At 61.2% G+C, this 114,485-nt stretch carries 104 protein-coding genes (2 of these 104 running past the window's edge); 59 read left to right on the top strand and 45 right to left on the bottom strand.

Going from position 1 to position 114,485, the window contains the following annotated elements; genetic code table 11:
* The 4 genes from AACV02_RS08520 to AACV02_RS08505 form a co-directional block, all read right to left on the bottom strand.
* Window positions 1-423: the beginning of a class I SAM-dependent methyltransferase gene (locus tag AACV02_RS08520; protein ID WP_119738901.1), read on the bottom strand. 795 nt of this gene lie to the left of the window's left edge; the window shows 423 of its 1,218 coding nt (coding positions 1-423); its start codon is at window positions 421-423; the stop codon falls past the left edge of the window.
* 222 nt (window positions 424-645) lie between these two features.
* A complete protein-coding gene (locus AACV02_RS08515; protein WP_119738898.1) occupies window positions 646-1,263 on the bottom strand; it encodes a TPM domain-containing protein in 618 nt (205 codons plus the stop codon).
* 31 nt (window positions 1,264-1,294) lie between these two features.
* Window positions 1,295-2,023, bottom strand: coding sequence for a TPM domain-containing protein (locus AACV02_RS08510; protein WP_106577059.1), 729 nt, complete (start codon window positions 2,021-2,023; stop codon window positions 1,295-1,297).
* Window positions 2,024-2,041: 18 nt separating this feature from the next.
* Window positions 2,042-2,653: a LemA family protein gene (locus AACV02_RS08505; RefSeq protein WP_106577060.1), complete on the bottom strand. Its 612-nt coding sequence runs from the start codon at window positions 2,651-2,653 to the stop codon at window positions 2,042-2,044.
* A gap of 243 nt (window positions 2,654-2,896) precedes the next feature.
* Between AACV02_RS08505 and bglX the strand changes: the two genes are divergently transcribed.
* A complete protein-coding gene (bglX, locus tag AACV02_RS08500) occupies window positions 2,897-5,188 on the top strand; it encodes a beta-glucosidase BglX (RefSeq protein WP_106577061.1) in 2,292 nt (763 codons plus the stop codon).
* Between the two features lie 163 nt (window positions 5,189-5,351).
* Window positions 5,352-8,393 (top strand): S8 family serine peptidase, encoded by a 3,042-nt coding sequence (locus tag AACV02_RS08495; RefSeq protein ID WP_119738896.1) that lies wholly within the window; start codon window positions 5,352-5,354, stop codon window positions 8,391-8,393.
* 20 nt (window positions 8,394-8,413) lie between these two features.
* Here AACV02_RS08495 and AACV02_RS08490 read toward each other — a convergent pair whose 3' ends face one another.
* The 4 genes from AACV02_RS08490 to AACV02_RS08475 all read right to left on the bottom strand — a co-directional run bounded on the left by AACV02_RS08490 (window position 8,414) and on the right by AACV02_RS08475 (window position 11,735).
* Entirely contained in the window at window positions 8,414-9,571 is a 1,158-nt protein-coding gene (locus AACV02_RS08490; protein ID WP_106577063.1) for a phospholipase D-like domain-containing protein, read from the bottom strand.
* 1 nt (window position 9,572) lies between these two features.
* Window positions 9,573-10,154, bottom strand: a complete 582-nt coding sequence (locus AACV02_RS08485; protein WP_119738894.1) for a YceI family protein — start codon at window positions 10,152-10,154, stop codon at window positions 9,573-9,575.
* 187 nt (window positions 10,155-10,341) lie between these two features.
* Window positions 10,342-10,656, bottom strand: coding sequence for an amidase (locus AACV02_RS08480; protein ID WP_119738891.1), 315 nt, complete (start codon window positions 10,654-10,656; stop codon window positions 10,342-10,344).
* Window positions 10,653-11,735: a serine hydrolase domain-containing protein gene (locus AACV02_RS08475; RefSeq protein ID WP_119738889.1), complete on the bottom strand. Its 1,083-nt coding sequence runs from the start codon at window positions 11,733-11,735 to the stop codon at window positions 10,653-10,655. The genes AACV02_RS08480 and AACV02_RS08475 overlap by 4 nt, the downstream gene beginning before the upstream one ends.
* 185 nt (window positions 11,736-11,920) lie before the next feature.
* Here AACV02_RS08475 and olsB point away from each other — a divergent pair, with 185 nt between their 5' ends.
* Window positions 11,921-12,676: an L-ornithine N(alpha)-acyltransferase gene (olsB, locus tag AACV02_RS08470; RefSeq protein WP_119738887.1), complete on the top strand. Its 756-nt coding sequence runs from the start codon at window positions 11,921-11,923 to the stop codon at window positions 12,674-12,676.
* Window positions 12,676-13,467 (top strand): lysophospholipid acyltransferase family protein, encoded by a 792-nt coding sequence (locus AACV02_RS08465; protein WP_119738885.1) that lies wholly within the window; start codon window positions 12,676-12,678, stop codon window positions 13,465-13,467. The genes olsB and AACV02_RS08465 overlap by 1 nt, the downstream gene beginning before the upstream one ends.
* 111 nt (window positions 13,468-13,578) lie before the next feature.
* Here the strand turns inward: AACV02_RS08465 and AACV02_RS08460 are convergent, their stop codons facing one another.
* Window positions 13,579-14,163: an acyl carrier protein phosphodiesterase gene (locus tag AACV02_RS08460; protein WP_119738883.1), complete on the bottom strand. Its 585-nt coding sequence runs from the start codon at window positions 14,161-14,163 to the stop codon at window positions 13,579-13,581.
* A 154-nt stretch (window positions 14,164-14,317) separates the two neighbouring features.
* Here AACV02_RS08460 and AACV02_RS08455 point away from each other — a divergent pair, with 154 nt between their 5' ends.
* From AACV02_RS08455 to AACV02_RS08445, 3 genes are read left to right on the top strand one after another with little or no spacing between them, the layout of a single operon-like run.
* Window positions 14,318-14,635, top strand: a complete 318-nt coding sequence (locus tag AACV02_RS08455; protein WP_106577070.1) for an ArsR/SmtB family transcription factor — start codon at window positions 14,318-14,320, stop codon at window positions 14,633-14,635.
* A gap of 13 nt (window positions 14,636-14,648) precedes the next feature.
* Complete coding sequence (locus AACV02_RS08450; protein ID WP_119738881.1) at window positions 14,649-15,815, top strand: MFS transporter; 1,167 nt, start codon at window positions 14,649-14,651, stop codon at window positions 15,813-15,815.
* A 31-nt stretch (window positions 15,816-15,846) separates the two neighbouring features.
* Complete coding sequence (locus AACV02_RS08445) at window positions 15,847-16,902, top strand: alkene reductase (RefSeq protein WP_119738879.1); 1,056 nt, start codon at window positions 15,847-15,849, stop codon at window positions 16,900-16,902.
* 388 nt (window positions 16,903-17,290) lie between these two features.
* On the opposite strand, the gene AACV02_RS08440 is transcribed toward AACV02_RS08445, so the two are convergent.
* Window positions 17,291-17,923, bottom strand: a complete 633-nt coding sequence (locus AACV02_RS08440; RefSeq protein WP_106577073.1) for a TetR family transcriptional regulator — start codon at window positions 17,921-17,923, stop codon at window positions 17,291-17,293.
* Between the two features lie 286 nt (window positions 17,924-18,209).
* On the opposite strand from AACV02_RS08440, the gene AACV02_RS08435 reads away from it, so the two are divergent.
* From AACV02_RS08435 to AACV02_RS08405, 7 genes are all read left to right on the top strand, one after another.
* Window positions 18,210-19,358 (top strand): efflux RND transporter periplasmic adaptor subunit, encoded by a 1,149-nt coding sequence (locus AACV02_RS08435; protein ID WP_119738874.1) that lies wholly within the window; start codon window positions 18,210-18,212, stop codon window positions 19,356-19,358.
* Window positions 19,359-19,361: 3 nt separating this feature from the next.
* Window positions 19,362-22,526 (top strand): efflux RND transporter permease subunit, encoded by a 3,165-nt coding sequence (locus AACV02_RS08430; RefSeq protein ID WP_119738872.1) that lies wholly within the window; start codon window positions 19,362-19,364, stop codon window positions 22,524-22,526.
* Window positions 22,523-23,980 carry an AdeC/AdeK/OprM family multidrug efflux complex outer membrane factor gene (gene adeC, locus AACV02_RS08425; protein ID WP_119738870.1) on the top strand — a complete coding sequence of 486 codons (1,458 nt, stop codon included), beginning with the start codon at window positions 22,523-22,525 and terminating at the stop codon, window positions 23,978-23,980. Before AACV02_RS08430 ends, adeC begins: the two co-directional genes overlap by 4 nt.
* 546 nt (window positions 23,981-24,526) lie before the next feature.
* Window positions 24,527-26,224, top strand: a complete 1,698-nt coding sequence (locus tag AACV02_RS08420; protein ID WP_119738867.1) for a molecular chaperone HscC — start codon at window positions 24,527-24,529, stop codon at window positions 26,222-26,224.
* A gap of 11 nt (window positions 26,225-26,235) precedes the next feature.
* The gene (locus tag AACV02_RS08415) at window positions 26,236-27,855 is read left to right on the top strand and encodes a J domain-containing protein (RefSeq protein WP_119738865.1); all 1,620 of its coding nucleotides are present in this window, start codon (window positions 26,236-26,238) and stop codon (window positions 27,853-27,855) included.
* Between the two features lie 152 nt (window positions 27,856-28,007).
* Window positions 28,008-29,258, top strand: a complete 1,251-nt coding sequence (locus tag AACV02_RS08410; protein WP_119738861.1) for an OprD family porin — start codon at window positions 28,008-28,010, stop codon at window positions 29,256-29,258.
* A 313-nt stretch (window positions 29,259-29,571) separates the two neighbouring features.
* Window positions 29,572-30,456 (top strand): polysaccharide deacetylase family protein, encoded by an 885-nt coding sequence (locus AACV02_RS08405; protein WP_119738858.1) that lies wholly within the window; start codon window positions 29,572-29,574, stop codon window positions 30,454-30,456.
* Between the two features lie 114 nt (window positions 30,457-30,570).
* Here AACV02_RS08405 and pcaC read toward each other — a convergent pair whose 3' ends face one another.
* The 11 genes from pcaC to pcaR all read right to left on the bottom strand — a co-directional run bounded on the left by pcaC (window position 30,571) and on the right by pcaR (window position 41,450).
* Window positions 30,571-30,966, bottom strand: coding sequence for a 4-carboxymuconolactone decarboxylase (gene pcaC / locus AACV02_RS08400; protein ID WP_106577081.1), 396 nt, complete (start codon window positions 30,964-30,966; stop codon window positions 30,571-30,573).
* Window positions 30,967-31,036: 70 nt separating this feature from the next.
* A complete protein-coding gene (gene pcaD, locus AACV02_RS08395; RefSeq protein WP_119738856.1) occupies window positions 31,037-31,828 on the bottom strand; it encodes a 3-oxoadipate enol-lactonase in 792 nt (263 codons plus the stop codon).
* A 10-nt stretch (window positions 31,829-31,838) separates the two neighbouring features.
* Window positions 31,839-33,203 carry a 3-carboxy-cis,cis-muconate cycloisomerase gene (locus tag AACV02_RS08390; RefSeq protein WP_106577083.1) on the bottom strand — a complete coding sequence of 455 codons (1,365 nt, stop codon included), beginning with the start codon at window positions 33,201-33,203 and terminating at the stop codon, window positions 31,839-31,841.
* 9 nt (window positions 33,204-33,212) lie between these two features.
* Window positions 33,213-34,508 carry an MFS family transporter gene (locus tag AACV02_RS08385; protein ID WP_119738854.1) on the bottom strand — a complete coding sequence of 432 codons (1,296 nt, stop codon included), beginning with the start codon at window positions 34,506-34,508 and terminating at the stop codon, window positions 33,213-33,215.
* Window positions 34,509-34,695: 187 nt separating this feature from the next.
* Window positions 34,696-35,262, bottom strand: a complete 567-nt coding sequence (gene pcaG / locus AACV02_RS08380; RefSeq protein ID WP_119738852.1) for a protocatechuate 3,4-dioxygenase subunit alpha — start codon at window positions 35,260-35,262, stop codon at window positions 34,696-34,698.
* 1 nt (window position 35,263) lies between these two features.
* Window positions 35,264-35,968 (bottom strand): protocatechuate 3,4-dioxygenase subunit beta, encoded by a 705-nt coding sequence (gene pcaH, locus AACV02_RS08375; RefSeq protein WP_119738850.1) that lies wholly within the window; start codon window positions 35,966-35,968, stop codon window positions 35,264-35,266.
* A gap of 17 nt (window positions 35,969-35,985) precedes the next feature.
* The gene (gene pcaF, locus AACV02_RS08370) at window positions 35,986-37,188 is read right to left on the bottom strand and encodes a 3-oxoadipyl-CoA thiolase (RefSeq protein ID WP_177410082.1); all 1,203 of its coding nucleotides are present in this window, start codon (window positions 37,186-37,188) and stop codon (window positions 35,986-35,988) included.
* A complete protein-coding gene (locus AACV02_RS08365) occupies window positions 37,185-37,967 on the bottom strand; it encodes a CoA-transferase subunit beta (protein WP_177410079.1) in 783 nt (260 codons plus the stop codon). The genes pcaF and AACV02_RS08365 overlap by 4 nt, the downstream gene beginning before the upstream one ends.
* Entirely contained in the window at window positions 37,964-38,821 is an 858-nt protein-coding gene (locus AACV02_RS08360) for a CoA transferase subunit A (protein WP_119738848.1), read from the bottom strand. The genes AACV02_RS08365 and AACV02_RS08360 overlap by 4 nt, the downstream gene beginning before the upstream one ends.
* A 299-nt stretch (window positions 38,822-39,120) precedes the next feature.
* Entirely contained in the window at window positions 39,121-40,461 is a 1,341-nt protein-coding gene (locus tag AACV02_RS08355; protein ID WP_119738845.1) for an MFS transporter, read from the bottom strand.
* A gap of 146 nt (window positions 40,462-40,607) precedes the next feature.
* Complete coding sequence (pcaR, locus tag AACV02_RS08350) at window positions 40,608-41,450, bottom strand: pca regulon transcriptional regulator PcaR (RefSeq protein WP_106577091.1); 843 nt, start codon at window positions 41,448-41,450, stop codon at window positions 40,608-40,610.
* Here pcaR and AACV02_RS08345 point away from each other — a divergent pair.
* Complete coding sequence (locus AACV02_RS08345) at window positions 41,439-41,714, top strand: hypothetical protein (RefSeq protein ID WP_157986821.1); 276 nt, start codon at window positions 41,439-41,441, stop codon at window positions 41,712-41,714. The genes pcaR and AACV02_RS08345 overlap by 12 nt on opposite strands.
* 21 nt (window positions 41,715-41,735) lie before the next feature.
* Here the strand turns inward: AACV02_RS08345 and AACV02_RS08340 are convergent, their stop codons facing one another.
* Entirely contained in the window at window positions 41,736-41,975 is a 240-nt protein-coding gene (locus tag AACV02_RS08340) for a hypothetical protein (RefSeq protein ID WP_124416644.1), read from the bottom strand.
* Window positions 41,976-42,021: 46 nt separating this feature from the next.
* On the opposite strand from AACV02_RS08340, the gene AACV02_RS08335 reads away from it, so the two are divergent.
* Window positions 42,022-42,222: a hypothetical protein gene (locus AACV02_RS08335; RefSeq protein ID WP_057701255.1), complete on the top strand. Its 201-nt coding sequence runs from the start codon at window positions 42,022-42,024 to the stop codon at window positions 42,220-42,222.
* Window positions 42,223-42,544: 322 nt separating this feature from the next.
* Window positions 42,545-44,020 (top strand): inorganic phosphate transporter, encoded by a 1,476-nt coding sequence (locus AACV02_RS08330; RefSeq protein WP_106577092.1) that lies wholly within the window; start codon window positions 42,545-42,547, stop codon window positions 44,018-44,020.
* Between the two features lie 1,115 nt (window positions 44,021-45,135).
* Here the strand turns inward: AACV02_RS08330 and ccoM are convergent.
* Together ccoM and AACV02_RS08320 are read right to left on the bottom strand one after the other, a co-directional pair.
* Window positions 45,136-45,252 (bottom strand): cytochrome c oxidase subunit CcoM, encoded by a 117-nt coding sequence (ccoM, locus tag AACV02_RS08325; RefSeq protein ID WP_017137226.1) that lies wholly within the window; start codon window positions 45,250-45,252, stop codon window positions 45,136-45,138.
* Window positions 45,253-45,395: 143 nt separating this feature from the next.
* A complete protein-coding gene (locus tag AACV02_RS08320) occupies window positions 45,396-45,557 on the bottom strand; it encodes a hypothetical protein (protein ID WP_017844811.1) in 162 nt (53 codons plus the stop codon).
* A 133-nt stretch (window positions 45,558-45,690) separates the two neighbouring features.
* Here AACV02_RS08320 and AACV02_RS08315 point away from each other — a divergent pair, with 133 nt between their 5' ends.
* From AACV02_RS08315 to AACV02_RS08305, 3 genes are all read left to right on the top strand, one after another.
* Window positions 45,691-46,563 (top strand): LysR substrate-binding domain-containing protein, encoded by an 873-nt coding sequence (locus AACV02_RS08315; protein WP_119738843.1) that lies wholly within the window; start codon window positions 45,691-45,693, stop codon window positions 46,561-46,563.
* Window positions 46,564-46,654: 91 nt separating this feature from the next.
* Complete coding sequence (locus AACV02_RS08310) at window positions 46,655-47,125, top strand: RidA family protein (RefSeq protein ID WP_119738841.1); 471 nt, start codon at window positions 46,655-46,657, stop codon at window positions 47,123-47,125.
* Entirely contained in the window at window positions 47,122-48,303 is a 1,182-nt protein-coding gene (locus AACV02_RS08305; protein WP_119738839.1) for an aminotransferase class V-fold PLP-dependent enzyme, read from the top strand. The genes AACV02_RS08310 and AACV02_RS08305 overlap by 4 nt, the downstream gene beginning before the upstream one ends.
* Here AACV02_RS08305 and AACV02_RS08300 read toward each other — a convergent pair.
* Window positions 48,300-48,641 (bottom strand): aspartate-semialdehyde dehydrogenase, encoded by a 342-nt coding sequence (locus AACV02_RS08300; protein WP_106577096.1) that lies wholly within the window; start codon window positions 48,639-48,641, stop codon window positions 48,300-48,302. The genes AACV02_RS08305 and AACV02_RS08300 overlap by 4 nt on opposite strands.
* A gap of 219 nt (window positions 48,642-48,860) precedes the next feature.
* Between AACV02_RS08300 and rapA the strand changes: the two genes are divergently transcribed.
* Window positions 48,861-51,707 (top strand): RNA polymerase-associated protein RapA, encoded by a 2,847-nt coding sequence (gene rapA / locus AACV02_RS08295; RefSeq protein ID WP_106577097.1) that lies wholly within the window; start codon window positions 48,861-48,863, stop codon window positions 51,705-51,707.
* A gap of 157 nt (window positions 51,708-51,864) precedes the next feature.
* Here the strand turns inward: rapA and AACV02_RS08290 are convergent, their stop codons facing one another.
* Entirely contained in the window at window positions 51,865-53,211 is a 1,347-nt protein-coding gene (locus tag AACV02_RS08290) for a spinster family MFS transporter (RefSeq protein ID WP_119738837.1), read from the bottom strand.
* Between the two features lie 251 nt (window positions 53,212-53,462).
* Between AACV02_RS08290 and AACV02_RS08285 the strand changes: the two genes are divergently transcribed.
* From AACV02_RS08285 to AACV02_RS08275, 3 genes are all read left to right on the top strand, one after another.
* Entirely contained in the window at window positions 53,463-53,828 is a 366-nt protein-coding gene (locus AACV02_RS08285; RefSeq protein ID WP_106577100.1) for a YkgJ family cysteine cluster protein, read from the top strand.
* A 139-nt stretch (window positions 53,829-53,967) separates the two neighbouring features.
* Window positions 53,968-56,232, top strand: coding sequence for a putative bifunctional diguanylate cyclase/phosphodiesterase (locus tag AACV02_RS08280; RefSeq protein WP_106577101.1), 2,265 nt, complete (start codon window positions 53,968-53,970; stop codon window positions 56,230-56,232).
* A 189-nt stretch (window positions 56,233-56,421) separates the two neighbouring features.
* Window positions 56,422-58,599, top strand: a complete 2,178-nt coding sequence (locus AACV02_RS08275; protein WP_119738835.1) for a hypothetical protein — start codon at window positions 56,422-56,424, stop codon at window positions 58,597-58,599.
* 292 nt (window positions 58,600-58,891) lie between these two features.
* Here AACV02_RS08275 and AACV02_RS08270 read toward each other — a convergent pair whose 3' ends face one another.
* Complete coding sequence (locus AACV02_RS08270) at window positions 58,892-59,194, bottom strand: DUF2288 domain-containing protein (protein ID WP_017530446.1); 303 nt, start codon at window positions 59,192-59,194, stop codon at window positions 58,892-58,894.
* 341 nt (window positions 59,195-59,535) lie between these two features.
* Between AACV02_RS08270 and AACV02_RS08265 the strand changes: the two genes are divergently transcribed.
* The 5 genes from AACV02_RS08265 (at window position 59,536) to AACV02_RS08245 (ending at window position 64,532) form a co-directional block, all read left to right on the top strand.
* The gene (locus tag AACV02_RS08265; protein ID WP_106577103.1) at window positions 59,536-60,663 is read left to right on the top strand and encodes a branched-chain amino acid ABC transporter substrate-binding protein; all 1,128 of its coding nucleotides are present in this window, start codon (window positions 59,536-59,538) and stop codon (window positions 60,661-60,663) included.
* Between the two features lie 228 nt (window positions 60,664-60,891).
* Window positions 60,892-61,815, top strand: coding sequence for a high-affinity branched-chain amino acid ABC transporter permease LivH (livH, locus tag AACV02_RS08260; protein WP_119738832.1), 924 nt, complete (start codon window positions 60,892-60,894; stop codon window positions 61,813-61,815).
* Window positions 61,812-63,065 (top strand): high-affinity branched-chain amino acid ABC transporter permease LivM, encoded by a 1,254-nt coding sequence (locus AACV02_RS08255; RefSeq protein ID WP_119738830.1) that lies wholly within the window; start codon window positions 61,812-61,814, stop codon window positions 63,063-63,065. The genes livH and AACV02_RS08255 overlap by 4 nt, the downstream gene beginning before the upstream one ends.
* On the top strand, window positions 63,062-63,829 hold the full coding sequence (gene livG, locus AACV02_RS08250; RefSeq protein ID WP_016975067.1) for a high-affinity branched-chain amino acid ABC transporter ATP-binding protein LivG: 768 nt from the start codon (window positions 63,062-63,064) through the stop codon (window positions 63,827-63,829). The genes AACV02_RS08255 and livG overlap by 4 nt, the downstream gene beginning before the upstream one ends.
* A 1-nt stretch (window position 63,830) precedes the next feature.
* Window positions 63,831-64,532: an ABC transporter ATP-binding protein gene (locus tag AACV02_RS08245; protein ID WP_010212366.1), complete on the top strand. Its 702-nt coding sequence runs from the start codon at window positions 63,831-63,833 to the stop codon at window positions 64,530-64,532.
* Here the strand turns inward: AACV02_RS08245 and AACV02_RS08240 are convergent.
* Window positions 64,492-64,995 (bottom strand): hypothetical protein, encoded by a 504-nt coding sequence (locus AACV02_RS08240; protein WP_177413690.1) that lies wholly within the window; start codon window positions 64,993-64,995, stop codon window positions 64,492-64,494. The genes AACV02_RS08245 and AACV02_RS08240 overlap by 41 nt on opposite strands.
* A 217-nt stretch (window positions 64,996-65,212) precedes the next feature.
* Between AACV02_RS08240 and AACV02_RS08235 the strand changes: the two genes are divergently transcribed.
* Genes AACV02_RS08235 through AACV02_RS08220 form a run of 4 tightly spaced genes read left to right on the top strand, consistent with a single transcriptional unit; the run spans window position 65,213 to window position 67,669 of the window.
* On the top strand, window positions 65,213-65,512 hold the full coding sequence (locus AACV02_RS08235) for a BufA1 family periplasmic bufferin-type metallophore (protein WP_119738828.1): 300 nt from the start codon (window positions 65,213-65,215) through the stop codon (window positions 65,510-65,512).
* 23 nt (window positions 65,513-65,535) lie between these two features.
* Window positions 65,536-66,414, top strand: coding sequence for an MNIO family bufferin maturase (bufB, locus tag AACV02_RS08230; RefSeq protein WP_119738826.1), 879 nt, complete (start codon window positions 65,536-65,538; stop codon window positions 66,412-66,414).
* Window positions 66,411-67,187 carry an HvfC/BufC N-terminal domain-containing protein gene (locus tag AACV02_RS08225; RefSeq protein WP_119738824.1) on the top strand — a complete coding sequence of 259 codons (777 nt, stop codon included), beginning with the start codon at window positions 66,411-66,413 and terminating at the stop codon, window positions 67,185-67,187. Before bufB ends, AACV02_RS08225 begins: the two co-directional genes overlap by 4 nt.
* Entirely contained in the window at window positions 67,184-67,669 is a 486-nt protein-coding gene (locus AACV02_RS08220; protein ID WP_119738822.1) for a DoxX family protein, read from the top strand. The genes AACV02_RS08225 and AACV02_RS08220 overlap by 4 nt, the downstream gene beginning before the upstream one ends.
* Here AACV02_RS08220 and AACV02_RS08215 read toward each other — a convergent pair.
* A complete protein-coding gene (locus tag AACV02_RS08215) occupies window positions 67,660-68,574 on the bottom strand; it encodes a LysR family transcriptional regulator (RefSeq protein ID WP_106577110.1) in 915 nt (304 codons plus the stop codon). The two genes, AACV02_RS08220 and AACV02_RS08215, sit on opposite strands and share 10 nt — an antisense overlap.
* A gap of 103 nt (window positions 68,575-68,677) precedes the next feature.
* On the opposite strand from AACV02_RS08215, the gene AACV02_RS08210 reads away from it, so the two are divergent.
* The 3 genes from AACV02_RS08210 to AACV02_RS08200 all read left to right on the top strand — a co-directional run bounded on the left by AACV02_RS08210 (window position 68,678) and on the right by AACV02_RS08200 (window position 71,766).
* Window positions 68,678-69,277: a short chain dehydrogenase gene (locus AACV02_RS08210; RefSeq protein ID WP_119738820.1), complete on the top strand. Its 600-nt coding sequence runs from the start codon at window positions 68,678-68,680 to the stop codon at window positions 69,275-69,277.
* Between the two features lie 97 nt (window positions 69,278-69,374).
* Window positions 69,375-70,046 (top strand): COG3650 family protein, encoded by a 672-nt coding sequence (locus AACV02_RS08205; protein ID WP_106577112.1) that lies wholly within the window; start codon window positions 69,375-69,377, stop codon window positions 70,044-70,046.
* 106 nt (window positions 70,047-70,152) lie between these two features.
* Entirely contained in the window at window positions 70,153-71,766 is a 1,614-nt protein-coding gene (locus AACV02_RS08200; RefSeq protein ID WP_119738818.1) for an NAD(P)/FAD-dependent oxidoreductase, read from the top strand.
* Between the two features lie 135 nt (window positions 71,767-71,901).
* On the opposite strand, the gene AACV02_RS08195 is transcribed toward AACV02_RS08200, so the two are convergent.
* Window positions 71,902-72,996, bottom strand: coding sequence for a PLP-dependent cysteine synthase family protein (locus AACV02_RS08195; protein WP_119738816.1), 1,095 nt, complete (start codon window positions 72,994-72,996; stop codon window positions 71,902-71,904).
* 216 nt (window positions 72,997-73,212) lie between these two features.
* Here AACV02_RS08195 and nhaA point away from each other — a divergent pair, with 216 nt between their 5' ends.
* The gene (nhaA, locus tag AACV02_RS08190) at window positions 73,213-74,388 is read left to right on the top strand and encodes a Na+/H+ antiporter NhaA (protein WP_119738813.1); all 1,176 of its coding nucleotides are present in this window, start codon (window positions 73,213-73,215) and stop codon (window positions 74,386-74,388) included.
* A gap of 196 nt (window positions 74,389-74,584) precedes the next feature.
* The gene (locus AACV02_RS08185) at window positions 74,585-76,207 is read left to right on the top strand and encodes a methyl-accepting chemotaxis protein (RefSeq protein ID WP_119738811.1); all 1,623 of its coding nucleotides are present in this window, start codon (window positions 74,585-74,587) and stop codon (window positions 76,205-76,207) included.
* A gap of 89 nt (window positions 76,208-76,296) precedes the next feature.
* On the opposite strand, the gene AACV02_RS08180 is transcribed toward AACV02_RS08185, so the two are convergent.
* The 6 genes from AACV02_RS08180 to dinG form a co-directional block, all read right to left on the bottom strand.
* On the bottom strand, window positions 76,297-76,761 hold the full coding sequence (locus AACV02_RS08180; protein WP_003189251.1) for an outer membrane lipoprotein: 465 nt from the start codon (window positions 76,759-76,761) through the stop codon (window positions 76,297-76,299).
* 266 nt (window positions 76,762-77,027) lie between these two features.
* Window positions 77,028-77,675: a pyridoxamine 5'-phosphate oxidase gene (pdxH, locus tag AACV02_RS08175; RefSeq protein WP_106577117.1), complete on the bottom strand. Its 648-nt coding sequence runs from the start codon at window positions 77,673-77,675 to the stop codon at window positions 77,028-77,030.
* A gap of 27 nt (window positions 77,676-77,702) precedes the next feature.
* Complete coding sequence (locus tag AACV02_RS08170) at window positions 77,703-78,863, bottom strand: OmpA family protein (RefSeq protein ID WP_106577118.1); 1,161 nt, start codon at window positions 78,861-78,863, stop codon at window positions 77,703-77,705.
* 143 nt (window positions 78,864-79,006) lie between these two features.
* Entirely contained in the window at window positions 79,007-80,152 is a 1,146-nt protein-coding gene (locus tag AACV02_RS08165; protein WP_106577119.1) for a serine hydrolase domain-containing protein, read from the bottom strand.
* An 82-nt stretch (window positions 80,153-80,234) separates the two neighbouring features.
* A complete protein-coding gene (locus tag AACV02_RS08160; protein WP_119738809.1) occupies window positions 80,235-82,532 on the bottom strand; it encodes a beta-galactosidase in 2,298 nt (765 codons plus the stop codon).
* Between the two features lie 98 nt (window positions 82,533-82,630).
* Window positions 82,631-84,775 carry an ATP-dependent DNA helicase DinG gene (gene dinG / locus AACV02_RS08155; RefSeq protein ID WP_119738807.1) on the bottom strand — a complete coding sequence of 715 codons (2,145 nt, stop codon included), beginning with the start codon at window positions 84,773-84,775 and terminating at the stop codon, window positions 82,631-82,633.
* Window positions 84,776-84,874: 99 nt separating this feature from the next.
* On the opposite strand from dinG, the gene AACV02_RS08150 reads away from it, so the two are divergent.
* On the top strand, window positions 84,875-85,339 hold the full coding sequence (locus AACV02_RS08150; protein WP_119738805.1) for a CopD family protein: 465 nt from the start codon (window positions 84,875-84,877) through the stop codon (window positions 85,337-85,339).
* Window positions 85,340-85,441: 102 nt separating this feature from the next.
* Here the strand turns inward: AACV02_RS08150 and AACV02_RS08145 are convergent, their stop codons facing one another.
* The 3 genes from AACV02_RS08145 to AACV02_RS08135 all read right to left on the bottom strand — a co-directional run bounded on the left by AACV02_RS08145 (window position 85,442) and on the right by AACV02_RS08135 (window position 87,339).
* Window positions 85,442-86,200 carry a hypothetical protein gene (locus AACV02_RS08145; RefSeq protein ID WP_106577123.1) on the bottom strand — a complete coding sequence of 253 codons (759 nt, stop codon included), beginning with the start codon at window positions 86,198-86,200 and terminating at the stop codon, window positions 85,442-85,444.
* Window positions 86,193-86,483 (bottom strand): DUF1145 domain-containing protein, encoded by a 291-nt coding sequence (locus AACV02_RS08140; protein WP_106577124.1) that lies wholly within the window; start codon window positions 86,481-86,483, stop codon window positions 86,193-86,195. The genes AACV02_RS08145 and AACV02_RS08140 overlap by 8 nt, the downstream gene beginning before the upstream one ends.
* 160 nt (window positions 86,484-86,643) lie before the next feature.
* Window positions 86,644-87,339: an OmpA family protein gene (locus tag AACV02_RS08135; RefSeq protein WP_119738803.1), complete on the bottom strand. Its 696-nt coding sequence runs from the start codon at window positions 87,337-87,339 to the stop codon at window positions 86,644-86,646.
* Between the two features lie 190 nt (window positions 87,340-87,529).
* Here AACV02_RS08135 and AACV02_RS08130 point away from each other — a divergent pair, with 190 nt between their 5' ends.
* From AACV02_RS08130 to AACV02_RS08115, 4 genes are read left to right on the top strand one after another with little or no spacing between them, the layout of a single operon-like run.
* On the top strand, window positions 87,530-88,027 hold the full coding sequence (locus AACV02_RS08130; RefSeq protein ID WP_106577126.1) for a DUF6231 family protein: 498 nt from the start codon (window positions 87,530-87,532) through the stop codon (window positions 88,025-88,027).
* 2 nt (window positions 88,028-88,029) lie between these two features.
* Entirely contained in the window at window positions 88,030-88,500 is a 471-nt protein-coding gene (locus tag AACV02_RS08125; RefSeq protein WP_106577127.1) for a YchJ family protein, read from the top strand.
* A gap of 21 nt (window positions 88,501-88,521) precedes the next feature.
* Window positions 88,522-89,004: an LEA type 2 family protein gene (locus AACV02_RS08120; RefSeq protein ID WP_106577128.1), complete on the top strand. Its 483-nt coding sequence runs from the start codon at window positions 88,522-88,524 to the stop codon at window positions 89,002-89,004.
* The gene (locus tag AACV02_RS08115) at window positions 89,001-89,216 is read left to right on the top strand and encodes an SEC-C metal-binding domain-containing protein (RefSeq protein ID WP_119738801.1); all 216 of its coding nucleotides are present in this window, start codon (window positions 89,001-89,003) and stop codon (window positions 89,214-89,216) included. The genes AACV02_RS08120 and AACV02_RS08115 overlap by 4 nt, the downstream gene beginning before the upstream one ends.
* A gap of 126 nt (window positions 89,217-89,342) precedes the next feature.
* Here AACV02_RS08115 and AACV02_RS08110 read toward each other — a convergent pair whose 3' ends face one another.
* Entirely contained in the window at window positions 89,343-90,764 is a 1,422-nt protein-coding gene (locus AACV02_RS08110) for an ATP-binding protein (protein ID WP_119738799.1), read from the bottom strand.
* Entirely contained in the window at window positions 90,761-91,471 is a 711-nt protein-coding gene (locus AACV02_RS08105) for a response regulator (RefSeq protein ID WP_119738797.1), read from the bottom strand. Before AACV02_RS08105 ends, AACV02_RS08110 begins: the two co-directional genes overlap by 4 nt.
* A 197-nt stretch (window positions 91,472-91,668) precedes the next feature.
* Between AACV02_RS08105 and AACV02_RS08100 the strand changes: the two genes are divergently transcribed.
* The 15 genes from AACV02_RS08100 to pdeM all read left to right on the top strand — a co-directional run bounded on the left by AACV02_RS08100 (window position 91,669) and on the right by pdeM (window position 111,098).
* On the top strand, window positions 91,669-94,053 hold the full coding sequence (locus AACV02_RS08100; RefSeq protein ID WP_119738795.1) for a TonB-dependent receptor: 2,385 nt from the start codon (window positions 91,669-91,671) through the stop codon (window positions 94,051-94,053).
* A gap of 25 nt (window positions 94,054-94,078) precedes the next feature.
* Complete coding sequence (locus AACV02_RS08095; RefSeq protein ID WP_119738793.1) at window positions 94,079-95,194, top strand: ABC transporter substrate-binding protein; 1,116 nt, start codon at window positions 94,079-94,081, stop codon at window positions 95,192-95,194.
* A 157-nt stretch (window positions 95,195-95,351) separates the two neighbouring features.
* Window positions 95,352-96,410 (top strand): FecCD family ABC transporter permease, encoded by a 1,059-nt coding sequence (locus AACV02_RS08090; protein ID WP_119738791.1) that lies wholly within the window; start codon window positions 95,352-95,354, stop codon window positions 96,408-96,410.
* A complete protein-coding gene (locus AACV02_RS08085) occupies window positions 96,407-97,192 on the top strand; it encodes an ABC transporter ATP-binding protein (protein WP_106577134.1) in 786 nt (261 codons plus the stop codon). The genes AACV02_RS08090 and AACV02_RS08085 overlap by 4 nt, the downstream gene beginning before the upstream one ends.
* A 93-nt stretch (window positions 97,193-97,285) precedes the next feature.
* Window positions 97,286-97,930 (top strand): glutathione S-transferase N-terminal domain-containing protein, encoded by a 645-nt coding sequence (locus AACV02_RS08080; protein ID WP_106577135.1) that lies wholly within the window; start codon window positions 97,286-97,288, stop codon window positions 97,928-97,930.
* 208 nt (window positions 97,931-98,138) lie between these two features.
* Window positions 98,139-100,580, top strand: a complete 2,442-nt coding sequence (locus AACV02_RS08075; protein WP_119738789.1) for a penicillin acylase family protein — start codon at window positions 98,139-98,141, stop codon at window positions 100,578-100,580.
* Between the two features lie 201 nt (window positions 100,581-100,781).
* A complete protein-coding gene (locus tag AACV02_RS08070) occupies window positions 100,782-101,786 on the top strand; it encodes a ligase-associated DNA damage response exonuclease (protein WP_119738787.1) in 1,005 nt (334 codons plus the stop codon).
* On the top strand, window positions 101,783-103,417 hold the full coding sequence (locus tag AACV02_RS08065; RefSeq protein ID WP_119738785.1) for an ATP-dependent DNA ligase: 1,635 nt from the start codon (window positions 101,783-101,785) through the stop codon (window positions 103,415-103,417). The genes AACV02_RS08070 and AACV02_RS08065 overlap by 4 nt, the downstream gene beginning before the upstream one ends.
* 312 nt (window positions 103,418-103,729) lie before the next feature.
* Window positions 103,730-104,509, top strand: a complete 780-nt coding sequence (locus AACV02_RS08060) for a transporter substrate-binding domain-containing protein (RefSeq protein WP_106577139.1) — start codon at window positions 103,730-103,732, stop codon at window positions 104,507-104,509.
* A 59-nt stretch (window positions 104,510-104,568) separates the two neighbouring features.
* Window positions 104,569-105,297: an ABC transporter permease gene (locus tag AACV02_RS08055; RefSeq protein WP_119738783.1), complete on the top strand. Its 729-nt coding sequence runs from the start codon at window positions 104,569-104,571 to the stop codon at window positions 105,295-105,297.
* On the top strand, window positions 105,294-106,004 hold the full coding sequence (locus AACV02_RS08050; RefSeq protein ID WP_106577141.1) for an ABC transporter permease: 711 nt from the start codon (window positions 105,294-105,296) through the stop codon (window positions 106,002-106,004). The genes AACV02_RS08055 and AACV02_RS08050 overlap by 4 nt, the downstream gene beginning before the upstream one ends.
* 9 nt (window positions 106,005-106,013) lie before the next feature.
* The gene (locus tag AACV02_RS08045) at window positions 106,014-107,132 is read left to right on the top strand and encodes a succinylglutamate desuccinylase/aspartoacylase family protein (protein ID WP_119738781.1); all 1,119 of its coding nucleotides are present in this window, start codon (window positions 106,014-106,016) and stop codon (window positions 107,130-107,132) included.
* A 13-nt stretch (window positions 107,133-107,145) separates the two neighbouring features.
* Window positions 107,146-107,910 (top strand): ABC transporter ATP-binding protein, encoded by a 765-nt coding sequence (locus AACV02_RS08040; protein ID WP_106577143.1) that lies wholly within the window; start codon window positions 107,146-107,148, stop codon window positions 107,908-107,910.
* 57 nt (window positions 107,911-107,967) lie between these two features.
* On the top strand, window positions 107,968-110,448 hold the full coding sequence (locus AACV02_RS08035) for a ligase-associated DNA damage response DEXH box helicase (RefSeq protein WP_119738779.1): 2,481 nt from the start codon (window positions 107,968-107,970) through the stop codon (window positions 110,446-110,448).
* Window positions 110,448-111,098 (top strand): ligase-associated DNA damage response endonuclease PdeM, encoded by a 651-nt coding sequence (gene pdeM, locus AACV02_RS08030; protein WP_119738777.1) that lies wholly within the window; start codon window positions 110,448-110,450, stop codon window positions 111,096-111,098. Before AACV02_RS08035 ends, pdeM begins: the two co-directional genes overlap by 1 nt.
* Before the next feature lie 30 nt (window positions 111,099-111,128).
* Here the strand turns inward: pdeM and AACV02_RS08025 are convergent, their stop codons facing one another.
* Window positions 111,129-111,329, bottom strand: a complete 201-nt coding sequence (locus AACV02_RS08025; RefSeq protein ID WP_106577146.1) for a hypothetical protein — start codon at window positions 111,327-111,329, stop codon at window positions 111,129-111,131.
* A gap of 107 nt (window positions 111,330-111,436) precedes the next feature.
* The gene (gene dcd, locus AACV02_RS08020) at window positions 111,437-112,003 is read right to left on the bottom strand and encodes a dCTP deaminase (protein WP_106577147.1); all 567 of its coding nucleotides are present in this window, start codon (window positions 112,001-112,003) and stop codon (window positions 111,437-111,439) included.
* A gap of 389 nt (window positions 112,004-112,392) precedes the next feature.
* Here dcd and AACV02_RS08015 point away from each other — a divergent pair, with 389 nt between their 5' ends.
* Entirely contained in the window at window positions 112,393-112,602 is a 210-nt protein-coding gene (locus tag AACV02_RS08015) for a cold-shock protein (protein WP_002554837.1), read from the top strand.
* 232 nt (window positions 112,603-112,834) lie between these two features.
* Here AACV02_RS08015 and rpoS read toward each other — a convergent pair whose 3' ends face one another.
* Both rpoS and AACV02_RS08005 read right to left on the bottom strand, forming a co-directional pair.
* Complete coding sequence (rpoS, locus tag AACV02_RS08010) at window positions 112,835-113,845, bottom strand: RNA polymerase sigma factor RpoS (RefSeq protein ID WP_016974430.1); 1,011 nt, start codon at window positions 113,843-113,845, stop codon at window positions 112,835-112,837.
* 106 nt (window positions 113,846-113,951) lie between these two features.
* On the bottom strand, window positions 113,952-114,485 hold the 3' portion of the coding sequence (locus AACV02_RS08005; RefSeq protein WP_119738773.1) for a peptidoglycan DD-metalloendopeptidase family protein. 303 nt of this gene lie beyond the right edge of the window; only the last 534 of its 837 coding nucleotides appear in the window; its start codon lies beyond the right edge, outside the window; the stop codon is at window positions 113,952-113,954.

Below are 114,485 nucleotides of genomic sequence, written 5' to 3'. Positions count from 1 at the left end.
GAAGCGATTTTTCTCGCGGTTGTGCTCGGCGGACGGCGCCTCACGCAGTTGCTGGGGCTTGCTTTTGAACAGCGAGCTTTTGTTCTTCTTGCTGTATTCCAGCTGGGCTTCGTCGGTCAGCGACAGCAAATGCGCATTCTTGAACGAGGTGGGCAGCAGCGCAGCAATCGCGGCCACGCCCTCGGCCAGCGGCAAGTTCTTGGTGATATCGCGGGTCTTGTAGCGGTAAACGAAGGACAGGCAGGCCTGCTCCTTGACCTCTACCGGCTTGATGATCAGCCGTTGCAAATCGGCTTCCTCACCCACGTACTTGGCCAGCACCAGCTTGATAAACGCGTTCTGCGCCAGGCTTGCGCTCAGCAGTTCGATGAACTGGGCGTGATGATCCGGCGCAGGGCGGGCAGGTTGAGCGGTGACGGACATGAACAAAAACGCCTCGGGCTGGGAATGCCGGGCATTTTAGGGGGGATGAAGGTTTAGGGCACGGGCTTATTTGATCAACGGTCGATTCGTCCAGCCTGCACAGATCCAAAGGTGGAAGGGGGCTTGCCCCCGATGGCGGTGTATCAGCTCCAAATGAGTTGCTTGACACACGGCCATCGGGGGGCAAGCCCCCTCCCACATTTTGGTTCAGTGGTGTTTGGGTTATTCGAGTACGACCAACCTGTTGGGCAGTTCATTACGGGTTTGCGTCACCGGCACATGCACCTTGAGCAACTCGCCGCAGGCCTCGATGCACGCAATAAACCCGGCCAGCGTCTGCCCTTGCTTCACCTGCTGGGTGAACGCCTTGACGATGATGTCCCAACTGCCGTCATCCAGGCGCTTGGAAATGCCCTCGTCCACCAGGATTTCCACATAGCGCTCCGCCTCGCTGACAAAAATCAGCACACCAGTGCCGCCCAGCGTGTGGTGCAGGTTCTGCTCCAGGAACTGGCGGCGCGCCAGGTTGGACGCGCGCCAATGCCGTACCGAGCGCGGGATCAGACGCGTGGTGACTTTCGGCAGGCGAAACACCAGGCACAACACGATAAACGTTGCCCACTGTGCCAGCAGCAAGGTGTACATGGTCAGGTAGCCCGACAAGTAATGCACCACGCCGGGCACCACCAAGGCGATCAGACTGGCCCAGAGCAACGGGATGTAAGCGTAATCATCGGCACGCGCCGCCAGCACGGTGACCAGTTCGGCATCGGTGGTTTTTTCGACCCGAGCGATCGCCTCAGCGACCTGGCGTTGCTCGTGTTCACTCAGTAGTGCCATGGTTGTAGATGCCCCTTTCTAGTTATTGTCATTACCAGCCACCTGAGGCCCCGCCACCGCCAAAACCACCGCCGCCGCCTCTGAAGCCACCACCGCCGCCCCCGCCACCGCCGCCGCGCCCACTGCTGCTGAGAATCGCCAGCAGAATAGCGCCAACCGGCAGGCCCAGGCGATTGCACAGCCACAGCACGCCAATCAGCAAGATGAACAAGCCGATGGAAAACCCCGGGTTGTTCTTGGCGAAATTCGCATCGGCCACATGCGCCGGCACGGCCAGCGGCTCGCCACCCACCACCTGCACCATCGCCGCCACACCGTCGCTGATGCCCTGGCTGTAATTGCCCGCCTTGAACTTGGGCGCGATCACCTGGTTGATGATCACCCACGACTGCGCATCGGTCAGCACACCTTCGAGGCCATAGCCGACTTCGATGCGCAACTTGTGCTCATCACGGGCGACGATCAACAGCGCGCCGTTGTCCTTGCCCTTCTGCCCGATGCCCCACTGGCGACCCAATTGGTAACCGTAGTCTTCAATGGGCACGCCTTGCAGGTCGGGCACGGTGACCACCACGATCTGGTCGCCCGAGGTTTGCTCCAGCGCCTGCAACTGCTGGGTGATCTGCGCGCGGGTTGCCGGGTCGATCATCTGGGCGCTGTCCACCACCCGTCCGGTCAAGGCCGGGAACGTCAATGCCGCCTGGGCGGCACCCACGCAGGCCAGCAACCACAGCGCCAAGCCTATCCGTAATAAACGCATCGACACCTCAGAGAAGCCTTATTTGAACTTCACTTGTGGCGCTTTATCGGCATCGGCGCTGGTGGCTTCAAACGTGGCGCGGATCGGCAAGTCGCTGTACATCACGCTGTGCCACAGGCGGCCAGGGAAGGTACGGATTTCGGTGTTGTAAGCCTGCACGGCCTGGATAAAGTCACGGCGAGCCACAGCAATGCGGTTTTCTGTGCCTTCAAGTTGCGATTGCAGGGCCAGGAAGTTCTGGTTGGCTTTCAGGTCCGGGTAGCGCTCGGACACCACCATCAAACGGCTGAGGGCGCCGCTCAAACCATCCTGGGCTTGCTGGAACTGCTTGAGTTTTTCCGGATTGTCGAGGGTGCTGGCATCCACCTGAATCGAGGTGGCCTTGGCCCGCGCTTCGATCACGGCGGTGAGGGTATCTTGCTCATGCGCTGCGTAACCCTTGACCACTTCCACCAGGTTGGGGATCAGGTCGGCGCGGCGCTGGTACTGGTTCTGCACCTGGCCCCAGGCCGCCTTGGCCTGTTCATCCAGAGTCGGAATGGTGTTGATGCCGCAACCGCTCAGCACTGTGCTGATCAATAGCAGAGCGGCGGCTTTCAAGCCCCAGCGGTAACCTTGTGCTGCTTGCATGGTGTTTCTCCTGCCCAAACTTGATGGAAGTTGACGACTAACCCTTTAAACCACGCGCTTGGGGCATAATCCGCCGCCACCACTGGATTGCATTGAGCCAATCAGCTAAAAAGATGCCCAGCGCGAATAAGAGTTCACAAGTGTCGTGCATTTACTGCAATAACACTCGAACAACAACATATGTTCCCCACATTTTGGCAGAGCGGCGCATTTTCGCTGTGCAGTAGCCGAAAAAGGATATTCATGAAGAAGCTGTGTTTGCTCGGCCTTGTTGCCACTCTGGCCACTCACCCCGTCTGGGCAGAAACAAAGCCTGCTGCGCTTAAAGACAAGGACGCCTTTGTCAGCGACCTGCTCAAGCAGATGACCCTGGATGAAAAGATCGGCCAATTGCGCCTGATCAGCATCGGTCCCGAAATGCCCCGCGAGCTGATCCGCAAGGAAATCGCCGCCGGCCGTATCGGCGGCACCTTCAACTCGATCACCCGCCCGGAAAACCGTCCGATGCAGGACGCGGCCATGCGCAGCCGGTTGAAGATCCCGATGTTCTTCGCCTATGACGTGATCCACGGCCACCGCACAATCTTCCCGATCAGTTTGGCCCTGGCCTCCAGCTGGGACATGGACGCCATCGGCCGCTCCGGGCGCATCGCCGCCCAGGAAGCCGCTGCCGACAGCCTCGACATCACCTTTGCGCCGATGGTCGACATCTCCCGCGACCCACGCTGGGGCCGTACATCCGAAGGCTTCGGCGAAGACACCTACCTGGTCTCGCGCATTGCCGAGGTCATGGTCAAGGCCTTCCAGGGCGCCAGCCCCGCCAATGCCGACAGCATCATGGCCAGCGTCAAGCACTTCGCCCTGTATGGCGCGGTAGAAGGCGGTCGCGACTACAACGTGGTCGACATGAGCCCGGTCAAGATGTACCAGGACTACCTGCCGCCGTACCACGCGGCAATCAAGGCCGGTTCCGGCAGCGTGATGGTGGCGTTGAACTCGATCAACGGCGTGCCTGCCACCGCCAACACCTGGCTGATGAACGACTTGCTGCGCAAGGACTGGGGCTTCAAAGGCCTGGCCGTCAGTGACCACGGCGCGATCTTCGAGCTGATCAAGCACGGCGTGGCCAAGGACGGGCGTGAAGCCGCCAAGCTGGCGATCAAGGCCGGCATCGACATGAGCATGAACGACTCGCTGTATGGCAAGGAACTGCCGGGGTTGCTCAAGTCCGGCGAAATCGAACAGAGCGACATCGACAACGCCGTGCGCGAAGTGCTCGGCGCCAAGTACGACATGGGCCTGTTCAACGACCCGTACCTGCGCATCGGCAAGGCCGAGGATGACCCGGCCGACACCTATGCCGAGAGCCGCCTGCACCGCGCCGACGCCCGTGATATCGCGCGCCGCAGCCTGGTGCTGCTGAAAAACCAGAACGACACCCTGCCGCTGAAAAAGTCCGCGACCATCGCGCTGGTCGGCCCGCTGGCCAAGGCCCCTATCGACATGATGGGCAGCTGGGCTGCCGCCGGTAAGCCTGAACAATCGGTAACCCTGCTCGACGGCATCAATGCCGTGATCGGCGAAAAAGGCAAAGTGATCTACGCACGTGGCGCCAACATCACCAACGACAAGGCTGTGGTCGACTACCTCAACTTCCTCAACTTCGATGCGCCGGAAGTGGTGGATGACACCCGCCCAGCCCAAGTACTGATCGACGAAGCGGTGAAAGCGGCGAAGGACGCTGACGTGGTGGTCGCGGCCGTAGGCGAGTCGCGTGGCATGTCCCACGAATCCTCGAGCCGCACCGATTTGAACATCCCGCAAAGCCAGCGCGACTTGATCAAGGCCCTCAAAGCCACCGGCAAACCGTTGGTGCTGGTGCTGATGAACGGCCGCCCACTGTCGATTCTTGACGAGAACCAACAAGCCGACGCGATCCTCGAAACCTGGTTCGCCGGCACCGAAGGCGGCAACGCGATTGCCGACGTGCTGTTCGGTGACTACAACCCGTCGGGCAAGCTGCCGATCACCTTCCCACGTTCGGTGGGGCAGATTCCGACCTACTACAACCACCTGAGCATTGGCCGGCCCTTCACGCCGGGCAAGCCGGGCAACTACACCTCGCAATACTTCGATGACGTCACCGGGCCGCTGTTCCCGTTTGGCTATGGCCTGAGCTACACCACGTTCAGCCTGTCCGACATGGCGCTGTCGTCCACGACGCTGAACAAGACCGGCAAGCTCGACGCCAGCGTCACGCTGAAAAACACCGGCAAGGTCGACGGCGAAACCGTGGTGCAGCTGTATATCCAGGACGTGGCCGGCTCGATGATCCGCCCGGTGAAAGAGCTGAAGAACTTCCAGAAGGTCATGCTCAAGGCCGGTGAAGAGCGCACGCTGCACTTCACCATCACCGAAGAAGACTTGAAGTTCTACAACACCCAGCTCAAGTTCGCCGCGGAACCCGGCCAGTTCAATGTGCAGATCGGGCTGGATTCCCAGGATGTGCAGCAGCAGACGTTCGAGTTGCTGTAATACCTGCAGCCCCCTCTTCGTTGGAGAGGGGGCTTGCGCCCTTCCCCGTCTCAGTCAGTAAAAAGTCAGCGTTCCCTCCCCGCTTCAAGCCAAGTCCTACATCAGGCGCCCGGCCTACTCACGCACGCTATTGACCCGAAATAACTGTGCAGGTGTGTGGACCATGTCGCCCCCGAAAACCGTTCGAGCACCCGCAACACAGGCGCCCGCTCAATCATCATTCAAGCCAGCGGCGATCGCCCTCTGTGTGCTCGGATGCCTGTCGAGCCTGGCGGCCCAGGCAGCCAGCTACGTCGAACAAGGCCGGTTGCACGATGCAGCCAGTTGGCACAGTCAAGAGTTCAACAAAGACTGGGGGCTGGGTGCAATCGGTGCCGACCACGCCTACGCCAGGGGGTTGAGCGGCACAGGGGTGCGGGTGGGCGTTTACGATTCTGGAACCGATGTGCGCCACCCTGAATTTGCCGGCAAGCCCCATTCCGGCGTGCGCCTGGCCGACCCTGGCTGCATGAGTGAGACAGTGCTGGCTGATGGCTGCTTTTTCAGCGAGGGTGACCGTTCAGCGGTGAATGTCATCGACTCGCTGCCTCCCAAAGCCTTGCTCGGCCTGGAGGAGGCCATTGCCAATGGCGACATCACCCGCGAAGAACTTGATAACTATCTGAAAAATGTAAGCACTCACTACAACGCTCACGGCACGCACGTGGCCGGCAAGATAGTCGCCAACCGTGATGGCTCTGGCGTGCAGGGTGTGGCCTACGGCGCGCACATGAGTGCCGTGCGCAAATTCAGCAACAGCTACCTGGGCGGGCCTGGTTTAAGCCCTTTCAGCGTCACCAACGTAACGCCTGCAGCCGTGAGCAGGGCCTACGCGCAACTGCACGAACAGCAGGTACGCGTGGTCAACCACAGCTGGGGCACACCTACGCCCCTGGCGGGTGAGGCAGAACTCGACGCCTTCCTGGCCGAGATAAATCAATATCAAGAGCTCAAGGCCACAGCCGAGGGTGCGATCAAATACGGCATGCTGCAGGTATGGGCAGCGGGCAATACCGACACGGCCAACGCCTCGCCCGAAACAGCACCGTTTACCGGCGTCCATTCGAGCCTGCCCCGCGCAATCAAGGCGCTGGAGCCTTATTGGCTGACCGTGGTCAACCTCGATCAAAGCCTGACATTAAGCAATCGCTCCTACCGTTGCGGTTTCAGCAAAGACTGGTGCCTGGCCGCACCCGGAACGGATATCACCTCAGCCTGGGTGTCGGGTTCGATCACCACCGAAAACCACCATGACGCCGACGGCGAAGTCGATGGTTTCAAGGTGACCGGCGACAATCCCGCGTTCAACTACCTGACCGCCTCCGGCACCTCCATCGCCGCCCCGCACGTGACCGGCGGGCTGGCCCTGCTGATGGAACGCTTCCCCTACCTCGACAACCCGCAAATCCGCGACGTGTTGCTGACCACCGCCACCGACCTGGGTGAGCCTGGGGTAGACGACGTCTATGGCTGGGGCCTCATGAACCTGAAAAAAGCCATCGATGGCCCTGGCCAACTGCGGGTCGACACCGTGGTGAACATGGACCGCCCCGCCGGCGGAGCCAGGGTCTGGCAAGGCGGCGCCTGGGACGACTGGCGCAACGACATCAGCGGCCCGGGGCACCTGGAAAAAACCGGCATCGGCTGGCTGCGCCTGAGCGGCAACAACAGCTTTGCCGGCGTCACGCTCAAAGAGGGTGTGCTGGAGTTGGACGCCACCAATACCCTCAAAGGTGACGTTAACCTCGAAGGCGGTCTGCTGCGCCTGAATGGTTCACTGGCCGTCGAGGGCGACTACCGACAAGCAGCCGGCTCCACCCTGATGACCGGGCTGACCAGCCAGACAGCCCCGGCCACATTGCAGGTCCAAAAGCAGGCGTCCATCAACGGCGGCTCGTTGTACCTGAGTGCGCAACCCAACCACTATTACCTGGGCCAGCGTTACAGCATCCTTCAAGCCCAAGGTGCGTTGAATGGCGAATTTACCTCGGTAGACCGCCGCGAGTTCTCGCCTTTCCTCAGCGTTTCCCAGGTCAAGCAAGGCAATAACTTGCTGGTGGAGTTTGGCCGCGGTCAGTCACTGGCGTCAGCGGCGCAGACTGCTAACCAACGCGCCGTCGCCCATGCTGCGGATGCTGAAACCCAACCCTCGCCGCTGCTGCAACGCCTGACCGCGCTGTTTCCCGAGCAAGCACCTGCAGCCCTGGATCAGTTGAGCGGCGAACTGCATGCCAGCACCCAAGCGGTGCTGATTGAAAACAGCCGTGTCGTGCGCCAGGCCGCACTCGATCGTCAGCGCCTGGCGCAAGACAGCCGCGACGCCGCACTCGACGCCAACAACCAAGGCATCTGGGTGCAACTGCCGCGTCAATCCGGCCAACTCGCAGGCAACAGCAACACCACGCGCACTCACCACAACAGCACGGGCCTGCTGTTGGGGTTCGATCACACGCTGGAGCAAGGCACTCGCGTGGGCATGGTCGCCGGCAGCGGCCGCTCGGATGTGAAGGCCGGTTCGCGAGGCAAAGCCAGCGTCGACACCTACCAATTGGCCCTGCACGCCGGCCACACGTGGGACGCGTTCGGCGTGTATGGCGGCATCGCCTATGCGCAACATGAGATCGAAACAAAACGCCGCGTCAGCTTCCCCGGCGTAGACAAGCGCCTGACCGCCACATACGCCAGCCGCACCGTGCAGACGTTTGCCGAGGCCAACTACAGGTTCAGCCATGACTTCTGGAACTGGCAGCCGTATCTGCAACTGGCCAATGTGCAACAGCGCAGCGAAGGCTTCAAAGAGCGCGGCAGCATGGCTGCACTGAAGGGCAAACGCTCGAAGGAAAACGTCAACCTGACCACCGGCGGTGTGCGGGTCAACCTCGACCTGGGCAAGGCGCAGATCGGCCCGTCATGGCTGAGCCTGCGTGGCGGCCTGGCCTATACCCATGCTAGCGGCGACCTGCAACCCACCACTCAGGCAGCCTGGGACGGCGGCCGCGTGATGAGCGTCAGCGGCGCGCCGTTGGATCGCCTCAGCACCCGCCTGGAACTGGGCGCCACCGCGCGCCTGAGCCGCGACAGCACCTTGGACTTCGGCTTCAGCCAACAGCGCGGTGAGCGCACACGCGACCAAAGCCTTACAGCGCAGTACACATTGCAGTTTTAGTCAGCAACGGCGGGGGCGCCCTACCCTCGCCGATCCAACAGATTCACCACCAACCGATCAATCCAGCCCCACACCCGCTGCTTGACCCGCCGCCACAACGGCCGCGACTTCCATGCTTCCAGGCTCACGGCCTGGCTCTTGGCAAAATCGCGTTCGAAACTGCCGGCCACGGCCAGCGTCAATTGCGGGTCCAGCGCTTCCAGGTTGGCTTCCAGGTTGAAGCGCAAATTCCAGTGGTCGAAATTGCACGAGCCGATGCTCACCCAATCGTCCACCAGCACCATTTTCAGGTGCAGGAAGCACGGCTGGTATTCGAAAATCTGCACACCGGCGCGCAACAAACGCGGGTAATAACGGTGCCCGGCGTAGCGCACGGAGGGGTGATCGGTGCGCGGGCCGGTGAGCAGCAAACGCACATCCACCCCACGCCCGGCCGCGCGGCGCAAGGCACGGCGCACACTCCAGGTCGGCAGAAAATACGGCGTGGCCAGCCAGATTCTTTGCTGGCCGCTGTTCAAGGCGCGGATCAGAGACTGCAGGATATCGCGGTGCTGACGCGCGTCGGCATAGGCGACGCGCCCCAGGCCTGGCCCGGTGGCCGGCACCTTGGGCAGGCGCGGCAAACCAAAATGGGTAGCGGGCTTCCATTCTCGGCGAGCGGCATTGGCGTGCCATTGCCGCTCGAACAGCGCTTGCCAGTCCAGCACCAACGGGCCGCTGATTTGCACCATCACTTCATGCCATTCGGCCGTGTCTTGCCCTGGCGTCCAGAATTCATCGGTCACGCCGGTGCCGCCGACCACGGCAATGCTCTGGTCAATCAGCAACAGCTTGCGGTGGTCGCGGTAAAGATTGCGCATCCAGCGCCGCCAGCTCAGGCGATTATAGAACCGCAGCTCCACACCCGCGTCGGTCAGGCGCTTACGCAAACTCAGGGTAAACGCCAGGCTGCCGTAATCATCAAACAAACAGCGCACCCGCACGCCGCGCTCGGCGGCGAGTACCAGCGCCTGCACCATGGCGTCGGCGCAGGCGCCGGCTTCCACCAGGTACAACTCCAACTCGACTTGCCGCTCAGCGCGGGCAATGCCCGCCAGCATCTGCGGGAAGAAACGCGGGCCGTCGATCAGCAACTCGAAACGGTTGGCGCTGCGCCACGGGAAGACTGCGCCGCTCACGTCAGCGCGCCGTAAAAATCAGTACCGCACCCACCGGCACCGACAAACTGATCGACTTGAGCCCCGCCGCTTTGCGCAAGGTCGCCACGCCCGGCGCCAGGTCAAAATCTTCGGCATGCAACACCACCGGCTCCAGGGTCACCACCTGAAAGCGCCGGTCATCCAGGCGCGTGGCCAGCAGTTCGGCGCTGTAGGTCTGAGTCTTGCCGTGCAACGTCACACTCAACGGCAGGCGCAATTCCAGCTGCGCGCCGGGGGCCAAATCGTTGATGGGTTGCAGGTTGATTTGCGCAGTGATCAGCGCTTCGGGGAAGGTCTTGATGTCGAACAGGTCATTGCGCATGCGCTCATCACGCAGCGGGATGCCGCTGTTGATCGACTCCACCTCCACTTCCAACTGGGCCGCGCCCTGGCTGTCGACCTTGCCGTGCAACACCAGAAAGCGATGCACTTCTGCAATTTCGGTGTTCTTGGTGGTGACGAACGACAGGCGTGAGGATTCGTTATCCAGATACCAGTCGGCATGGGCAGGCAGAGCTGCAGCCGTCAGCAGCGTGAAGGCCAGGGGTTTGACGTTGAACATAAAGACTCGTGAGGCAAAAAACCTGGACGAACCTTAACTGTGCCGGGTGCCGGGCGCAATGTAACTGACAAAGCCGATCAAGGTGGGAGCTGGCTTGCCTGCGATAGCGACAGGTCCGTCAACATTTCTGTCGCCTGTGCCGCCGTCTTCGCAGGCACGCCAGCTCCCACAGGGAATTTGGGGTGTGTCAGGGATTCAGGCGGCAGCCTTGGCGATCACCCATCCAGCGCGCCGTATGCGTGCGCCCCAACCCACTGGCCGTCACTTCACTGCGCTCCGGGTTGTCGTTGAACGCGCTGGTCGGCACGTACTGCTTCACATACCCCAGGCAATACTCGGCCGGATAGTTCTCCACATACCGGCACGAGCAATATTCCTTGGCGGTGTACGCCGCGATGATGTCGGGGAAGGCTTGCAGGTTGACGCGCTCATGCCAGACCCAGCCCAGCAACGCGAGCAACAGCAGTAGAAACAGGCTGATGAACGGGTGTCGACGAATCATGGTTGCACCGCCGCGAGCACGCGCTTGAGCAGTTCGTTGTGGCGGTAGCTGCCATCGCGGTCGTCGCCGTAGCGCACGATCACCAGGTGTTCATCGGGCATCACAAACAGCGCCTGGCCCCAGTGGCCGAGGGCTGCGAAGGTGTCGGCCGGGGCGTCGGGCCACGGGCGGGGCGCGCCTTGTACTTCGCGGTTCAGCCACCACTGGCCGCCGGGTACGGCTTCGTCCTGGCCGGCTTTGTAGTTGTCGAAGGGTTGGCGGTTGAAGGCGACCCACTCTTCAGGCAGCACTTGCTGCGCGCCCCAGCGCCCATCGCGCGCCATCAGCAGACCAATGCGCGCCAGGTCGCGGGCGGTGAGGTAGGCGTAGGAGGACGCGACGAAGGTTTCGTCGGCGTCGTTTTCCCAGGTGGCGTTGTGAATGCCCAGCGGCTTGAACAGCGCGTCCCACGGGTAACTCATATAGGCCTTGTGGCCGAGCATGCCTTTGAGGGTGGCGGAGAGGATGTTGCTGTCGCCGCTGGAGTAACGGAAGGCTTGGCCCGGTGCCGCTGCGGCCTCGGTGTCGGCGGCAAACTCGGCCATGTCGGCGCGGCCACGGGTGTAGAGCATCGCCACCACTGAGGATTTCAGCGGGGCGTATTCGTAATCTTCCTGCCAGTCCAGGCCCGAGGCCCAGTGCAGCAGGTCGGCCATCGTCACCTTGGGGTGCTGCTTCATCGGCGGGTAAAAGCGTGCGGCGGGGTCGCTAAGTTTGAAGCGATTTTCGCCATAGGCCACACCGAGCACGGTGGCCATCAGGCTTTTGCTGATCGACCAGGTCAGGTGCGGCGTGCTCGCGGTAGTGGGTGCGGCGTAGCGTTCGTAGATGACTTCGCCGTCACGGATCACCAGCAGCGCGTCGGTGCGAATGCCTTGGCGGGTGGCGTCGTCACGGGTTGGGAACGCATAGGCAGTCAGGGCATCGACAGCGGGGCCGGTGAGTGCTGTGCCCTGGGCCCAGTCCTTGTCAGGCCAGGTGTCGGCGTGGGCGGCAACGGTGACGAACAGCAGGGCAACGCACAACAAGCCTCGGACCATGGACGCGAACTCAAGGGGGCATTCAAGCCCGCGAGCCTAGCCCAGGCGCATGACAGATTGGCGACATCAACGGCTGTCATCTAAGCGTCACCGTAACTTCATGGCGCTGACACCGAGCCTACATAGCCTGAGTTTGGACAAACAAGTCGACCGGCCGGAACGTGGCTGGCACTCGGAGATTCGCCATGACTCAGATCGCCCGCATCAGCGACACCGGCAATGAACGCCGCCTGCAAGCCGAACGCCTGATTGGCGCCAAGGCGTTGCAGGAAGCCCAGGCCCTGCGGTTCAACGTGTTCAGCGGCGAGTTCAACGCCAAGCTGAAAGGCGCGGAACTGGGTCTGGACATGGATGACTATGATGTTCACTGCAGCCACATCGGCGTGCGGGATTTGAACAGCGGTCGATTGGTCGCCACCACCCGTTTGCTCGACCACCAGGCCGCCAGCACCCTGGGCCGGTTCTACAGCGAAGAAGAATTCAGCCTGCATGGCTTACTGCACCTGCAAGGCCCGATCCTGGAAATCGGTCGCACCTGCGTCGACCCGGCCTACCGCAACGGCGGCACCATTGCCGTGTTGTGGGGCGAGTTGGCGGAAGTCTTGAACCAGGGCGGCTACAGCTACTTGATGGGCTGCGCGAGCATCCCGATGCACGACGGCGGCATCCAGGCCCACGCGATCATGCAGCGCCTGCGCGAACGCTACCTGTGCAACGAACACCTGCGCGCCGAGCCGAAAAAGCCACTGCCGGCACTGGACCTGCCGTCCAACGTGATCGCCGAAATGCCGCCACTGCTCAAGGCCTACATGCGCCTGGGTGCGAAGATCTGCGGGGAGCCGTGCTGGGATGAAGATTTCCAGGTGGCCGACGTGTTCATCCTGCTCAAGCGTGACGAGCTGTGCCCACGTTACGCCCGCCACTTCAAGGCGGCCATGTAATGGCCCGCCTGCGCGTGTACGGGCGCATCGCCCGGGTGCTGCTGGTGGTCGCACTGGGGCTGAGCATGGCCAGTGTGTTTGGCGTGTTCGAGCGTTTGGGCGTGGCCAACTCGATGGTGCGCCGCCAGCGCTGGTCGCGATTCTTTATGGCGCGGCTGACCCGTGCCCTGCCCTTTCGCGTGACGGTGTACGGTGAGTTGCCTAAAACGCCGATGCTGTGGGTGAGCAATCACGTGTCCTGGACCGATATCCCACTGCTGGGCGCTGTGGCGCCGATGTCCTTTTTGTCCAAGGCCGAAGTGCGCACCTGGCCGGTGGCCGGCTGGTTGGCGGCCAAAGCCGGCAGCTTGTTTATCCGCCGGGGTTCGGGCGACAGCCAATTGATCCGCAAGCAGATGACCCGTCACCTGGCGCAACAGCACCCGCTGCTGATGTTCCCCGAAGGCACTACGACCGACGGGCGCAGCCTGCGCACTTTCCACGGGCGGTTGCTGGCCAGTGCAATTGAAGCCGATGTGTCGCTGCAACCGGTGGCCATTCGTTATCTGCGTGATGGGCAAGTGGACCCGCTGGCACCGTTTATTGGTGACGACGATTTGCTCTCGCACCTGATGCGCCTGTTTTCCAACGACCAGGGCGATGTCGAGATTCATGTGCTGCAGCCGATTGCGTGTGCTGGGCAGGAACGCGCAGCGCTGGCGTTCCAGGCGCAGCAGGCGGTGCAGAAGGCGTTGTTTGGGCCGTTGCCGGAGGCTGAGCAAGTGGATGCTCGACCTGCTTTTGCTGCCTAAAGCGGGCACGGTCAACCATGTGGGAGCGGGCTTGCTCGCGAATGCGGTCTGTCAGCAACAAATATGCTGACGGATACACCGTATTCGCGAGCAAGCCCGCTCCCACATGTTTTAGAGCTCAGTGGTCAGATGGGCTCGTGCAAATTCCTGCAACTCGGGGTAGAACACCCGAAAGTCCTCACTCAACGGCTCATACAACACCCGCAACTCCTGCATGGCATGCCTCAATTCCTCGGGCTGGGTAAGACGCCGTGAGATCCCGCGCAACACCTGTTCCATCACCGCGAACTCGCGGTACGAACCCAACCAATCATCCGCCGCCATATAGGGTGCGATCTGCGCCAGCCGTCCCGGCAACTGCGGCTCGGCCGCCAGCACGCGGTACACCTGCGCCGTGAAGCGCTCCAGCGGCTGGTCGGCATACCGCGCCCAGTCCCGCGCCAGGCAGTGATCGAAAAACACATCCAGGACAATCCCGGCGTAGCGCTTGCGGGTCAGGCTGAAGCGTGACAACGCCTCGCCTACCAAGGGGTGGCTGTCGGTGAAGCGATCGATGGAGCGATGCAACTGGATCGCCGCTTCGATTTGCGGGCTGAACTGGCCCTGCAGGCGGCCTTTGACGAAGTCGCCATAGAGGCTGCCCAGCAATTGCGCAGGAAGTTGGCCGCCCAGGTGCAGATGTGCGAGATAATTCATGGCGCGCAGTCTACCACTGCCCTCCATGTATCGTTATAACCCGATATACCGAAATAGCCGGTCTTAAGACCAAAAGCATATTGGTGTATCGGGATGTAACGATTTAAAGTTCGCCTCATCGCGATATAACGTTTTACGAAAACGAGCCTCTGCCATGTCCATCGACCTCGACGAAATAATAAAAGCCCTGGCGCACCCAGTACGACGAGACATCCTCACCTGGCTGAAAGACCCGAAAGTGCAGTTCCCCGAGCAATTGCACAACCACGAATACGGCATCTGCGCCGGGCAGATCGACCAGCGCTGCGGCTTGTCCCAGTCGACCGTGTCGGCCCACCTGGCAACCTTGCAACGGGCGGGTTTGATCAGCAGCCAGAAGGCCGGGCAGTGGCACTTTTTCAGACGCAATGAGGAAGTGATCCAAGCCTTTCTCACGGCGCTTATTACAGAACTCAGCGCACCGGCGCTGTAACAAGGAAACGCAAATGCCCCTCTCGCTACTCATACTGGCCCTGAGCGCCTTCGCCATCGGCACCACCGAGTTCGTCATCATGGGCTTGTTGCCCGATGTGGCGGCGGACCTTGGCGTGTCGATTCCCGGCGCCGGCTGGCTGGTCACCGGCTACGCCTTGGGCGTGGCCATCGGCGCACCCTTCATGGCACTGGCCACCGCCAAACTGCCGCGCAAGGCTGCCCTGGTCGCGTTGATGGGCATCTTTATCATTGGCAACCTGCTCTGCGCCCTGGCCAGTGACTACAACGTGCTGATGTTTGCCCGTGTGGTCACCGCGCTGTGCCACGGTGCGTTCTTTGGTATCGGTTCAGTGGTCGCCGCCAACCTGGTGCCGGCCAACAAGCGCGCTTCGGCAGTGGCCTTGATGTTCACCGGCTTGACCCTGGCCAATGTGCTCGGCGTGCCGCTGGGTACCGCGCTGGGCCAGGAAGCCGGCTGGCGCTCGACCTTCTGGGCCGTGACGGTGATCGGCGTTGTGGCGCTGATCGGCCTGATCCGCTTTCTGCCGGCCAAGCGTGACGAAGAAAAACTCGACATGCGCGCCGAACTGGCCGCCCTCAAAGGTGCCGGTATCTGGTTGTCGCTGACCATGACCGCGCTGTTCGCCGCCTCCATGTTCACCCTCTTCACCTACGTCGCGCCGCTGCTGGGCGACGTCACCGGCGTGTCGCCCAAAGGCGTGACCTGGACCCTGCTGCTGATCGGCCTGGGCCTCACCGTGGGCAACATCATCGGCGGCAAGCTGGCGGACAAACGCCTGGCGGCCACCTTGATCGGTGTGTTCATCAGCATGGCGGTGGTGTCCACGGTACTGACCTGGACCAGCGTCGCGGTGATCCCGACCGAGATCACCCTGTTCCTGTGGGCCACCGCCTCGTTCGCCGCCGTGCCGGCGCTGCAGATCAACGTGGTGACTTTCGGCAAGGCCGCACCGAACCTGGTGTCCACCCTGAATATCGGCGCCTTCAACATCGGCAACGCCCTCGGCGCCTGGGTCGGCGGCAGTGTGATTGCCCACGGTTTCGGCCTGACCAGCGTGCCGTTGGCGGCTGCGGCCCTGGCGATCCTGGCCCTGCTGGTGACCCTGATTACTTTCCGTCAGAGCGGCGATACCGACCTGGCCCCTGCGACCAACTGATCAATCCACTTAAAGAGAAGGGTGTTATCCCATGACGACTATTTTCGATCCGATCAAACTGGGCGACCTGCAATTGTCCAACCGCATCATCATGGCGCCGCTGACCCGCTGCCGTGCCGATGAAGGCCGCGTACCCAACGCGCTGATGGCCGAGTACTACGTGCAACGCGCGTCTGCCGGGCTGATCCTCAGCGAAGCCACCTCCGTGACGCCGCTGGGCGTGGGCTACCCGGACACGCCGGGCATCTGGTCCAACGACCAGGTTCGCGGCTGGGCCAATGTGACCAAGGCCGTGTACGGCGCGGGCGGCAAGATCTTCCTGCAACTGTGGCACGTCGGCCGCATTTCCCACGAGTCGTACCTGAACGGCGAAACCCCGGTGGCACCGAGCGCGATCCAGCCCAAGGGCCACGTTAGCCTGGTGCGTCCGCTGGCCGACTACCCGACGCCACGCGCGCTGGAAACCGCTGAAATCGCCGATATCGTCGACGCTTACCGCGTCGGCGCCGAAAACGCCAAGGCCGCAGGCTTTGACGGCGTGGAAATCCACGGCGCCAACGGTTACCTGCTCGACCAATTCCTGCAAAGCAGCACCAACCAGCGCACCGACAACTACGGCGGCTCCCTGGAAAACCGTGCGCGCCTGCTGCTGGAAGTGACCGACGCCGCCATCGACGTCTGGGGCGCCGGCCGCGTGGGTGTGCACCTGGCACCGCGTGCCGACTCCCATGACATGGGCGACGACAACCTGGCCGAAACCTTCACCTACGTCGCCAGTGAACTGGGCAAGCGTGGCATCGCGTTCATCTGCTCGCGCGAAAAAGAAGCCGGCGACAGCCTCGGTCCACAACTGAAAAAAGCCTTCGGTGGCCCGTACATTGCCAACGAACGCTTCACCAAGGACAGCGCCAACGCCTGGCTGGCCTCGGGCAAGGCAGACGCGGTGGCCTTCGGCGTACCGTTTATTGCCAATCCGGACCTGCCGGCCCGCCTGAAGGCCGACGCGCCGCTGAACGAAGCGCACCCGGAAACCTTCTACGCCAAGGGCCCGGTCGGCTACATCGACTACCCAACCCTGGCGCTTTGATCGTCTGAAACGCAAAAAGCCCCGGTTCGCAGGAACCGGGGCTTTTTACTGCACGCTGGAATACTCAGCGATCTGAATGTGGGAGCAGGCTTGCGTGGGAGCTGGCTTGCCTGCGATAGCAGCGTTGCGGTGCGTCTGGCGGACCGAGGTATCTGCATTGCGGGCAAGCCCGGCTCCCACACAAGCCGCCACACCATCTTGATTTGCGCCAGCTTTGGAAACATTCCTTCACAGGCTTGCAACAATATTGCTACAAAATACTTAGGCGGCTACCTATCAACCGGCCGCCAGCCCGTATATAAAGTCACCCCACCCTTCAGGCGCAAGGACGATTGACTGTCTCTCGTCTTTACTGTTGACACAACTGGACGCAATTACGCATTTTGTCTTAATTGCGCAGGCTGGGGCTCAGGCGCAGCATGTCCAGCCCTGCATCAACCCAGCGCTCAGCCTCTTGATGCAATTGAAAGCTGTCGGGCACCAGAAGCCATTGGCCGATCAGCCCATTGATGTAGGCATGCATGCACACCGCACCACGGGTGGTGTCGAGATTTTCCGGAAGCTGCCCGCGATGGACCGCGTTACGCAATGTCAGGCCGATACGCAGGTTGCATTCCAGGCTATGGGTCTGGCGCTGGCGACGCATGTCACACATTTCATCGGTGAACTCGCACTTATGAAACAAAATCTCATTGATGCGCCGGGTTTTCGGGTCCAGGGCCACCTGATGAAACAAATGAATCAGCAGCTTGCGCATACAGCCAAGCGGGTCGACTTCATCCTCGCTTTCGCTCGCCCGGGCCAGTTCGTCCAGGGGTTCGTGCAGCGTGTCCAGCAATGCCTGGAGCAAATCGGACTTGTTGCTGAAATGCCAGTAGATGGCACCGCGCGTCACACCGGCCAGCGCCGCGATGTCCGCGAGCGTCGTGCGCGCAACGCCGCGCTCGTAAAAGGCCTGTTCAGCGGCTTCGAGAATCTGGCTGCGCGTTTCCTGAGCTTCCTCTTTGGTGCGACGAACCATGGCAGTAAAACCTCAATCAGAACACTTGGGACTATCGGTAACGCAGCTTTAATAGGCGGTAACGATCATCTGAATAATTGTGGGACGACACCGTCATGGGCGCCGAACGTACTAAAATCGAGGCTTTTGGACATGCTTTGTCAACATTCCGCGAAGCCTGTCAAGAGTTTACAAACAACCATGAACGTAAGTATATTGCGTAGCAAGCTACTTATCTACTCACAGCTTGTTTTTTACCCTTCCACACTTCTTGTGCGCATTCTGCGCGCCTGACCCGAGGATCTTCATGCAACTTAAGCCAGCTGTTACCGCTCTGGTCACTGCCGTCGCCCTGGCATCGCTGCTCAGCGGATGTAAAAAGGAAGAAGCGGCTCCGCCCGCTCAAACCCCTCAGGTCGGCGTGGTCACCATTCAACCGCAAGCCTTTACCCTGACCTCCGAATTGCCGGGGCGTACCACCGCCTTCCGCATTGCGGAAGTTCGGCCTCAGGTCAACGGCATCATTCTCAAGCGCCTGTTCAAGGAAGGCGCCGACGTGAAGGAAGGGCAACAGCTCTACCAGATCGACCCGTCGGTGTATGACGCGACCCTGAAAAGCGCACAAGCCAGCCTGACCCAGACCAAGTCCATCACCGACCGCTACAAGCAGTTGGTCGATGAGCAAGCCGTCAGCCGCCAGGAATACGACACGGCCGTCGCCAACCGCATGACTGCCGAAGCAAACGTTCAAACCGCCCAGATCAACGTGCGCTACACCAAAGTGTTCGCGCCGATCTCCGGGCGAATTGGCCGTTCTTCGGTCACCGAAGGCGCACTGGTCAGCAATGGCCAGGCCGATGCCATGGCCGTCATCCAGCAACTGGACCCGATCTACGTCGACGTCACGCAGTCTTCGGCTGAAATGCTGAAACTGCGCCGTGACCTGGAAAGCGGCCAGCTGGAAAAAGCCGGCGAAAATGCCGCCAAGGTCAAGCTGACCCTGGAAGATGGCAGCGCCTATGGCCAGGACGGCAAGTTGGAATTCTCTGAAGTGTCGGTCGACCAGACCACCGGTTCCGTGACCCTGCGCGCCGTGTTCCCGAACCCTGATCACACCCTGCTGCCGGGCATGTTCGTCCACGCCCAGCTGCAAGCCGGTGTGAACAGCAAGGCCATTCTGGCCCCGCAGCAAGGCGTGACCCGTGACCTCAAGGGCATCCCGACTGCGCTGATCGTGAACAAGGACAACAAGGTCGAGCAACGTCAGCTGGTCGCCAACCGTACTGCCGGCGCCTACTGGCTGGTGGAAAAAGGCCTGGACGCCGGTGACCGCGTGATCACCGAAGGCCTGCAATTCATCAAGCCGGGCATCGAAGTCAAGGTCAAGGACGCAGACAACGCCAAACCCGCCGGCACTGCCGCAGCGCCTGCTGCCGATGCTGGTAAAGGGGAGTAATCCATGTCGAAATTTTTTATCGACCGTCCCATTTTCGCCTGGGTAATTGCCCTGGTGATCATGCTGGTCGGGGCACTGTCGATCCTGAAGTTGCCCATCAACCAATACCCGGCCATTGCGCCGACCGCCATCGACATCCAGGTGACCTACCCAGGCGCGTCCGCACAAACCGTGCAGGACACCGTGGTGCAGGTCATCGAGCAACAGCTCAACGGTATCGACAACCTGCGTTATGTCGCCTCGGACAGTAACTCCGACGGCAGCATGACCATCACCGCGACGTTCAACCAGGGTACCAACCCGGACATCGCCCAGGTTCAGGTGCAGAACAAGCTGAACCTGGCGACCCCACTGCTGCCGCAAGAAGTGCAGCAGCAGGGTATCCGCGTGACCAAGTCGGTGAAGAACTTCCTGATGGTGATCGGTCTGGTGTCCGAAGACGGCAGCATGACCAAGGACGACTTGTCCAACTACATCGTGTCGAACATCCAGGACCCGATCTCCCGTACCGCCGGTGTGGGTGACTTCCAGGTGTTCGGTTCGCAGTACGCCATGCGTATCTGGCTCGACCCGGCCAAGTTGAACAACTACCAGCTGACGCCGGTGGATGTCAGCAACGCCATTCAGGCGCAGAACGTCCAGGTGGCCACCGGTCAATTGGGCGGCCTGCCTGCCCTGCCCGGCACTCAGCTGAACGCCACCATCATCGGCAAGACACGTCTGCAATCGGCCGAAGAGTTCGGCAAGATCCTGATGAAGGTCAATGCCGACGGCTCGCAAGTTCGCCTGGGTGACGTTGCCCGTATCGAACTGGGTGGCCAGAACTACAGCATCAGCGCGCAGTTCAACGGCAAGCCGGCCTCGGGTATGGCGCTCAAACTGGCCGCCGGTGCCAACGCACTGGACACCGCCAAGGCGATCCGTGCCACGGTTGCGTCCCTGGAACCGTTCTTCCCGCCTGGCATGAAGGCGGTGGTGCCGTATGACACCACGCCGGTTGTGACCGAATCGATTTCCGGTGTGGTTCACACCCTGGTCGAAGCGATCGTGCTGGTGTTCCTGGTGATGTTCCTGTTCCTGCAGAACTTCCGCGCCACCATCATCACCACCATGACCGTACCGGTGGTATTGCTGGGCACCTTCGGGATCCTCGCGGCATTCGGTTTTACCATCAACACCCTGACCATGTTCGGCATGATCCTGGCCATCGGCTTGCTGGTGGACGACGCCATCGTTGTGGTGGAAAACGTCGAGCGGGTAATGGCCGAGGAACACCTGTCGCCCAAGGAGGCGACGATCAAGTCCATGGGCCAGATCCAGGGCGCCCTGGTCGGTATCGCGCTGGTACTGTCGGCGGTACTGCTGCCAATGGCGTTCTTCGGGGGCTCCACCGGTGTGATCTACCGGCAGTTCTCCATCACGATTGTTTCGGCGATGGCGTTGTCGGTACTGGTTGCGCTGATCTTCACCCCGGCCTTGTGCGCCACTATGCTCAAGCCGATCGATCCGGAAAAGCACGGCCAACCCAAGCGTGGTTTCTTCGGCTGGTTCAACCGCACCTTCGACCGTGGCGTACTGAGCTACGAGCGCGGCGTGGGCAACATGATCAAGCACAAGCTCCCGGCATTCCTGGTGTATGCGCTGATCCTGGCCGGCATGATCTGGATGTTCACCCGCATTCCAAGCGCGTTCCTGCCCGACGAAGACCAGGGTGTGATCTTTGCCCAGGTGCAGACGCCGGTTGGCTCTTCGGCCGAACGCACGCAAAAAGTCATCGACGATATGCGCGCCTACTTGCTCAACAACAAGGAAGGCGAACCAGGCGAAGGCAAAGGCGTTCAATCGGTGTTCACCGTGAACGGCTTCAACTTTGCCGGTCGTGGCCAGAGCTCTGGCCTGGCGTTCGTCATGCTCAAGTCGTGGGACGAGCGTGACTCATCCACGTCGGTGTTCGAGATTGCCAAGCGCGCCCAAGGCTACTTCTCGCAGACGTTCAAGGACGCCATGGTGTATGCCGTCGTTCCACCGTCTGTACTGGAGCTGGGTAACGCCACCGGTTTCGACGTGTTCCTGCAAGACCAGGGCGGCGTTGGCCACCAGAAGCTGATGGATGCGCGCAACCAGTTCCTGGGTGCGGCGGCACAAAGCAAGATCCTGGCGGGCGTGCGCCCCAACGGCGTGAACGACGAGCCGCAGTACGAGCTGTCGGTCGACGACGAAAAAGCCAGCGCCCAAGGCATCAGCCTGTCGGACATCCAGCAGACCCTGGCCATTGCCCTGGGGGGTAGCTACATCAACGACTTCATCGACCGTGGTCGTGTGAAGAAGGTGTATGTGCAGGGTGACGCGGCCAGCCGCATGTCTCCGGAAGACCTGGATAAGTGGTACGTGCGCAGCACCTCCGGGAAGATGGTGCCACTGTCGGCCATCTCGTCGGGCAAGTGGATCTACGGTTCGCCGAAGCTCTCGCGCTACAACGGTGTAGCGGCAATGGAAATCCTCGGGACTCCAGCGCCTGGCTACAGTACCGGTGACGCGATGGCGGAAGTCGAGCGCATCGCCAAGGATCTGCCGTCCGGTATCGGTTACTCGTGGACCGGCCTGTCGTATGAAGAACGTCTGTCCGGCTCCCAGGCACCTGCGCTGTACGCCCTGTCGCTGCTGGTGGTGTTCCTCTGCCTGGCAGCGCTGTACGAAAGCTGGTCGATTCCAATCGCGGTGATCCTGGTGGTGCCACTGGGTGTGATCGGTGCATTGATCGCCACCAGTCTGCGCGGCCTGTCCAACGACGTGTTCTTCCAGGTGGGCTTGCTGGTGACGGTGGGTCTGGCAGCGAAAAACGCCATCCTGATCGTGGAATTCGCCAAAGAGCTTCACGAGCAGGGCAAAGGTATTGTCGAGTCGGCCATCGAAGCCTCTCGTATGCGTCTGCGTCCGATCATCATGACGTCCATGGCGTTCATGCTCGGCGTATTGCCGCTGGCCATCTCCTCGGGCGCAGGCTCAGGCAGCCAGCACGCGATCGGTACCGGCGTAATTGGCGGTATGATCACCGCCACCGTCCTGGCGATCTTCTGGGTGCCACTGTTCTTTGCAACCGTGTCGTCTGCTGGCGAGCGCAACAAAAAGACGGACACTACTGAAACTCCTAAAGAGGCTGGCCAATGAGCAAGTCGCTACTTTCCCTAGCCGTCACGGCATTCGTGCTCAGTGGCTGCTCGCTGATACCTGACTACCAGCGCCCTGAAGCGCCGGTCGCAGCGCAGTACCCGCAGGGGCCGGCGTATTCGTCGGCCCAGGCGCCGGGCCAGGCCGCTGCCGAGCAGGGCTGGAAGCAGTTTTTCCATGACCCGGCCCTGCAGCAGCTGATCCAGACCGCGCTGGTCAACAACCGTGACCTGCGTGTCGCGGCCCTGAACATCGATGCCTATGCGGCGCAGTACCAGATCCAGCGCGCCGACCTGTTCCCGGCCATCTCGGCCACTGGCAGCGGCAGCCGCACACGCACCCCGGCCAAGTTGTCGCAGACCGGCGAAGCAGGCATCACCAGCCAGTACTCGGCCGGCCTCGGCATCAGCTCGTATGAACTGGACCTGTTCGGCCGCGTGCGCAGCCTCAGCGAAGAAGCACTGCAGAAGTACTTCGCCACTGAAGAAGCGCGGCGCAGCACCCAGATCAGCCTGGTGGCCAGTGTGGCCAACGCCTACCTGACCTGGCAGGCCGACAAGGAACTGCTCAAGCTGACCCAGGACACCCTCGGTGCCTTCGAGCAGAGCTACAAGCTGACCTCGCGCAGCAACGAAGTCGGCGTGGCCTCGGCCCTCGACCTCAGCCAGGCGCGCACCTCGGTGGAAAACGCGCGGGTGCAACTGGCGCGCTATACACGCCAGGTGGCCCAGGACGAAAACAGCCTGACCCTGCTGCTCGGCACCGGTCTGCCGGCCAATATCGCCAGCAAGCCGCTGTCGGATGACCTGCTCAGCGAAGTGCCAGCCGGGTTGCCATCGGACCTGCTGCAACGTCGTCCCGACATTGTGCAGGCCGAGTACAACCTCAAGGCCGCCAACGCCAACATCGGCGCGGCGCGTGCAGCGTTCTTCCCGAGCATCAGCCTCACCGCCAGTGCCGGTACTGCCAGCCCAACTTTGGGCGGCCTGTTCAAAGGCGGTTCGGGCACCTGGTCGTTTGCTCCGCAGATCAACATCCCGATCTTCAACGCCGGTAGCCTGCGCGCAAGCCTGGACTACTCGAAGATCCAGAAAGAGATCAACGTGGCCAACTACGAGAAGGCCATCCAGACCGGCTTCCAGGAAGTCTCCGACGGCCTCGCCGCGCGCGCGACTTACAAGCAGCAACTGGACGCCCAGCGTGGCTTCGTCGCGGCCAACCAGGATTACTACCGCCTGGCCGAGCGTCGCTACCGCATTGGTGTCGACAGCAACCTGACGTTCCTCGACGCCCAGCGCCAACTGTTCAGTGCCCAACAATCGCTGATCACCGACCGTCTGGCGCAGCTCAACAGCGAGGTCAACCTGTACAAGGCCCTCGGTGGTGGCTGGAACGAGCAGACCGCGAAGAACGAGCCTGTGAAAGAAGAAGCACCGGCACTGAAGTTGTTCTGATCGTGCTGCTGTAAATAAAACCGCTTCCCTTACCGGAAGCGGTTTTTTTTGCCGCTTCATTAAGCACCGTGAATCAAAGGTGGGAGCTGGCTTGCCTGCGATAGCGGTGTGTCAGCCACACCTGTACTGACTGACCCGCCGCTATCGCAGGCAAGCCAGCTCCCACAGAAAAGCAAAACAGAAGCGGTGTGCCAGTCGACCTAAAGGGGGAGCTGAACTCGGTTAAATTGTGGGAGCGGGCTTGCTCGCGAAGGCGGTGGGTCAGTTAAAAATGAGCTGACTGACACACCGCATTCGCGAGCAAGCCCGCTCCCACATTTGGACCTCATCACCTCAGGAGGTCTTCTACTGCTTTGTTTTTGCTGTGCTTTTACCTCTGCCAACTCAAGCCCACTGTACTGTGCTTTTTATTTTGATCTGGCAGGCCCCGCGCATTCCCGACCCCACACGGCGACCCGCATCAAGTCTCGCACCTTGCTTTCTGCGGAACCTTTCAGGGTAAAATTGGTTACAGATTCTTACAGACCACAAAGGGAGCTTGTCGTAATGATCGTAGGAATCGACCTGGGCACAACCAACAGCCTGTCCGCTGTGTGGCGCGGTGACGCTGCCGAAATGGTGCCCAATGCCCTTGGCCAGTTGCTGACCCCGAGTGTGGTCGGCCTGGATGACCAAGGCCGCATCCTGGTGGGCCAAGCCGCCAAGGAACGCCTGCACACCCACCCGCACCTGACCACCTCGCTGTTCAAGCGCTACATGGGCAGTGCCACCGAAGTGCGCCTGGGCGACCGCTCGTTCCGCCCCGAAGAACTCTCGGCGCTGGTGCTCAAAAGCCTGAAAGAAGACATCGAGCGCACCTACGGCCAAAGCGTCACTGAAGCCGTGATCAGCGTGCCCGCCTACTTCAGCGACGGCCAGCGCAAGGCCACGCGCATCGCCGGTGAACTGGCCGGGCTCAACGTTGAAAAACTCATCAACGAACCCACCGCCGCTGCCCTGGCTTACGGCCTGCACCAGCGTGACAAGGAAACCTCGTTCCTGGTGTTCGACCTCGGCGGCGGCACCTTCGACGTGTCGATCATCGAGCTGTTCGACGGCGTGATGGAAGTGCGCGCCAGCGCCGGCGACAACTTCCTGGGCGGCGAAGATTTCGACACCTTATTGCTCGAACACTTTGTCGACAGCCAGCGCAACGCCCAGGGCTTCCCGCCCACCAGCACCGTGCTGCAAGCCCTGCGCCGCGAAGCCGAGCGCGTGCGCAAAGCCTTGGGCCAGGACGACAGCGCCGAGTTCGCCCTGCGCGTTGACGGCCAGCAATGGGTCACAACCATCACCCAGGCTGAACTCGCCAAGCTCTACACGCCCTTGCTGGAGCGCCTGCGCGCGCCGATTGAGCGCGCCCTGCGTGACGCACGGATTCGGGTCGGCGATCTGGATGAAATCCTGCTGGTCGGCGGCACCACGCGCATGCCGCTGGTGCGCAAACTGGCCGCCGGCTTGTTCGGACGCTTCCCGTCCATCAGCCTCGATCCGGACCAGGTGGTCGCCCACGGCGCGGCGATTCAGGCAGCGCTCAAGGCCCGTTCGGCAGCGCTGGAAGAGATCGTGCTGACCGACGTCTGCCCCTACACCCTGGGCATCGAAACCTCGAACCAATATGGCGGCCATATCGAAAGCGGGCATTACCTGCCGCTGATCGAGCGCAACAGCAGCGTGCCGGTCAGCCGGGTCAAGAGTGTGGTCACCCTCCACGACGACCAGAGCCGCGTGCTGTTGAAAATCTATCAGGGCGAAAGCCGTCTGGTGAAAGACAACATCGAACTGGGCCAGCTGGAAATTCCCGTGCCCAAGCGCAAGGCCGGCGAAGTCTCGCTGGATGTGCGCTTTACCTACGACAACAACGGCTTGCTTGAAGCCCAGGTGAACATCCCGCTGACCGGCGAGCAGCACTCACTGGTGATCGAGAACAACCCGGGCGTGCTCAGCCCGCAGGAAATCCAGCAACGCCTGCAAGCCCTGGCGCTGTTGAAGATTCACCCGCGCGACCAGCAGGTCAACACCGTGCTGACCGCCCGCCTCGAACGGCTCTACCAGGAAAACCTCGGCGAGTTGCGCGAACAGCTCGGGCACTGGGCCGCGCAGTTCCAGCAAGTGCTCGACACCCAGGACGAACGCCGCATCCGTGAGGCCCGCAGCGAACTCACCCGTCAACTAGAGCAACTCGACAACGGGTTCTGGCGCTGAGGGAGAACGACATGGACTGTTGGGCAGTGTTGCAACTGGCGGACGACGCCGACGAGCGCACCATCAAGCGCACTTACGCGCGGCTGCTCAAAAGCTGCCGCCCGGACGATGACGCCGAGGGTTTCCAGCGCCTGCGCGAAGCCTATGAACAAGCGCTGCATATCGCGCGCTGGCGGGCCGAGCATGAGGACGAAGAGGTCGAAGTCATCGACGCACCCGTGGCCGAACTGGCCGACGGCAACCCGCATGAATACGCGGAGTTTGACGATACTCGCCCCGTCAGCCCTGCCCTGTTCGACCTGCCGCCCGAGCAGACGCGCGCGCAAGCGCTGATCAACGGGCTGGGCGCTCACACCCTCGATGAGCGCTGGGAACAGGCCCAGCATCAACTCTGCGCCGATGCGTTTCAGGCAGCTCTGCTGCGCCACTGTTTCGATGCCCCCGGTGAGCGTGCGGCAATTGCCGCCTGGGCGGTGGAGCACTTGGAATGGCTGACGCCCTGGCAGCGTGTGGCGATGAGCCCCTGGCAACATGAGGCGCTAAGCGGCGAACTGCTGCAGGCTTATCGGCAGGCGCTGCAGGAACAGCTGGAGCAAAAGGCCGAGCGCGAGTTCATCAACCAGCTCAAAACCTACAACCAGCAACCCTGGCTGCGCGTGTTCGACCTGCAACAACAATGGCAGCGCATCGTCCTGCAACTGCTCCACGACACCACGTGGAGCGTGCCGTTGTTTGAGCGCGTCTGCCAGGTCTTTGGCTGGGATGACCAGAAAGGCATGCACCCCGAGCCCGAGTGGATGTGGCGGGGCCTGGTTGAACGCTGCGAGCAGGAGAGTTTCTACGACACCCTGCTGGAAAAAGCCCAAAACGGCCCGCGCAACGCACCCGACACCTTGCCCGCACGCGTGCTGCTGACGCAGATGCCGACCGCCGAACAGCACCGTTTGATGTCCCAGTTTGGGGATGACCAGTGGAACGCGTGCCAGCAACTGTCGCAAAAGTTTGCCTGGCGCTACCCGTCGTTACTGGAACGCCTGCCGCAACCCGATGTATTTTTTTGGCGAAAATTTTTGCCGCGCCCGGTCTCCGAACAAACCTGGGGCAGAGTGTGGGGCGGGCTGGCCATTGCTACGTGCGTGGCTTCCATTCACCTGAAAAAAGGGCCGGTGCCGCTCGAACTCTTCATGTTCATGTTGATGACCTTCCTGCCGACCGTCGTCGCCATGCGCCTCACTCAAGGCTGGGCCGCCATCACCTCGCGTTTGCTCGTTGCCGGCTTATGGCTGAGCGAGAGGCTGTTGCCCCAACGCTTCAACCCCCGCCAATACTGGTTGGTACTGCGCCACGGTATTCCGCAAGTGGGGATGCTGTTGATGTTCGGCTTTTTGCTCGGGCTGATGGGCATAGTGACGTACCTGGGCATGGTCCTGATCCACTTGTTCAGCCACCGGCGCATGGGCTCGGTCGACGAATCCTTCAATGCCAAATGGCCGTGGATCAGCGGCCTGCATTGGAGTTACTGGAGCCCCTGGCAACTGGTGTTCCTGGTGGTCATGGTGGTACTGACGCTCGCGTGCCAGCTATACCTGCCAGCCTTCCCTTTGACCCGCCTGGTTGAATCTCGACTGTAACCGTCACAAGGGCGGGCAGCCCATGCAGGGATGCCCGTCAACTTGCGTTCGATCATCGCCCGCAACCCGCCCTGCCCCACTTTCATCGCGCCCACACCGCCCCGCACCATGGCCGGCACCTGCATAACCCCAATAACAACAGGTCCAACACCATGAGCACTTTGCACCCCCGCCAGCTGTGGCTGGCGACCGCTGTCGCCAGTCTTGCCCTCCCCGTCGTCGCTGAAGAACACGGCTTTCTCGAAGACGCCAGCGCCAACCTTAACCTGCGCAATTTCTTCTTCAACCGCAATTACACCAACCCGACCAAAGCCCAGGGCGGCGCGCAGGAATGGACGCAAAGTTTCATTCTCGACGCGCGGTCCGGCTTCACCCAGGGCACGTTGGGTTTCGGCGTGGATGTGCTGGGCCTGTACTCACAAAAGCTCGATGGCGGGCGCGGCACCGGTGGCACCCAGCTGTTGCCACTGGACCACGACGGCCGCCCGGCCGATAACTTCGGGCGCCTGGGAGTGGCGTTCAAGGCGCGGCTTTCCAAGACCGAAGTGAAGGTCGGCGAGTGGATGCCGGTGCTGCCGATCCTGCGCTCCGACGATGGCCGTTCACTGCCGCAAACCCTGCGCGGCGGGCAGATCACCTCCAGGGAAATCGACGGCCTTACGCTTTACGGCGGTCAGTTCCGCGCCAACAGCCCACGCGATGACAGCAGCATGACGGACATGTCGATGTTCGGTAAAACCGCCTTCACCTCCGACCGCTTCAACTTCCAGGGCGGCGAATATGCGTTCAACGACAAACGCACCCAGATCGGTGTGTGGAATGCCCAGCTCAAGGACATCTACCGCCAGCAGTACCTCAACCTGATCCACAGCCAGCCCGTGGGTGACTGGACCCTGGGCGCCAACCTCGGGTTCTTCTACGGCAAGGATGACGGCAGCGCCCGCGCCGGTGACCTGGACAACAAGACCTGGTCCGGCCTGTTTTCCGCGCGTTACGGCGGCAACACCTTCTACGTCGGCCTGCAAAAACTCACCGGCAACAGCGCGTGGATGCGCGTCAACGGTACCAGCGGCGGCACCCTGGCCAACGACAGCTATAACGCCAGCTACGACAACGCCCAGGAAAAGTCCTGGCAGGTGCGCCACGATTTCAACTTTGTCGTGCTCGGCCTGCCGGGCCTGACCCTGATGAACCGCTATATCAGCGGCAGCAACGTGCACACAGGCGCCATCACCGACGGTAAGGAGTGGGGCCGTGAGAGCGAACTGGGCTACACCGTGCAAAGCGGCGCCCTCAAGGATTTGAACGTGCGTTGGCGCAACTCCAGCATGCGCCGCGACTACAGCAACAATGAGTTCGACGAGAACCGCTTGATCGTCAGTTACCCGATCAGCCTGTTGTAGGCGTCTGTCAGGGCGAATGGCAGCCGCGACTTGATTGATCGCGGCTGTTTTTCAGCAAGTTGCCTCAATGGGAGCGGGAACGTTCACCGCTACTGCCTCGACTGACCGCCACCGGCGCCTGCGCTACTCACGCGGGCGCGGCAATGGCGGCGAAGCCCCGAACCCCTTACGCCTGAAGACAGCCCCGTCCCTTCAAGACAGGCGGCACGATTTACCGCTGATGACAGCCGCGCTCATGCTGTATCGTGCACGCGCCCATCACCCGGCACAGGGACTCAACGACACGGATGACCAGCTCTGAACCCAGGCCGCCATGAAATACCTGATTGTCATTCTGTCGATTCTGCTCAGCGGCTGCATCGGCGCGCCTATCGCGCTGACGCCGCAGACCGAGCAACGCCTGCAAGCCCAGGCGCCGATCCGTTTCCTGCTGACCTTTGATGACGGCCCCAGCGCCTCGGGCTACAACAACCCCAGCCGCTCGGTGGTGGCTGACCTGGCGAATAACCCGGTATTGCCGGGCATCAAGGCGGTGTTCTTCCTGCAGACCGAAGCCTCCCGCTCAGGCGGCAGCCCGCGGGGCCGCAAGACCATGGTGCGTGAGTACGCGGCGGGTCACGTGCTGGCCTTCCACACCGCCACCGGGTTTCACACCAACCACCGCTGGTTGAGCGACGCCGAGCTTGAAAGCACCCTCAGCCAGGGCGCGGCCGATATCGCCGCCATCACCGGCGCCTCACCCGCGCTGGTACGTCCGCCCTTCTGGAACTACGACAAGCGCACCTTCGCCGCCTACCAGCGCCACGGCATGCACGTATTGCTGACCGACCTGAGTGCCAATGACGGCAAGATCTGGGGCTTCAACGGCAGCCCACGGCGCCGAGCGAATTTGTATCGGCAGCTGTCGGTGGTGCGCGAGCGTATCGCGCTGGGCGAGTTACCGACAGTGGACGGCGTGATACCGGTGGTCGTGACCTTCCATGACATCAACCGCTACACCGCGCGGCACCTGCAGGAGTACTTGCAGATCCTGATGGACAGCGCTCGAATCAACGGCATGAAGACCGCGGCCGAGCCGTTCTACACCGACCGTGCCACGCTGGAACGCGCGGCGCTGGCGCGCACGGTCAAGGATGTGAATGAACGGGTGCACCTGCCGGGAGTGTGGAACTGGATATGGGATGCGGATTCCCACTGAAACCAATGTGGGAGCGGGCTTGCTCGCGAATGCGGTGGGTCAGTCCATTTATCTTTAACTGATCCAGCGCATTCGCGAGCAAGCCCGCTCCCACCATTTTGACCGTGTTTCAAATCAGTCCTGGCGCGATTCCACGCCGAGTTCATCCCATACCGACTCGGCGAGATGGAAGGTCGCATTCGCCGCCGGAATCCCACAATAGATCGCGCTCTGCATCAGCACTTCCTTGATCTCGGCGCGGGTCACGCCGTTGCTGGCAGCGGCGCGCAGGTGCAGTTTCAATTCTTCACTGCGGTTCATGCCGATCAGCATGGCGATGGTGATCAGGCTGCGGGTGTGCCGCGGCAGGCCGGGGCGGGTCCAGATATCACCCCAGGCGTGGCGGGTGATCATTTCCTGGAACTCGCTGTTGAATTCGGTCAGGGCATTCAGGCTGCGGTCGACATGTGCGTCGCCCAACACTTCGCGGCGCACCTGCAGGCCGTCGGCGTAACGGTGTTTCTCGTCCACAAAAAAGCTCCTGGTTCAATTGGATCTCGGCTCGATCACCGGTGGCGGCGGCAAGCGCTCGTCACCCGGTTTATTCAGCCAGCAAGAACGTCAGCACCCGTTGACTGAAATCAGCCCCGGCCTGGACGTTGGACAGGTGGGCCGCATAGAACTCGGCGTACTCGGCGCCCTTCACGTGGTGCTGGATAAAGTGGCCACCGGCCGGCGGTGTCACCGCATCCTCGGTCCCGGCAATCACCAGGGTCGGCACTTTGATCGATGCCAACTGTTCGCGAAAATCCGCATCGCGCACGGCGGCGCAATTGGCGGCGTAACCCTCGGGCGACGTGGCAGCGAGCATGTCGGTAATCTGCCTGGCCTGGTGCGGGTTGGCGGCGGCGAAATCGGCGGTGAACCAGCGGGCGATAGACGCGTCACGCAGCGCCACCATGGCGGCCGGGCCATCGCGCAGAACCCTCTCGATACGTGGGTTCCACACATCCGGCGTGCCGATCTTGGCCGCGGTGTTACACACCACCAGCCGCTGCAAACGGTCTCCGGCATGGATGCCCAGCCATTGACCGATCAGGCCGCCCATGGACAGCCCGCAAAAATGCGCACGCTGGATCTGCAGCGCATCCAACAGCGCGATCACGTCGTGGCCCAGTTGCTCAATGCTGTACGGCCCCTTGGTAACCAAGGACTTGCCGTGGCCACGGGTGTCGAAACGCACCACGCGAAAATGCTCGGTGAAGGCCGGAATCTGGATGTCCCACATATGCAGGTCGGTGCCCAGGGAGTTGGACAGCACCAGCACCGGCGCGTCGAGCGGGCCGTCCAGTTGGTAATGCAGTTCGCCCTCGGCGAGTTGTACAAATGGCACAGCGGTCTCCTTACACGGTCAAGGCAAAATGATCGGTCACCGCGCGGGTGACCCACGTGTGCGCCTGGCCAAGGTAGTGGGCCGGGTCGAGCAGGCGGTCCAGTTCAGCGGCTGACAACTCGGCGGTAACCTGCGGTTCGTCCGCCAGCACTGCACGCAGATGGCGCCCGTCGGCAACGGCGCGTTTGCAGCATTGCTCCAACAGATGGTGCGCGGTTTCCCGGCCCAGGCGTTGGGCAAGCACGCTGCTGACGGCTTCGGCCAGCACCAGGCCCTGGGTCAACTCAAGATTGCGCGCCATGCGCTCAGGGTCGACCTCCAGCCCGTCGGCCACCAGCAGCGCCTGCTTCAGTGCGCCGGACACCAACCGGCAAATGTCCGGCAGGGTTTCCCATTCGGCATGCCACAGGCCAAGGCTGCGCTCGTGTTCCTGAGGCATGGCGCTCAACATCGTCGCCACCAGGCCCGGCACGCGGGTCGCGGTGCTGATGAGTACGGCGGCGCCCACCGGGTTGCGCTTGTGCGGCATGGTCGATGAACCACCTTTGCCGGGCGCCGAGGGCTCGAACACTTCCGCCGCTTCGGTCTGCATCAAGAGGCTGATATCACGCCCCATTTTGCCCAGGCTGCCGGCGATCAGGCCAAGCACACTGGCGAACTCCACCAGCCGGTCACGGTGGGTGTGCCAGGGTTGCTCGGGTAAATTCAATTGCAACTGCGCAGCCAAGGCTTCGGCCACCGGCATTGCCTGCTCACCCAGCGCCGCCAGCGTGCCGGACGCGCCGCCAAACTGCAGCACCAGCAGGCGCGGTTTGAGCTCGGCAAGACGCTGACGACTGCGCGTCACCGCCCCCAGCCAACCGGCGATTTTCATGCCCAGGGTCACCGGTGTCGCATGCTGCAACCAGGTGCGCCCGGCCAATGGCACGCGCGCATAACGCTGGGCCTGCACGGCAAGGGTCTCGCCCAATTGCGCCAGGTCAGTGTCGATCAACGCCAGCGCGCGCCGCAGTTGCAGGACCAGGCCGGTGTCCATCACATCCTGGCTGGTCGCGCCCAGATGCACATAACGTTCGGCGCCGGCGTCTTCACTGGCGACCAATGTGCCCAGCGCTTTCACCAACGGAATCGCCGAATTGCCCGCCGTGGCAATCGCCACGCCGAGTGCATCCACATCGTACAAAGACGCCAGGCACGCCTGGGCAATCGGCGCGACGGCGGCCTGGGGAATCAACCCGACCTGGGCCTCGGCGCGCGCCAGCGCGGCTTCGAAGTCCAGCATGCCCTGCAAACGCCCCTGGTCGCAGAACACGTCGGCCATGCTGTCAGCGCTGAAGTAGGCGTCGAACAGTTGATTGCTCGTGCGCAGTGTCATAACTCTTCCTTACAGATCGTGGTGCAGATACGCCGCCTGCTTGGGCAGGCGCAGGCTGAACAGGAAAGCAATCGCCATCATCACGGTGACGTACCAATAGAAGCCGTTCTCCATGCCCATGGATTTCAGGCCCAGCGCGACCACTTCAGCCGAGCCGCCGAAAATCGCGTTGGCCACCGCGTACGCCAGCCCCACACCCAATGCACGTACCTGGGGCGGGAACATTTCGGCTTTGACCAGGCCGCTGATGGAGGTATAGAAGCTGACAATCGCCAGGGCCAGGGTGATCAGCACAAAGGCCAGGAACGGGCTGCTGACGGTTTTCAGGGTCAGCAGGATCGGCACGGTGCACAGCGTGCCCAGGGCGCCGAACCACAGCATGGAATTGCGTCGGCCGATCTTGTCCGCCAGCATCCCGAACAGCGGCTGCATGCACATGTAGAGGAACAGCGCGCCGGTCATGATGTAACTGGCGGTCTTGGCATGCATCCCGGCCGTGTTCACCAGGTACTTCTGCATGTACGTGGTGAACGTGTAGAAAATCAGCGAGCCGCCGGCGGTGTAGCCCAGCACCGTGATAAAGGCCGCGGTGTGATTGCGCAGCAGCGCGGTGATGCTGCCGGCGTCCTTGTGTTCGCGCATTTCCTTGGTGGTGGTCTCTTTCAAGGTACGGCGCAGCAGCAAAGAGATGAGCGCCGCGACGGCACCGACCACAAACGGAATCCGCCAGCCCCAGGCGCGCAGTTCGTCTTCACTGAGAAATTGCTGCAGGATCACCACCACCAGTACCGCGAGCAATTGCCCGCCGATCAGGGTCACGTACTGGAACGAGGCAAAGAACCCGCGCTGGCCCTTGAGGGCCACCTCACTCATGTAGGTGGCGGTGGTGCCGTACTCGCCGCCCACCGATAAGCCTTGAAACAGGCGGGCCACCAACAACAGGATCGGCGCCCAGATGCCGATGTCTTTGTAGGTCGGCAAAAACGCGATAACCAGCGAGCCGGCGCACATCATCAGCACCGCGATCATCATCGAATTCTTGCGGCCGTGCTTGTCGGCCAGACTGCCGAACACCCAGCTGCCAATAGGGCGCATCAAGAAGCCGGCAGCGAACACACCGGCGGTGCTGAGCAGTTGTACGGTGGGGCTCTCCGACGGAAAAAATGCCGGGGCGAAATAGATGGCGCAGAAGGCATAAACGTAGAAGTCGAACCATTCGACAAGGTTGCCGGACGAGGCCCCGACAATTGCAAAAATCCGTTTGCTGCGTTCTTCTCCGGTGTAGTGAATCGTTTTTGTTGTCATGTTTTTTTCACTCAGTGGGAACGGTTATAGCCTAGACATACTTTGCAACAACCATGTTCCGCAAGCAGACTTTTGGATACTTGTCGCCAGCAAGGGCCTCATCGCGGGCAGGCCCGCTCCTCACATTTTGATTGGGGACACCTTCAAAAGTGGGAGCAGGCTTACCTGCGACAGGTTTCAGGCCACCTCAGTAATCGAAGAACACCGTTTCCTTGTCTGTGCCCTGCAAAATCACATTCCACTGATACACACCGCCCGCATCCGCCTTGGCAATCAGGGTGCCGCGACGCTCAGCCGGCACACACGCCAGCAACGGGTCTTCGCCATTCAACGCTTCACCGTCAAAATAAATCCGTGTCAGCAAGTGCTTCACCAGCCCACGCGCAAATACCAGCACCACCAGGTGCGGCGCCTGGGTCGTACCCGCAAGCCCCGGCACGCTGCCCGGCTTGATCGTGGTAAAGCGAAAGCGCCCTTGGGCATCCACCGGCACTCGGCCAAAGCCTTCGAAGTTGGGATCGACGGCTTTGGCCTGTTCATCTTCCGGGTGATCGTATTTGCCCGCAGCATTGGCCTGCCAGACTTCAAGCATGGCGTCGTTGACGACATCACCGTTGCCGTCCACCACTTGCCCACTGATCGCCACGCGTTCGCCAAGGGTGGCCGGCACGGTCAGGTCTTCGCGGTTCAGCCAGGTCAGGCCAATGTGGTAATACGGCCCGACGGTGTGGGACGTGGTCGCGTAAAGGCTCATCTCATTTCTCCATCGGCGTGGCGTCGCGGCCGCGCAGGACGATGTCCCAGCGGTAGCCGAGGGCATAGGAAGGAATGGTTTTCTCCAGGTCGAAGCTGGCGATCAAGCGCTGCTTGGCCGAGGTGTCCGGCACGCAGTTGTAGATCGGGTCGTATTCCAGCAGCGGGTCACCGGGGAAGTACATCTGCGTGACCAAGCGCGTCAGCACGCTGGGGCCAAACAGCGAAAAATGGATATGTGCCGGGCGCCACGCGTTGTGGTGGTTGCCCCACGGGTAGGCGCCGGGCTTGATGGTCTGGAACTGGTACCAGCCCTGCGCGTCAGTGACGGTGCGGCCGGTGCCGGTGAAGTTCGGGTCCAGTGGCGCGTCATGCAGGTCACGCTTGTGGTTGTAGCGACCGGCAGCGTTGGCTTGCCAGATCTCCACCAGAATGCCCGGCACCGGCAGGCCGTTTTCATCCAGCACGCGGCCATGAATGATGATGCGCTCGCCCTGAGGCTCGCCCTCGTGCTGGGCAGTCAGGTCGTTGTCCTTCTCATTGACGCGTTCGGCGCCGATGCTCGGGCCGGTGATCTCCGACAAGGAATGCGGCAGAAACACCAACGGCTGAGACGGCGAACGCAAGTTCGTCGACTGGTAGGCCGGGTGCAGATAATCGGGTTGAGTGCCCGCTTGCGGGCGCCGGTATCCGGGCTTGTCACTCATGGAGCCATCCTCTTTTATTAGACGCGTTCAATCGCCAGGGCCAAACCTTGGCCGACGCCCACACACATAGTGGCCAGGCCTCTGCGGCCGCCGGTTTTTTCCAATTGGTGCAACGCCGTCAACACCAACCGCGCGCCGCTCATGCCCAGCGGGTGGCCGAGGGCGATGGCGCCGCCGTTCGGGTTCACTTGCGGGGCGTCGTCGGCGATGCCCAACTCACGCAGCACTGCCAGGCCCTGGCTGGCGAAGGCTTCGTTGAGTTCGATGACATCAAAGTCGGTAACCGCCAGACCAAGGCGCTCCACCAGTTTGCGCACCGCCGGCACCGGGCCGATGCCCATCACGCGCGGTGCCACACCGGCACTGGCCATGCCCAACACACGGGCGCGGGCGGTGAGGCCATGTTTTTTCACGGCCTCGGCCGAGGCCAGAATCAGCGCCGCCGCACCGTCATTCACGCCCGAGGCGTTGCCGGCGGTGACGGTCTTGTCCGGGCCATTCACCGGTTTGAGTTTGGCCAGGGCTTCCAGGGTTGTGTCCCGTGGATGCTCATCCTGCTCGACCACGGTCTCGCCTTTTTTATGCGCGACGCGCACCGGCACGATTTCTTCGGCGAAAAACCCGGCGGCTTGCGCAGCGGCGGTACGTTGCTGGCTGCGCAGGGCAAAAGCGTCCTGGTCGGCGCGGGACACGTTGTAGTCGTCGGCGACGTTATCGGCGGTCTGCGGCATCGCGTCCACACCGTATTGGGCCTTCATCAACGGGTTGATAAAACGCCAGCCGATGGTGGTGTCTTCAAGCTTCATGTTGCGTGAAAACGCCGCATCAGCCTTGCCCATCACGAACGGTGCGCGGGACATCGACTCAACGCCGCCGGCAATCGCCAGCTCCATTTCGCCGCTGGCGATGGCACGGAATGCCGTGCCAATCGCGTCCATGCCCGAGGCGCACAAACGGTTGAGGGTCACGCCGGGAATGCTCTGCGGCAGGCCCGCCAACAGCAGGGCCATGCGCGCGACGTTGCGGTTGTCCTCGCCGGCCTGGTTGGCACAACCGAGGAACACTTCATCCACCGCCGCCCACTCCACCTGGGGGTTGCGCTCGATCAGGGCCTTGATCGGCAAGGCCGCCAGGTCATCGGCACGCACCGTGGACAAACCACCGCCAAAGCGGCCGATGGGCGTGCGAATGGCATCACAGATAAATACGTCACGCATCAGGCTTCTCCTGGCGCTTGGCCATGGGCGGCGGCAGTGCGGGCTTCGAGATCACGCAGAGCCTTGAGTTCGATGTCCGTCGGTGCGTCGGTGGTGCTTACTTGATCGGCAAACCGAATCGCCCAACCGGTGGCCGCGATCACTTGTTCGCGGGTGACGCCGGGGTGCAGCGCGGTGACCACAAATTCATGGCTGCCCTCTTCCGGCTCCATGATGCACAGGTCGGTAATAATCCCTACAGGGCCGGCGCCTGGCAGACCCAGGCGCTTGCGTGAGTCACCGCCTTCGCCATGGCCGACGGAGGTGATGAAGTCCAGCTTGTCGACAAACGAACGCGCCGACTGCTTGAGGATGATCAGCACGCTCTTGGCCGAGCCGGCAATCTCCGGCGCGCCACCGGCACCCGGCAGGCGCACTTTGGGCTGGTGATAGTCACCGACCACGGTGGTGTTGATATTGCCGAATCGGTCGACCTGGGCCGCGCCGAGAAAACCGACGTCGATGCGCCCGCCTTGCAGCCAGTAGCGGAAAATCTCGCCGGTCGGCACCACGGTGTCAGCGGTTTCTGCCAGTTCGCCGTCGCCGATGGACAGCGGCAAGACGCTGGGCTTGGCGCCAATCGGGCCCGATTCGTAGATCAGCACCACGTCGGGTGATGAGGTCAGGCGCGCCAGGTTGGCAGCCTTGGAAGGCAAGCCGATGCCGACGAAGCACACCGAGCCGTTCTTGAGGCGACGCGCGGCGGCGACGGTCATCATTTCATTGGTGGAGTAAGCCATCACTTGGCCTCCTGCGCGGTGGCCAGCTTGGCCTGGAATTCACGGAAGTCGGCAGTGCCGTGGATGTATTCGTCGATCCAGGCGGTAAATGTCCCACGATCACGAGCGATCGGGTCCCACGCCTGATAGAAGCGGTTATCACGCTCGTTGTAGCCGTGGGCGTAGGACGGATGCGCGCCACCGGGTACATGACACACCGCCGTCAACGCCCAGGTCGGCAGCACGCAGCTGTTCATCGGCGCATTCAGGTCGTCAACGATCTCTTCGACGGTGACGATGCAGCGCTTGGCCGCCAGGGCCGCTTCTTTCTGCACACCGAGAATGCCCCAGAGCAACACGTTGCCCTTGCGGTCAGCCTTCTGTGCATGGATCACGGTGACGTCCGGGCGAACCGACGGCACCGCCGCCAGCACTTCGCCGGTGAACGGGCAGGTCACGGTTTTGATCAGCGGGTTGACCTTGGGCAAGTCAGAACCGGCGTAGGCGCGCAGCACCGCAAACGACAGGCCGGATGCACCGGCGACGTAGGCATTGGCCAGGTCGGCGTGGCTGTGTTCTTCGATCTCCAGCGGTTGCGGCCATTGCTTCTCGACCGCGTCGCGCAGGCGATGCAGGGAGCCTACGCCGGGGTTGCCGCCCCAGGAGAAAATCAACTTGCGGGCGCAGCCGGCCCCGATCAACTGGTCGTAGATCAAGTCAGGCGTCATACGCACCAGCGTCAGGTCTTTCTTGCCCTGACGAATGATTTCATGACCCGCCGCCGTAGGGATCAGGTGGGTGAAGCCTTCCAGCGCGACGGTGTCGCCGTCATTCACGAAGTGCTTCACCGCGTCGCGCAGCGCAAGGATTTCAGCCATGGGGTTGGGGCTCCCGGTGTTGATCGAAAAAGGCGCTGAGGTGGCGCCCAAGTGCCTGAACATTAAGCCGGGGAAAGGGGTCGAACAATCCGATAATCGACTCAGTGTTCGATTATCGAACGGATTGTTGCCTAGCTAATCTTTGTACGAAACACTGAAACTCAACTGGGCTTAGTCCATGTGGGAGCTGGCTTGCCTGCGATGCAAACGACTCGGTTCGGCAGGTGAACTGAGTTGATGCAATCGCAGGCAAGCCAGCTCCCACAGAGGCGCCGGCAGCCACAAGATCGGGTAAAGCCTCAGGTCGCGTCCGCATGGCTGACCATGCCCTTGATCAGCACGGCCGCCGTGGCCAGTGCCGCCGGAATCACCAGCGCCGTCAGCACCTGCTCGAAGTTCCAGCCCAACCCCAGCAACGTTGCGCCCATCCACGCACCGAGGATCGCGCCAAAGCGGCCGATGCCGAGCATCCACGACACGCCGGTAGCGCGGCCTTGGGTCGGGTAGAAGCGTGCGGCCAGTGACGGCATCGCCGATTGCGCACCGTTGACGCACATCCCGGCAACCAGCACCAAGGTAGCCAGCAACGTGATATTGCCCAGGCTCTGCCCCACCGCGTAGGCGAACACCCCGGCCAGCAGATAGAAAGTGCCGATGACCTTGTGCGGATTGAACCGGTCCATCGCCCAGCCCACGCCGACCGCACTCAACACGCCACCAAACTGGAAGAGCGCGCCGATAAACGCAGCCTGTTCCATGCTGGCGCCGCTGTCGCGCATCAGGGTCGGCAACCAACTGGTCAGCAGGTACACGATCACCAGGCCCATAAAGTAGGTGAGCCACAGCAACAAGGTGCCGGCGCTGTAAGTGCCGGAGAAAATTACCGCGAACACGTTGCGCGCCTTGACGGTTTTTTGCTCGGGCACGCTGAAGCTGGTGGCGCGGGCGACGAGGTTGGGCTCGATGGGTGACAAGGTTTTGCGCACCTTGTCGGTGCCACGATTGCGCACCACGAGGTAGCGCGCCGATTCCGGCAACCACACCAACAGCACCACCGCCAGGATCAACGGCAGGATGCCGCCAATCATCAGCAAGCTGTGCCAGCCGAACGCTGGAATCAGCTTGGCCGAGATAAATCCGCCACCGGCCATGCCCAGGTTGAACCCACAGAACATGCTGGTGACCAGCAACGACTTGTGACGCTCGGGCGTGTACTCGGAGAGCAGCGTGGTGGCATTCGGCATCCCCGCGCCCAGGCCCAGCCCGGTGAGGAAACGCAACACCAGCAACTGGTCGACGTGAGTGCTGTAGGCCGAGGCCAGGCTGAACGCGCCAAACACCAGCACCGCACTCACCAGCACCACTTTGCGCCCGAAGCGGTCGGCCAACGGGCCGGAGCCCAGCGCGCCGAACACCATGCCGATCAATGCGGCGCTCATCACCGGGCCGAGGCTGGCGCGGTCGATGCCCCAGTCCTGCGAAAGGGCGGGCGCGATAAAGCCCATGGCGGCGGTGTCGAGCCCGTCGAGGAAGACAATCAGGAAACACAGGATCACCACGCGCCATTGGTAGCGTGACAACGGCTGGGCATTGATAAAGGACTGCACGTCCAGGTTAGTACCGACAGAGGGCTGATTCATTATTGTTATTTCCACACCGATGGGCGGGCGAACGACCTGAGGTCGTCATTATTATTGGGGCGGCGCTGATAGCGCTGCCGCACATTAATAAGCCAGGGGAAACACCGTCAATTGATCAAGCCGGGATCTGTGCGGTCATCGAACACTTAGGCAAACAGTTGCGCACTCAGCTCGCGGCTCGCGCTGAGCATGCTCGGCAGGAAACGCTGCTCCAGCTCGCTGCGGCTGACGCGACCGGCGTGAGTACTCACGTTGAGTGCGGCCAGCACTTGGCCGGACGCGTCGTACACCGGCACGGCGATGGAACGCAGGCCCTGCTCCAACTCCTGATCGACAATGCACCAGCCCTGCTGGCGTACTTGCTGCAGGCATTCGAACAACGCGTCGGCGGTGGTCAGGGTGCGGCTGGTCTTGGTTTGCAGGTCGGCGTGGTCGAGGTAGTCCTGCAGCGAGGCATCGTCGAGTGCCGCGAGCAGAATGCGGCCCATGGACGTGCAGTACGCCGGCAAGCGCCCGCCCACCGACAAATCCACGGAAATCAGGCGCTGGGTGGTGGCTGACCGGGCGATATAGAGGATGTCGTCGCCCTCCAGCGTCGCCATGTTGCAGGCTTCATGCAGTTGCTCGCTCATGCGATCAAGATAAGGCTGGGCCGACACCGCCAGTGGTGTAGAAGATAAATAGGCGTGCCCAAGGGTCAGGACTTTGGGCAACAGTGAATAGGTCCGCCCGTCGGTGGTGGCGTAGCCGAGCTTGATCAACGTGTGCAGGCAACGACGCACCGCGGCGCGGGGGATTTCAGTGCGGTGGCTGATCTGGGCGATGGTCAGGTGGCGCTTGCGCTCCTGGAAGGCCTGCACCACGGCCAGGCCACGGGCCAGGGAAGTCATGAAGTCCGGATCACCGGTAAACGCCTGGATGCGCTTGGCCGGGGACGCCACGATCGGCGGCGCCACTGACGCGAAGGAGTTGCGCAATTGATCGTTCATTTCAGGGTCCTTTCTCTTGTTTTCAACCGCTGGGAGGGTTGGCCGCTATTACAAGCCGCGCTGGCCAGAATGCACAAGGCGGGGCCAGCAACTTTGGGCGATTATCGGACGATCATGCGATTATCGCAATTTGCTGGTCCCGCAATGGCGCTCAACGAACGAGCACACTTAACGGATGCGCCGAAGGGATCGCTCACGTTTGAGCAGCCATCCGACATTTATAAAAGTGCAGAACCTCGACCCGGTTTTTTTCGAAAAGTCTGACACCTGTATGTAACAAAACCCTCACGCAACGTTGACGCTTTTTAACTTCACGCCGATAGTGTTATTCAAATACGCCGCTATAATGCAACCTGTGCAGAGGTCGGCCCGGTAACAATAATCGGGATTGGAGCTCGCCAGGCTTTGCAGCGTTCCAGCATCGCCGGTCACACGTATCCGCTTAAACGTTTTGCCCCTGGTGCCTTCTTTCAAACTTGAACAGTTCGCCTGTTCAACTTGAAACAGCCCGAGGACGACTTTCAAGCGTGGCGCTGCACATTCAATACACTCAACTCAATTAGGTAACACTGTGACGAAAGACGAACTGCGCGCGGAACTTGAGCGCCAGGAGCAACGTTACAAGGACGTTTACGGCGGGGAAATCACCACCTACGCCGCCCAGCCTGAGCCCGAGCGCAAGCCCTGGCGCAAACGAGCCAGTTTGCTCGATCAGGCATTTGCCCAGGAAATCCAAAAGATTGAACAGGAACTCAAAACCGAAGAGCCATAAGCGCTTCGATTTGAGCTTCAAGGTTTTGCCACCGCCGCTGGCGCATTGCCAGCGGCGGGCAACCTGATTTAATCAGGCTCCTACAGCCTTGAACGAAATTTCGTACAAATGTTTCAAATGTGACAATTCGGTCAAAAAAACCCGCATTTTCGACCCCGCGCTTTATAAATCAAAGACTTGCCAAAGCCCCGAAAACCCTGGGATGCGCACCCCTGCCCGGTTTTTTTTCAATGAAGATTGTTACCGATGAGCAGCTAGTGCATCGATTACTGAGGTTTTCTGGCATAATCGCGCCCCCTTACGACCGGGTCAGAAAACCTTCATGATCGATTTATTCAGCGGACTGGATGCGTGGGTTCTAGTGAGCCTGTTGCTCGCCCTGGCCTTTGTCCTCGCCTTCGAGTTCATCAATGGCTTTCATGACACCGCTAACGCGGTGGCCACTGTCATCTATACCAAAGCCATGCCGCCGCACCTGGCCGTGTTCTTCTCCGGGGTGTTCAACTTCCTCGGCGTGTTGCTCGGTGGTGTCGGTGTCGCGTACGCCATCGTGCATTTGCTGCCGGTGGAGTTGCTGATCAATGTGAACACCGGCCATGGTCTGGCTATGGTCTTCTCTTTGCTCGCAGCGGCGATCACCTGGAACCTGGGCACCTGGTACTTCGGTATCCCGGCCTCCAGTTCCCACACCCTGATCGGCTCGATCCTGGGTGTCGGCCTGGCCAATGCCCTGATCAACGATATTCCGCTGGCTGACGGTGTGAACTGGCAGAAAGCGATCGATATCGGCGCATCGCTGGTGTTCTCGCCGATGGCCGGTTTCCTGGTCGCAGCCCTGGTGCTGCTTGGCCTGAAATGGTGGCGCCCGCTGTCGAAGATGCACAAGACCCCGGACCAGCGCCGCAAGCTCGACGACAAGAAACACCCGCCGTTCTGGAACCGCCTGGTGCTGGTAATTTCCGCGATGGCCGTGAGCTTTGTGCACGGCTCCAACGATGGTCAGAAAGGTATCGGCCTGATCATGCTGGTGCTGATCGGTATCGTGCCGGCGCAGTTCGTACTCGACCTGGGCAGCACCACCTACCAGATCGAGCGCACCCGTGACGCCACCGTGCACTTGAGCCAGTTCTACCAGCGTAACAACGCCACCCTCGGCGAGTTCCTGGCACTGGGCAAAAGCGTGAAGGATGACCTGCCGGGCAAGTTCCAGTGCAACCCGCAGCAGACCGAGCCCACCATCAGCGCGCTGATGGAGACTTTGAAAGGTGTCTCGGACTACCACTCGCTGACCTCCGAGCACCGTATCGAAGTGCGCCGCTACCTGCTGTGCCTGGACGACACCGCGAAGAAAGTCGGCAAGCTGCCGGGCCTGGATGCGCGTAAGAAGTCCGACCTGGACAAGCTGCGTAAAGACCTGACTGCCACGACCGAGTACGCGCCGTTCTGGGTGATCCTGGCGGTGGCATTGGCGTTGGGCCTGGGCACGATGGTGGGTTGGAAGCGTGTGGTGCTGACCATCGGCGAGAAGATCGGCAAGCAGGGCATGACGTATGCCCAGGGCATGTCGGCGCAGATCACCACGGCGAGCATGATTGGCCTGGCCAACATCTTTAGCCTGCCGGTTTCGACTACCCATGTGCTGTCGTCCGGTGTTGCCGGGACCATGGTTGCCAATAAAAGCGGCCTGCAGGGTGGTACGGTGAAGACCATTCTGATGGCTTGGGTGTTGACCTTGCCAGCGACGGTGGGCTTGTCGGCCGGGTTGTTCTGGTTGGCGTCCAAGGCGTTGGGTAGTTGATAGGCTACTAGGCTGCGGCTGATAAAGAAGGCGCGATCTCTGATGGGGGTCGCGCCTTTTTTTTGGGCTGCGGGTTAGTGTGAATATCCGTTGTTTGGGTGATGGCTGCTTTGGGTTCCGCCCTTACGGCGGGTCACTTTGGAAAAGCCCCAAAGTAACCAAAGGGCTCTTGCCCCACCACTCGGCCCCTCGCCTAGGCTCGGTGTGCCCTCACTCCGGTACTACGGAGCGGGCCGCCGCGACGGGGCGTCCCTGCCCCGTCGCGGCTAAACCGGCGTCCTGCCGGTTTAGCCGCTCCGTACTACCTGCGTTCGGCCAGCGTGGTTTAACGGGGCGCCCAAGATCAAAGTCAAAAGCAGATCAAGATCAACAGCAGAGCACGCCGGCCTGGTAGCCGACCTGATCTTGGAAGCTGAACTCAATCAAAGGTGGGAGCTGGCTTGCCTGCGATGGCATCTACTGGGTGTGCCTGATAGACCGAGGTGCCTGCATCGCAGGCAAGCCAGCTCCCACAGAAAAGCCAAGCAGTGCGGTGGTGGCGGTCTGTACTCGGTCAAACTGTGGGAGCGGGCTTGCTCGCGAAGGCGGTGTGTCAGTTACACATGAGCTAACTGACCCACCGCCTTCGCGAGCAAGCCCGCTCCCACATTTGGATCTCTGTGTATCAGGTTGATGTGGTGTTGATCTGCTGTTGCTGTGCTTTTGCTTCAACCACTAAGGTCGGCTACCAGGCCGCCGTGCTCTGCTGTTGATCTTGATCTGCTTTTGACTTTGATCTTAGGCGCCCCGTTAAACCACGCTGGCCGAACGCAGGCTTGAATCCGTGGGTAACCCGGCAGGACGCCGGGTTAGCCGTGTTGGGCCATGGATGGCCCGTCACGGCGGCCCACGGATTCAAGCCGGAGTGAGGGCACACCGAGCCTAGGCGAGGTGCCGAGTGGTGGGGCAAGAGCCCTTTGGTTACTTTGGGGCTTTTCCAAAGTGACCCGCTGTAAGAGCGGAACCCCCAGCCGCCGTTACCGCAGCAACGGACATACCCCCTAAAACCGCGGCCAAAAAAAAGGGCGACCGAAGTCGCCCAAAATGCCTTGCGTGCTCATATAACCCAGAAGAACTTACGGTTCTTTACGCTTATTAGCGTCCTTCCAGATAAAAATTCCAAACCCTACAAAAAACAACACCATGAGGCTGACAGTCAACACTCCGGCAAACACTACATTATCGAAAAACATGACCGGCCTCCTGCTCGTGCCCTGTTGCGATAGGGCTAAGTTAAGGGAGAAGGCGGATTGGAAAATTGACGAGGATCAACGTCGCCCGCAACGGGGCGTAAAGAAGGGCAATAACTGACCTGCATCAACAGATGCAGGTTGTTTCAACGCTTTTTCGGTTTGTTCTTCGGCTTTTTCTTAACTTTGCCCAGTGGCATCGCTTGCTCAAACGCCTGGCGCACTTCATTCAGGCGCTTGTCATTAAGGTCATGCACGCGTTTGGCGCGTTCGGCATTCAGGTCAATCAGCTTGTCGTCATCACTCATGGCTTGGCTTACGTTGTGGCGGGAATGGCCCAATAATGCGGCCTCCCCCGCCCAACGGCAAATCAGCGGGCGACAAAATGCAGGGCATCGCCCAAAATCGACCCTTCCCACTCGACTCAGGAGGCGCACTCAGGTGGCACTGCACAAGGACCTTCCGCCGCTGCTGGCCCTGCGCGCCTTCGAGGCCGTCGCGCGGCACTTGAGTTTTATCAAGGCGGCGAACGAGCTGTCGGTCACCCAAAGTGCCCTGAGCCACCAGGTGCACAAACTCGAACAGCATCTGGGCAAACCGCTGTTTATCCGCCGCACCCGCGCGATAGACCTGACCGCCGACGGCCAACGTTACTACGCCGACATCCGCCCCGCCCTCGACACCCTCGCCGCCGCCACGCGCGCCCAAAAAACCACGTCCGCTACCACCGTGCTACGCGTCGGCCTGCTGGCATCCTTCGCCACCCTGTGGCTGGCCCCACGCCTGGCCGGCTTTCTCAACCGTTACCCGCATATCCAGGTCGAGTTGCTGCCGGCGATTCAATTGGCCAACGTCGCCGCGGCCGAGGTGGATCTGGCCATCCGCTATGGCAAAGGCGATTGGCCGGACGTACACGCCACCCGCCTGATGCCCGAAGTGATCTCGCCGGTGTGCAGCCCGGCCTTCAAGGCCGGCCAACTGCACAATGGCGCGTTATTGATGGCCACCTCGCACCGTCCCTTCGAATGGACGGACTGGTGCGCGCATTATCACGTCGACCTCGAGCACCACCCCCGCGTGATGCTGCACGACTACAACATCGTGGTCGAAGCCGCCGTGGCCGGCCAGGGCATCGCCATGGGCCGGCACCGTCTGATCGAGCGCAAGCTGCAGGAGGGCAGCCTGGTGGAAGCCTTCGACCGGCCGCCCTATCACAGCGAAATCGGCTACTGGCTGATCGCGCCCAAAGGCCCCGCCAGCGACGCGGCCGAATGCTTCAGCCAGTGGTTGAGGGACGCCTGCCGCAACGCGTGAATTTTTTCGATACGTCAGGTGAGTTCTATCCGTTTGTCGCCCGACGGCTCAGCCCACATGCTGAAACCTTACTCCCCCTAGAGGATTCAACATGCGCGACTCCCTTCGCCAACGCGTGCAAGCCCTTGGCCTGACGCTGCCAACGCCCAGCCAGCCGGCGGCCAACTACATCAACCATGTGATCAGCCAGAACCAGCTGTTTATCTCTGGGCAAATTCCCATGATCGATGGCAAACCGGCCTACATCGGCCGGTTAGGCGAAACCCTCAGCGATGAAGAAGGCGCCCAGGCGGCAGAGTTGGCGGCGCTGGGCCTATTGGGGCAATTGAGCGATGCCGTCGGTGATGATCTGTCGCGTGTGGTGCGCATTCTGCGCCTGGGTGTGTTCATTGCCAGCAGCGGCGATTTCCAGCGCCAAAGCGTGGTCGCCAATGGCGCATCGAACCTGGTGGTCAACGCCCTGGGTGACAAAGGCCGGCATGTGCGGACTGCCGTCGGTGTGTCCAGCCTGCCGGCCGGCGTGGCGGTGGAGGTTGATGCGATTTTCGAGTTGCAGCCGTGAGCCCGCTCGAAGTCCAGCAGCTGCGCGACTCAACGCCCGGCTGCCAGTCGGGCATCGTGCACTTTAATCACGCGGGTGCCTCACTGCCCAGCCAGGCCACACTGGACGCAATCATCGACCAGTTGCAACGCGAAGCCCGCAACGGCCCGATGGAGGCCGGCGAGCAGGGTGCCGTGCTGGTAGAAAAGGCCCGCCGTGCGGCCGCGCAACTGCTCAATGCACCGACCTCGTCGATCGCATTCGCCAGCAGCGGCTCAAGCGCCTGGAGCATGGCCTTCCAGGCCTTGGGCCCATGGCAACCTGGCGAGCGCATTCTGGTCGGTCGCCACGAATGGGGCGGCAACCTGGCGAGCATGCAACAGGCGGTGCAAGCCGGCGCACGGATAGAAGTCATTCCCTGCGATGAAACCGGCGCAGTCTGCCCGGTGGCGCTGGAGTCGATGATTGATGCCAGGGTCAAGCTGATCGACTTGACCTGGCTGCCGGCCAACGGCGGCGTGATCAACCCTGCCCAGGCGATCGGCGTAGTGGCCAGGCGCCACGCCATTGCCTATTTCATCGACGCCGGCCAAGCGGTCGGCCAACTGCCGGTGGATGTGCAGGCGCTGCACTGCGATGTGCTCAAGTCGGCCGGCCGCAAACACTTGCGTGGGCCACGCGGCACGGCGTTACTGTATGTGCGACCGGATTTCCTCTCGCAGCTCAATCCCGCCCAGCGCGATGTGTTTTCCGCACCCTGGACCGCCGAAGGCTTCGACCTGCGCGATGACGCCCGGCGCTTTGAAACCAGCGAGGTGTCTTTTGCCTTGTTGGCTGGCTTGGGCAATGCGTTGCAGGAGGCGAATCGACTGGGCGTGGAGCACACGTGGGAAAGGGTCTTACAACTCAGTGAGCGAATCCGTGAAGCATTGCGTCAGCTGCCGGGGGTTTCCCTTCACGACCTGGGCACGGCGCATTCAGGACTGATCGCCTTCAACCTCGCAGGCTGGGACGCCTTCGAACTCAAACGACGCCTGGGGCTGAAGCGAATCAACATCGGCGCAAATGGCGTAGGCTACACGCCGCTGGACATGCAGGCGCGAGGGCTGACGAGCGTTGCGCGCGTGTCGGTCAGCCCGCTCAACACCGAACACGACATTGAACTGCTGATCAGCGCGCTACGCGAATTGCGTGACTAAACCTCGACGTCCACCCACAGGCCCTGGCGCGGCGCATCTTCGATCAGCGGCACCACCGGCACGGTGTTGTCGGCGTTAAGCACATCGCCGGGGATCGCCAGGTGTACTTCGGGGTCTTCATCGGCTTCGCGCCGGCGCTTCTGCTGTTCCTGCTGGCGGCGCTGTTCCTCGCGCAGCAGCAAGGTTGACTGCTCGGCATCGCCCTTTTTCAGGTCGATCGTGCTTTCGTTGGAGCCCGCTTGCACTGGCACCACGGGCGGGATATCCGGCTTCTGACGCACCGGGTCAAGTTGTGACGTGACCGGCACAACGCTGACGGGCAGCATGGGTGGCAGCATAATAATTATTCTCCTGATCAACAGGCTGTCGGCGGGTTGCAGGGCGACTTGAGCTCAAGCTCGCCAAGCTGTGACCCAGTCGACACTCGCAAGTGCCCGCCACCCGTCGATCCAGCTTTCGAACCCGCGCGTTAACGGAGTAGTTTTTGTCAGAGTCCTTTGGCTGAGGGCCTTGTTCCGTTAAGATAGTCGGCTTTTTCACGGCGGGAGTCAGGCAGCATGGCGCAGCAGTATCAACCGGGGCAACGCTGGATTAGTGACAGCGAAGCAGAGCTGGGGTTAGGCACCGTTCTGGCACAGGACGGCCGCTTGTTGACCGTGCTCTATCCGGCCACTGGCGACACTCGTCAGTATGCGCTACGGAATGCGCCCCTCACTCGCGTGAGGTTTTCGCCGGGTGATTCGATCACCCATTTCGAAGGCTGGAAAATGACCGTACAGGAAGTCGACGACGTCGATGGCCTGCTGGTTTACCACGGCCTCAATGGGCAGAACGAGCAGGTCACCCTGCCGGAAACCCAACTGTCCAACTTCATCCAGTTCCGCCTGGCCAGCGACCGTCTGTTCGCCGGCCAGATCGACCCGCTGGCCTGGTTCTCGCTGCGTTACCACACCCTGGAACACACCAGCCGCCAACTGCAGTCCTCGCTGTGGGGCTTGGGTGGCGTGCGTGCGCAACCTATTGCTCACCAACTGCACATCGCCCGTGAAGTCGCTGACCGTATCGCGCCGCGGGTATTGCTGGCTGACGAAGTGGGCCTGGGCAAGACCATCGAAGCTGGCCTGGTGATCCATCGCCAGCTGCTTTCCGGTCGCGCCAGCCGCGTGCTGATCCTGGTGCCGGAAAACCTGCAGCATCAGTGGCTGGTGGAAATGCGCCGCCGCTTCAACCTGCAGGTCGCGCTGTTCGACGAAGAACGCTTCATCGAAAGCGATGCCACCAACCCGTTCGAAGACACCCAGTTGGCCCTTGTGGCCCTGGAATGGCTGGTGGACGACGAGAAGGCCCAGGACGCGCTGTTCGCGGCCGGCTGGGACTTGCTGGTGGTCGACGAAGCCCACCACCTGGTTTGGCATGAAGACAAGGCCAGCCCGGAGTATTCGCTGGTCGAGCAACTCGCCGAGGTGATTCCTGGCGTGCTGCTGCTGACCGCCACGCCGGAGCAACTGGGTCAGGACAGCCACTTTGCGCGCCTGCGCCTGCTGGACCCGAACCGCTTCCACGACCTGCACGCCTTCCGCGCCGAAAGCGAGAACTATCGCCCGGTGGCCGAAGCCGTGCAGGAGCTGCTGGACAAGGGCCGCCTGTCGCCGACCGCACACAAGACCATCCAGGGTTTCCTCGGCGACGAAGGTGAAGCGCTGCTCACCGCCGTCAACGATGGCGACACCGAAGCCAGTGCGCGCCTGGTGCGTGAGCTGCTCGACCGCCACGGCACCGGCCGCGTGCTGTTCCGTAACACCCGGGCTGCCGTGCAAGGTTTTCCGGAGCGCAAACTGCACGCCTACCCGCTGCCGAACCCGGACGAATACCTCGAGTTGCCGCTGGGCGAACACGCCGAGCTGTACCCGGAAGTCAGCTTCCAGTCGCAGCCGGACGTGGATGAAGAAAACCGTTGGTGGCGCTTCGACCCACGCGTGGAGTGGCTGATCGATCAGCTGAAAATGCTCAAGCGCACCAAAGTGCTGGTGATCTGCGCCCACGCCGAAACCGCCATGGACCTGGAAGACGCCCTGCGCGTGCGTTCCGGCATTCCGGCCACGGTGTTCCACGAGGGCATGAACATCCTCGAGCGTGACCGCGCCGCCGCTTACTTCGCCGACGAAGAGTTCGGCGCCCAGGTGCTGATCTGCTCGGAAATCGGCAGTGAAGGCCGCAACTTCCAGTTCTCTCACCACTTGGTGCTGTTCGACCTGCCGTCCCACCCTGACCTGCTGGAACAGCGGATCGGGCGTCTGGACCGGATCGGTCAGAAGCACGTGATTGAATTGCACGTGCCGTACCTGGAAACCAGCCCGCAAGAGCGCCTGTTCCAGTGGTACCACGAAGCGCTGAACGCGTTCCTCAACACCTGCCCGACCGGCAACGCCCTGCAACATCAGTTCGGCCCGCGCCTGCTGCCGTTGCTGGAAAACGCCGACGATGGCGAGTGGCAAGCCCTGATCGACGAGGCCCGTGCCGAGCGCGAGCGCCTGGAGCAAGAGCTGCACACCGGCCGCGATCGCTTGCTGGAGCTCAACTCCGGCGGCGCGGGTGAAGGCGATGCGCTGGTAGAGGCCATCCTGGAGCAAGACGACCAGTTTGCCCTGCCGATCTACATGGAAACCCTGTTCGACGCCTTTGGCATCGACAGCGAAGACCATTCGGAAAACGCGCTGATCCTCAAGCCCAGCGAAAAAATGCTCGACGCCAGCTTCCCGCTGGGCGACGACGAAGGTGTGACCATCACCTACGACCGTAACCAGGCGCTGTCGCGCGAAGACATGCAGTTCATCACCTGGGAACACCCGATGGTGCAGGGCGGCATGGACCTGGTGCTGTCCGGTTCGATGGGCAACACCGCCGTGGCGCTGATCAAGAACAAGGCGCTCAAGCCGGGCACCGTGTTGCTCGAATTGCTGTACGTGAGTGAAGTGGTTGCGCCGCGCTCCTTGCAACTGGGCCGCTACTTGCCACCGGCAGCCCTGCGCTGCCTGCTGGATGCCAATGGCAATGACCTGTCCGGCCGCGTGTCGTTTGAAACCCTGAACGACCAGCTCGAAAGCGTGCCACGCGCCAGCGCCAACAAGTTCGTGCAGGCTCAGCGTGACCAACTCACGCCGCGCATCAACGCCGGTGAAGAGAAGATCACCCCGCGCCACGCCGAGCGTGTGGCCGAGGCCAAGCGCCGACTGGCGGCGGACACCGACGAAGAGCTTGCGCGCCTGACCGCGTTGCAAGCGGTCAACCCGACCGTGCGTGACAGCGAGCTGGTTGCCCTGCGTCAGCAACGCGAGCAAGGTTTGGCCATGCTCGACAAAGCGGCGCTGCGACTGGAAGCAATTCGGGTGCTGGTGGCGGGTTGATCACCGCCCTGCCCTGCTAAAAAGAAGGCCCGCGCAATGCGGGCCTTTTTGTGTTTGGCTTGAGGGCCTCATCGCGGCCAAGCCCGCTCCCACATTTTGATGTGTGAATACCTTCAAATGTGGGAGCGGGCTTGCCTGCGACAGGGTCAACTCGGTATCAAGCGGTAGCCGCCGCAGCCGGCACCTCTACCGCTTCCAACCCATCTTTCATGCGCTTGGCATCGCGCACAAAACTGCGCGACGCCTGGAACAGAAACAGCAGGGTCAAAAACAGCGCCACTGGAATCAGGTACATGGCGTCGTGCAGCCCCACTGCTTTATAAGCTTCGGTCATCTGCGCCGCGCCATCGGCATACATCGCCGAATGGGCAAAGTGATCAGACAGCCCACCCACCACAATCGGCCCCATGCCGCCGCCCAACAGGTACAACCCGGCGAAGAACAGCGCCATCGCCGTGGCCCGCAGGCGCGGCTCAACCACATCCTGAATCGCCGTGTACACGCAGGTATAGAAGTTGTAGGCGAACAGCCAGCCCACACTGAACAGCGCCACAAACACACCAATCTCGATGCGTCCGGCGTGCAACGCCCACGCGGTGGTGACGGTGGAGATGATCAAGCTGCAGGCCGCGAACAGCAGTCGGCCATTGGCGATGCGCTGATGGATCTTGTCGGCAATCCAGCCGCCCAACGTCAGGCCCACCAGGCCGGTGACGCCAACGATTACGCCAGTGGCAACCGCCGCCTCCTGCAACGGCATCAGGAAGTAGCGCTGCAACATCGGCACCAGAAACGAGTTGCACGCATAGGTGGCGAAGTTGAAGCACAGCCCGGCCAGCACCAGCCACAGGAAGGTCGGCACCGCCAGCACGCGGCGGATCGGGCGATCGACGCGTTCCTGCGAGACCTGCACGGTTTCGGCCGCGCCGCGCTTGGGTTCCTTGATATAGAACATGAACACCGCCAGGATCAGCCCCGGCACGGCGGCGATAAAGAACGGCGCGCGCCAGCTGTCGAACGCCTTGACCATCGCGCCGATGGTGAAGAACGCCAGCAGCAGGCCCAACGGCAGGCCCAGCATGAAAATGCCCATGGCGCGGGCGCGGCGGTGAGCGGGAAACAGGTCGCCGATCAGTGAGTTGGCCGCCGGCGCGTAGCTGGCTTCGCCAATGCCGATGCCCATGCGCACCAGCAGGAAGGTCCAGAAACTGCCGACCATGCCATTAATAGCCGTGAGCCCGCTCCAGGCAAACAAGCCCCAGCCCATTAGCTTGCTGCGCGAACCGGTGTCGGCCAGGCGGCCCAGCGGCAAACCGGCGATGGCATAGACGATGGTGAAGGCGGTGCCGATGATGCCGAGCTGAAAGTCGCTCAGGTGCCATTCCATACGGATGGGTTCGATGATGATCGCGGGGATGGTGCGGTCGAAGAAATTGAACAGGTTGGCCAGGAACAGCAGGAACAGAATGCGCCAGGCATTCGCCGCTTGGGTCGAGTTCTGCATGGGTCCGTCTCTTTTATTGTTATGAGAGCTGCGATGCCCGATGCATCCTGCCCGGTACCTGCAACATAGTCAGGCAGGTGCCGGTTGTCTGTAATGATTCGTAAAGCTGATAGGGCATGATTTCACCCGGTATCACGGGACTTCGCCTACAAAAATATAAGTTCACGCCCCCCTTCCCAACGGCAACGCCAAGGATAGAATGGCGAGCCTTCCGTAACACCCACATCCTACTTTTCTTATCGATGACGCCCATGTCCGAAGCCAGTCCGTGTCTGAGTTGCGGTGCCTGCTGTTCACACTTTCGTGTGTCTTTTTTCTGGGGTGAGTGCGCCTCATCGGGGGGTACTGTGCCCGATGACCTGGTGGTGCAGATCAATCCCACGCGCGTGGCGATGATCGGCACCGACCAAAAACCCGCGCGTTGCTGCAGCCTTGAGGGTGAAGTCGGCAAAGGCACCCGTTGCACGATTTATGAGCAGCGTTCGAGCCCGTGTCGCGAGTTCGACGCGTCGTGGAGCCAGGGTGAACAGAACGTCGATTGCGACACGGCACGCGCCGCCTTTGGCTTGCCGCCCCTCGAGGCGCCCTTCGAGTTCGAGCTGCCGATCAGCGCTTAGCATCAAACGCTATGGTGGGCATGCCAAAATCATTCAGAGCAAAGTGCCATTATTCCTGGCAAATCCCGCGAGGCTTCTATACTCGAGGTCATAGGCCATTGCTGTAGGCAATGACGTACTGACTTTGACGGGACATGCTATGGAATGGCGAGGTATGTATTTTTTTACCGAGCTTCCAGATAACGGGCATTTATTACTCAATTGCAGTCATAACCCCTTTCTGGTGCTGCTGGCGTACCTGGTCGCTTGTGCAGCAGGGTTCGGAACCCTGGACATGGCTGAGCGCGTCGGCCACGTGGAAGACCCTACTGCCCGCCGCCACTGGCGCTGGCTGGGGGCCGGATGCCTGGCAGGCGGCATCTGGTCGACTCACTTCATCAGCATGCTGGCCTTCCAGGCACCTATCGCCATTCATTACGAATTGCTCATGACGTTCGCCTCACTGGTGATCGCCCTGATTGCCTCGTTGTTTGCCATGCAAACCCTCAGTCACGCTCATTTGCGCTTTCATCAATACCTGCTGGCATCGGTATGGATGGGGCTGGGCATTGCCTTGATGCACTACGTCGGCATGTCGGCCATGCGCTCCCAGGCAAAGGTGTACTTCGACTCGGGGCTGTTCCTGGCGTCGGTGGGCATCGCCATTGGCGCCAGCCTGGCCGCGCTGCTGTTGTCGTGCTACCTGCGCAACGGCGCCGGGGTGTTCCATCAATTGCTCAAATACGCCGCCAGCCTGGTGCTGGGCGCCGGGATCCTGAGCATGCACTTCACCGGCATGGCGGCCATGCAAATGCTGGTGCCCAACGGCGCGGACCTCGCCTTGCCACTGGACAACAACCCCATCCAGCTTGGTCTGTCCGTGGCCGTGATCACCCTGTTGGTGATTGGCAGCAGCGTCAGTGCAGCACTGGCCGACAAGAAACTGCAGCACAAGGAACGCGACCTGCGCCGGGTCAACGCGCTGCTCAGCGAACTGGACCAGGCCCGCGCCTCGCTGCAACAGGTAGCGCACTTTGACGCGCTTACCAGCCTGCTCAACCGCCGCGGTTTCAATCAGATTTTTGCGGAGAAAGTCGCCGAAAAAACTGCAAGCCACGGCATGATGGCGGTGATTTTCCTCGATATCGATCACTTCAAGCGCATCAACGACAGCCTTGGGCATGATGCCGGGGACCAGTTACTTACCGTGTTGGCCGGGCATATCAAGGGCTCTGTACGCAGCCATGACGATGTGGTCGCGCGCTTTGGCGGCGATGAGTTCTGCATCCTGATCAGCATTCACCATCGTGACGAAGCGCGGCATATGGCGCAGCGCATCATGCAGAAGATGAAAGAGCCGATCGAACTGGCCGGCCGGCGCATGGTAATGACCACCAGCATTGGCATCAGCCTGTTTCCCGATGACGGCGTGACCTGTGAGGAGCTGCTGAAAACCGCCGACCTGGCGCTTTACCAGTCCAAAGACACCGGGCGCAACAGCCTGAACTTTTTCAGTTCCAACCTCAAAACCCGCGCGTTTCTCGAACTGCAACTGGAAGAAGAGCTGCGCGCCGCCCTGCGCACGCGCAACCAGCTGGTCCTGTTTTATCAGCCGATCTTCGACATGAAACTCGGCAAGGTTACCCGCCTGGAAGCCCTGGTGCGCTGGCAACACCCGCAACACGGGCTGCTGGCGCCGGACCGGTTTATCGCCATTGCAGAAAGCAACGGGCTGATTGCCGAACTGGACCACTGGGTATTACGCCAGGCGTGCCACGATTTGAGCCTGCTGTCTGACCGCGGCTATACCGAGCTGACCATGGCCGTGAACTGTTCGGCCCTCAACTTGGCGCGTGACGAACTGGCGGATGAAATCGAAGACGCCCTGCGCTTCGCCGGCATCGCCGCCGGGCGCCTGGAACTGGAAGTCACCGAAAACGCCCTGATGGGCAACATCAGCAGCACGCTCGCGCTGTTGCGGCAAATCCGGGCACTGGGCGTGTCGCTGGCGATTGACGACTTCGGCACTGGCTACTCGTCACTGGCCTACCTCAAGCGCCTGCCGCTCAATACGTTGAAGATCGACCGCTCCTTTATTCAGGACATTCCCAAATCGACTGCCGATATCGAAATCGTCCAGGCGATTATCGGCATGGCCCACACGCTGCACCTGCACGTTGTCACCGAAGGCGTGGAAACCCAGGCGCAATTCGAACTGCTGCTCAACCATGGCTGTGACTTCATTCAGGGCTACTTGCTGAGCCCAGCGGTGCCTTTGAGCGATGTGGTTGGCGTGATCCAGGGCATTCAGATGCGTAACCCGCTCTACCCTTTCAGCGTGGAAGGCAGCAAAGACGCCACACCGCCCAAAGACCCTGTCACCGGCCGTATCGGCCCACCTTCCATCGTCAGGCCAATTCGCTGACGCCGAATATTTGGCATTTAGCCATCATTTGCCTAAAGAACGCCGACGAACGGCCGATTCATCAGAGTCCACGTGGCGTTGCCCTGGTTCAGTAGGCGCGCTTGCGCCGATGGCACGGCGAAGTCGCGAACTCTCATTCAGTGATGGCTCCGTGCTTTTTTTGGCCATCCGTCCAGGTACAGGCGCCCAATGACTTCCAACAATAATTCTGTCTCCGAGATCTGCGACGCAGTGCCGACAGCACCGGCGGAAAAATTCCCAGCCGCGAAGTCATTGAGCAGCGCCCGCCCGTTGGCTACCCAGCAGTACTTGTACTTCACCGAAACCAATACCGACCGCATCCTCGACAACCTCGACGGCCTGCGTGACATGGTGTTCCCGCGCCTGCCCCAGCAGGAAGGTGATGGCGATGCGCGCAATGAGCAGGAATTTCCGTCGGTGTGCCTGATCGGCCTGGGCCGCTGCGGCTCCAACATTGCCCTGGACGTGGCAGAGCTGGTGTACAACGCGCGCAAGTTCTACCTCAACGAATTCAGTACCGAAGACAAGTCGGCCGATAAAGGCTACAGCCCGGCCCAGTGGATTCGAAACAACCTGCGTCTGGGTGGTGGCAAGGCCACCAAACCCGTGTTCCTGGTGGAGCCGCTGGTCATGCTGGGCGACCTGGACAAAGACATCGCCGGGCGCATCCGTTTCTCGCGCAAGGGCGAAAAAAGCGGCTTCCTGCGCGACTACAGCAAAATGAAAATCATGGACCTGTCGGAAGTGCACGCTGGCGGCGCCGGTAACGCGCCGATCCTGGGCCAGTACCTGGCCAAGATCATCCTCAACAAAGACACCCAGCGTTTTTCCAGCCCCGACTGGAAGATGATCCACTCCTACCTGATCGACTCCTGTGGCATCAAGGCCAACCAGTCGCGCCTGTATTTCTCGATCTTCAGCGCCGGCGGCGGTACGGGTTCGGGCATGGCCTCGGAGTTCGGCCTGGCCCAGCAGCACTCGTACATGAACAAGACGTTCGACACCAAGCCGGCCGACGAGCATGACAGCAAGAGCGGCCACGCCTTCGTGTTCGAGCCGATCTTCACCAGTGGCATTTGCGTGCTGCCGAATATCTCCGACCACCGCAGCGAAATGTCCGAGGCACTGCACATCAACGCCGGGCGGCTGTTGTGCAAATACCTGTCGGAAGAATGGGATTTCTCATACAACTTCGACAATGAAGACAGCAGCGAAGCCAGCGTGAAAGGCCGCATCCGGCCGTGGAACGCGATGATGCTGATCTCCAACGACATCATGCGTTACGCCGAAGAGAGCGATGACGGCAACATCCAGAACATTGACGTCAATGCCATGGAAAAACACGCCAACCAATACATCTCGCAGCAGATCTTCAACATCCTCACGGCCCAGGCGGTGACCACCGACTACGACCAGAACTACTTCCGGCGGGCCGGCATCGACATTGGCGAAACCATCCGCCTGGATGCCAACGACTTGTTCATGAGCCTGGCCGGGCCGGTGGCGATTGCCTACGCCGAATCGGTGGTGCCGGAGACGCCGGTGCCCTCGGGGGACAAGTTCAAGGTGTTCGATAAAGAGCCGCAGCGGCTGAACATCGATGACCTGTTTTTCCGCTCGATTGATTTGCCGCACTTCAACAAAGTGACGCAGGCGATCGAGGGCATCAGCCTCTTGCCGATCGAGTCCAAGCGCTACAAAGCGTCGTTGGAGCAGTACAAGAACTCCGGGTATGACGCGGCGGCGCTGCATGACCTGCACTTCTTCAAGAACTGCTCGTCGGTGGTGTCGATTGTGTCCTTGCCCAAGGATTACAAGCTGTCCTACATGGACTTGAACCGGCTCAAAACTCATTTGAACAGCCTGTTCCCCAACACCACGCTCAAGCGTTACGCCCTGGTGATCGGCGCGTCGGCCAACCTGTCGCTGACCACGCTGATCGCCAAGAGCCCGTGCCTGTCGGATGATTTCCTCACGCTGATCGTGGCGTTCATCAAGCGTTGCTTTGCGCGTAACCCGTACCGGTTTGATGACACGCTGGATAACTCGATCCTGGACTTCATCATCCATGATGACTTTGATGAGGACCGGATTGACGAGTTGCTCAATGAGTTCGAGAACCCGGCGAAGATTCTCGACACCAACTGGTACGCGATCAAGCCGATGTACGAGAAGAAGTACCGCGAGTTGATTAACGACAAGGAGAAGTTCGTGTCGATTAACGATATTCGCCTGTCACGGGATTGCGTGAAGAAGGCGATCAAGTATTTGCGTGAGATTTATCGTCATCGGATTGGGAAGACCAAGGTTATTTCGTTGAATAACCATACTGGCAAGACGGCTTAGACCGAGTCGCGACCATTGCGGGCAAGCCAGTTCCCACACTTGGAATACATTTCAAATGTGGGCGCTGGCTTGCCTGCGATAGCGGCCCGCCAGACAAGCAGAATCCTGATCCCTGCCACACCCAGAAACAATTCCCCGAGCCTTCGGCCCCGCGCAAAACTGTTCCCGTGACGCGCACGTCACCTTTACCTGTGACCTTTCTCTACGGCAAGGTGCCATCACGGCGTCGGCGGTTACTCCGCTACACACTTGCAAGGGTCCGAGCAGCGCACCTTTTTAGTGCGCAGGTTTCTTACGCCGCCCTTTCCTGGATCAGAATCCACGGCGAAACCACGACCGCCCACAGGCTTGGATCCCTCTCGACCAGGTCCAATGCCCGCGTCGCAGACACCTCGCCCAGGCTACCTGCAGCCAGCCACGCAGCGACTTTGTCACGGTTATCCTCGGCCATTCCCTCGGCCGCTTCGATCAAATCCAGGCCGGCGTCGACCCACAATAGGGCACCCTTGGCAAAGAACGGTTCAAGCTCCTTCCAGGAAATTTCGGCGGTTTCACCGAGCAGCTTGGCATAGAGGGTGCTAGGTTCTTGCGTCATGGGAATTCACCTGAATAAAAAATCGGCGCAATCATAGCGTCAGGCGTCAGGCAGAAAAACCCAGTTGCAAATGAGGCATCGAACGAAAGTGTCAGGAAAGCCAAGGATTGCCCGAAACTCTGGCATCACCCCGCCGCAATTCTGTCTTTTTCTTTCATTAAAGCGACATCCCCGGCGTTTGCCCCCAGCAGCCAGCTTTTCAAGCGATCAACCGGCGCTCTACACTGTACCGGTACAGTTGCCAGGGCAATGCCGGGGGGATATCCGAGATATCTGATCCGGTTCTGCAGCTCACAAGGCCGCTAGAACTATAAAAAATACAACAGTAAGAGTGGAGCACTATGAATAAGGCTACTAAGCAGATTTCCAAACTGTTTGCCGCTATGGTCCTGGCTGGGGTTGCCGGCCATTCGTTCGCAGCCGACACCATCAAGATCGGCATCGCAGGTCCAAAGACCGGTCCTGTGACGCAATACGGCGACATGCAATTCATGGGTGCCAAGCAGGCGATCGCCGACATCAACGCCAAGGGCGGCGTCGACGGCAAAATGCTTGAAGCCAAAGAATACGACGACGCTTGCGATCCGAAACAAGCCGTTGCCGTAGCCAACAAAGTGGTCAACGACGGCGTCAAGTTCGTGGTGGGTCACCTTTGCTCCAGCTCCACTCAGCCAGCGACCGACATCTACGAAGACGAAGGCGTGATCATGATCACTCCGGCGGCTACCAGCCCGGAAATCACCGCCCGTGGTTATAAACTGGTATTCCGCACCATCGGCCTGGACAGCGCCCAGGGCCCGGCCGCCGGCAACTACATCGCCGACTTCGTGAAGCCCAAGGTGGTTGCCGTACTGCACGACAAACAGCAATACGGTGAAGGCATCGCTACTGCCGTTAAACAGACCCTTGAGAAGAAAGGCGTGAAAGTCGCTGTCTTCGAAGGCCTGAACGCCGGCGATAAAGACTTCTCCTCGATCATCCAGAAGCTCAAGCAAGCCAACGTCGACTTCGTCTACTACGGCGGCTACCACCCAGAGCTGGGCCTGATCCTGCGCCAAGCCAAGGAAAAAGGCCTGAGCGCCAAGTTCATGGGCCCGGAAGGCGTTGGCAACGACTCCATCTCGCAAATTGCCCAGGACGCTTCCGAAGGCCTGCTGGTAACCCTGCCTAAATCCTTCGACACCGACCCTGCCAACAAAGCCATTGTTGAAGAGTTCGCCAAGAACAAGCAGGACCCAACCGGTCCGTTCGTGTTCCCGGCTTACTCTGCGGTTGAAGTCATCGCCGGCGGTATCGCTGCCGCGAAGAGCGAAGACACCGCCAAGGTGGCAGCTGCCATCCACGCAGGTACTTTCAAGACCCCTACGGGCGATCTGAGCTTCGACGCCAAGGGCGACCTGAAGGACTTCAAGTTCGTGGTCTACGAATGGCACTTCGGTAAACCAAAAACCGAAGTTTCCCCTCAGTAAGCCAGGCGTTACTGGTTAACAAGCCCACTGTGAAAGCAGTGGGCTTTGTTTTACGAGGTTTATGGGCCTGTCACCCGCGATCCGGGCGCTGGCTCACCTGAAAATCTTAAAACCGTCACCAGCGGTTCGCTGGCAAACGCTTTGTGCAAATGTGCTCATAGAACACAGCGCAGGGCCGGAACATGACTCCACCAGTGAAATGCGTATCGGGTTTTTAGGAGCGCTGTAATGCCTGAGATCTATCATTTTTTCCAACAGCTGGTTAATGGCCTGACCATTGGCAGCACCTATGCCTTGATAGCCATTGGCTACACAATGGTTTACGGCATCATTGGAATGATCAACTTCGCCCATGGCGAGGTGTACATGATTGGTTCCTACGTGGCCTTCATCGCCCTTGCCGGGCTGGCCATGATGGGTATCCACTCTCTGCCGCTGTTGATGACCGCCGCGTTTATCGCGTCGATTGTTGTAACCAGTGCCTACGGCTACAGCATCGAGCGGGTTGCCTATCGTCCCTTGCGTGGCAGCAACCGTTTGATCCCGCTGATTTCCGCCATCGGCATGTCGATATTCCTGCAGAACACTGTATTGCTGTCCCAGGACTCCAAGGACAAGTCCATTCCCAACCTGATTCCGGGGAGCATCTCCTTCGGCCCAGGTGGCGCACAAGAAGTGCTGATTTCCTACATGCAGATCCTGGTGTTCGTCGTCACGCTGGTGGCGATGCTGGGCCTGACGCTGTTCATTTCCCGCTCCCGTCTGGGGCGCGCCTGCCGGGCCTGCGCCGAAGACATCAAGATGGCCAACCTGTTGGGCATCAACACCAACAACATCATCGCCCTGACCTTCGTGATCGGTGCTGCATTAGCGGCCGTTGCGGCGGTGCTGCTGAGCATGCAGTACGGCGTGATCAACCCCAACGCCGGTTTCCTGGTAGGCCTCAAGGCCTTTACCGCAGCGGTCTTGGGCGGCATCGGCAGTATTCCGGGCGCGATGCTCGGCGGGCTGGTGCTGGGTGTGGCTGAAGCCTTTGGCGCCGACGTGTTCGGCGACCAGTACAAGGACGTCGTGGCGTTCGGCCTGTTGGTTCTGGTGCTGTTGTTCCGTCCGACCGGCATCCTGGGCCGTCCGGAGGTTGAGAAAGTATGAGCAGATATCTTAAATCGGCGTTTTTCAGCGCCTTGCTGGTCTGGGCCGTGGCCTTTCCGGTACTCGGCCTCAAGCTGAGCATTGTCGGCATCAACCTGGAAGTGCATGGCACCGGTCCCACGACCTTGACCATCATCGCCCTGTGCTCGGTGCTGATGTTCCTGCGCGTGCTGTTCACCCAGCAGATCGGCGCCTTGTTCAAGGGCAACCGTGGGCCGTTGGTATCGCCCAAGGTCAGCCAGTTCCTGACCCTGCCGCGCACCCAACGCTACATCATCATCGGCCTGATCGTTGCCGCGCTGATCTGGCCGTTCTTCGGCTCACGCGGCGCGGTGGATATCGCGACGCTGATCCTGATCTACGTGTTGCTGGGCCTGGGCCTGAACATCGTGGTGGGCCTGGCCGGCCTGCTCGACCTGGGTTATGTGGGCTTCTACGCCGTGGGTGCCTACACCTACGCGTTGCTCTCGCATTACCTGGGCTGGGGCTTCTGGATCTGCCTGCCGCTGGCGGGTATGGCGGCGGCCACGTTCGGCTTCCTGCTGGGCTTCCCGGTGCTGCGCCTGCGCGGTGACTATTTGGCGATCGTGACCCTGGGCTTCGGTGAAATCATCCGGCTGTTCCTGCGTAACCTCACCGATATCACCGGCGGCCCCAACGGCATCAGCAGCATCCCCAAGCCGACGTTCTTCGGGCTGTCGTTCGACCGCACCGCCGCCGAGGGCATGCAGACGTTCCACGAGTACTTCGGGATCGACTACAACCCGGTGAGCAAAGTGGTGTTCCTGTACCTGGTGGCCCTCTTGCTGGCACTGGCGGCACTGTTCGTGATCAACCGCCTGCTGCGCATGCCGATCGGACGGGCGTGGGAAGCGTTGCGCGAAGATGAGATCGCCTGCCGAGCGCTAGGCATGAACCCGACCGTCATCAAACTTTCGGCCTTCACCCTCGGGGCAACGTTCGCCGGTTTCGCCGGCAGCTTCTTCGCGGCGCGCCAAGGCTTGGTGACCCCGGAGTCGTTCACCTTTATCGAGTCGGCGATCATCCTCGCCATCGTCGTACTGGGTGGCATGGGCTCGCAGCTGGGCGTGATCCTGGCGGCCATCGTAATGATCCTGCTGCCGGAGATGATGCGAGAGTTCAGCGAATACCGCATGTTGATGTTCGGCGCCATGATGGTGCTGATGATGATTTGGCGTCCTCAAGGTCTGCTGCCGATGCAACGCCCACACATGGAGCTGCGCAAATGAGCCGCGAGATCCTGAAAGTCGAAAACTTGAGCATGCGCTTCGGCGGTTTGCTGGCGGTCAACGGCGTGGCCCTGACCGTGAAAGAAAAACAGGTGGTGGCACTGATCGGCCCGAACGGCGCCGGCAAAACCACGGTGTTCAACTGCCTCACCGGCTTTTACAAGCCGAGCGGTGGCAGCATCCTGCTGGACGGCCAGCCGATCCAGGGCCTGGCCGGCCACGAAATCGCCCGCAAGGGCGTGGTGCGCACCTTCCAGAACGTGCGGTTGTTCAAGGACATGACGGCGGTCGAGAACCTGCTGATTGCCCAGCACCGTCACTTGAACACCAACTTTTTTGCTGGCCTGTTCAAGACCCCGGCGTTCCGCAAGAGCGAACGCGAGGCGATGGAATACGCCGAGTACTGGCTGGACAAGGTCAACCTCACCGAGTTTGCCAACCGCCCTGCCGGCACCCTGGCTTACGGGCAGCAACGTCGCCTGGAAATCGCCCGCTGCATGATGACCCGCCCGCGGATCCTCATGCTCGACGAACCGGCCGCCGGCCTGAACCCCAAGGAAACCGAAGACCTCAAGGCGCTGATCAGCGTGTTGCGTGAAGAAAACAACGCCACGGTGCTGTTGATCGAACACGACATGAAACTGGTCATGAGCATTTCCGACCACATCGTGGTGATTAACCAGGGCACGCCGCTGGCCGACGGGACACCGGAACAGATCCGCGACAATCCTGAAGTGATCAAAGCCTATTTGGGGGAAGCGTAAAATGCTGCAATTCGAAAACGTTTCCACTTTCTACGGCAAGATCCAGGCCCTGCACAGCGTCAACGTGGAAGTGCGCCAAGGTGAAATCGTCACGCTGATCGGCGCCAACGGTGCCGGCAAATCGACCTTGCTGATGACACTGTGCGGCTCGCCGCAGGCGCACAGCGGCAGCATCCGCTACATGGGTGAAGAGCTGGTGGGGCAACAGTCCTCGCAGATCATGCGCAAGAGCATTGCGGTGGTGCCCGAAGGCCGTCGCGTGTTCTCGCGTCTGACCGTGGAGGAGAACCTGGCCATGGGCGGGTTCTTCACCGACAAGGGCGACTACCAGGAGCAGATGGACAAGGTGTTGCACTTGTTCCCCAGGCTTAAGGAACGCTTCAGCCAGCGCGGCGGCACCATGTCCGGCGGCGAGCAGCAAATGCTCGCCATCGGCCGTGCGCTGATGAGCAAACCCAAGCTGTTGCTGCTCGACGAACCTTCGCTGGGCCTGGCGCCGATCATCATCCAGCAGATCTTCGACATCATCGAACAACTGCGCAAGGACGGTGTGACGGTGTTCCTGGTCGAGCAAAACGCCAACCAGGCGCTGAAAATCGCCGACCGCGCCTACGTGCTGGAAAACGGCCGGGTGGTGATGCAGGGCACCGGGGAGCAGTTGCTCACGGATCCGAAAGTGCGTGAAGCCTACCTCGGTGGTTGAGCCATTGGCGTAAACAAAAACGGCCCTCGGGCCGTTTTTTTATGTGGTATTTAGCGCGTCGTGCCCAGTGACCTTTGCTGGCCCGTTGGCCGACGAGCATCAAGCCAGCGCCCGTGAGCAGCAAGCCCGCAGCGAGAAAGATATACACGCCATACACGTCCAACGGCATGTCGAAATACCCGATAACGTGCTGCGCCAGGTTTAGGATCTGGGAACACACCAGCGTGCCGGCAAGCGAGGCGATGGCCAGTGGTGCCGCCAGCACACGAGGTATCGCCGAGGCAGCCACTGCCAGACCTACGGCCGTCGGCAGAAAGGCACTGTCGTGAAACAGGTCCGTCAACCACCAGACGATGACAGTACTCTCGAAAACGAACTCGCCAAACGATGAAAGTGCTTGCCCCAGCCAAAGAAATGAAAAATTCCTGCTGATAAAAAAATCTGAAAAGCGCTTGTTCAACACCAAAGCTCCCTATTGGTCGTAACGTCGCCGGGCATTGCGCGATCCTACTGCAAGGTGGTGCAGCGCCACCGATACCAGAACCCTCAGGCTCAGAGGCGATTGGCTGTGCATCGAAAATTTATTTGCAACCTGCTGTAACGCAACCTGAAGCCTTGACTCTAGAGGGGTAAGCAAGCACAAACGCTTCCTTACCCACCCTCATTGCTGGAGATACACCATGACCACTAAATTGTCCGCCGCAACCCTGATCCTGGCCCTCGGTTCCGCCCTGAGCCTGTCTGCCCTGTCGAACATGGCCCACGCCGACGACGCCAAGATGGACAAATGCTTCGGCGTCGCTGAAGCCGGCAAGAACGATTGCGCTGCAGGCGCCGGCACTTCCTGCGCCGGCACCTCGAAAGTCAAAGACCAGGCCAACGCCTGGAAGCTGGTCCCGGCCGGCACTTGCGCCAAGACCCCAAGCTCCACCTCGCCGACCGGTTTCGGCCAGGCAGCCGCCTTCACCGCCAAGTCCTGAAACAGCCCACAGCCTGAGTACTGATGATGACGCTTTTACCCCAACGCACCGTCTCACCGGCTCAGGTGCCCGGCCTTCCCCTCAGGGCCGGGCTGGGGCTGAAGAACGAGCACTTCATCGAAGTGCTCGAGACCTCGCCCGATATCGGTTTTTTTGAAGTGCACGCCGAAAACTACATGGTGGCCGGCGGGCCGTTCCATCATTACCTGGGGTTGATCCGCGAGCAGTACCCGCTGTCACTGCACGGCGTGGGCCTGTCCATCGGCGGCGAAGGCCCGCTCAACCGTGAGCACCTGGCACGGTTGGCCTTGCTGATCGAACGCTATCAACCCCACTCGTTTTCCGAACACCTGGCCTGGTCGAGCCACGGCCCGGTGTTTCTCAATGACTTGCTGCCGCTGGCCTACGACGCCGCCACACTGAACCGGGTGTGCGAGCACATCGACCAGGTGCAAAGCACGCTCAAGCGGCCGATGCTGCTGGAAAACCCATCGACCTATCTGCAATTCGAGCGCTCCACCCTGGACGAAACGGACTTCATCAGCGAGGTCATCCGCCGCACGGGCTGCGGCCTGCTGCTGGACGTCAACAACGTCTATGTGTCGTGCATCAATCACCAGCGCGAGGCGCTTTCCTACATCGACGCGCTGCCATTACACGCCGTCGGGGAGATACATCTGGCGGGGTTTGCCGAAGACACTGACAGCCTGGGCGATCGCCTGCTGATCGACGACCATGGCGCGCCCATCGATAACGCGGTGTGGCAGTTATACGAACAGGTACTCACGCGCACGGGCCCGGTGGCCACACTGATCGAGCGGGATAACCAGCTGCCTGCGTTCAGTGTGCTGCATGCCGAAGCTCAACACGCCGATTGGCATCTATTGCAGGTGAACGTATGAGCCATCACGCTGCGTTTGCCGACGCCCTGATCGATCCCGACCTGGCGTGCCCCGACGGCCTGTTCAGCCGCAACGGCGCCGACCCGGCCAGCCGTTTCGCGGTGTATCGCAACAATGTTCACAGCGCGTTGATCAACGCGTTGGCAACCGCTTACCCCGTAACCTTGCAGTTGGTCGGCGATGAGTTTTTTCGCGCCATGGCTGGTCTTTTTGTTCAGGCGAGCCCACCTGACAGCCCGCTGATGAGCGAGTACGGCAGCGCGTTCGCAGGGTTTATTCAGGCCTTTGAGCCGGCGGCCAGCGTGCCCTACTTGGCTGACGTCGCCAGGCTCGAGCGCTTGCGGGTTTGTGCCTATCACGCGGCAGACACTCAGCCGCTGGACCAGCAAGCCATTCTCCAAACACTGCAAGGCCAGACAGACCTGGGCAAGCTGCGCCTTCACCTGCATCCATCCCTGGCCACCCTGAATAGCGCTTACGCGGTGGTGGCCGTTTGGGCTGCGCACCAGACCGAAGGTGGCCTGGCCACCCTGAATCCCTGGCACGCCCAAAGCGCGCTGGTGTTACGCCAAGGCTTGGCGGCCAAGGTATTCGCCATCGACAGCGGCTCGGTCGCGTTCATCGACAGCCTGAATCACGGCACGGCACTGGAGACGGCGGTGCAGCACGCGCTTGAAGCGTCGGCGCAGTTCGACCTGAACCAATGCCTGGCCCTGTTGATCAGCCACGACGCCATCACTCATTTGCACCTCGAACAAAAGGTATTGCCATGAACACATCCCCTTCGAGTCCGGTCAATCGGGTCATCGCTCTGTTCGAGAAAATCCCCTACAGCCTGATCGCCTTTCTCGCACGATTTTCCATTGCCGCGGTGTTCTGGAAATCCGGGCAGACCAAGGTCGAGGGGTTTGCCATCGACTTGATCAGCGGCACGTTCCAATTCGGCGAGCCGCGTCTTGCGGCGTCCACACTGCCGCTGTTTCGCAGCGAATACCACGTGCCCTTGCTGTCACCGGAAGTCGCCGCGCACATGGCGGCGTTTGCCGAGCATTTCTTCCCGGTGCTGATCCTGGTGGGTTTTGCCACGCGGTTCTCGGCCCTGGCCCTGATCGGCATGACCTTGACCATTCAACTCTTCGTTTACCCGGACGCCTACCCGACACACGGCACCTGGATCACCGTGCTGCTGCTGTTGGTCGCCAAGGGCCCGGGCTGCCTGTCCATCGACCATTTGATTGCACGCCGCTACCGCTGAAGACGGTCCAGGGCCTCGCCGCTGCGCTTGAACCAATCCACCAGGTAATCGGCCAGCACTTGGGTGCGACGCGGCAAGCCACCCTGATACGGGTGAACCAGGTACATCGGCATGCTACGCGTCTGATAATCGCGCAGGAGCCAGCGCAATCTCCCGTCAGCCAGTTCTGCGGGTAACACGTAGGACGGCAGGCGGGCGATTCCGGCGCCCACCAATGCGGCCTTTTTCAACAGGTTGTAATGGTTGGAGGCAAAGGTGCCACTGACCCGCACTCGCAGCAGTTCGTGCTGCTGGTGGTACAGCCATTCTTCACGCCCGCTGTAGTGGCTGTTGAGCAGGCAGGTGTGCGTCGCCAGGTCTGCCGGGGTCAGCGGCTCGCCGTGTTGCTCCAGGTAGGCCGGGCTGGCGCAGGTCATTTCATGCCAGGCCAGCAGCGGTTTGGCCACCAGACGCTCATTTTCGATGGCGCCGGAACGCACACCCAAGTCAAACCCATCCCGCGCCAGGTCTCGATAACGGTTGTTCAATTCCAGTTCGATCTGCACTTGGGGGTACTGTTTGGAGAACTCCAGCAACAAGCCATCGAAGAAAGTTTCTCCCAACGACACCGGAACCGTCATACGCACTGGCCCGGCTAAATCGTCCTTGAGCCGCGCCAATGCCTGACGGGCGCGTTCCACTTGAACCACCAGCGCTTGAGCCTGGGGCAACAGCGCTGCACCGGCTGCGGTCAGGCTGAGCTTGCGGGTGGTGCGGTGCAGCAACACCACGCAAAACTGCGCCTCCAACTGGCTGATACGCTTGGACAACTGGCCCTTGCTGCACCCCAGTTGCTCGGCCGCCAGGGTGAAACTGCCGGCTTCGATCAGAACGGCAAAGGCCGCCAAGTCATCCATCTCGCTCATGGATTGTTTCCATTTGAAAACCAAAGGTTGCCTATTAGCACGTTTATCCACCTGAAAAGCCACACTAGACTGAACCTTCACTTACCCCTGGAGGAACAGCACGATGAAAATCCTATTGATTGGTGCCAGCGGCACGGTCGGCTCGGCAGTCAAGGCAGAACTGGCTCAGCGTCACGACGTGATCAGCATCGGTCGCACAAGCGGCGACTTTCAGGTGGATATCAGCGACAGCGCGTCGATCCGCAAGCTGTTCGAACAGACCGGCAAGTTCGATGCCCTGATCTGCGCGGCCGGTAGCGTGAATTTCGTAGCACTGGGTGAAATGAGCGAAAGCGATTTTGACCTGGGCCTGCGCGACAAGCTGATGGGCCAGGTCAATCTGCTGTTGATCGGCCGCGAATATGCCAACGATGGCGCCTCGTTCACCTTCACCAGCGGCATCCTCAACCGTGACCCCATCCGTACCGGCGCCTCGGCCGCATTGGTCAATGGCGCCATTGACGCCTTCGTCAAAGCCGCGGCGATCGAATTGCCACGCGGCCTGCGCGTCAACGCCGTGAGCCCGACCGTCCTGCTGGAAGCCATGGGCAGCTACGCCCCGTATTTCCGCGGTTACAAACCGGCTCCGGGTGCCGACGTAGCTCTGGCCTACGCCAAAAGCGTAGAAGGCCTGCAGACCGGCCAGACGTTTATCGTCGGCTGAATCCGGCGTCTGTCAGAATTGCCTGAAGCCGGGCACTGGGGTTGTGGTGCGGCGTCAGCCTGCGTAACGTGGCGGCACTTGTTTGGAGACCCGATAAATGCGCGCCGCCCGTACCCTAGTTCTGTTTGCCCTGCTGCCTCTGTTCACCGCTTGCCAGATGTTCGAGAGCGAGCCGGCAAAGCCGTCTACCGCCGGGTTGACCCGCATGCAGGGTGAATTGACGGCCGTTGACGGCAAGCTGTTGTTCCAGCCTTGCGGTGACAAACGCAACTACGTGGTCAACGACGCCGGCGGCACCAGCATCCTGCAGGAAGCCGCCTCACTGGCTGGGCAACAGGGCGCACTGTTTGCCGACTTGCGCGGCAAGTTCTCCGGGGTTGCCACTGGCACCCAGGGCTCGGTAGAGCTGCAACAGCTCTATCGCATGGAACGTTCGACTTCGGCCTGCAACGACCCGGACTTCAAGCGCATGGTGCTGCGCGCCAATGGCCATAAACCCGCCTGGGCGATGAATGTGACCGCCAAGGGCATGGTGCTGGAGCGCGAAGGCCAGCCACCCTTAGCGGTGCCTTTTGTGGAAGAGCAACTGGGCGACGGCCGTTTCAACCTGATGACCGAAGCCAATAACCAGCACATCGAACTCTGGGTCGCCCCGCAGCGTTGCATCGACAGCGTCAGCGGTAGCCTGCAACACATGACCGCCGAGTTGCGCGTCAACGGCCAAGTGCAGCGTGGTTGCGCAGCATTCGGCGGTTCTCGCGACGACTGATTCGGCCCAACGCTGTTTTAACGTGTCGGAAAACCGCCTTTGGGGCTTATAATCGCCGGTTTGCAAAACAGCCGGCCTTTTTGTCCGCCGCCTACCGGATCCCGTCATGTTACGAATCACCGAACTCAAGCTGCCCATCGACCATCCCGAAGAAGACCTGCGGCCTGCCATCGTGCAGCGCCTGGGCATCGCCAGTGATGACCTGCTCGATTTCACCCTGTTCAAACGCAGCTATGACGCCCGCAAAAAGTCGTCGGAGCTGTGCTTCATCTACACCATCGACCTGAACGTGAAAGGCGAAGCCGCCCTGCTGCTCAAGTTCGCCGATGACCGCAACGTCAACCCGGCGCCGGATGTCAGTTACAAGGTGGTGGGTCAGGCGCCGGAAGGCCTGGTCGAACGGCCGATCGTGGTGGGGTTTGGTCCGTGCGGGATCTTCGCCGGGCTGCTGCTCGCGCAAATGGGCTTCAAGCCGATCATCCTCGAGCGCGGCAAAGAAGTGCGCCAGCGCACCAAGGACACCTGGGGCCTGTGGCGCAAAAACGTGCTCAATCCCGAGTCCAACGTGCAGTTTGGTGAAGGCGGCGCCGGGACCTTCTCCGACGGCAAGCTCTACAGCCAGATCAAGGACCCGAAATTCCACGGTCGCAAGGTCCTGCACGAGTTCGTCAAGGCCGGTGCGCCGGAAGAAATCCTCTACGTCAGCAAGCCGCACATCGGCACGTTCCGCCTCACCGGCGTGGTGGAAAACATGCGCCAGCAGATCATCGCCCTGGGCGGTGAAGTACGTTTCGAACAGCGCGTTACCGATGTGCTGATCGAAGACGGCCAGCTGAACGGCGTGGTCATCGACGGTGGCGAGCAACTGCTCTCCAAGCACGTGATCCTGGCCCTGGGCCACAGCGCCCGCGACACCTTCCGCATGCTGCACGGGCGTGGCGTGTACATGGAGGCCAAGCCGTTCTCGGTGGGCTTCAGGATTGAACACCCGCAATCGCTGATCGACGCGGCGCGCCTGGGCAAATACGCCGGGCATCCAAAACTCGGCGCGGCCGACTACAAGCTGGTGCACCACGCCAAGAACGGCCGCTCGGTCTACAGCTTCTGCATGTGCCCAGGCGGCACGGTAGTGGCGGCGACGTCCGAGTTAAACCGCGTGGTAACCAACGGCATGAGCCAGTACTCGCGCAACGAACGCAATGCCAACTCCGGCATCGTCGTCGGCATCACGCCGGAGGTGGATTACCCGGGTGGCCCGCTGGCGGGCATCGAGTTGCAGGAGCGCCTGGAGTCCCACGCCTACATCCTCGGCGGCAGCAACTACGAGGCTCCGGCGCAACTGGTGGGGGATTTCATCGCGGGCAAGCCGTCCACGGCCATCGGCAGCGTGGAACCGTCCTACAAGCCCGGCGTGTCGCTGGGTGACTTGGCCCTGGCCTTGCCGGACTTTGCCATCGAAGCGATTCGTGAAGCGTTGCCGGCGTTCGAGAAGCAGATCAAAGGCTACTCGTTGCACGATGCGGTGCTGACCGGGATCGAGACGCGCACATCCTCGCCGCTGCGGATTACCCGTAACGAGTCGATGCAGAGCTTGAACGTGAAAGGTTTGTTCCCGGCCGGTGAAGGCGCGGGTTATGCCGGTGGGATTCTGTCGGCGGGCGTTGACGGGATTCGGATTGCCGAGGCGTTGGCGCGGGATATGCTCGGCATCGAGGCCTAAGCACTCTATTGCAGCCAACCCGACCAAAGGTGGGAGCGGGCTTGCCCGCGATGGCAGAGTCTCAGTCGCCGAACTTATCGACTGAAACACCGGCATCGTAGGCAAGCCCGCCCCCACAATGGTTTTTGCCGGTTTTCAGATGTTTGCGCGCAGGATTGTCTCCGGCAACGGCTCGCCCCGTTCAACACTGGCCGCAACGGCCGCAATCAGCCCGCTCAACTCATACCCTTGCCCGGCGAGCCACGCCTGATCGTAGTAAGTCGTGGCATACCGCTCGCCCCCGTCACACAAAATTGCCACGATCGACCCAGACTCCCCCGCCGCTTGCATCTGCTGCGCCGCCACCAAGGCACCGATCAGGTTGGTCCCGCTGGAACCACCGACCCGCCGCCCGAGACGCTCGGCCAAGTAATGCATGGCCGCCAGTGACAGCGCATCCGGTACCTTGACCATCGCATCAATCACCTTGGGCAAAAACGACGCCTCGACGCGTGGCCGGCCGATCCCTTCGATCCGCGAACCGCAATCCAGGCGCAAGCTGGCGTCGCCCGTCTGGTAATAGTCAAAGAACACCGAGCGTTCGGCGTCGGCACACAGCACGCGGGTGCAATGCTGGCGATAGCGCACGTAACGCCCCAGCGTCGCGGTGGTGCCGCCGGTGCCGGGGCTGGAAATCAACCAGCTCGGCTCGGGGTAATGCTCAAACCGCATCTGTTGGAAGATCGACTCGGCGATATTGTTGTTCGCCCGCCAGTCCGTCGCGCGCTCGGCATAGGTGAATTGGTCCATGAAGTGACCGCCACTTTCCTGCGCCAACCGCTCGGACTCGGCGTAAATCTGCGTCGGATCCTTCACCAGATGGCTCTTGCCGCCGTAGAAGGCGATCTGGGCGATTTTCTCCTGAGACGTGGTGGCTGGCATCACCGCAATGAACGGCAGGCCAAGCAGCCGCGCGAAATACGCTTCCGAAATTGCCGTCGACCCGCTGGAGGCCTCAATCACCGGCGCGCCCGGCTTGAGCCAGCCATTACACAGCGCGTACAGAAACAGTGAACGGGCCAGCCGATGCTTCAGGCTGCCGGTGGGGTGGCTGGACTCGTCCTTGAAGTACAACTCGATACCCGGCAACCCCGGCAACGGCAAAGGGATCAGGTGCGTGTCGGCGCTGCGCTGGAAGTCCGCTTCAATGATGCGAATGGCTTCGCGGGCCCAGGTACGGTGGTCACTCATAAGGTGCGTCTCTAAAGATTTCAGCGCCAATTTTAGGGAGTTTCCTACACTGCACACAGATACAGTGGCGACTCAAATAGACACACAATTGCTAGGCTCTGGCGCAACGCCGACTCTGCCCGTCCCTTATAACAAATAAGAATATAACTTTTGTTTTAACAACTAACGGTACGGGTTAGGGTACCCACCTATTGAACCTGGATTGGAGAGCATCCCTTGCCTCTGCGTAGCACTTTCACCCGTTTCTTCCAGCTGGAAGCCGCCAGCGGTCTGTTGTTGATCGCCGCTGCCGCCTTGGCGCTGATCATCAACAATTCACCGTTGTCACACCTCTACAACGCGTTTCTCGATGTACCGGTGGTGGCACAGATTGGCGCGCTGAAAATCGCCAAGCCTGCCCTGCTGTGGATCAACGATGGCCTGATGGCCTTGTTCTTCCTGCTGATCGGCCTGGAGGTGAAGCGCGAGCTGCTCGACGGCCACCTGTCCAAACCCTCGCAAGTGGTACTGCCGGGGGCCGCAGCCATTGGCGGCATGGTGGTGCCGGCGCTGATCTACTGGGCGATCAACAAGGACTACCCCGCTGCACTCTCCGGCTGGGCAATCCCCATGGCCACCGATATCGCTTTTGCACTGGGCGTGCTGGCCCTGTTGGGCAAGCGCGTGCCGGTATCGCTGAAACTGTTCCTGATGACCCTGGCGATCATTGATGACCTCGGCGCAATCATCGTCATCGCCGTGTTCTACTCCGCGGACCTGTCCGGTGCTGCTCTGGCCGGTGCAGGGGCGTGCCTGATTGCCTTGATCGCGATGAACCGCCTGGGCGTGATCAAACTCGGGCCCTACCTGATCATCGGTCTGATCCTGTGGGTGTGCGTGCTCAAGAGTGGCGTGCATGCCACGCTGGCCGGCGTGACCCTGGCCTTCTGCATCCCGCTGCGCACCAAAAATGCCGAGCCCTCGCCCCTGAGGACGTTGGAACACGCCCTGCATCCGTGGGTGGCCTACGCCATCCTGCCGCTGTTTGCCTTCGCCAACGCGGGCGTTTCCCTGGCCGGCGTGAGCCTGGAAAGCTTCACTCACCATGTGCCCATGGGCATCGCCGCCGGCCTGTTGATCGGCAAGACCATCGGCGTGTTCGGCCTCACCTGGCTCGCCATCAAGACCGGCCTTGCCGCGCTGCCCAGCGGCGCGAACTGGGGCCAGGTGTTCGGGGTGGCGATCCTGTGCGGTATCGGCTTTACAATGAGCCTGTTTGTCGGCTCACTGGCGTTTGTGCCGGGTGCCAGCGAATTCGCCGGGGAGGATCGAATGGGTATTCTGACCGGGTCGATCCTGGCCGCGTGTATGGGTTATGCCGTGACCGCGATGGCGAGTCGCAAGAAAGCCTGAGGGTTGCGAAAGCACCCAAAACCCCAATCGGTGAGCCCGATTGGGGTTTTTCTTTTTCTGAAGATGACACTTACCTCAAACGCCTAAAGACTTTGCGCGCGCCGCCGACTAGTGATTGTGGCGCTACCACTGTCCCTGCCAGGGACACCCGCCCGACACAGCTCTCCAACGCGTATTCAGCCCGAGCGAAAATCCCATGTTCCTGAGAAATATAAGAATCGCTGCCAGAGCCTTCATCGGCTTCGCGGCCATTGCGTCGCTGAGTGTGTTTCTCGGTCTGTTCGCCCTCAAACAGATTGGCGAAGTCCAGTCCCAGGCGGCCGACATTCAGAACAACTGGATGCAGCGTGTCAGGATTCTGGCCCTGGCCAACGCGTCGCTCGACCGTTTTCGCTTGGGCGAAATGGCGCACATCCTGTCGTCAAGCGATGCGGACATGCAGACCTATGAAGACAAATCCGCCGGCCGCCTGAAAAGCGTCAAGGAACAGCTGGCCCAATATGCCGCGCTGCTACGCACACCCGAGGAAAAATCGCGCCTGGATGTGTTCAACCAGAGCCTGGATGCCTACGCGAAGAACCATACCGAAATGCTCAAGCGCTCGCGCTCGGGCGACAAAGCCGGCGCCCGCGACTTTCTCAACAGCATTCGAGAAAGCTACGAGCAGATGACCAAGAACTTCGACCAGTTGATCGACCTCGCCAACAAAGGCGCCGAACAGGCCGGCCAAACCTCCGTAGGCGCTTACCAGCATGCCGTGAGCGGCATCACAATCGTCATTTTGCTGGTCAGTGCCGGCACAGTGCTGGTGGCCTGGTTGCTGACCCGCAGCATTACCGGCCCCATCATTGAAGCGGTGCAGGTGGCCGAAACCATCGCCAAGGGCGACCTCACCCAGCCCATAAACCCTACAGGCAATGACGAAGCCACGCGCTTGCTCCGGGCACAGGAAACCATGCGTAACAACCTGGTGCAGACTCTGCGGCAAATCACCGGCTCATCCAGCCAGCTGGCCGCTGCGGCCGAAGAGTTGAATGCCGTCACCGCCGAGGGCAGCCGCGACCTGCAACAGCAACATGGCGAAATCGAGCAGGCAGCCACGGCCGTCACTCAGATGACCACCGCGATTGAGGAGGTCGCGCGAAACGCGGCATCAACCTCCGACCTGTCCCAGGAATCACGCAGCATTGCGCTGAAGGGCCAACAGCGCATGGTCGAGGCACTGAATTCGATCCAGGCGCTGACCCGTGGGGTCGAGGTCAGCTCAGGGCAAGTGGGCGGCCTCGCCGAGCAGGCCAAAGGCATCGGCAAAGTGCTCGATGTGATCCGCACCATTGCCGAGCAAACCAACCTGCTGGCGCTTAACGCGGCCATCGAAGCCGCGCGTGCCGGTGAGGCCGGACGTGGTTTCGCCGTGGTCGCCGACGAGGTTCGTGCACTGGCCCATCGCACCGCCCAATCGACCCAGGAAATCGAGCAGATGATCGGCAGCATTCAGGCCAACACGGCCAGTACCGTCAACACCATGCTCGACAGCAGCGCCATGACTCAGCAAACCTTGGGGCTGGCCGAGCTGGCGCAACAAGCGCTGGCAGACATTCTGGCCGCCAACGATGAAATCAATGACCGCAATCTGGTGATCACCACGGCGGCGGCGGAACAAGCCGACGTTGCTCGAGCAGTCGATCGCAATTTGCTGAACATTCAGCAGCTGTCGATTCAGTCGGCAGAGGGCTCGACCCAAACGACTGCAGCCTCGCAGTCCCTCGCCAGCCTGGCCCACGAGTTGAACACGATGGTCAAGCACTTCCAGGTTTGAAGTCACGCAGCGTGCGCGGCACACCGCGCCTGCAATAAAAAACCCCAACCGATCACTCGGTTGGGGTTTTTTATTGCAAGGACCGGCGTTTAACGAGTAACGCGGCTGGTACCGTCAACGGTCATGATGCGTACACGGTCGCCGATGCGGAAGATTTCATTTTCCTGCACGGCTTGTACGTAGGCACGCATGCTGCCGTCGTCTTCGCGAACGGTGATTTCCACGCCTTGGGTGCGGGTCAGGCCTTCTTCAGTAGCAGAGCCCAGCAGGCCGCCGGCTACGGCGCCGATCACGGCGGTCACAATGCTGCCACGGCCGCCGCCGATGGCGCTGCCGCCAACGCCGCCGATGACTGCGCCAGCGGCGCCGCCAATTGGGGTCTTGGTGCCTTCGATTTTCACTGGACGCAGGGATTCAATGGTGCCCATGCGAACGGTCTGTACACGACGCGCCTCGTCACGAGAGTACGAGTCGCCGGTCAGACTCGAGGCGCAGCCACCCAACAGCAACGACAGGGTGGTAAAGCAGGCAACTAGTAAAACGGACTTACGCATAGCATCAACTCCAAAGGACAGGTATTCATTAGACGCTGCGGCTTGGCGCCTGTCACGGCGAGCACCGCAGAAAATTGCTTTCATTCAGCCTTAGTACAGACTGCTAGCACCAGAAAAATAGACGAACGGTTGCACTCAACTGTTCCGAAGAATGTCATGAACGCGTTCATCATTATTGTAGTCGCGCAGCAGCACACGCCGAAGACATATGGATAAAGACTTCGCCGTGGCGGGCAACATTCGAACGAGGTGACGAAAGGTGAAACTCAGGGCGCCAGGCGCTCACGAGTCCACTCGCCGGCTTGCAGGCGGTAGTTGAGGCGATCATGCAGGCGACTGGCGCGACCCTGCCAGAACTCGATGCGCTCGGGCAGCAGGCGATACCCGCCCCAATGCTCAGGGCAATCGGGTTGGATGTCGCTGAAACGCTGCTCGGTGGCCTTGAGCAAATCTTGCAGCTCTTCGCGATCACGGATGACCCGGCTCTGCGGCGACGCCCAGGCCCCAAGACGGCTTCCCAATGGGCGGACCTGAAAGTAAGCATCCGACTCTTCAGGCGTGACCTTGACCACCCGCCCTTCGATACGCACCTGGCGCTCCAGGGTGGGCCAGAAGAAGGTCATGGCTGCAAATGGCTGTGCCGCAAGCTGTTCGCCCTTGGCACTCTGATAATTGGTGAAGAAGGTAAAACCCTGTGTATCCAGGCCTTTGAGCAACAGGATACGACAGTGCGGACGACCGTCCTGGTCGACCGTGGCCAGAGTCATGGCATTGGCTTCCACCGGTGGCTGCTCGGTTTTCACCGCATCGGCAAACCACTGGTGGAACAATGCAAACGGCTCGCCCGGGGCCTGGGCCTCGCTCAAACCGTCCCGTGTGTAGTCACGGCGCATATCGGCCAATGCCTGGGTCATGCGGCTTTATCCTTCTGGTTCAACAGATCAGTTTTTCGCCTGGTCGTTTGTCGCTGGAGCGTCGGCCTTGGGTGCGGCTTTTTTCGCGGCCGGCTTGGCGGCAGCTTTTTTCGCAACAGGCTTGGCAGCGGCTTTCTTGACCGGAGCCTTTTTCGCCGGAGCGGCCTTTTTCGCAGCAGGCGCCGGTACGGGAGCGGGTGCAGTCTGCACGGCAACCATTTCCGCAACCGGTGGCTTGCCCGAGTTGTACTTGCTCAACAACGCCAACATCGTTGTACGCTGAGTGAACATGATTTCCATGCGACGGTTCAGCGCACGCCCCTGATTGCTATCGTTGGCAGCCCGCGGCATAAGGTCGCCCATGCCACGCATCATCAGGCGATCCTGCTTCAAGCCGCTGAGGCTGAAAATCGAAGCGATGGACTGCGCGCGCTCGCGGGTCAATGCCTGGCTCACTGGCTCGGCACCATTGGTGTCGACGTGGCCTAAGACCAACACAGCGGTCTTCGGATCGCCTTCAACCGCCTTGGCCACGCGAGTGAACGGGCCCAACGTAACCGGCAGCAGCATTGCCGGGCGTTTCGGGTTGTAAGAGCCATCAACCGGGGCGATCACGACCAATACGTTTTCGCGACGCTCCAATTGCAGGTTGCTGTCCTTGATGGCCGCACGCAGGCGCGGCTCATAGTCGTCCAGCCAGGCTTGAGTGATTTTCGGGTCAGGCATCGGCACGTTGGTCACGTCGACCTTGGCCAATGGTTTTGGCTTGCTTTCGAAAGGCCACCACCATTTGGTATCGGTGTCGGTCTTGGCCACCGCCGGGGTCGTCGGGTCTGCCGCCTTGAGGTCGGCTTTCAGATCGGCTTTGGCATCGGCCGCTTTTTCATCGGCGCTTTTAGAGGCGAACGGCCACCAGCTGGAGCCGGTCTCAGCCTTGGCTACGGGCGCAGGGGCGGCAGCAGCGGCAGGCGCTGGAGCAGCGGCGGCGGCAACCGGGGCTGCGGGCTTGGCGCCAGCGGCTGGTTTTGCATCCGGCACGGCGTCGGTTTTGGTTACTGCGTCCTTGGTAGCAGCCTTGTCTGATCCAAATGACCACCAATGCCCACCCTCGGCATCATTTTGTGGAGTTTGTGCGCAACCCGTAATTGTGAGGCACAGCGCCAGTGCCAAGGACTTGTTCGATAACATGAGATATCCACAAAATGAGAAAAAACCGGAGGGTCTGGTTGACCCGTTAAACAGACGCTTACAGAACATTGAAGTTACAAAATTTCGTTCAGCGCCTTCTTATAGTTGCCTTTGTAACAAAAAAACGTGAAACAGCAAGCTCTTTACAGACAACCGGCCAATATTCCGACCAACTTCTGTGCACGCGGGTCCATAAGTACATAAGGCCCCAGTGTATTAGTCACGAAACCAAATGCTACATCATGTTCCGGATCGGCAAAACCAACCGAACCACCCGCCCCCGGATGCCCAAACGCACGTGGGCCAAGGCCGAACGTCGCATTAGGCAAGTGCGGTTGATCCAACATGCAGCCCAAGCCGAAACGCGTTTGGGTCAATAAAGTTTTATCCGGTCCGATACTGTGTTCGCGGGTCAATTGTTCGAGCATGTCCGCCTCGAGCAAACTACCGTCCAACAATCCGCTATAAAAGCCCGCCAGGCTACGCGCGTTACCGTGACCATTTGCCGCTGGCTGCTGCATGCGCCGCCATTGCGGCTTATTAGTGCTTGTCAGAATAGACGGTGGGTTGGCAAATGCACGCGTAGTCATGGCCGCAGGTTCGCGCATCATAACTTGCAGTAATCGTTGAGCGGCTTCATCGCCCATATTGCCTTTGCTGCGCGCTATATGCGCAACACGGTAAAACTCTTCGTCCGCCAGGCCAACATGAAAGTCCAGCCCCAATGGCCGCGCAACCCGCGCAACAATTGATTCACCGGGCCCACGCCCGTCGGCGCGACGCAACAACTCACCGACCAGCCACCCATAGGTGATGGCCTCGTAGCCGTGGCCTTGGCCGGGCGTCCACCATGGGGCTTCGGCCGCCAGGGTGTCGACCATCAGTTGCCAGTCATAGAGGGCTTCGGCGGGGAGCATGTCGCGAATCGCCGGCAACCCGGCCTGGTGGCAGAGCAGCTGGCGCAGGGTGATGGCTTCCTTACCGGCCGCGGCAAACTCGGGCCAGTAATTGGCGACAGGGGCGTCGAGTTGCAACTTGCCCTCGGCCACCAATTGCAGGGCCGTCACGGCGGTGAAGGTCTTGGTGCAGGAAAACAGGTTGACGAGGGTGTCGCTGTGCCAGGCCTCGGCACCGTCCTTGTCGGCGGTGCCTGCCCACAGGTCGACGACGGTTTCGCCGCCGATCTGGATACACAGCCCGGCACCACGCTCCTGCGGGTCATCAAACAACGCGGCGAATGCCTCACGTACCGCTTCGAACTGGAGCTCGTAATGACCCTGAATCTGCACCTAAGCCGCCTCGGAAAACACCGTAATAAGTGGCCGACATTGTTCCAGTCATTGGCGGTTTTGTGAACCCGTCAAATATGAATCAATGGCCATTTCCAGAGTGACCGCCAGCATGCCCGGCGCCCTGCCCCGCGCCTCTGCCGTCGTGCCCCGACTTGCCGGCTTCACTCTCACGCACCCCGCTGGCAGCCTTGGCTTTTTGGGCTTCCTTGCCCAGTTGGTCGACGGCCGCCAGGTTGCTTTTGCGCACGCTGTCGACAAAGCCCTGGAACGGCACATCCGTGATGCCCACAAGGCCAAAGTGGCCGTTTTCGCCGTCCAGCAGACGCCCCGTCACCGGTTGATCCAGGTACTGGAACCAGTGCACGCCGACGATCGACGGCTCAGCCATGGCCTGCTTGAGGAAGTTGCTGTACGCCACGCCACGGTCTTCCTCCTTGGCCAGCTGAGTCACGCCGCCCCAGAACGGACCGCGATCCGCCGAGCCGAAGTTGAACTCGGTGATCAGCACCGGCTTATCCAACGCGCGCAGGGCGGCGAAGTCGTAGCCGTCCTGAGGCTTGAGGGTGTACATGTTGAAGCTCAGCACATCGCAATACTGGGCGCAGGACGCCACGGCTTCCGGGGTGCTGACGGCGTAGCGGCCACCCAGCAGCAGCTGGTTGGGCGCGTGCCACTTCAACGAATCGGAGATGGTCTTGAAATAGGCATCGGCGAAGGTCTTCTGGAAGTATTTGAAGTCGGCTTCGATTTCCGGGTGCTCAGGGCTTGGCATCGGCGGCTCGAAGCCCGGGTCTTCCATCAGCTCCCAGCCTGACAGGTGTATGCCCCAGGCTTTGGAGAGGCCTTCTTCGTTACGGTATTTGTCACGCAGTTGCTTGAGGAACGCACGTTTGGCCGGCACGTCGGTGGTCATGCGCAAGGTCCCGTACGCCAGGGCGTAACGCGACTTTGGATCATCGCCAGGGCCGGCCCAGGCCAGCTCGTTGTCGGCAAAAAAGCCGATCAGCCACGGGTCGTCGCGGTGATCGCGGGCCGCGATCGCCACGGCGCGCTCGGTGGCCATGGCGAAACGCGGGTCGAACGGGTCGGGCATGCCGCCCCACCAGTCCGTGCCGGTGCTGATGCTGGCGTAGTCACCGACAATCGACAGTGGCAAGGTGTAGGGCACGCGGTCGGCGCTGGCCAAATCCTCGTCGCTCCAGTTGCCCACGGTGTTGAAACCCCAGGCTTGCAGGCGGTCCAGCGTGTGCGTGACCCAGCGCTTGTGGTCGAAACCTTGCGTGTCATAGGTGCGCTGCAGGTTGGCACCATAGAAGTCGTACCAGCGCCCCACATTGAAGCCCCGGCCCTGGTCAGCGCCGTTGCCGCCGCGGTTATCCGCACGTCCGTAATACTTGTCGAACGGCTCGCCGGACTTGGGCAGCGCGGCAAACATCCATTCGCGGCCGGCCACGTAGGTTTGATTATCGTCCGGCGCAACCGTATTGACGCCCAGGGAGTAGAACGGATGGCCTTCCGGGGTCACCAGGTACCAGCGCCCGTCGCGCTTCTCGGTGCGGAAAAAGCCGCTTGCTTCAAACGCCGGGCCTTTGTTCCAGCCGCCATATTGGTCCAGGGCAGACTTGTCGCGCTCAGCCAGCCAGCCCTTGAGCTGTTGCTGCTCCTTGGCCGCTGCGGCTTTGAGTTGTTCGTCGCTGCTGACTTTTTCCGGCCAACGCGCACGCGTGGACTGACCATACGCATCCACCAGCGCGCTGTAGGCGGCCTTCAGCACCGGCTCGCTGTCCTGCACGCCAAAGCGTTCGAGCAGGATGCTTTGGGCTGCGTTGGGCTTGATCATCGACAGAGTGACCGACGCCACCTGGCTACGATCGATTGCCCCGGCGCTGCTGGCCAACAGCACACGCTGGCCTTCCACGGTAATCGGCATCGGCGGGCCGGCCTTCATGCCCTGGCTCAGCGGCGAGTTGGCCTGCAGCGGAATCAGCAGGGTTTGAGCGGGGCCGGCCGGCAGGTCGATGCGGCTGACCAGCGTCTGGCCGTCGGTGCTCTGCACCTTGACGTAGAGGGTCAGCGCCCAGTCCATGGCGCTTTGGATACGCAGGCTCATGGCGCCGGACTGCGACCAGTCCCACACGCCGGTCTGCGGGCTGAGCACCAGGCTCGGTTCGGCCGCCGGGTTGAAGGTGATGCGGCGCAGCACCTCGCCCTCAGCGGTTTGTTCGGCGTTGTATTGCGGCAGGCTCGCGTCCTGGGTCGCGACCTTGACCACATCGGCAGGCCGGACGAAATTGAACAGCGTTTGTTGCCCGGCAGGCGCGGCCATCAAGGGCGCGGCAAACAACAAGGCAAACAGAGCGGGCAGCGTGCGAATCATACGAACAAGGTTCTCCCAAACGGCCGGTGAATGGCCTGATGACATAAAGCGTTGGCAGTGAGATAGACCACGAAGTGGGCGAATTCGCCCACAGTGGCTTAAGAAATTTCGCGCCTGAAGGGCGGCAAAGCATTGAGGATAGCCTTGCCATAGCGCTGCGTGACCAAACGGCGGTCGAGCAAGGTGATGGTGCCTCGGTCTTCCTCGGTACGCAGCAAGCGCCCGCAGGCCTGGACCAGCTTCAAGGAAGCATCCGGCACCGAGATTTCCATGAACGGGTTACCGCCACGGGCCTCGATCCATTCGGCCAAGGCCGCCTCGACCGGGTCATCCGGTACCGAGAACGGGATCTTGGCGATCACCACGTGCTCACAGTAGGCGCCGGGCAAGTCCACGCCTTCGGCGAAACTGGCCAGGCCGAACAACACGCTGGAATCACCGCCATCAACACGCGCTTTGTGCTTGTTCAGGGTTTCCTGTTTGGACAGGTTGCCCTGGATGAACACCTGCTTGCGCCAGTCGCGGTCGAGGCCGTCGAACACGTCCTGCATCTGTTTACGCGAGGAAAACAGCACCAGGGTGCCGCGTGAACCTTCCACCAGGTCCGGCAAGTCGCGGATGATCGCGGCCGTGTGCGCGGCCGCGTCGCGCGGGTCGGCCTTGAGGTCCGGCACTCGCAGCACGCCGGCATCGGCATGGTGAAACGGGCTCGGCACCACGGCGGTGACGGCCTTTTTCGGCAGGCCGGCACGCATGCGGAAGCGGTCGAAAGTGCCCAGGGCGGTCAGCGTGGCCGAGGTCACCAGGCAGCCGTAGGCCACATTCCACAGGTTGCGGCGCAGCATTTCGGCGGCCAGGATCGGGCTGGCGTTGACCTCGATATCAAACAGCGCACCGCTTTCGGACAAGGTCAGCCAGCGCGCCATGGGCGGGTTGTCTTCCGGGTCTTCGACGGTAAAGGCGGTCCACAGCTCCCAATTGCCCTGGGCGCGCGACAGCAGGCTGCCGAACAGGGGGTACCATTCCTCGGCCTGGTTGCTGGCGATACCGATGTTGACCTCGCCATCCATGCCTTCCTTGAGCAGGTCGGTCAGGCGGGTGAACAGGTCGGTCAGCCGTGAGAAGCCTTTCTTCAGCTCGATACCCATTTCACGCATGTGCTCGGGGATCAATCCGCCGACAAACCGGTGACGCGGCCGTTCGCGGCCTTCGACGTCTTCGCCGGGTTTGAAGTCGGCGACCTGCTCGCAGGCGCTGAACATGAATTGCTGCTGGGTCTTGATCTCGCGCGCCAGCTCCGGCACCTGCTCGATCAGTTTGCCCAGATCGCCGGGCAACGGGTGCTGGGCGAGCAATTTGGTCAGGTTCTTGGCGGTGGTTTCGAGCCAGTCGGCGGTGGAACGCAAACGGGTGTAGTGGGCGAAATGGCCGATGGCCTTATCGGGCAAGTGGTGCCCTTCGTCGAATACGTAAAGAGTGTCGCGCGGGTCCGGCAACACAGCGCCGCCGCCCAGGGCCAGGTCAGCCAGGACCATGTCGTGGTTGGTGACAATCACGTCGACCTTGCCCATGCCCTCGCGGGCCTTATAGAAGGCGCACTGTCCGAAGTTGGGGCAATGCCGGTTGGTGCATTGGCTGTGGTCGGTGGTCAGGCGCGCCCAGTCGGCGTCTTCCAGGGCGGTGGGCCAGCTGTCACGGTCGCCGTCCCATTTGTTGCCGGCAAGTTTCTCGATCATGCTGGTAAACAGCTTCTGGCTGACTTCATCAACCTCGATCTTGAAGCCTTCCTCTTCGAACAGCGATGCCGTGGCGGTCTGGGCGTGACCTTCCTGCAGCAATACGTCGAGCTTGGACAGGCACATGTAGCGGCCACGGCCCTTGGCCAGGGCGAAGGTGAAATTCAGGCCGCTGTTGCGCATCAAGTCGGGCAGGTCTTTGTAGACGATCTGCTCTTGCAGGGCGACGGTGGCGGTGGCAATCACCAGGCGCTTGCCGGCGGCCTTGGCGGTAGGGATTGCGGCCAGGCTATAGGCCACGGTCTTGCCGGTACCGGTGCCGGCCTCGACGGCCACGACCGCGGGGTCGCCACTGCGCCGACCTTCGTCGTCGGTGTCGATATCCCCGAGGACTTTGGCCACTTCGGCGATCATCAGGCGTTGGCCGTAGCGGGGTTTCAAGCTCTTGGCTTCGAGAAAACGCGAATAGGCGCCCTGGATCGTGGTTTTGAGTTCAGTGCTGATCATGGATAGTCGGGCGCAAAAAACGCTGGATAAATTTTCAGTGGTTCGGATCGGCCGCTATCATACCCCGCTAATTAATCCCGCGCAGAACGGAGTACCACAATGACCGCGTTTAGCCTCGCTTACACCCTGCATGTATTGGCCGCCCTGGTGTGGGTCGGCGGTATGTTTTTCGCCTGGATGATCCTGCGCCCCGCCGCCATGGCGGCACTTGAGGGCCCTGCCCGGCTCAAGCTGTGGGCGAATGTGTTTCAACGTTTTTTCGTATGGGTCTGGGTGGCGGTGCTGGTTTTGCCGATCAGCGGCATCGGTCTGTTGCAACTGCGCTTCAGTGGGTTTGAGACCGCACCGCGCTATGTGCAGGTGATGATGGGCTTGTATCTAGTGATGACCGCGCTGTTCATCCGTATCCAGGCATTGAAGTTCCCGGAACTGCGCACGGCGGTGGCGGCTGAGGATTGGCCTGCAGGTGCGGCTGCGCTGGGGCAGATTCGCAAGCTGGTGGGGATTAACCTGATTATCGGGTTGGTGGTGGTGGCGATTGCTTCGGCGCGGCCGATGTTCTGAGGCTGGCCTTCATGGCCCCTTCGCGAGCAAGCCCGCTCCCACATTTGGAATGCATGTCAATGTGAGAGCGGGCTTGCTCGCGAAGGCGTCAGAACAATCGACTCAAAGCCGCTGAATAGTCACAGCGCCCGCAGGCCCAGCCGGCCCCGGTTGCCCTTCCAGCCCTGGCCGGCCCTTCTGGCCACCATCGGCGCGGTACACCAGACAGCCCTTGGATTGCCCGCCTTTGCCCGGCTTACCGGCCGTGCCGGCCAAACCGCCCGCACCGCCATCCACCCAGACCTTGATCTGCTCGGCCGGGAAGCTCTGCGGCAGCTCCACGCGTACGGTCGCGCCCGCTGCGCCTGGCAGGCCATCGCCGCCATTGTCGCCATTGGCGCCGCGCCCGGCTGAACCCCAGGTGCAGCCCGGGTCCACGCCATTGGCGCCATCCAGGCCGGCATACCCTTGGGCGCCGGCGCCGCCACGGGCGTCCACCGACAGTTCATCGGCGGTCAGCGCGTTGATGCGCAGGACCAAGTCACGCCCCGACTTGGCAGCTCGTTCGTGGGTACCGGGAGCACCGCGCGAGGTGATCTGGCTGCCATGTTCCAGTTGCGCGTTACGCACCTGCAACTGCAGCGCGGTATTGCCGGGGGCGATAGCGATACGGGCTTCTCGGCCCAAATGCAGCTCATCCACCGTCACTTGGCTGATGGTCGCCGGAATCAACAACGTGCCGTAATCCGCCACATCCAGGCGTTCGAGCTGCAAAACGTTGGTGCTGCTGGGCAGGCGCATCAGCGAGTTGGTTTCAACACTGACGCTCTGCGCCAGGGCAATGGGGCTGACCAACAGGGCCAACAGAAAAACCTTACGCATGATTGGCCTCCTTGTTTGTTTCAATAACGGCAGGCGCCGACAGGCCCCGCACATGGAACATCCCCACCAGCAGAATCTGCAGGCGGTCACGCCAGGGGTGGGCACGGTGTTTCAGGCTGCTGTTGAACAACAGCAATTCCAATAGATGAGTCAGCAACAACAGACTGCCGGCCAGACTGACCAACAGGTGAAACGGATTGGCGAGCGGCCGGAATAAATTGACCACCACCACAACCCAGAACAGCAACGTCAGAAACTTTCCCAGCCCCCAAAACACCTTCATCCTGCATGCCCCTGCCTATTATTCTTTGGGCGCACAGTACCGACTTCTGCAGGCGATTTGCCAGTGAAGGATGAAAAAACTTGATAAAGGCACGGTTTGCCTGCGGTTTCGGCGAGGATCGCCAGCAATGCCCCTGGGGTTCCCACAGGGGCAAGGGCCGTCAGCGGTTGATTTTGATTTCCACACGACGGTTCAAGGCTCGACCGTCAGCGGTTTTGTTATCGGCCACCGGCTGACTTTCGCCCGCGCCCACCACCGATACAAAGTTGCTGCGCGGCACGCCCGCACTCACCAGGTAATCGGTTACCGAGTGCGCGCGTTTTTCCGAGAGTTTCTGGTTGTAGGCGTCTTTGCCGACGCTGTCGGTATGCCCGCTGACCCGTAGCTGGGCGCTCGGGGCTTCGCGTTTGAGGCGCGTGGCGATGGTGTCGAGCTTGGTTTTGTCCGCCGCCGTCAGCCTGGCCGAGTCGAACTCAAAGTGCACATCGCGGATCACGATGGTTTCTTCCTTGACCACGACCACCTCTTCCACCACGGCCGCCACCGCTACAGGTGGGCAGCCATTGACATCAACCTGCACGCCCTTAGGCGTGCCCGGGCACTTGTCGCGGCTGTCCGGCACGCCATCGCCATCTTCGTCGCCATCACCGTGCACCCAGCAATAGGCGCCAGCCATGCCGCCGATCAGCAGCGCGCCATAACCTGCGTACGCCGAACTTTCAGTGGCGCCAATCGCTGCGCCGGTCACACCACCGACGGCTGCACAGGTGGGCCAATCGGTTTTTTGCAAACCTGCGCAACCTGTCAATACTCCGGTTAGCAGAACCAAGGGTAGAGCTGTCCGCATGATGCTCATCTGATTTCTCCTGAGGGGATCGGCGGGGGCCGACGGGTGGAGTAAAGACCGCTCTTTTCATCTGCGCCACTGCGCCGCACCCCCGTATTTATTGGAGATCGCCCTCTATGCAGGACTTTTGCACGCCGCCCGCTCTAGGCCCGCACGCTCAGCCGCGCTAGTCTCTAGGGTCCTGATGTGAGGATCTCTGATGATCGCTGGTATTTCTTCCCGTACGCCACAGCAAGCCCTGGCCGCCTTGCTGGATTTGCACCAGCCCAAACGCCTGTTGTTGTTGGGTGCCAGCCAGTTCCCGGCGCTGGATGCCTTTCAGGCCGAGCACCCGGACACCCAAGTGGCGATCGCGGCGCCCGGGCCGTTACCGGCAGAACTTGCGGCGCAGCGTTTTGACCTGGCGCTGGTGGTCGATTGCCTGGAGCACCTGTCAAAACCGCAAGGCCTGACGCTGCTCGGCGGCATTCGCAACCTCAATGCCAGTCGCATTGCGGTGCTGGCAGACCTGAACGCCTGCGGCTGGAAGGAAACCGATTTCTTCTCCCTGGCGCTGCAGGCCGGCGAGCGTTTCCAGCGTGATGATCAGGTTTTGACGCTGTTTACCTATGATCTGCTTGACTATAAACAGGTGCCGGACTGGCTCAACGCCCGCTTCTGGGCCAACCCGGAAAACTTCGGAAAGTATTGGTGGTAACCATGAGTACATCCATTTGCCCATGCGGCAGCGGCAATCTGCTGGATGCGTGCTGCGGCCATTATCACGCCGGTCACCCGGCGCCCTGTGCCAGCGCATTGATGCGTTCGCGCTATAGCGCCTACGTGCTGGGGTTGGTGGACTACCTGGTAGCCACTACTTTGCCTGCGCAACAAGCCGGACTGGACCGCGCCGCCATCGGCGCCTGGAGTGCCCAGAGCACCTGGCTGGGCCTGGAAGTGGAAAGCTCCGAAGTGTTTGGCGGCCAGCCGGAGCATGCGTTCGTGACGTTCACTGCTCGCTGGCACGACAGCACCGGAGAACACAGCCACCGTGAACAGTCCTCTTTCGTACAGAATGAGGGGCGCTGGTACTTCATCGACCCGACAGTGGAGGTGAAGGCCGGGCGCAATGATGTATGTTTGTGCGGCAGTGGGCAGAAATTCAAGAAGTGCTGCTCCAGCTACCTCTAATCAACTGACAGGGAAAACGCCATGCTTCGGATGTACAGCTTGATGCTGGCGTTGACCCTGGGCCTCACCGGGTGCGCGTCCTGGTTCGAGGACAGCTCGCCCCCGCCTCATGTCTCCCTGGTGAAGGTTGAAGTGGTGCGCGCCAAATTGCTCGAGCAGCGCTTCAAGCTGTACTTTCGCGTGGATAACCGCGACGACGCCGACCTCACGGTGCGCGGCCTGATCTACAAAGTCAGCCTGGGCGATTTCGTGCTGACCGAAGGCGAGTCCAACGAATGGCTGACCGTACCACCGCGCGGCCATGCTTTTTTCCGGGTGAAGGTGCGGACCAACCTCTGGCCGCAGATACGCGATGTGGTACAGATGCTTAAAAACCCGAGCAAACCCGTGCCCTATCGCCTGGAAGGCGAGCTGAAAACCGGATTATTCATCGGTAATGACGTGCAGGTGAACCACAATGGCGAGATAATCCCCGGCGATTTTATTCCGGAGCGACATCGATGACTCAGCAACCCCATGTCCATGGTCCTGACTGCAACCACGATCACGATCACGATCACCATGATCATCATGATCACGACCACGGCCATGTCCACGGCCCGAACTGCGGCCACGCTCACCAGGAGCCGGTGCGCAACGCCCTGAAAGACGTCGGCCGCAACGATCCTTGCCCATGCGGCAGCGAGAAGAAATTCAAGAAGTGCCACGGGGCCTGATGCCCTGACCCCGCAGGAGCCGGCTCGCTGTGGCAAGCTGGCTTGCTGTGGCGAGCGGGCTTGCCCCGCGTTGGGCTGCGCAGCAGCCCCAATAAGATCAACGCGTTTCCTCAACAAAGCGCAATGTCAGGTTTTGGGGCTGCTCCGCACCCCAGCGCGGGGGAAGCCCGCTCGCCACAACAGCAGCACCACCTCCAGGCCCCCGCCCTCCCGGTTACTCAAACTCAACCGCCCCTCATGCGCCCGCGCAATCGTATGCGCAATACTCAACCCCAACCCATACCCGCCGGTTTCGGCATTGCGTGAACCTTCCACCCGGTAAAACGGCTCCATCACCTGCTCCAGCTGTTCCTGGGGAATCCCCGGTCCGCGGTCACTGATGACAATCTGCAAGCTGTCCGCCTGATCCTCAACCCGCACCACCACCTCGCTGCCATAACGCACCGCGTTTTCCAGCAAGTTCTGCACACAGCGTTTGAGACTGCGCGCATACCCCGGCAACGGTTGCTTGGCGCGGCCCACGATGGTCACGCTTTCGCCCACGTCTTCCAGGTCCGCCTGCAGGCTTTGCAGCAAGGCATTGATGTCGATGTTCTGTCGCGTCTCGTTGATCTCACCGCTGCTGACAAAGTCCAGGGTGCTGGCCACCATGTGTTCCATTTCTTCCAGGTCGCTGCGAAAGCGCTCCTGGGTGCGCGTGTCTTCGAGCATTTCCGTGCGCAGGCGCAGGCGTGTGATCGGCGAGCGCAGGTCGTGGGAAATTGCCGCGAGAAAGCGCGTGCGCTCGGCGATATTGGCGATCAGCCGTTGCTGCATCGCATTAAACGCCTGGGCGGCGCGGCGCACTTCAGTCGGGCCATCCACCGGTAACGGTGGGCGCTGGATGTCCCGACCCAGCGCCTCGGCGGCCTTGGCCAGGGCATTCAGCGGGCGGATGGCCAGGCGCACCGCCACCAGGGCGATGACCACCAGCACCAGCACTCGCAGCAAATAGATGCGCATCACGTAATCGAACAACAGGTCCAGCGGTGAGGTACTGGTCCAGCCCTGCTCTTCACTGGCGTCCACGCGCAACCAGCGCCCATCGGGCAGGCGCAGGTCGATCAGAAACTGCCCGACCACCGGCCTTGAGCTGAGCAAGGTTGAAAGCCCGGCGGTCTGCCCTTCGCCATCGACCAGCGACAGGCGTAAAAGGCTCAGGGTTTGCGCGTAGCCGGTTTTTTGCGCCAACACCTGCTTGATCAGGCGCTCGGTGGGCCGGTCGCTGTCGGTGAGCGTGCTGGGCGTGCTGCTGGCCTGGTCGCTCAAGGTCAGCCGAAAGTGCGGCGTATCAAGCAGCTGGATCAACTGGTGGGCCTGCTGCGGGTCGCTGTGCATCAGGCGCACCACATCCGCCAAACGCGTGGCGATCAGCCGTGCGGGGATTTCCAGCACCTGACCATGACGCCGGTCGTACCAGATGCTGCTGGTCAGCGCCTGGGCCGCGAGCATGCCGCTGACCAGAATCAGCACCAGGCGCCCGAACAGCGAACGCGGCAGCAGTCTCACGACCCCAGCACCACGTCATCGGCGGTGAGCATGTAACCCTCGTTGCGCACGGTCTTGATCAGCCCCGCCGGCAGCTGCGAGCGCAGGCGGCTGACGCACACGTCAATGGAGCGGTCGAACGGCGTGCTGTCCTTGTCGAACACATGGTTGAGCAGAAAGTCGCGGCTCAACGGGCGATTGGGGTGCTGCAACAACAGGCGCAACACGCGGTAATCCGAATTGCCGAGGCTGACCACCACGCCTTCGGGGCTGAGCAGCTGTCGCGCCCGTGTGTCGAGTTGCCAGCCGGCGAACCGAATGCTCGGCGCCTCATCCAGGCGCGCACGGTCCGGAAAACTCTGTACCCGGCGTAACACCACCTTGATGCGCACCAGCAATTCACGCGGGTCGAAGGGTTTGGGCAGGTAGTCGTCGGCGCCGATTTCCAGGCCGACGATGCGGTCGATCAACGAGCCCTTGGCTGTGAGCATCACCACCGGCGTGTTGGAGCTGACCCGTAGCTCGCGGCACAGGCTCAGGCCGTCTTCGCCGGGCAGCATCAGGTCGAGCACGATCAGGTCGATCACATTCAGCGCCAGACGGCGGCGCATTTCCTTGCCGTCGGCGGCGGTAGACACCTGAAAGCCCGCGTCACTCAGGTAGTCGCAGAGCAGTTGGCGGATTTGCGGGTCGTCATCAACGATCAACAGGTGGTCAAGCTTTGCCATGGGCAGTCAATCCGAAAACTCAAAACGCAGGAGATAGCCGAAAGCTCAGCCAGTGGTACGCGCAAATGTAATGGAATGTTGTGGGAAACCATAATCACGCATCAGCGATACAAAGCCGGGGTATGGCAGGCGGAATCGCTCTTTAGACTACCGAACCTAAATGAGAGTAATTGTAATTTAGACTCGGATCACTGCCCATGTCACTGCCCACCCCGCACCGTCACACGCTGCATACCACTCTGGCACCGATGTTCGGCTTTCTTGCTGCCGGCAGCGTCGCGCCAACGGCCTGGGCCGATGCGCCCACCGCCGCGCCTGACGATTCGGTGGTGAGCCTGCCGCAAATCAAGATCGACGGCGAAGAAACCACGTCCGCCTTCAAAGTCGACCGGGTGACCTCGGCAAAAATCAGCCAGCCGCTGCTCGACGCGCCACAAAGCGTGACCATCGTGCCGCAGCAAGTGCTTAAAGAGCAGAACGCGCAAACCCTGCAGGAAGTGTTGCGCAACGTGCCGGGCATCACCTTCATGTCCGGCGAGGGCAACCTGGGCTGGGGCGATCTGTTTTCGATTCGCGGCTTTTCGTCCGAGCAAAGCCTGACCGTCGACGGCGTGCGCGACGCCGGCATGTCCACGCGCACCGACACCTTCAACCTGCAACAGGCCGAAGTGTTCAAGGGCACCGGTTCCATTGAGTCCGGGGTTTCGGCGGTGGGCGGCAGCGTCAACCTGGTGAGTAAGGAAGCGCACCTGGGTGACGCCAACAAAGTCTCCGCCGGGATAGGCACCGACAGCTACCGGCGCCTCACTGCCGACATCAACAAGCAGTTGACCGACACCAGCGCCGTACGCATCAACCTGATGAAGCACTACAACCAGGTGGCCGACCGCGACGACGTGGACTACGACCGCTGGGGCATTGCCACCTCGTTCGGCTTCGGCCTGGGCACCGACACGCGGTTCTTCGTCGACACCTTCTATCAGAAGGACACCAACACCCCGGACGGCGGCGTGCCGATCCAGCGTGGCACCGACGGCCATCGCATGCCGGGTGTGAAACGTTCCAACGGGTACGGCGATTCGAGCCTGTATACGCAGCAAAACGAAACCACCGCGCTGACCGCACGCTTCGAACATGACGTTGACTGGAACGAAGCCAACCTGCGCAACCAGACGCGTTGGGAGCGCAGCGATAACTTCGCGGTGCTGTCCCCGGCGCGTTTTTTCGCCGCCGACGCCAATGGCAAAAAAACCTGTACCGGCACGCGCTGTGCGACGTTGGGCTACACGGGTGTAGGCCCGCTCAGCCAAGTGCCGGGCAGCACGGTAAATGCCTACACCGACTACGTGAACAACAGCAACACCGGCTACGGCATTCTGCGTGGCAGCGATTTCGGGCTGTCCAAGCGCTACACCATCCTGGATAACCAAACCGACTTCAGCTTCACGTTCAACACTGCCAGCCTGCAACACGCGGTGGTCAGCGGCCTGGAGTTCTATCACGAGACCTACGGCGGCCTGAAACGTAACGCTGAAGTGCCGGCCGGCGACATGTTCTTCAACATGAACGACCCCAGCCACAGCTTCGCCAGCACTTACGTGACCAAAGGCGAAGGCGACCCGCGCTCGGTGATCGACAACGCCGGCATTTACCTGGGCGACACCGTCACCCTCAACGAACACTGGCAAGTGCTCGGCTCGCTGCGCTACGACAACTGGCGCGCGCAAACCACACAGCGCGGCCAGGCCACCATCAGCAGCACCGACGGTGCGGTCAGCGGGCGCGTCGGCGCGGTGTACAAGCCGTTGCCCAACGCCAGCATCTACGTGTCCTACAGCGAAGCGGCGCAGCCGTCGGCGCTGGGCGCGTCCACCAACAACCAGATCTACGGCGCGTCCACCACCAGCAACTACAGCCCGGCCAAGTCGAAAACCTACGAGATGGGCACCAAGTGGGACATTGCCCACGACCGGCTCAATGTTACGGCGGCGATCTTCCGCACCGAACTGGACAACGCCTGGGAATATCAGGACGGCGAATCCGCCCCGGTGCGCGCCCTGCCCGCCAAACGCGTGGACGGCGTCGAACTCGGCCTGCAAGGCAACATCACCCCGCGCTGGACCGCCTACACCGGCTTTTCGGCGCTCAAAAGCACGCAGACCAAAGGCATCAACAAGGGCGCGCAAGCCAAGAACGTCCCCGACCTGACCGCCAACCTGTGGACCACCTACGCCGTCACCGACGCCCTGAGCCTCAGCTACGGCGAGCAATACGTGGGCCGTCGTCGCTACAGCGACAACAAGTATGTCGGCGGTTTGAACAACAACAGCAGCTACGCCAATGGCCCGTCCGGCGTCGATGCGATCTACACCCGCGACCACGAAAAAGCCCCCGGTTACTGGCTGAGTAACGTGGCGGCGCAATACAAGGTCAACAAGGACACCACGGTCAACCTCAACCTCAACAACGTGTTCAACACGTTTTATTACAGCCAGGTCGGCGCATCCCTCGACGGCTTCCAGCTCTACGGCATCCCAGGTGCAGGCCGCACCCTCACCGCCAGTGTCGATTATGAATTCTGATTTTCCCTCACCAGGAGTCCTGTCCATGTTCAAACCCCGCAACGTGCTCAAGCTCGGCGTGCTGTTCGCCGCGCTGGTACTCGGCCATGCCGAAACCGCCGCCGCCCATGAAGTTACCGACGTGCTGGGCCGCAAGGTCGAGGTAAAGGACGACGTTAAACGTGTGGTGCTCGGAGAAGGCCGCTTGATTTCGGCATTTGCCCTGCTCGACAAGGACGCGCCGTTCCAGCGCATCGTTGGCTGGCAGAACGACTTGAAGCTGCTGGACCCGCACACCTACAACGCTTATGTGGCGAAGTTTCCCTCGGTGAAAGACATCCCGTTGATCGGGCAGGCGTCGGAGCAAAGCGTCAGCGCCGAGGAAATTCTCTCGCTCAAACCCGACCTGGCGGTGTTCAGCATTTCGGGCCACGGCCCGACCGAACACAGCGCGGTGGCAGACGTGCTGGCCAAGGCCGGCATCCCGGTGGTGTTCGTCGACTTTCGCATCAACCCGGTCCAGGGCACTCACACCAGCATGAACGCGCTGGGCCAGGCCTTGGGTCGTGAACGCCAGGCCAACGCCTTCCTGGCGTTCTATGACCAGCACATCAAGGTCATCACCGATGCCGTCGCCACCTTGCCCGCTGGCCCACGCCCCAGCGTGTTCCTCGAATTGCTGGCCGGTGCCTGGCAGGCGCCGGGGCACACCACCGGCAAAAGCGGCATGGGTGAAGTGATCAAGCTGGTCGGCGGGCGCAATATCGCCGCCGACGTGGTGCCGGGTGCGCTGGGCGATATCAGCGTTGAGTACGCACTGAAAGCCGATCCGGACGTGTACGTGGCCACCGGCAACCACAAGCCGGGCTTGATCCTGGGCGCTGGCGTGAGCACTGACGAAGCACGTGAGGCGTTTGACCGGGTGTTGGCGCGGCCGGAATTCGCCCATCTTCGGGCCATCCGCGAGGGCAATGCCCACGGCCTGTGGCATGACTTCTACAACTCGCCGTACAACCTGCTGGCAATTGAAGCGCTGGCCAAGTGGGTGCACCCGCAGCTGTTCGCCACGCTCGATCCGCAGACGACTATGGAGCAAATCAACCAACAGTTCCTGGGCATGCCGTTGCAGGGTGCTTATTGGGTTGACGCAAAAACCAAGTAACACCTATCGCCCTGTTGGAATGCAGTCAGTGTGGGAGCTGGCTTGCCTGCGATAGCAAAGTGTCAGTCACTGAATCAGTCGACTGATACACCGCTATTGCAGGCAAGCCAGCGCCCACATTTGGATTTTCATCGTTTGTTAACTGTGTGTGAGCCCAATGACCACTCAAACCCTTGACCTCGCCACTGCCACTCACGGCTACCGCCGCTTGCTGGCACGCCGCGCCTGGCTGCTCGCGCTGTTGGGCACGGCGCTGGTCTGCGCGATGCTGGTGGACCTGGCCAGTGGCCCCTCGGGCATGGGCCTGCTGGCGTTGCTCGATGGCATCCTGCACCCCTCGCACCTGAGCCCCACCGACCAGGTGATCATCTGGAACGTGCGCCTGCCCTATGCACTGATGGCGGTGCTGGTCGGTTGCGCGCTGTCGCTGGCCGGGGCCGAAATGCAGGCGATTTTGAACAACCCGCTGGCCAGTCCATTTACCTTGGGCGTGTCGTCGGCGGCGGCGTTGGGCGCATCACTGGTCATCGTATTTCCGGTGACCACATTGTGGGTGTCGGCCAACACGGCAATTTCCATCTCGGCCTTTATCTTCGCGGCGGCCTCGGTATTTTTGCTGCAAGCCATGTCGCGCCTACGCGGCGCGGGCGTGGAAAGCCTGGTGTTGTTCGGCATCGCGCTGGTGTTCAGTTGCAATGCGGTCGTGGCCTTGCTGCAACTGGTCGCCACTGAAGATGTCTTGCAGCAACTGGTGTTCTGGACCTTGGGCAGCGTGACCCGGGCCAACTGGGACAAGCTCGGCATCCTCGCGCTGGTCGTGGCGGTGGTGATGCCGTTTTCCTTCGCCGCCGCACCGCGCCTGACCCTGCTGCGCATGGGCGAAGACCGCGCGCAAAGCTTTGGCGTGGACGTGAAGCGCCTGCGGTTTTTTTCATTGCTGCGTATCAGCCTGTTGTCAGCCACCGCCGTGGCGTTTGTAGGCACCATCGGTTTTATCGGCCTGGTCGGTCCGCATATCGCGCGGATTCTGGTGGGTGAAGACCAACGCTTCCTGCTGCCCGCCAGCGCCTTGACCGGCGCGTTATTGCTGGCGCTGTCGTCGATTGCCAGCAAGCTGATCATGCCGGGCGTGATCGTGCCGGTCGGCATCGTCACCGCGCTGGTGGGCGTGCCGATTTTCGTGGTGCTGGTGTTCAAGCGCCGGAGGCAGCTATGAACCTGGGCTTATCGGTGCACAACGCCAACGTCAGTTATGGCCGGCGGCACATCGTGCATGACCTGAGCTTGCCTACCCTGCCCCACGGCAGCCTGACCGCGCTGATCGGCCCCAATGGCGCCGGTAAGTCGACCCTGCTGCGCGCCGTGGCCGGACTGGAAAAGATGCAAGGCGTGGTAAGGCTGGGTGCACTGGACCTGTCGGCCATGTCCGTGGCCGAGCGTGCGCGCCGCGTCACGTACATGCCGCAAAACCTGCCGCCGGGCCTGAGCCTCAGCGTGATGGAAAGCGTGATCGCCGCACTGCGCGTGGCCCATGTTGAAGGCATTCCCTTGTCCAGCGAGGCCTGTCTGCGTGAAGCGTTTGAGGCGTTGCAGCGCATCGGCATCGCACACCTGGCCGATCAACTGCTAAGCACCTTGTCCGGTGGCCAACGCCAATTGGTCAGCCTTGCCCAACTCATCGCACGCCGCCCACAGGTGATGTTGCTCGACGAACCCACCAGCGCCCTCGACCTCAATTACCAGTTGAAGGTCATGGACTGCGTGCGAGGGCTGGTACGCGAACACAACCTGATCGCCGTGGTAGTGCTGCATGACATCAACCTCGCCGCGCGGTTTGCCGACCACATTGCCGTGCTGCGCCAGGGCCGCTTGTACGCCAGTGGCGTGGCGGACGAAGTGCTTGACCCGGCGCTGTTTGCCGACGTTTACGGCGTACGGGTGCGCATTGAACGGTGCTCGCAGCAGTCGTTGCAGGTGCTGGTCGATGGGGCTGTGTGAAACGCTTCTAAGGTTAGACGCAAATGTTTGATTGAATTATTGCCCTTCGATCATCACCTATACCTGCAGGCATTCGCTCATTTGGAGAGCTTCATGATCGACCTGTATTACTGGACTACCCCTAACGGTCACAAAGTTTCACTGTTCCTGGAAGAAGCCGGTTTGCCCTACAAGGTGCACCCGATCAACATCGGCCAGGGCGACCAGTTCAAACCAGACTTCCTGAAGATTGCTCCCAACAACCGTATCCCGGCCATCGTCGACCAACGCCCGAGCGACGGCGGCGCACCGATTTCACTGTTTGAATCCGGCGCCATCTTGCTGTACCTCGCGGAAAAAACCGGCCAGTTCCTGCCCAAAGACCTGCGCGGTCGCCAGGAGGCATTGCAGTGGCTGTTCTGGCAAATGGGCGGGCTGGGGCCAATGGCCGGGCAAAACCATCATTTCAGCCAGTTCGCACCGGAAAAAATCCCTTACGCGATCAAGCGCTACGTCGATGAAACCGCGCGCCTGTATGGCGTGCTGGACCGGCGCCTGGCGGATCGCCCGTTCGTGGCAGGCGATGACTACAGCATTGCCGATATGGCGATCTACCCGTGGATTGTTTCCCACAAGTGGCAGAGCCAGCGCCTGGAGGATTTCCCCCATGTGCAGCGATGGTTCAACAGCATCAAGGAACGGCCAGCGACGGTTCGGGCATATGAGCTGGTGCAGAAAGTGAACCCACCCAAAGCCTGATCTATGTGGGAGCTGGCTTGCCTGCGATAGCATCACCTCGGTACACATGAAAAACCGCGGTGCCTGCATCGCGGGCAAGCCCGACTCCCACATTGATCTCTATTCGTCTCAAGTTCTCGCGCTTAACCCAAACTCCTGCTTGCGTCGTTTCGCCGCGCTCACTAACGTAGCGCCTTTAATGACGCTACCCCCCCGCAGGAGCTTTGCCATGGCCTCGCCAGCCCTCTCACACTTTCTTCCCCGGTTCGGCGTTGCCGCGGCAGTGGCCAGTGCATTAAGCCTGGCCGGTTGCCAGCTCCAGAGCACCCAGGACACCCTGCCACCCGTTGCCGGCGTGCAGCCGATCAAAGGCCTGGCCCAGAATGTGTCGGTACGCCGCAATGCCCAAGGCATGCCGCTGATCGAAAGCAACACCTTCCATGACGCGCTGTTCAGCCTCGGTTACGTGCACGCCAGCGACCGCATCACCCAGATGGTCACCTTGCGCCTGCTGGCCCAGGGCCGTCTGGCGGAAATGTCTGGGCCAGAAGTGCTGGATGTCGACCGCTTCATGCGCGCGGTCAACCTGAAAAAAAGCGCCGGCGAGCTGTACAACGCTTCGTCGCCGCGCCTCAAGCGCTTCTTTGAAGTGTATGCGCGGGGCGTCAACGCCTACCTGTTCCGCTACCGCGACAAGCTGCCGCCGGACCTCGCCCAGACCGGCTACAAGCCCGAGTACTGGAAACCGGAAGATTCGGCGCTGTTGTTCTGCCTGTTGAATTTCAGCGAATCGAGCAACCTGCAAGAAGAGCTCTCCTCGTTGGTGCTGGCGCAGAAAGTCGGCGTCGACAAGCTCGCCTGGCTCACGCCAAGTGCGCCGGATGAGCCAATCCCGGCGGACGAGGCCGACAAGCTCAAGGGCGTGAACCTGGGCCAGATCACCGGCCTTGCGGGCCTGGAAAGTGTCGGCCAGCAGTTGAGCAGCCTCAACGCCCTGGCGGTCACCACCTCCAGCAACTGGGCCATCGGCCCACAACGCAGCCGCAGCGGCAAAAGCCTGCTGGCCAGCGACCTTGCCGCCCAGCCGCAAGCGCCGTCGCCGTGGAACTACGTGCAGATCCGTGCGCCCAAATACCAGGCAGTCGGCGCCTCGATTGCCGGTCTGCCGACCCTGTTGTCGGGCTTCAACGGCAAAGTCGCGTGGAGCATGAGCGCGGTCAAGGGCGACACCCAGGACCTGTTCCTGGAAAAGGTCAAACGCCAAGGCAACGCGTTGTACTACGAGAACAACGGCAAATGGCTGCCGGCCACCGTGCGCAACGAAACCTACTTCGCCAAAGGCCAGCGGCCACTGCGTGAAGTGGTCTACGAAACTCGCCACGGCGCCCTGCTCAACAGCAGCCAGGCGCTGACCAGCGGTTTCGGCCTGGCCCTGCAAACCGCCGACTTCAAGGACGACAAGAGCCTGGACGCGTTTTTCGACCTGTCCCGTGCGCAAAACGCCGGCAAGGCGTCGGACGCGACCAGGGAAATCCGCGCCATCGCCCTGAACATGATCTTCGCCGACGCCAGCAACATCGGCTGGCAAGTCACCGGCCGCTTCCCCAACCGCCGCGAAGGCCAGGGCTTGCTGCCGTCGCCGGGCTGGGACGCGCGCTTTGACTGGGACGGCTACGCCGACGCGATGCTGCACCCCTACGATCAGGACCCGGCCCAAGGCTGGATCGGCACCGCCAACCAGCGCACCGCGCCACGCGGCTATGGCATGCAGCTGTCCAACTCCTGGGATGCACCGGAGCGCAGCGAACGCCTGGCGCAGCTGGCCAACGCCGGCAAGCATGACAGCCGCAGCATGATCGCCATGCAGTACGACCAGACCACCCTCTTTGCCGCCAAACTCAAGACCATGTTCCAGGCGCCGGGCATGGCCCAGCCGCTGAAACAGGCGATTGATGCATTACCGGCGGCTGACGCGGCCAAGGCACGCGAGGCGCTGAATCGCCTGATGGCGTTTGATGGCCGACTGGCGCCAACGTCTGCCGACGCGGCAATCTACGAGCTGTTCCTGCAGGAAAGCACCAAGCAGATCTTCCTCGACGAACTCGGCCCGGAAAACAGCGCCAGCTGGAAAGCCTTTATCAGCAACGCCAACCTGTCCTACTCCGCCAGCGCCGACCACCTGCTGGGCCGCGAAGACAGCCCGTTCTGGGACGACGTGCGCACGGCGCAAAAAGAAGACAAACCGGCGATCCTGGCCCGCAGCCTGGCCGCCGCGATCACGGCCGGCGACAGCCAATTGGGCGGCGACCACAAGGCCTGGCAGTGGGGCAAGCTGCACACCACCACGTGGAAAAACACCAACGGCCAGGTGATTCGCAGCCCGTTCGCCAGCGGCGGCGACCACAACACCCTGAACCCGGCGCCCTACCGCTGGGGCCAGGACTTCACCACCACCCAGGTGCCGGCGCTGCGCATGATTGTCGACTTCGGCCAGATCGAACCGATGATGGGCCAGGGCGGCATTGGCCAGTCCGGCAACCCGGCCAGCCCGAATTATGCGAGCGGCATCGACCCGTCGCTCAAGGCGCAATACCTGAGCTTCCCGATGCAGCCGCAGAATTTTGACAAGGTGTACGGCAAGACCCGGTTGACCCTGACGCCTGGCAAGTAACCCGGTTTCTCACTGAAGAAACCGGATCAAAAATGTGGGAGCGGGCTTGCTCGCGAAGGCGGTCGATCAGTCACTCAATAGTTGGCTGAACCACCGCATTCGCGAGCAAGCCCGCTCCCACATTGACCTTATGCATTCCGATAGAACTTCTCGCCCCACCATCCCCTCATACCTGATAAGCCCATCGCCCCCGGCACGCCCATGGACCTTGTCATCGCCCGGCCCGAAGGCCTCTACTGCCCCGCCGGAGATTTTTATATCGACCCATGGCGGCCGGTGGAGCGCTCGGTCATCACCCACGCCCACGGCGACCACGCCCGCACCGGCAACCAGCACTACCTGGCCGCCGCGCCCGGTGAAGGCATCTTGCGCTCACGCCTGGGCCAGGACATCAACCTGCAAACCCTGGCCTATGGCGAACAACTCGTGCACCACGGTGTGACCCTGAGTTTTCACCCTGCCGGGCACGTGCTGGGTTCAGCCCAGGTGCGGCTGGAATACCAGGGCGAAGTCTGGGTCGCCTCCGGCGACTACAAAGTCGAGCCCGACGGCACCTGCGCGCCCTTCGAACCGGTGCGTTGCCACACCTTTATTACCGAATCCACGTTCGGCCTGCCGATCTACCGCTGGCAGCCCCAGGCGCAGATCTTCGCCGGGATCAATGACTGGTGGCAGGCCAACATCGCCGCCGGCAAGGCCAGCGTGTTGTTCTGTTATTCGTTCGGCAAGGCCCAGCGCATCCTGCATGGCATCGACGCCAGCATTGGCCCGATCCTCAGCCATGGCGCGGTCGAGCCCTTGAACCGGGTGTACCGCGAAGCGGGCATCTATATCCCCGAAACCCTCTACGCCGGCGACTTCAAAAAGACCGACCCGTTGCTGCGCCAAGCGCTGATCATCGTCCCGCCGTCCGCAGGCGGAAGCAGTTGGATCAAGCGTTTCGGCGACTACAGCGACGCGTTCGCCAGCGGCTGGATGCGCCTGCGCGGTACGCGGCGGCGCCGCGGAGTGGACCGCGGCTTTGTGCTCTCGGACCACGCCGATTGGCCGGGGCTGCTGTGGGCCATCGAGCAAACCGGCGCCGAGCGGGTGATGGTCACCCACGGTTCCGTGGGCGTTCTGGTGCGTCACCTGCGGGAAAAAGGCCTGGATGCCCAGGGTTTCACCACCGAATACGGCGATGACGAAGAGGAGGCCAGCGCATGAAAGCCTTCGCCGAGCTGTACGCCAACCTCGACGCCACCACGTCCAGCAATGCCAAGCTCGCCGCGTTGCAGGCGTATTTTCGCCAAGCCCCGCCCGACGATGCAGCGTGGGCGGTGTACTTCCTGTCCGGCGGGCGACCTCGGCAACTGGTGCCCACCCGTTTACTGCGCGACATGGCCACCCAAGCCTCGGGCATCGAGCCATGGCTGTTCGAAGAGAGCTACCAATCGGTCGGCGATTTGGCCGAGACCATTTCCCTGCTGTTACCCGAATCCACCTACACCTCGCAAGATGGCCTGGCGGTGTGGCTCGAAGAAAAGCTGCTGCCCCTGCGTGGTTTGCCGCCTCTGGAACTCGCCGAACGCCTGCCCGCGCTGTGGGCCCAACTGGATCAGCCGAGCCTGATGGTCTGCATCAAGTTGATCACCGGCAGCTTTCGCGTCGGCGTGTCCAAACTGCTGGTCACCCGCGCCCTCGCCGCGATGGCCGACCTCGACAGCAAGCGCGTGGCGCAACGCCTGGTGGGCTACACCGACCTGTCCAATCGCCCTACGCCTGAAGGCTACCTCAAGCTGATCGCTGCCGAATCGTCCGACGAACACGCGCAACGCGGCGGGCAACCGTATCCGTTTTTTCTGGCCCATGGGTTGTCGCAGCCGGTGGAGCAGTTCGACGCCCTGCTCGGCTCCCCCGCCGACTGGCAGGTGGAATGGAAGTGGGACGGCATACGCGCGCAGCTGGTCAAGCGTGAAGGCCGGCTGTGGGTCTGGTCGCGGGGCGAGGAGCTGGTCACCGAGCGTTTTCCCGAACTGCACAGCCTGGTCAGCGGCTTGCCGGATGGCACGGTGATCGACGGCGAAATCGTGGTGTGGAAGGACGCGGTGCAACCTTTCGCCCTGCTGCAACAGCGGATCGGCCGCAAGACCCTGAGCAAGAAGGTGCTTGAGGATGCTCCGGTCGCCGTCCTCGCCTACGACCTGCTGGAGTTTGAGGGCGAAGATTGGCGCAATCACACCCAGGCCGAACGCCGCACCCAACTCGAGCAGGTGATTGCTCAGTGCAACCAGCCTGTGCTGCTGCCATCGCCTTCGCTGACGGGGACCTCTTGGGCAGACCTCGCGCACCAACGCGAGGCGTCGCGCCAGTTGGGCGTGGAAGGCATGATGCTCAAGGCCAAGGACGGCCTGTACGGCGTGGGCCGCACCAAGGACATGGGCGTGTGGTGGAAATGGAAAGTCGACCCGTTCAGCGTCGACGCGGTGTTGATCTACGCCCAACGCGGCCATGGTCGTCGCGCCAGCCTGTATAGCGACTACACCTTTGCAGTGTGGGATGGCCCGCCCGGCACCGAACGCACGCTGGTACCGTTTGCCAAAGCCTATTCCGGCCTGACCGACGAGGAAATGCGCAAGGTCGACGCGATTGTGCGCAAAACCACGGTGGAGAAATTCGGGCCGGTCAGCAGCGTGACGCCGAGCATGGTGTTTGAGCTGGGCTTTGAGGGCATTGCCCTGTCCAAGCGCCACAAGAGCGGGATTGCGGTGCGGTTTCCCAGAATGTTGCGGTGGCGCCAGGATAAGGCAGTGGATGAGGCGGACAACCTGGCCACGCTGCAGGACCTGCTGACCTGAACTAGGTCCTCCTGTGGGAGCGGGCTTGCTCGCGAATACGGTAGGCCAGTGACAGAGGAATTGACTGACCCGCCGCATTCGCGAGCAAGCCCGCACCAACGTTTTAATTCGCGTCAAGATCCAAAATGGTGCACTGAAAAATCAATGCCCATTTTCGGGCATCTCCTACACTCTCAACTCCCTTATCCCACCTTTTAAAACAGTCATTCGGAACTATGGTGCAGAAATTGCTACTTGTGATCCGTCTGACACCGTTCAGTAACAGTCCTAAACGCGCCACAAGCGCTTATCTTGGTTTCCAGGGATTACATAATGAAAAAAGCATTGCTGACCCTTTCTGCACTGGCTCTGTGCATGGCTGCTGGTGTTGCCACAGCCAAGGAATACAAGGAATTGCGTTTTGGTGTCGATCCTTCCTACGCGCCGTTCGAATCCAAGGCCGCTGACGGCAGCCTGGTAGGCTTCGATATCGACCTGGGCAATGCGATCTGCGCCGAGCTGAAGGTCAAGTGCAAGTGGGTTGAAAGTGACTTCGACGGCATGATTCCGGGCCTCAACGCCAACAAGTTCGACGGCGTGATTTCCTCGATGACCGTGACCGAAGCCCGTGAAAAGGCGATCGACTTCTCTAACGAGCTGTTCTCCGGCCCGACGTCCCTGGTGTTCAAAAAGGGCGCGAACTTCTCCACGCCTGAGTCCCTCAAGGGCAAAACCGTGGGCTACGAGCAAGGCACCATCCAGGAAGCCTACGCCAAGGCGGTGCTGGACAAAGCCGGTGTGACCACCAAGGCCTACGCCAACCAGGACCAGGTGTATGCGGACCTGACGTCCGGTCGTCTCGACGCCTCGGTGCAAGACATGCTGCAAGCCGAACTGGGCTTTTTGAAGTCGCCGGCAGGCGCTGACTACGAAGTCAGCAAGGCCATCGACGACCCATTGCTGCCATCCAAAACGGCGGTCGGTATCAAAAAAGGTAACAAAGACCTCAAGGCCTTGCTCGATAAAGGTATCAAAGCGTTACACGATGATGGCACCTACGCCACCATCCAGAAGAAACACTTCGGCGATCTGAACCTGTACAGCGGTAAATAACACCCTGGCGCCCACCTGTTTCAGGTGGGCGCTTTTTTATCGCCATAGGTCCTGAATTCATGTTTGAAGATCTTTTACAAACCCTGGGGCTGAGTGCCTTCAGTTTGAAGGGGTTCGGCCCGCTGTTGCTGCAAGGTACGTGGATGACGGTGAAACTGTCGGTCGCCTCCCTGGCCGTCAGCGTCTTGCTCGGCTTGCTCGGCGCCAGAGCGAAACTGTCCAGCGTCAGCCTGATCCGCGTCCCCGCCCAGCTCTACACCACCTTGATTCGCGGCGTGCCCGACCTGGTGCTGATGTTGCTGATTTTCTACAGCCTGCAAATCTGGCTGACCGGTTTTACCGACTTCATGGAATGGGACTACATCGAGATCGACCCATTCAGCGCCGGGGTTATCACCCTGGGCTTCATCTACGGTGCCTACTTCACCGAGACCTTTCGCGGTGCGATCCTCGCCGTGCCGCGGGGACAGCTGGAAGCGGCGACCGCGTACGGGCTCACGCGCGGGCAGCGGTTTCGCTTCGTGACCTTCCCGCAGATGATGCGCTTTGCCCTGCCAGGCATCGGCAACAACTGGATGGTGATGCTCAAGGCCACGGCGCTGGTGTCGATCATCGGCCTGGCGGATCTGGTCAAGGCCGCTCAAGACGCCGGCAAGAGCACTTATCAACTGTTTTACTTCCTGGTCATCGCCGCGTTGATCTACCTGCTGATCACCAGCGCGTCCAATGTCGTCCTGCGCTGGCTTGAGCGCCGTTACTCCGCTGGGTCCCGGGAGGCCGTGCGATGATCGAACTTCTGCAGCAATACTGGCGGCCCTTCCTTTATAGCGACGGCCAGCACATCACCGGGCTGGCAATGACCCTGTGGCTGCTCAGCGCGGCGCTGGTGATTGGCTTTGTGGTGTCGATCCCGCTGTCCATCGCCCGCGTGTCGCGCAAACGCTACATCCGCTGGCCGGTGCAGTTTTACACGTACCTGTTTCGTGGCACGCCGCTCTATATCCAGCTGCTGATCTGCTACACCGGGATCTACAGCATTGCGGCCGTACGGGCGCAACCGGTGCTGGATGCGTTCTTTCGGGATGCGATGAACTGCACCATCCTCGCCTTCGCCCTGAACACCTGCGCCTACACCACCGAGATTTTCGCCGGGGCAATCCGTAGCATGGCGCATGGTGAAGTCGAGGCGGCCAAGGCTTACGGCCTCACAGGCTGGAAGCTGTATGCCTACGTCATCATGCCGTCGGCCCTACGCCGCTCGCTGCCGTACTACAGCAACGAAGTGATCCTGATGCTGCACTCGACCACCGTGGCGTTCACCGCGACGGTGCCGGACATTCTCAAGGTGGCCCGGGACGCCAACTCGGCCACGTACATGACCTTTCAATCATTCGGCATCGCTGCGCTGATCTACCTGACCGTGACCTTTGCGCTGGTCGGGCTGTTTCGTCTGGCGGAGCGCCGCTGGCTGGCCTTTCTCGGGCCGAGCCATTAAGGAGTTGTCATGCGTCATCAGGTACATGATCTGATCGCGCCGGTGCCAGGCACGGCGCGGCAGATTCACAGTTTCCACTTCGGCCCGGAACAGGCTGAAGGCAAGGTCTACATCCAGTCATCGCTGCATGCCGACGAACTGCCGGGCATGCTGGTGTCCTGGCACCTCAAGGCCCGCCTGGCCGAGTTGGCGGCGGCCGGCAGGCTGCGCAGCGAAATCGTGTTGGTGCCGATTGCCAACCCGGTGGGCCTGGAGCAAGTGTTGATGGATATTCCGCTGGGCCGCTACGAGCTGGAAAGCGGACAGAATTTCAACCGCCGGTTTGTCGACCTCAGTGAAGAGGTCGGTAACCAGGTCGAGTATTTGCTGGGAGATGACGCGCAGCACAACGCCCGATTGATCCGTGCCGCACTGTCCACTGCCCTCGCCCGGCAAGCGGCCGACACCCAGTTGCAATCCCAACGCCTGGTGCTGCAACGCCTGGCCTGCGAGGCCGACATGGTGCTCGACCTGCATTGCGACTTCGAAGCCGTGGCGCACCTGTACACCACGCCCGAGGCCTGGCCGCAGGTGGAGCCGCTGGCACGCTATATCGGCTCGGAAGCCAACTTGCTCGCCACCGACTCCGGCGGGCAGTCCTTCGATGAGTGTTTCACCCTGGTGTGGTGGCAGTTGCAGCAACGCTTCGGCGAGCGCTTCCCGATTCCCATGGGCAGCTTTTCGGTGACCGTCGAGCTGCGCGGCCAGGGCGACGTCAACCATGGCCTGGCCCGCCTCGACTGCCAGGCGATCATCGATTATCTGATCCACTTCGGCGCGATTGAAGGCACCGCCGCTCCATTGCCTGCCTTGCCCTACCCGGCCACCCCACTGGCGGGCGTCGAGCCTGTGACCACGCCCGTTGGCGGTTTGCTGGTATTTTGCGCCCTGCCGGGTGAATACCTGGAAGCCGGGCAATTGATCGCCGAAATCATCGACCCCCTTACTGACCGCGTAACGCCCGTGCACTGTAAAAACGCCGGCCTGCTTTACGCCCGTTCGCTGCGGCGCATGGCCACTGCCGGCATGGTGATCAGCCATGTCGCAGGTCATGAAGCCTACCGCAGCGGCTACCTACTTTCGCCTTGAGGATGCACGCCCCATGTACAAATTGACCGTTGAAGGCCTGCATAAAAGCTATGGCGACAATGAAGTGCTCAAAGGTGTCTCGCTCAAGGCCAAGACCGGTGATGTGATCAGTTTGATCGGCGCCAGCGGTTCGGGCAAAAGCACCTTTTTGCGCTGCATCAACTTTCTGGAAACCCCCAACGACGGCGCGATGACCCTCGACGGCCAGCAAATCCGAATGGTCAGTGACCGCCACGGCATGCGCGTGGCCGACGACGCCGAGCTGCAACGCCTGCGCACGCGGCTGGCGATGGTGTTCCAGCATTTCAACCTGTGGAGCCACATGAGCGTGCTGGAAAACATCACCATGGCCCCGCGCCGGGTGCTGGGTTGCAGCAAGAAGGACGCCGAAGACCGCGCCCGTCGCTACCTGGACAAGGTGGGCTTGCCGGCGCGCGTGGCCGATCAATACCCGGCGTTCCTGTCGGGTGGCCAACAGCAACGCGTGGCCATCGCCCGCGCCCTGGCCATGGAGCCGGAGGTGATGCTGTTCGACGAGCCGACCTCAGCCCTCGACCCGGAGCTGGTCGGTGAAGTATTGAAGGTGATCCAGGGGCTGGCCGAGGAAGGCCGCACCATGATCATGGTCACCCACGAGATGAGCTTTGCGCGCAAGGTGTCGAGCCAGGTGTTGTTCCTGCACAAGGGCCTGGTGGAAGAGCAAGGTGCGCCTGCGGATGTGCTGGGCAATCCGAAGAGCGAGCGCCTGCAGCAGTTTTTGAGCGGCAATTTGAAGTAAACCTTTGCGGCGCCTGGAGGGTCTCTGAATGAGAGCCTCCAGAGCGTCAGCCCACCCATGGCAAAACCCCTCGACTTCGCAAAACACTGGTTTGCCGCCAAGGGCTGGAAACCGTTCGCCTTTCAGAAAGAGGTATGGGCGGCGGTCAAGCAGGGTCAGTCAGGCTTGCTGCATGCCAGCACCGGCGCGGGTAAAACCTATGCACTGTGGTTTGCCGCCCTTAATCGCTTCGCCATCACTCGCCCGCCCGCCACCGGCAAACGCAAACCGCCGGCTGAGCCGCTGACGGTGCTGTGGATTACACCCATGCGCGCATTGGCCGCCGACACTGCACGCGCCCTTGAAGCGCCACTGGAGGTCTTGCAGATTCCGTGGAGCATCGGCCTGCGCACCGGCGATACCAGCAGCAGCGAACGCGCCCGCCAAACCCGCCGCCAGCCCACCGCGCTGGTTACCACGCCGGAAAGTCTTACGTTGATGCTGGCGCGTGCCGACAGTGAATCGAGCCTGGCGCACCTGCGCATGGTCATCGTGGATGAATGGCATGAATTGATCGGCAACAAGCGTGGTGTGCAGCTGCAACTGGCGCTGGCGCGCTTGCGGCGGTGGCATCCGGAACTGATGGTGTGGGGAATTTCGGCGACGTTGGGTAATCAGGCTCACGCACTGGAGGTTTTGGTCCCACAAGGTGGCGGGATCAACGTGCAGGGGCAAACGGCCAAAACGCTGCAGGTCGATACCTTGTTGCCGCCCACCACTGAGCGCTTTCCCTGGGCCGGGCATATTGGTTTGAAGATGTTGCCGCAAGTCGTCGCCGAAGTTGATTCCAGCAGCAGTTGCCTGGTGTTTACCAACACACGGGCGCAGTCGGAGATCTGGTACCAGGCGTTGCTCGAGGCGCGCCCGGATTGGGCGGGAGTGATCGCGCTGCACCATGGCTCACTCTCGCGCGAAACGCGCGACTGGGTGGAGCGAGCCTTGAAAGACGGCCAGCTCAAGGCGGTGGTGTGCACCTCCAGCCTGGACCTGGGGGTGGATTTTCTGCCGGTGGAGCGCGTGCTGCAAATCGGCTCGGCCAAAGGCGTGGCGCGCCTGATGCAGCGCGCCGGACGCTCCGGCCACGCGCCAGGGCGGCCGTCCCGGGTGACGCTGGTGCCGACCCACAGCCTGGAACTGGTGGAAGCGGCGGCCGCCCAAGACGCGATCGCCCAACGGCGCATCGAAGCCCGTGAATCGCCTTACAAGCCGCTGGACGTGCTCGTACAGCATTTGGTGAGCATGGCGCTGGGCGGAGGCTTTACGCCGGATGCGCTGCTGGCGGAAGTGCGCGGTGCCTGGGCTTACCGTGACCTCACGCAAGCCGACTGGGCCTGGGCGCTGGGGTTTGTGCGCCATGGCGGATTGTCGCTGACGGCTTACCCGGATTACCGCCGCGTGGAGCCCGACGAGCACGGCGTGTGGCGCGTGCCGGATGCACGCCTGGCGCGGCGCCATCGCATGAGTGTAGGCACCATCGTCAGTGACGCGAGTATCCAGCTGAAATTCTGGAGCAAGGGCGGCGGCGGCAAGAACCTGGGCAGTGTCGAGGAAGGCTTTATCGCACGGCTCAAACCCGGTGATGGTTTCCTGTTTGCCGGGCGTTTGCTGGAGCTGGTGCGCGTGGAAAACATGACTGCTTACGTGCGTCGCAGCACCGCGAAAAAAGCCGCCGTGCCGCGTTGGAATGGCGGGCGCATGCCGCTTTCCAACGAACTGGCGCAGGCGGTGGTCGAACGGTTTGATGCGGCGGCGCACGGGCATTTCGACGGCCCGGAAATGCAGGCGGTGCAACCCTTGCTGCAAACCCAGTTGCGCTGGTCGGGCCTGCCGACTCGCACGCATTTGCTGGCCGAAGCCCTGAAGTCGCGGGAAGGATGGCACGTGTTTCTTTACCCCTTCGCCGGACGCCAAGTGCATCTGGGCCTGGCCAGCCTGCTGGCGTGGCGGGTCAGCCAACAGCAGCCGGTGACCTTTTCAATCGCGGTGAATGATTACGGGCTGGAGCTGTTGAGTGCCACGCCGGTGGATTGGCCATTACTGCTGAACGAAGCGTTATTGAGTCCGCAAAATTTGCTGACCGACGTCATAGCCAGCTTGAATGCCGGGGAATTGGCCCTTAGACGTTTTCGCGAGATCGCGCGCATCGCCGGGCTGGTGTTCGCGGGTTACCCCGGGGCGCCAAAAAGCACGCGGCAGGTTCAGGCCTCCAGCGGGTTGTTTTTTGAAGTGTTCAAGCAATATGACCCGCAGAACCTGCTGCTGACCCAGGCCGGGGAAGAAGTCCTGCGTGACGAGTTGGATATTCGTCGGCTGGAACAGACATTGCGCCATCTGGCCGCGCTGAAACTGGACTTGCACCTGATCGAACGGCCTACACCGCTGGCCTTCCCACTGCTGGTTGAGCGGATGCGCGAGAGCATGAGTTCGGAGAAACTCTCGGAGCGCATTGCACGGATGGTCAAAGACCTGGAAAAAGTCGCTGATAACGGGAAACGCTGATGCATTGTTCGGTAATGCTTGAGGGAGAAGAGCTGTGGTTGCTGGCGGAAAAGGCCGTGTACTGGCCCTCGCGTCGGTGTTTGCTGATTGCCGACGTGCATTTTGGCAAGGCCTCCGCCTACCGCAGCCTTGGGCAACCCGTGCCCCAAGGCACCACGACTGAAAACCTGCAACGCCTGGACCGGCTGTTATCGGCCTTGCCGTGCGAGCAGGTGATCTTTCTCGGTGACTTCCTGCATGGCCCCGGCTCTCACGCCAGCGGCACCCTGAGCGCCTTGAGAGCGTGGCGTGAGCACAATCGCGACCTTGGCCTGACGCTGATTCGTGGCAATCACGACAAACGCGCAGGCGACCCACCGGCCGACTTGGGCATCGAGGTGGTGCCGGAGCCTTTGCTGATGGGGCCGTTCGCCCTGCAACACGAACCAGACGCGCATGCCAGCCACCATGTGCTGGCGGGGCATGTGCACCCGGTCTATCGACTGCGCGGCAGGGGCCGACAGAGCTTGCGCCTGCCGTGCTTTCAGTTCGGGTCGCGGATCAGCCTGTTGCCGGCGTTCGGCGCCTTTACCGGGGGTTATTCAGTGGAGCAGCGCGACGATCAGCAGATCTTTGTAATCGGCGATGAGGACGTATGGCCGGTGTGCTGAACAACCGGCCATGTCTATTGCCCTGAACGATCAGGCGACAGGCGCGGGTGGCGGCTCATCCGGCAGCGTCGGTTCACCAGGCTCGGTGGGCGGTTGCGGCCAATCTTGATCAGGTTGACCAGGGATGCCGCCTGCATACGCAGGGTCGGCCATCAGGGACCAGGCCAGAACACCAATCTGGTTGGGTTCAAGCCGGGCGAGTTCGGCGCTGATTCGCGGGTCGATCTTCATAAAGTACTCCTCAAGCGTGGCTCGGCGCGTTTTGCACGCACCGAGGCAGTACACCCAATAGAGTCACTTCCCGCAGACTAATTCCCTTAACGTGTAAGACCTTTCGATCAAGCGCGTGGGAGTGTGACGCCACGCTGGCCCTGATACTTGCCGGCGCGGTCCTTGTAGGACACTTCACAGGCCTCGTCGGACTGCAGGAACAGCATCTGTGCCACGCCTTCATTGGCGTAGATCTTCGCCGGCAACGTGGTGGTGTTGGAGAACTCCAGGGTCACGTGACCTTCCCACTCGGGCTCAAGCGGCGTCACGTTGACGATGATGCCGCAGCGCGCGTAGGTGCTTTTGCCCAAGCAAATGGTCAGCACGTCACGCGGGATGCGGAAAAACTCCACGGTGCGCGCCAGGGCGAAGGAATTGGGCGGGATGATGCACACGTCGCTCTTGACGTCGACGAAGCTCTTTTCGTCGAAATTCTTCGGGTCGACGATCGCCGAGTTGATATTGGTGAACACCTTGAATTCGTCGGCGCAACGCACGTCGTAGCCATAGCTGGAAACACCGTACGAAATCACCGGAGCGTCGCCTGCGCCACGGATCTGGCGTTCAACGAACGGTTCGATCATGCCGTGCTCTTGCGCCATGCGGCGAATCCACTTGTCCGATTTGATGCTCATGGCGGGTGTCCTGAATAGCGAGGTGGAAAAATTCTGTTGGGCATCTTACCGGGGCCGGCTTCGGGGTTCAAAGGGCGCGGGGCTTTTCTTGATGAATGCACCGGCTGCTGCAAGCCGCAGCCAACGGGGCCGGGGCTTATAGTGCGGTCCCTTGTGACTGTAAATACCACCGCCAGTCACGAAAATAGAGAAACCTTCGGAAATACCATTGGCACGTTCCGGAAAAAGGGTTAAGGTGGCGCCACTGTGCTGCTTGTGTCACTGAGAATCTCTACACGATATGTTGAATTTCGATCCAACCATCTCCAAGAATTTTTCCTGCTCTTTGCACTCAGTCTCGGCCAGGGCTTTTCCTGAGTCGCAGTTAACTTTGTCCAAGGAGATACACCATGTCTAATCGCCAAACTGGTACCGTTAAGTGGTTCAACGATGAAAAAGGCTTCGGCTTCATCACTCCACAATCCGGTGACGACCTGTTCGTTCACTTCAAAGCTATCCAATCCGACGGCTTCAAAAGCCTGAAAGAAGGCCAACAGGTTTCTTTCATCGCTACCCGCGGTCAGAAAGGCATGCAAGCTGAAGAAGTTCAAGTTATCTAACTTGTACTGACTTAGTCGAAAAAACCCCGCCCTCAAAAGCGGGGTTTTTTTATGCCTGGGATTTGACGCACCGCTACCGGAATCCCGGACAAAAAAAATGTGGGAGCCTACTTATGTGGGAGCTGGCTTGCCTGCGATGCTGACGCCTCGGAGTATCAGTTACACCGAGACGATGCTATCGCTGGCAAGCCAGCTCCCACACAAGCCTGCTCCCACAGTTCATACAGCGTTGTTACTGGAACAACGACTCACTCGACAAGCCATTCTTCTCAAGGATCTCACGCAAGCGCTTGAGGCCCTCTACCTGGATCTGCCGCACCCGCTCACGGGTCAAACCGATCTCCAGGCCTACGTCCTCCAGGGTACTGCTCTCATGGCCGCGCAGGCCGAAGCGGCGAATCACCACTTCACGCTGCTTGTCCGTGAGCTCAGACAGCCACTGATCAATGCTTTGGGAAAGATCATCGTCCTGCAACAGTTCGCAAGGATCCGTCGGACGATCATCCGTCAGGGTGTCCAGCAGGGTTTTATCCGAATCCGGACCCAGCGAGACATCGACCGAAGACACGCGCTCGTTCAGGCCGAGCATGCGCTTAACCTCGCCTACCGGCTTTTCCAGCAGGTTGGCGATTTCTTCAGGCGAAGGTTCATGATCGAGTTTTTGTGTCAGCTCACGCGCCGCCCGCAGGTAGACGTTGAGCTCCTTGACCACATGGATCGGCAACCGGATCGTACGGGTTTGATTCATGATCGCCCGTTCGATGGTCTGACGAATCCACCAGGTGGCATAGGTCGAAAAGCGGAAGCCCCGCTCAGGGTCAAACTTCTCCACCGCCCGGATCAAGCCCAGGTTGCCCTCCTCGATCAGGTCCAGCAGCGACAGCCCACGATTGACGTAGCGTCGGGCGATTTTCACCACCAGGCGCAAGTTACTTTCAATCATGCGTTTGCGCCCAGCCGGATCGCCTTTTTGCGACAAGCGCGCAAAATGGACTTCTTCTTCGGGAGTGAGCAGAGGGGAAAAGCCGATTTCATTGAGGTACAGCTGCGTTGCGTCGAGCGCCCGCGTGTAGTCAATGTACTTGTGTTGCTTTAACGCGGTGGAGTTCTTGGATTTGGTGCGAACTGAAGGTGTAGCAGACCCTTCATCATTCGACATCGATTCCTTTTCGGTGAGTATCTCCATTTCAAGGAGAACCTCATCGTCGATGTCAAACTCCGGCGCTTCTTTACTGAGAGCCATTGTTATAGTCCTTTGGTGAGTTCGACCTCAAGCTCAAGCGACGCCTCTATCCTTGGCAACGCTGGAGCCTGTTCCTTCTACGTGAGGGAACAGGCTGTGCAACACATCAACGACGGGGTAGGAATTGCAGCGGATCTACAGGTTTCCCTTGGCGGCGAATCTCAAAGTGCAGTTTCACCCGGTCTGTACCAGTTGACCCCATTTCGGCAATTGTCTGTCCGACTTTGACTTGCTGCCCCTCCCGAACCAACAGCCTGCGGTTGTGACCGTAAGCACTGACGTAGGTATCGCTGTGTTTGATGATGACCAGTTCGCCGTAGCCCCGCAAACCACTCCCGGCGTACACCACTGTCCCATCAGACGCAGCTAAAACAGGCTGTCCCAAATCCCCGGCGATATCAATGCCTTTATTCAAACTACCGTTTGAAGAGAATTTTCCAATCAACACCCCGTTTGAAGGCCATCCCCAACCGGTCGGAGCAGGCCCTGCAGGCGGCAGAGGCGCAGGCGCTGGTTTGCTCGCAACCGTAGGCGCGGCGGTGCCTGCAGGCCGGGTGATGATCGTGGTTTTGCTCGAAGACGACGGCGAAGATCCGGAATTTGTCAAAACTGTCGTAGGCGTTGAACCGGTGCGTCCATC

It is taken from the genome of Pseudomonas sp. Larv2_ips (genome assembly GCF_963879675.1).
GTDB lineage: Bacteria > Pseudomonadota > Gammaproteobacteria > Pseudomonadales > Pseudomonadaceae > Aquipseudomonas.
The sequence above is the reverse complement of the archived record's forward strand: the minus strand, read 5'-3'. Positions and strand labels throughout refer to the sequence as shown.

What these genes read in the sequence shown, in the direction of transcription:
- ccoM (WP_017137226.1), bottom strand. Translation starts at nt 45,252, where the DNA reads ATGTTTTTCGATAATGTAGTGTTTGCCGGAGTGTTGACTGTCAGCCTC.
- rpoS (WP_016974430.1), bottom strand. Translation starts at nt 113,845, where the DNA reads ATGGCTCTCAGTAAAGAAGCGCCGGAGTTTGACATCGACGATGAGGTT.
- AACV02_RS08360 (WP_119738848.1), bottom strand. Translation starts at nt 38,821, where the DNA reads ATGGCTGAAATCCTTGCGCTGCGCGACGCGGTGAAGCACTTCGTGAAT.
- AACV02_RS08095 (WP_119738793.1), top strand. Translation starts at nt 94,079, where the DNA reads ATGTTCAAACCCCGCAACGTGCTCAAGCTCGGCGTGCTGTTCGCCGCG.
- AACV02_RS08100 (WP_119738795.1), top strand. Translation starts at nt 91,669, where the DNA reads ATGTCACTGCCCACCCCGCACCGTCACACGCTGCATACCACTCTGGCA.
- AACV02_RS08045 (WP_119738781.1), top strand. Translation starts at nt 106,014, where the DNA reads ATGCGTCATCAGGTACATGATCTGATCGCGCCGGTGCCAGGCACGGCG.
- AACV02_RS08300 (WP_106577096.1), bottom strand. Translation starts at nt 48,641, where the DNA reads ATGCTGCCACCCATGCTGCCCGTCAGCGTTGTGCCGGTCACGTCACAA.
- dcd (WP_106577147.1), bottom strand. Translation starts at nt 112,003, where the DNA reads ATGAGCATCAAATCGGACAAGTGGATTCGCCGCATGGCGCAAGAGCAC.
- AACV02_RS08245 (WP_010212366.1), top strand. Translation starts at nt 63,831, where the DNA reads ATGCTGCAATTCGAAAACGTTTCCACTTTCTACGGCAAGATCCAGGCC.
- AACV02_RS08015 (WP_002554837.1), top strand. Translation starts at nt 112,393, where the DNA reads ATGTCTAATCGCCAAACTGGTACCGTTAAGTGGTTCAACGATGAAAAA.
- AACV02_RS08480 (WP_119738891.1), bottom strand. Translation starts at nt 10,656, where the DNA reads ATGATTCGTCGACACCCGTTCATCAGCCTGTTTCTACTGCTGTTGCTC.
- AACV02_RS08170 (WP_106577118.1), bottom strand. Translation starts at nt 78,863, where the DNA reads ATGTTATCGAACAAGTCCTTGGCACTGGCGCTGTGCCTCACAATTACG.
- pdeM (WP_119738777.1), top strand. Translation starts at nt 110,448, where the DNA reads ATGCATTGTTCGGTAATGCTTGAGGGAGAAGAGCTGTGGTTGCTGGCG.
- adeC (WP_119738870.1), top strand. Translation starts at nt 22,523, where the DNA reads ATGAGCAAGTCGCTACTTTCCCTAGCCGTCACGGCATTCGTGCTCAGT.
- AACV02_RS08050 (WP_106577141.1), top strand. Translation starts at nt 105,294, where the DNA reads ATGATCGAACTTCTGCAGCAATACTGGCGGCCCTTCCTTTATAGCGAC.
- AACV02_RS08430 (WP_119738872.1), top strand. Translation starts at nt 19,362, where the DNA reads ATGTCGAAATTTTTTATCGACCGTCCCATTTTCGCCTGGGTAATTGCC.
- AACV02_RS08075 (WP_119738789.1), top strand. Translation starts at nt 98,139, where the DNA reads ATGGCCTCGCCAGCCCTCTCACACTTTCTTCCCCGGTTCGGCGTTGCC.
- AACV02_RS08420 (WP_119738867.1), top strand. Translation starts at nt 24,527, where the DNA reads ATGATCGTAGGAATCGACCTGGGCACAACCAACAGCCTGTCCGCTGTG.
- AACV02_RS08460 (WP_119738883.1), bottom strand. Translation starts at nt 14,163, where the DNA reads ATGAATTATCTCGCACATCTGCACCTGGGCGGCCAACTTCCTGCGCAA.
- AACV02_RS08320 (WP_017844811.1), bottom strand. Translation starts at nt 45,557, where the DNA reads ATGAGTGATGACGACAAGCTGATTGACCTGAATGCCGAACGCGCCAAA.
- AACV02_RS08290 (WP_119738837.1), bottom strand. Translation starts at nt 53,211, where the DNA reads ATGCAGAACTCGACCCAAGCGGCGAATGCCTGGCGCATTCTGTTCCTG.
- AACV02_RS08115 (WP_119738801.1), top strand. Translation starts at nt 89,001, where the DNA reads ATGACTCAGCAACCCCATGTCCATGGTCCTGACTGCAACCACGATCAC.
- AACV02_RS08210 (WP_119738820.1), top strand. Translation starts at nt 68,678, where the DNA reads ATGAAAATCCTATTGATTGGTGCCAGCGGCACGGTCGGCTCGGCAGTC.
- AACV02_RS08515 (WP_119738898.1), bottom strand. Translation starts at nt 1,263, where the DNA reads ATGGCACTACTGAGTGAACACGAGCAACGCCAGGTCGCTGAGGCGATC.
- AACV02_RS08055 (WP_119738783.1), top strand. Translation starts at nt 104,569, where the DNA reads ATGTTTGAAGATCTTTTACAAACCCTGGGGCTGAGTGCCTTCAGTTTG.
- AACV02_RS08200 (WP_119738818.1), top strand. Translation starts at nt 70,153, where the DNA reads ATGTTACGAATCACCGAACTCAAGCTGCCCATCGACCATCCCGAAGAA.
- AACV02_RS08390 (WP_106577083.1), bottom strand. Translation starts at nt 33,203, where the DNA reads ATGACACTGCGCACGAGCAATCAACTGTTCGACGCCTACTTCAGCGCT.
- AACV02_RS08235 (WP_119738828.1), top strand. Translation starts at nt 65,213, where the DNA reads ATGACCACTAAATTGTCCGCCGCAACCCTGATCCTGGCCCTCGGTTCC.
- AACV02_RS08150 (WP_119738805.1), top strand. Translation starts at nt 84,875, where the DNA reads ATGACCGCGTTTAGCCTCGCTTACACCCTGCATGTATTGGCCGCCCTG.
- AACV02_RS08085 (WP_106577134.1), top strand. Translation starts at nt 96,407, where the DNA reads ATGAACCTGGGCTTATCGGTGCACAACGCCAACGTCAGTTATGGCCGG.
- AACV02_RS08465 (WP_119738885.1), top strand. Translation starts at nt 12,676, where the DNA reads ATGGCCCGCCTGCGCGTGTACGGGCGCATCGCCCGGGTGCTGCTGGTG.
- AACV02_RS08070 (WP_119738787.1), top strand. Translation starts at nt 100,782, where the DNA reads ATGGACCTTGTCATCGCCCGGCCCGAAGGCCTCTACTGCCCCGCCGGA.
- AACV02_RS08040 (WP_106577143.1), top strand. Translation starts at nt 107,146, where the DNA reads ATGTACAAATTGACCGTTGAAGGCCTGCATAAAAGCTATGGCGACAAT.
- AACV02_RS08275 (WP_119738835.1), top strand. Translation starts at nt 56,422, where the DNA reads ATGACTTCCAACAATAATTCTGTCTCCGAGATCTGCGACGCAGTGCCG.
- AACV02_RS08080 (WP_106577135.1), top strand. Translation starts at nt 97,286, where the DNA reads ATGATCGACCTGTATTACTGGACTACCCCTAACGGTCACAAAGTTTCA.
- AACV02_RS08065 (WP_119738785.1), top strand. Translation starts at nt 101,783, where the DNA reads ATGAAAGCCTTCGCCGAGCTGTACGCCAACCTCGACGCCACCACGTCC.
- pdxH (WP_106577117.1), bottom strand. Translation starts at nt 77,675, where the DNA reads ATGACCCAGGCATTGGCCGATATGCGCCGTGACTACACACGGGACGGT.
- livH (WP_119738832.1), top strand. Translation starts at nt 60,892, where the DNA reads ATGCCTGAGATCTATCATTTTTTCCAACAGCTGGTTAATGGCCTGACC.
- AACV02_RS08145 (WP_106577123.1), bottom strand. Translation starts at nt 86,200, where the DNA reads ATGCGTAAGGTTTTTCTGTTGGCCCTGTTGGTCAGCCCCATTGCCCTG.
- AACV02_RS08415 (WP_119738865.1), top strand. Translation starts at nt 26,236, where the DNA reads ATGGACTGTTGGGCAGTGTTGCAACTGGCGGACGACGCCGACGAGCGC.
- AACV02_RS08495 (WP_119738896.1), top strand. Translation starts at nt 5,352, where the DNA reads ATGTCGCCCCCGAAAACCGTTCGAGCACCCGCAACACAGGCGCCCGCT.
- AACV02_RS08410 (WP_119738861.1), top strand. Translation starts at nt 28,008, where the DNA reads ATGAGCACTTTGCACCCCCGCCAGCTGTGGCTGGCGACCGCTGTCGCC.
- AACV02_RS08140 (WP_106577124.1), bottom strand. Translation starts at nt 86,483, where the DNA reads ATGAAGGTGTTTTGGGGGCTGGGAAAGTTTCTGACGTTGCTGTTCTGG.
- AACV02_RS08185 (WP_119738811.1), top strand. Translation starts at nt 74,585, where the DNA reads ATGTTCCTGAGAAATATAAGAATCGCTGCCAGAGCCTTCATCGGCTTC.
- AACV02_RS08505 (WP_106577060.1), bottom strand. Translation starts at nt 2,653, where the DNA reads ATGCAAGCAGCACAAGGTTACCGCTGGGGCTTGAAAGCCGCCGCTCTG.
- AACV02_RS08355 (WP_119738845.1), bottom strand. Translation starts at nt 40,461, where the DNA reads ATGAATCAGCCCTCTGTCGGTACTAACCTGGACGTGCAGTCCTTTATC.
- AACV02_RS08405 (WP_119738858.1), top strand. Translation starts at nt 29,572, where the DNA reads ATGAAATACCTGATTGTCATTCTGTCGATTCTGCTCAGCGGCTGCATC.
- AACV02_RS08475 (WP_119738889.1), bottom strand. Translation starts at nt 11,735, where the DNA reads ATGGTCCGAGGCTTGTTGTGCGTTGCCCTGCTGTTCGTCACCGTTGCC.
- livG (WP_016975067.1), top strand. Translation starts at nt 63,062, where the DNA reads ATGAGCCGCGAGATCCTGAAAGTCGAAAACTTGAGCATGCGCTTCGGC.
- AACV02_RS08485 (WP_119738894.1), bottom strand. Translation starts at nt 10,154, where the DNA reads ATGTTCAACGTCAAACCCCTGGCCTTCACGCTGCTGACGGCTGCAGCT.
- AACV02_RS08510 (WP_106577059.1), bottom strand. Translation starts at nt 2,023, where the DNA reads ATGCGTTTATTACGGATAGGCTTGGCGCTGTGGTTGCTGGCCTGCGTG.
- AACV02_RS08090 (WP_119738791.1), top strand. Translation starts at nt 95,352, where the DNA reads ATGACCACTCAAACCCTTGACCTCGCCACTGCCACTCACGGCTACCGC.
- AACV02_RS08280 (WP_106577101.1), top strand. Translation starts at nt 53,968, where the DNA reads ATGGAATGGCGAGGTATGTATTTTTTTACCGAGCTTCCAGATAACGGG.
- AACV02_RS08130 (WP_106577126.1), top strand. Translation starts at nt 87,530, where the DNA reads ATGATCGCTGGTATTTCTTCCCGTACGCCACAGCAAGCCCTGGCCGCC.
- pcaH (WP_119738850.1), bottom strand. Translation starts at nt 35,968, where the DNA reads ATGAGTGACAAGCCCGGATACCGGCGCCCGCAAGCGGGCACTCAACCC.
- olsB (WP_119738887.1), top strand. Translation starts at nt 11,921, where the DNA reads ATGACTCAGATCGCCCGCATCAGCGACACCGGCAATGAACGCCGCCTG.
- AACV02_RS08225 (WP_119738824.1), top strand. Translation starts at nt 66,411, where the DNA reads ATGAGCCATCACGCTGCGTTTGCCGACGCCCTGATCGATCCCGACCTG.
- AACV02_RS08310 (WP_119738841.1), top strand. Translation starts at nt 46,655, where the DNA reads ATGCGCGACTCCCTTCGCCAACGCGTGCAAGCCCTTGGCCTGACGCTG.
- rapA (WP_106577097.1), top strand. Translation starts at nt 48,861, where the DNA reads ATGGCGCAGCAGTATCAACCGGGGCAACGCTGGATTAGTGACAGCGAA.
- AACV02_RS08160 (WP_119738809.1), bottom strand. Translation starts at nt 82,532, where the DNA reads ATGATTCGCACGCTGCCCGCTCTGTTTGCCTTGTTGTTTGCCGCGCCC.
- AACV02_RS08265 (WP_106577103.1), top strand. Translation starts at nt 59,536, where the DNA reads ATGAATAAGGCTACTAAGCAGATTTCCAAACTGTTTGCCGCTATGGTC.
- AACV02_RS08285 (WP_106577100.1), top strand. Translation starts at nt 53,463, where the DNA reads ATGTCCGAAGCCAGTCCGTGTCTGAGTTGCGGTGCCTGCTGTTCACAC.
- AACV02_RS08445 (WP_119738879.1), top strand. Translation starts at nt 15,847, where the DNA reads ATGACGACTATTTTCGATCCGATCAAACTGGGCGACCTGCAATTGTCC.
- dinG (WP_119738807.1), bottom strand. Translation starts at nt 84,775, where the DNA reads ATGATCAGCACTGAACTCAAAACCACGATCCAGGGCGCCTATTCGCGT.
- AACV02_RS08220 (WP_119738822.1), top strand. Translation starts at nt 67,184, where the DNA reads ATGAACACATCCCCTTCGAGTCCGGTCAATCGGGTCATCGCTCTGTTC.
- bglX (WP_106577061.1), top strand. Translation starts at nt 2,897, where the DNA reads ATGAAGAAGCTGTGTTTGCTCGGCCTTGTTGCCACTCTGGCCACTCAC.
- AACV02_RS08330 (WP_106577092.1), top strand. Translation starts at nt 42,545, where the DNA reads ATGATCGATTTATTCAGCGGACTGGATGCGTGGGTTCTAGTGAGCCTG.
- AACV02_RS08180 (WP_003189251.1), bottom strand. Translation starts at nt 76,761, where the DNA reads ATGCGTAAGTCCGTTTTACTAGTTGCCTGCTTTACCACCCTGTCGTTG.
- AACV02_RS08125 (WP_106577127.1), top strand. Translation starts at nt 88,030, where the DNA reads ATGAGTACATCCATTTGCCCATGCGGCAGCGGCAATCTGCTGGATGCG.
- AACV02_RS08135 (WP_119738803.1), bottom strand. Translation starts at nt 87,339, where the DNA reads ATGAGCATCATGCGGACAGCTCTACCCTTGGTTCTGCTAACCGGAGTA.
- AACV02_RS08255 (WP_119738830.1), top strand. Translation starts at nt 61,812, where the DNA reads ATGAGCAGATATCTTAAATCGGCGTTTTTCAGCGCCTTGCTGGTCTGG.
- AACV02_RS08270 (WP_017530446.1), bottom strand. Translation starts at nt 59,194, where the DNA reads ATGACGCAAGAACCTAGCACCCTCTATGCCAAGCTGCTCGGTGAAACC.
- AACV02_RS08450 (WP_119738881.1), top strand. Translation starts at nt 14,649, where the DNA reads ATGCCCCTCTCGCTACTCATACTGGCCCTGAGCGCCTTCGCCATCGGC.
- bufB (WP_119738826.1), top strand. Translation starts at nt 65,536, where the DNA reads ATGATGACGCTTTTACCCCAACGCACCGTCTCACCGGCTCAGGTGCCC.
- AACV02_RS08205 (WP_106577112.1), top strand. Translation starts at nt 69,375, where the DNA reads ATGCGCGCCGCCCGTACCCTAGTTCTGTTTGCCCTGCTGCCTCTGTTC.
- AACV02_RS08060 (WP_106577139.1), top strand. Translation starts at nt 103,730, where the DNA reads ATGAAAAAAGCATTGCTGACCCTTTCTGCACTGGCTCTGTGCATGGCT.
- AACV02_RS08385 (WP_119738854.1), bottom strand. Translation starts at nt 34,508, where the DNA reads ATGACAACAAAAACGATTCACTACACCGGAGAAGAACGCAGCAAACGG.
- AACV02_RS08215 (WP_106577110.1), bottom strand. Translation starts at nt 68,574, where the DNA reads ATGAGCGAGATGGATGACTTGGCGGCCTTTGCCGTTCTGATCGAAGCC.
- AACV02_RS08035 (WP_119738779.1), top strand. Translation starts at nt 107,968, where the DNA reads ATGGCAAAACCCCTCGACTTCGCAAAACACTGGTTTGCCGCCAAGGGC.
- pcaR (WP_106577091.1), bottom strand. Translation starts at nt 41,450, where the DNA reads ATGAACGATCAATTGCGCAACTCCTTCGCGTCAGTGGCGCCGCCGATC.
- AACV02_RS08455 (WP_106577070.1), top strand. Translation starts at nt 14,318, where the DNA reads ATGTCCATCGACCTCGACGAAATAATAAAAGCCCTGGCGCACCCAGTA.
- AACV02_RS08195 (WP_119738816.1), bottom strand. Translation starts at nt 72,996, where the DNA reads ATGAGTGACCACCGTACCTGGGCCCGCGAAGCCATTCGCATCATTGAA.
- AACV02_RS08435 (WP_119738874.1), top strand. Translation starts at nt 18,210, where the DNA reads ATGCAACTTAAGCCAGCTGTTACCGCTCTGGTCACTGCCGTCGCCCTG.
- AACV02_RS08105 (WP_119738797.1), bottom strand. Translation starts at nt 91,471, where the DNA reads ATGGCAAAGCTTGACCACCTGTTGATCGTTGATGACGACCCGCAAATC.
- AACV02_RS08025 (WP_106577146.1), bottom strand. Translation starts at nt 111,329, where the DNA reads ATGAAGATCGACCCGCGAATCAGCGCCGAACTCGCCCGGCTTGAACCC.
- AACV02_RS08440 (WP_106577073.1), bottom strand. Translation starts at nt 17,923, where the DNA reads ATGGTTCGTCGCACCAAAGAGGAAGCTCAGGAAACGCGCAGCCAGATT.
- pcaG (WP_119738852.1), bottom strand. Translation starts at nt 35,262, where the DNA reads ATGAGCCTTTACGCGACCACGTCCCACACCGTCGGGCCGTATTACCAC.
- AACV02_RS08120 (WP_106577128.1), top strand. Translation starts at nt 88,522, where the DNA reads ATGCTTCGGATGTACAGCTTGATGCTGGCGTTGACCCTGGGCCTCACC.